This window comes from Natrinema gelatinilyticum, from assembly GCF_024266705.1.
In the GTDB taxonomy this organism is placed as follows: Archaea; Halobacteriota; Halobacteria; order Halobacteriales; family Natrialbaceae; genus Natrinema; species Natrinema gelatinilyticum.
Map to the genome: position 1 here is coordinate 910575 of NZ_CP100756.1, position 115343 is coordinate 1025917.

The following is a 115343-nucleotide window of genomic DNA, read 5'->3' on the forward strand; positions in this document are numbered from 1 at the left end:
CGACCCGGCGTTCCGGGTCTCTATCTGGACGATGTTTCGGGTGCCGGACACGGCGAGAGCGCCATTTTTGGCGACGAGTCGCGGTGCGACGCGAACGCCGTCGCGGGTCGCTTCGCCGATGAGCCTGATCGTACGGCCGTCCTCCGCGGCGAGCTCGAGCGCGCTGCCGGGGATGGTCTGGATGCCTTCGACCGTCGCGTCGTCGAGTTCGAAGCCGCCGTCGGCCAGCACGTTGGCCAGGATAACGAACTTCAGTGCGGCATCGGTGCCGTCGACGTCGAACGTCGGATCGGCCTCGGCGACGCCCAGGTCCTGTGCCTCCGCGAGGACGTGTTCGTAGTCGAGACCCTCGGCGGCCATTCGAGTGAGAATGAAGTTCGCGGTGCCGTTCAAGACTCCGCGAACTGCGGTGACCGCCTGTGGCGTACAGTCCTCGATCGTCGAGAGGACCGGGATCGCACCGCCGACGGTCGCCTCGAATCGGATCGAGCCGGCGCTTTCCGCCTCGAGCGCGCGGAGTTCCGCATATCGCTCGGCCACCGGGCCCTTGTTCGCGAGGACGACGTGACGGTCGGCCTCGAATGCGCGCCGAACGTGTGAAAAGCCGGGCTCGGCGTCGTCGAGCGTCGTCGGTGTCGCCTCGACGAGGACGTCGTATTCCGTTTCGAAGACGGCCTCGGGATCGCGGATACCGAGCGCTTCACCGCCGGCCTTGCGCTCGAGGACGTCCGCGACGGCGATGCCGTCGGCGTCGACGGCTGCGCTGGTCGAATCGGCGATAGCGACGACTTCGTGGCCGTACTCGCCCGCGAGGTCGGTGACCGAGCGGCCGACGTCACCGGCGCCGAGAATCGCGAGACGCATCAGGCCTCACCTCCCAACAACGGTTCGACGACGGTCAGATCCTTGTCCGTCCCGATCGAGCGGATGGCTGCGAGCGCTTCCGCGGACCGACCAGAGTCTATCGCGAGCCGAGCGCGGGCGCTCGCGACACCCGCTGTCCCGTCTGGTGCGGCCAGCGAAAGATCGAGAACGACGGCGTCGGCTTCCTCTTCGATCCGAGAGAGCGTATTCGAGAGGTCGGTCTCGACGAGGTGACCGACCAGCACGACGTTGACTTCCTCGCCGTAGTGTTCTTCGCCGGCCTGAATGACGTTGACACCGGCATCGCGCAGGGCCTGAACGATGCCGTCGAATCGGTCGGGGGGGCACTCGAGGTCGACCTCGACGGGAATGTGTCCGCGAGGCGTAATATTGCCACGTTCGTGGTGGATGCTTAGCAGATTGCCGCCGCTGTCAGCGATCGGTGCGAGCGCACGAAGCAATTCACCGGGCTCGTCGACGAGTTCGAGTCGGACGGTATAGGCGCGCACGCCGCCGTCGGTCTCGGCGTCGGGATCGTCCTCGTCGTCGGATGTAGATACGTCACCCATTGCCGACACCTCCTACCTGCGGGCATCTACTCGTCATGATGTACGATTCCGTAGTGGGCGCGTAAAAGGATATAGGACTTGCCAAAACGCGCCGCCCCTGTCAACGATGGGCACATGTCGCATCGTCGTCGTCGAGTCGTGGGCCCGTCGGCGCCTCACAGGTGATCCTTCCCCGGATTCGACGATCCCCAGTCGCCGCGGCCGCCTTCGGTACGGTCGACCCCCATGATCGACTCGGGTTGGTCCGGTCCGCCGAGACTGTCGCGCGCATCGGGCACTCGGACCGTGACCGTCTCGATTTCCGGCCAGGTGATGAGTTCGGCCTCGATGTTACCCGTCGTGACGTCGCTAACCGAACACCCCGCACACCCGCCGCCGAGTTCGATGACGACCTCCCCGGTCTCGGGATCGGCGGCTCGCACCGCGCTAGTTCCGCCGTGCATCTGAATGATCGGCATCTCGCGTGCCAACCACGCCTCGACGCGCTCCCGGAGGGACGGATCGTCGTCGGAATCAGTCATTGCCACCTGTAGGAACTCGAGCGGTGAATAACTTAGGTTGCGCGGCCCGAAACCGCCGAATTAATCCTGAACGTTCCCGCGGCATCTGCGAAGCCACCCCAGCGCGACTGCGCCGCTCGCGAGTCCCGCAACGCCGGTAAAGCCCGGAATGGAATCTCCTGACCCGTCGCTCCGTGTCGCGGTCTCGTTGTGCGCTCCCTCACCGGTTTCGTTCGTCCCGTTGGTGTCGCCCCGCCAGTCCTCGGGGTTCCGTAGCGACAGCGGATCGGCCTGCGTGCCGGCCTCTATCGGGAACGTATAGAGCGCACCCTCGAGCGACGTGTTGGGAATCGCCTCGGTGCTGGACGCGACGAAGGCCTCTCCGGAAGCGAGGACGCGAGCCGTCCAGAACGCCGTCCGTGCGGGATCACGCCACCAGGCGAGCCGTTCCGGATTCGCGGGATCGGACACGTCGTGGATCTTCACCCCGCCCCGGTACCACGTCGAATAGAGCCGCTCGCCGCGAAGTTCGAAGTTGTGCGACGTCGTCCACAGTCCGCCGCGATAGGATTCGTCGATCGTCCGCGGGGGGTCGATACGCCCTCGTTTGACGGGGTCTGTCGGGTCGGTCACGTCGTAGAGGTCGATCCCACCTGGTCGGGCAGGCGCGCTACCGCCGGTCGCCCAGGCCTCCCGACCGACCGCCATGAGGTCCCCGGTGTCGTCGACCGCGGCGTAATGATCGTTGCCCGGGAGCCCGTACACTGCCGTCCGCCAGTCGGCGATGGCTCGCTGCTCCTCGAGCGTGGTTTCGGCGACGTGAGTGACGTACGCGGGGTCGGTCGGGTCGGAGACGTCGACCAGATACGTGCCGGCGTTCCAGTGGGGAAGGTATGCCGTTTCATCACGAACGGAGACGTCGTGGAGGTAGCGCGCGAGCATGTCGATATCGCCCCAACCTGGCTCGCGCTCCAGGAGCGACCAGTAACCGAGTTGCGCGATTTCGTCGCCGCCAACGTCGAATATCACGAGCCGGTTTTCCTGTTGCGTATTCGCTACGACGTACAGCAACTCGCCCTCGAGAACGCAGTTGTGGATGTGATAGTCCGTCTCGAAGCCGGCAATCGAGACAGGATCGGCGGGATCGCTCACGTCGTACCGGCGAACGCCCGCGACGCCGAACCCCGGATTGGCGGGACCCGCGACGACCAGCCGATCGCCGTCGACGCTCACGTCGAGGATCTGGGTCAGCGGCGAGCCGCCGATCTCGACGTTGCGTTCCTCGGCGAGGAGCGTAGGCTCGGCGGGGTCGCTCACGTCGACGGTGACGAAGCCAGTCGTTGCGGCGACGTAGGCAGTCTCGCCGTGGTCGCCCGCGACTGCCTCCGCAGCGCCCGTGATCGGGAGGCTGCCCAGCGGTTCGTAGGTCCCCTGTCCGCTAGCGGCGGTGACCACTCGAGGTGCCGTCGACGAGATTGACAGCGGTGCGAGGCCGGCAGCGCCACTCGCTCGAAGGAACGCTCTCCGGTCCATGGTCACACCAGTGAGATGCAGATACATAGACGTGAGCCCTCGTGTCCGAGGCTGAGCGCACACCCGTCGCTGTGGGAACTACTCGAGGACGTCTATGGTGCTCGAGTCGACCAAGAAAATCGGCCTTGAGCACTGGGACGGCAGCATCGTCGAATCATCGATGGCAGAGACGGTATGTGAATCGGAGACGGCCGACGGGACCGGAAAGTGCCGGTAGTCAGTAGTTTAGCTTCGTAGTCGCCGTCGGTCGCCCGTTCCGTCGGTCATAGCACTCGCGAGCGCGCCTTCGACGACGACGTCGTCGCCGAGATCGGTGACGCGAATCTCGGGGACGTTGGTCATCACCATCTCCGCGACGCGCTCCTGAATCGGGTCGACGACGAGTTCCTCGTTGTGCAGTGCGACCGCGCCGCCGAAAGAGACGACGATCGGTGCGAACGCGTGGACCACGTTGGTGACGCCGATTGCGTTCCAGTGGGCGAGCTGTTCGATGACGTAGTCGGCCAGTTCGTCCTCGCCCGCGAAGTCGAAGACGTCTTTCGCCGTGAAGTCCGGCCCGTCGAGCGGGAGGTCCGTCGTGATTGTCGGATCGTCTTCGGCCAGCAATCTGGTGAAGTCGGGGATGGCGTTACCGGAACAGTAGGCCTCCCAGTGGCCGTCGTGGCCGCAGCCACAGGTCAATCTGCCGCACGGATCGACGACGTAGTGACCGACCTCGCCGGCATTGCCGTCCCAGCCGCCCATAATCTCCCCGTCGCAGCAGACGCCGGCTCCGATCCCGGAGGAGACGGTGATGTAAACCATGTCGTCAGGGTTGCTGGCGGCGTGAAACCGCTCCCCGATGACGCCCGCCGTCGTGTCGTTGTGAAGATGCACGTCGTCGCTGTCGATCAGCTTCGCGATCGGTCCCGTCAGTGGAATCCGGTCGATCGAATCGGGCAGGTTCGCGGGATCGATCACGGTTCCCTCCGCGAGGTCGAACGGGCCGATCGACCCGATTCCGGTGGCCGCGATCCGTTCGGGGCCGATTCCCGCTTGCCCGCACGCCTCGCGAAGCGTTCGGAGCACCCCTTCCGTTACGTCGATACCTGTCGGCCCGCGCGGCGTAGATCGGCGACTCGAGCCGATCGTCGTCCCATCGGGCTCGGCGACGATGGCCCGGACGTTGGTCGCGCCGAGGTCGACGCCCGCATAGTAGACCATGTTATCCTAGTGGACGAACGCCGCCGTACTTAACTACCCAGATTATACTCGACAACGAGTAGCGATTTCAATACGTTACGGACTCGGTCGGAATCGCGACGGTGAGCACAGACAGAATCGGCGGTGGCTTTCGTCGTCACTCCATGACGTCGAGATCGCGGAAGTATGTGACCGGACAGGGCGCCTGGAGGATGATCTCCTGAGAGACGGAGCCGAGGACGGCCTTTTCAGCTGGCGAGCGGCGACGGCCGCCGACGACCATTCGATCCGCGTCCACGTCGATCGCCATGTCGACGACCTCGGCACCGACTTCGCCGAGTGCACCTCTAATCTCGTACTCGACACCGGCCTCCTCGAACCGTTCGGCGAGTTCAGGGACTGGGGAGCGGCGAGCCGCGACCTCGTCCGGATCCACGTTCGCCGCACGCGCTGCGAATCCGAGATCGTCGTGGACGTCCTCGTATTCGTCTTCCGTGAATGCGTGACCGATCACGACGTTCGCGTCGAGGGGGTCCGCGATCTCGAGAACTGTCTCCGCGAGTTCCGGTGCGCGCACTGTGTCCATCGGCCCGACAGCGAGTAATACTGTGTCGATTGCCATACCGGCACAGTGGTCGGGCCACCCGCTTAAGGGTTCTCGTGAGTGCAGTATTCCCGAAACGATGTGCGTTCGCCACAGCGAAGCCGCGTCCGCACAGACTCGAGACCGGCGGCTGACCGCGAACCCACCCGGGTCCGAGGTCAGTCAGCGTGTTCGTCGCTCCGGACGAACGTGACCGGACAGGGTGCCGACAGCAGCACTTCCTGGGCCGTCGAGCCGAAAACGGCTTTCCCGGTCGGCGACCGACGCCGTCCGCCGACGATGACGCGATCGGCTCCGGTACTCGTTGCCAGATCGACGATCGACGAACCGTGGTCGCCGACCGCCCCACGGATCTCGTACTCGACGTCGTGTTGGACGAAGACGTCCCGTAGCTCATGGATCGTCGAGTGGCGCGCCGCGACGGCGTCGGGGTCGATTTCGCCGACAGTTCGGTCGAACTCGAGGCGATCGAGCACGGCGTTGTATTCGTCGCTGGTGAAGACGTGAGCGAGAACGACGGTCGCGTCGGCAGGTGTTGCTATCTCGAGGGCCGCTTCGGCCAGTTCGCCGCTTCGGTCTGCATCACTGGGTCCGACGGCGAGGAGTACGGTTTCTAACGTCATAGTACCAACTACTGACTCGGAATGATGTAAATCCCTGTTTTCGGAACAGTCAACAGTGTTTTAGTTCCAGATATTTTTTCCACACAGTCGACCAGAAGGGATGCATGGACAGACCAGATCTCTCCGATCGAACGGTACTCGTCACGGGCAGCGCGAGCGACATCGGTCGCGAACTGTTGCTGGCGACGGCCGACTGTGGCGCGCAGACGGCGGTTCACTACCGAACGAGCGCCGAGGCGGCTCGCGACGTCGCCGCGGCGGCGCTGAGGCGCGGGGCGGCCGAGACGATGACGGTACAGGGCGATGTAACCGATCCGGACGATGTCGACGAACTCTTCGCGGCCGTCGAATCCGAACTCGGATCGGTCGACGTGCTGGTGAACAACGTCGGCGACTTCGCGCCGTCGCACTGGTCGGATCTCGAGTTCGAGACCTGGAACCGGGTCATCGAGACCAACCTCAACGGAACGTACCTCTGTTCGAAGCGAGCGCTTCCCGGGATGCGAGAGGTTGGATACGGCCGAATCGTAAACGTCGGCTACGCCTCGAGCGAGAAGGGGCTCGTGAGTCCGAAGAACTTCCCCTACTTCGTCGCAAAGACCGGCGTGGTGATGTTTACCCGCATGCTCGCGGCGGATACGCAAGACGACGGGATAACCGTCAACGCCATCTCGCCATACGTCGTCGGAAACTCCGACGAGTTCCCCGCCGAACTGCCTCGCGGGCGGCCCGCGAGCTTCGATGATCTCGTTCAGCCGCTGTATTTCTTCCTCGATCCGGATACCGGGTACGTCAGTGGCGACAACATCGAAGTCGATGGCGGCTGGCTTCCCGAGCGGGTGTGAACCAACGGGGATAGCTGACCTGGACGGGGGATGATCGGGGAAAGTAACCCGGACAGGAGCCCTGACGACCGAGGGGGTCGCGCTGAACCACCTGATCGACCGCCGGTCTCGAAACGAGCGATTTGTCGGGCTTTACGACTGTCTGCGTACGGAAGCAGCAGCTCAAGATGGCGGTCTGGCGAACCCTCCTTCGACTCTCCGACGAACTTCACGACAGCAGCGGTGTGCAGGCTATCGATGCGACTGGATTTGATCGGCATTCGGCTAGCCGTCATCACGCGAGTCAGACAGACTGCACTTTTAGCTGAAAGAGAGGGCGCTAAGCCCCCGTCCTCAAGGAGCGAACGGCGTTAGCCGCGAGCGAGTAGGGTGGGGTAGTTCACATCAGTAAAGACGACAGCACTGGTGAAGTACCTCGGGGACAAGCCCCGAGGCTTCACCGTTTTGTCCATGCCGTCCAAAAACGAACGGATGGACGCAGGCGAATTTAATTCCCCTCGACCTTCCCGAACTAGGTCGGCTGGAATTCACACCCGAACGCCCGGTGCGTCCGTGAGGGTCGGCGGCTCCACCCTGCCCGACAACACCCGTCGCACCACGCCGAAGGCGCGGGTTTTGAGAGGTGTCGCATTTCCTCGCAACTGCGCGCAGTTGCTTCGGATTAAGGTCTTTAACCCACGTCGCAACTGTGTTCCTCAATACGGTGGAATGGGTCATATAGCTTACGCGATTCACCCTCGGGGTCAAGCCCCAAGGCACTCTGGCTGTATTACTGTAGACTGCGGAAACAATATCATATTGGATATTCATTGTTCGACGAGGCAACCACACGACACACAGGTTGGGCGGCAAGTATTCATACGAAACCTTGATCGGTTAGAGACAATCGCCGCCGACAGAGGGTACGGCTGGGACGGTCTCCGTGAATACTCCGAGAGGCTGACGTTCAGCCAGTAATTAAACATCGGGAGTTCTCCCCGCTGGATATGGCCCATAATGCTCGACAGGACGAAGATATATATCACCGTCGGTCAATTGTTGAGGCTGTGTTTTTGCGCTCAAGCAGCGGTATGGCGACACGCTCCGGGCACGGACGTGTTTGGACAGTTCCGTGAACCTGTCCTGAAAGTGGCTGTGAGAAATATCGAACTTGCTTCCTAACTTCGTTCAGTACAAAAGCTGAATTCAGCAGATCCAATCAGACTGCAATGACTACTCGTCTGAGGTACCACCGGCACAGTAACTCTACTGGGCGTCTCTCCTGATTTGGTGGTAATCAAGAATTTCAACAGCCCTATCGCGGTCTGATTCGTTAACTGGCGCTATTGGAAACCAGAATATTTAAGTAATAATATGAATATTTTGAATCTACGGTTTTCTCGCGTGAACGGTTACGCGAAGCGTGTTCGATAATGTTGCTTACACTTGAGTTACTACTGCAATTAGAGACTGGTGCACAGCTTCTGAAACAACTACAACTTCTGATTTCTTCCATGGGGCCAGCGCTACTTATGCCGATAATTATCTTTTCACTCGGCGTAGCTGTTCGATTACCGATACTTACATCGATACGATCTGCCCTCCTCGTCGGCGTTGCATTCGTCGGTATTTTTGCAGTCTTAGAGTTTGTATTAGGCCCGATTGGGGAAACCGTTCAAGCGCTTGCAGCGGTTTGGGAGCTGAACCTCATCGGGCTTGATATCGGATGGGCTCCGGTTGCAGGATTCACGTGGACAATGGGAGTGACTGTCTTTGTAATCCCGCTTGGGTTCGGAGTAAACCTTCTTTTGCTCGCATTCGGATGGACTCGTACCCTTGATGCTGATATCTGGAACTATTGGCAATGGGCCTTCAATGCAGCTGTTGTTTATTTGATTACTGGAAGCTGGGAACTGGGGCTTGCTGCTGCGATCATCACCGAGATAATCGTCTTGAGACTTGCTGATTGGACAGCTGAACTCTCTCAGGAGTATTTCGACATCCCGGGGGCGAGTCTTCCACACGCACAGAGCGTTCTTCAGGCACCATTTGCATTCGCCATAGACCGGTTCCTTCGGTCGCTTCCGATCATCGGCACACTGAACGCGAGTCCTGATGCTCTCGAACAACGTATCGGCACTCTCGGGAACCCGATTGTTTTGGGATTTCTCGTTGGACTGTTCATCGGCGTGCTTGCTCAACAGTCAGTGCTTGAAACGTTCCGAACAGCGATGTACGTCGCTGGACTGTTAGCGTTACTTCCCCGAATGGTTGAACTCCTCGTCGAGGGACTTGATCCGCTAGTTGAACAAGCATCCGCTCGTGTGAACGGAAGCGAGCGGTTCGGAGGAGAAGAGATTGTAATTGGTATTGATGCAGGAGCGATTGTATTCGCAGATACGACGGCTGTTATTGCTGGACTCCTGCTTATCCCGTACGCACTCGGGCTCGCGTTTATCCCCGGTGTTGTCGTCATGCCATTAGCGGATCTCGTCGCGCTACCACTGTTTTGCATGTGGGCCGCAGCAATTAGTCACGGGAACCTCGTTCGGACAGTTATCAGTGGTGGAATCATGACGACGATCGTCACTATTGCAAGCACACTCCTCGCGCCCTACATCACTGAAATGGGCCGGATAACCGGAGGACTTCAGTCCATTGATACGAACGGGTCTCAACTTGTCTCGGCACTGAGTGTGGGCGGAAACTGGTGGTCACTCGGCCTCTTTGCCCCGTTAGGGATTCTGGATGATGTTAGCGGAATGGTGGCTATTGGAGGGGTTATAGCCGCGTGCTTTGCGTACATCTGTTACCGGTTGACAAGAGAGATGCCAACCATGGTGGCTGCTAACGGCGATGGCAAGAAAGGAGAAGACTCCGAGCGTTCGACAGCGAACCAGCCAACGAAGACGTATGAATGACCTATCACACCGACATCAATAATGTTTATCTTGACATAGAAGCGGTATTCAGCCCCCGTGTGAATACCTGTGGAATTCACCCCGCCCATAGTCAATGTACTCAATTCTGAGTACCAATTTCTCTGCTAACGATCGCAGTTGCGAAATTCACGATTCAAATAAGCGGCTGACTCTTCGCGTCAGTAGGTGGAGAGACGGGCTTCTCTCCACATCTAAACGAGGCCGGAGCGAGAGATTCGCGACGCACTCGTACATTGCGGTGGGCTCCGAGCCCGGCTCTCGAGGGCGGAACCGTGACGACGGGCGACGACGTCGAACCGGTCTAACGCGGACGATTACGGAACGAGTCGAGAAATCTAACGCAGCGGCTTCGGAACGACATGACACTTCGGGACGTGAGTTCGCGTGCGAAACGGCACCGTCTCGAGCGGAACGCAAGCTACATTTTCGCGAGCGCAAAGGGTGAGACATGAACGAGCCGGGTATCCAGTCACTGATGGACCAGGCGACGCTGGATCGGCGGGTTCGTACCGGTGACGCGCCGGCGTGGGTCGGCGACCACTGGGAAACGTTTCGCGAGGGGTTGCTCGGGGAGCGAAACGGATCGCCGTTCCCCTGTTTCTTCGGCGTCGAATCGGTTCAACAGGGAGAACCGCTGTACACCGCAGTGCCCTCGATGAGCGACGCGGAGGCGTTGCTGACGTTGCGGGACCGAATTCTCGAGTACCTCGATAGCTATCGGGATCACTCGGATCGAGCGTCGCTCGTGACCTTCTTCGAACCGCCCGAGCGGCCGCTCTCGGAGGCGTCGTATCACGACGCGCTCTGGCACATCTTGCAGACGCTGCATCTCCACGATCCCGAGCCGTGGCCCGACGACATCCCTACCGATCCCGCCGATCCACACTGGGAGTTCTGTCTCGGCGGCGAGCCGATGTTTCCGACCTGTCGGGCACCGTTTTACGAGACGCGGAAGAGCCGGTACTGTCCCGTGGGACTCGAAATTACGTTCCAACCGCGCGCGCTGTTTAAAGATCTCGACGTGACGGCCGACGCGCCGGCCGGACAACGCGCCCGCGACGTTATCCAGGACCGCCTCGAGGAATACGACGGGGTCTGTCCGCACGCCGACCTCGGCGACTGGGGCGTCGAGGGCGACCGCGAGTGGCCCCAATACATGTTCTCGGCGGACGAATCGCAAGCACCGTCGACGTGTCCGATCACGATCACCCGGACGCATCCGAAACCTGCTGCGCGACTCCCATGACGCCCGCCGATCGTACTGTCGATGCGGGCGTCTCGAATCGCGCTCGACTCGAGGACGCCGTCCTCGTCCTGATCGACTTCCAGCAGGGGTTCGACGATCCCTCCTGGGGGGAGCGAAACAATCCCGATGCGGAAGCGAACGCGGCGCGACTGCTCGAGCACTGGCGTGAGCGGGACCGGCCCGTCGTCCACGTTCGACACGACTCGACGGAGCCCGACTCGTCGCTTCGGGGCGACGAACCTGGCTTCGCGTTTAAACCGGAGACGGCGCCCCTCGAGCACGAGCCGACCATGGAAAAGTCGGTCAACAGCGCGTTCATCGGAACAGATCTCGGGGAGTGGCTCCGTAAACGGGACCACGAAACGCTCGTTATCGCGGGACTCACGACCGATCACTGCGTTTCGACGAGCGCGCGAATGGCCGAAAATCTCGGCTTCGATCCCATCGTGGTCGGCGACGCGACCGCGACCTTCGAACGGACCTACGACGGCGAGACGTTCGACGCGACGACGGTCCACCGCACCGCCCTGGCCCACCTCGCTGGCGAGTTCGCGACGGTGGCGACGACGACCGACCTCCTCGAGGACAGGTCCTGAAACTGGACCTGCGCTGGTGGCAGATCTGACCGCCCTACGGTAAACGGGAGTCCGCGCCACAATTATAGGAATCCTCGTACTCGAATACTGGTATGCGAGTTGCAGTCGCCGGTACGTTTGGGCCGTTTCACGATGGACACCGGGCGCTGTTCGAACACGCGCTTCGATTCGGCGACGACGGCGTCGTCGTCGCGCTGACGAGCGACGAACTGGCGGTCGAGACGCGCCACGAGCCCCGTCCGATTCCCACCTTCGGGGAACGAACGCGATCCGTGGCCGATGCGATAGCCGAGATCGACGAGTGGGATCGAGAGATCGAAATCCGGCAACTCGAGACCGAACGCGGGATCGCGACCGACGATCCGTCGATCGATGCGCTCGTCGTCTCCCCCGAGACGGCCCCGGAACTCGAGAAGATCAACGACGAGCGGCGCGAGCGCGGGCTGGACCCGCTGTCCGGAATCGTCGCCCCGTACGTTCTCGACGACGACGGTGCGCGTATTTCCTCGACGCGAATTGTCAGGGGAGAAATCGACGAACACGGACGCGTTCTCGAGTAGGTCGCACCCGATCCTCGAGTCGCGCCCGTTCGGAACTGGCTGCGTGCGATCCGACAACACAATAGTAATAGACGGCGAGACAGTCAATATATTTGATGAACGGTGATCGACGGCCGCTGTTGTACGTGCTGCTCGGCAGTGCGCTGCTCGTGACGCTCGTGCTTCATCTCGTGTTCGTGCCGCGATATCTCCCCGGTGACGTGTTGTTGACCGTACTGACGCTCGGTGCCGGTTGGATAACGTACACGCTTGTGTTCTACGCACTCGGTCGGGCGGGAGCCGATCCCGAGCAGCAGGAGTTTCCTACGATGCGGTTCGCGGATATCGGTATCGCGCTCCTTCTCGTCTCGTTGTTGCTCATGTTGGCCTTCGACGCGTTCGGACTTCCCTTCGAGAGAATCGTCGGGATCTACTCCCTACCCGCGATCGGGATCTATGCGGGACTCGCGCTCCTCGGCTGGTCGATCGGCCGCCGGACCGAGGCGATCAACGAGATTGCCCGATAACGGGGGCGATTGACGCCGCAGCAGAACGACGATCGGAACCGTACAGGAGATCAACCCGCTGACACGAGGGTCACTCCGTCTGCGGTCCCGAGTTCGCGACGAAGACCGGTATATCGCCGAACCGAATGACGTGATCGGTGACGCTTCCCAGCGCCATCCGATGGACGCCGCTGCGACCGCGGGTTCCTATGACGATGAGATCGACACCGATATCCCGAGCGTACTCGAGGAGTTCGTTCTCCGGTGGTCCCTCAAGTACGACGCCGGTAACGTCGAGATCGGTGGCGTCGGCCAGGTCGACGATCGCGTCGACGTGTTCCCGGGCTCGAGTGCGCATCGCGTCTTCGGCGCTCGCGGCATCACCCGGGAGCCGGAGATCCCCCAGCGGGCCGGTATCGGCGACGCAGGCGACGTGAACCGCCGCATCGTGAACGGCCGCGAGCTCGAGACCGGTCTCGGCGGCAGCCTCGGCGTGATCGCTGCCGTCGGTCGGAATCAAGATCGTGTCGAACATCGTCCAGAACGTACGGCGAGACCCGTGAAATGACTGGCGAATGAACGAGTCGCCGCATCCCGGTCTCGGAGTATCGATCGACGCTCAGATGAACGCCAGCGGCACCATGACGAGGCTCCCAACGACGACGCCGGCCGCGAGTTCGGGCTTGCCGCCTCGGGGCAATTCCTTGCCGATATCGAGGGCTTCGGGGACGAACTCGGTGAGGACGAGAAAGATCATCGCGCCGGCAGCGAAGCCGAAGCCGTAGGGGAGAAATTCGCGCGCATACCGGACGAACCCAAACGCGAGGACGGCCCCGATCGGCTGGGGAAGACTCGAGAAGACGGCCCACCAGACCATCTTCCACTCGGAGACGCCCATCGATTTTAGCGGGATCGAGATCGCGGTCCCCTCGGGGATGTTGTGAATCGAGATCGCGATCGTCATAAAGACCGCCAGTAGTGGGACGGTAAAGCCGAGGAGCTCGGCTCCGCCTTCGAGCCCGAGATCGGCGAAGGAGACGCCAATAGCGACTCCTTCCGGGAAACTGTGAACGGTCAGGATGCCGAGAATGAGGATCAGTTTCTTGAAATCGGCTTCCTCGTACTCCCGCGGATCGATATCGGCGTCCATCAGGACGTCGTGAGCCACGACGACGAGCGCGACCCCGGCGGCGATGCCGATCGCAATCTCGAGGGGCGTTCCCTCGGCCAGCCCCTCCTCAACGAGACCAAAGGTCGACGCCGAAAGCATGATCCCTGACGCGAGTCCCCAGAGGACGACGTTCCGACGCGTGCTGATACCCTCGAAGAAGAAAAACGGTACTGCGCCGAGACCGGTCGCGAGGGCCGTGATAAGTCCCGCAATAAACACCAATGCGAGGTTCTCGAGGAGCGCCATCGACTGCCGTATCGGACTCGAGATATAAATCGACGGCGAAGGTGGTCCTTCGGACCGATTTTTCGCGATGGTACTCGTCGTACGGCGGGAACGGTTCTCGCAACGCGATCGAAATCGAAAGCCCCAGCGTCAGTTCGATCGACCGATACCATCAACAGCCATCCATCGGTTAGGTAGCATATGCCACTGTGGAGATCACACCGCACTCGCCATTATTTCATCCTCGTGGTCGTGACGACCGTCGGCGCGACGTTGCTGTACAATTACGGGATGGCAACGTGGGAGAACGACCCACAGCCGCTTTACCGGTCGCTCGGCATTGTCTTCCAGTCGTTCACGACGACCGGCTACGGCGAGGATGCGGGATGGGCGACGCCGCAGATGTACGTGCTGACGATCGGATTGCAACTCATGGGGATCGGTCTGATCCTCACCGCGGCGGACGTCTTCGCTGTTCCGTGGCTCCGGAGCACGCTGGCGATCACGCCTCCGACGGCGGCCACCGACCTCGAGGATCACGTCGTCATCTGCGAGTACACGCCCCGCGGTGAGGCGTTCATCGAGGAACTCGCGTCCCGCGGGCGGGAGTACGTCGTCGTCGAACCGGACGAGGAGACGGCGACCGCACTTCACGAGGCGGAATACAGAGTGATCCACGGCGATCCGGAGTCGACGGCGGTCCTCAAGAGCGCCGGGATCGGACGGGCAACGGCAGTCGTGGCCGATTCGGCCGATGATACGAACGCGAGCATCGTCCTCTCTGCCCGAGAGGCGAACCCCGACGTTCGGATCGTTACGCTGGTCGAGGACCAGCGCCTCGGTGAGTATCACCGAATCGCGGGCGCGGACGAGGTGCTGTCGCCGCGTCAGTTGCTCGGCGAGAGTCTCGCTCACCGCGTTCCGACGGCGGTGACTGCCGCGGTCGACGAGGGCGTCGAGATCGCCGACGACCTCGAACTGGTCGAGCTCTCGATCGCCGAGGGAAGCGACCTCGCCGGCCGTCTGGCCGGCGAGATCCGGATCCGGGAGAAGTACGGGGTAGACGGCATCGGCGCGTGGTTCGACGGGTCGTTCGAGAGTCCGATCCCACGAGACCGGGAAATCGACGTTGGGACGCGACTCCTCGTCGCGGGGGAACCGGAGCAGATCGATGCGTTACGTGCGGAGGCACTGTCGGCAGTCCACCCCTTCGCCGCCCAGCGCGTGGTGATCGCCGGGTACGGTGAGTCGGGCGCGGCGGCCGGCGACGCGCTCGCGACGACGAACTCCCGAGTGACCGTTCTCGACACAGTCGACAAAGACGGGGTCGACGTGGTCGGGGACGCTCGCGATCCGGCGGCGATCCGCGAAGCCGGGATCGACGATGCCTCCGCGGTGATCGTCACCCTCGACGACGACACGACGGCAATCTTCACGACGCTCGTCGTTCGGGACCTGAACCCGTCAGTCGACATCATCGTCCGCGCGAACGACGCCGAGAGCGACCAGAAACTCTACCGGGCGGGTGCGGACTACATCCAGTCGCTCGCGACGGTCAGCGGCCGGATGCTCGCCTCGACCGTCTTCGAAGACGCGGAGGTGCTGGCCGTCGACCGGCAGATCGACGTCGTGAAACTTCCCGTCGGTCGGCTCGCCGGGCGAACGGTCGTCGACGCGGATGTCCGCGCGAGGACGGGCTGTACGGTCCTCGCCGTCGCCAGAGCAGACGAGACGGTCACCGAATTCGATCCGGCGTCGTTCGTCCTCGAGGCGGACGACGAGGTCGTCCTCGTCGGCACCGACGAGAGCGTGCAATCGTTCGAGGCACAATTTCTGACGTGAGAAGCAGGGCTAGAGTGGCCGGCGCTCAATTCGCCGAGCGATCCGAGAACCTACGACAGCAGGCCGCCGAGATCGAGGCCGAACTGCTGTTTTGCGAACCTGGCGAGCAGGGGGCCATCCTCGAGGTCGAGCAACCGCGCGATAGCCAGTGGATTTCCGTTGTTCGCGTCGGCGAGCGTCTCGTCGCCGAGGCGATGCAGATCTCGCATGAGTTTATCATAGCGGTCGTTGGGGGCGAGATAGAGCAGTTGCGTCATCAGGAGTCGGGTCTTCGCGCTCGGCGCGACGTCGCGATGCCAGAGCGTCTCGTAGACCTCGAGGTTCTCTGCGGTCGGCTCGAGGTTCCCGTGTTTGAGACAACTATCGGCGGCGGCCGCGGCCACGCGACCGGACTGCATACACTTGTTGATGCCTTCACCCCAGAGCGGATCGACGGTCGGGACGGTGTCGCCGATGGCCATGAACCGGTCGGTGTGGAGTTTACCGGGCGCCTGAATGTGGGCCGACCCGCGGTGTTGTTTGCCCTCGATTCGCTCGGCGTCCCTGAACCGGGGGTCGGTCTCGAGCCAGTGGGTCAGATAATCGTCGATGCTGAAGTCGTCCCGGCCGTACTGGGCGTGGCTGTCGTTTTGAATGTAACAGAGGCCGACCTTGGCGGTGTCCTCGCCCGTGTGGAAGATCCAGGAGTAGCCCCCGGGCGCGATGTCGTGGTCCAGACGCAGCATCATCGCGTTGTGCAAATCCGCGAACCCCGGACGGTCGATGTCGATCCCTTCGAACTCGTACTCGATGCCGATCGCGTGGTTCTCGCGTTTGAGGTCGACCACGTCGAGTTTCTTCGCGAGGGGAGCGGCCGGTCCAGTCGCGTCGACGACTATGTCGCCGTAGACCTCCTCGTCGCCGTTGTAGGTGACGCCGACGATCTCGCCGTCGTCCATGATAGGGGCCGCGACGCGGGCGTCGAACCGATACTCTGCGCCGTCGTCGCGACCGTCTCTCACGAGATAACGCTTGAAGTCGGCGAACTCGAGCACCGCTCCGGGTTGCTCGCGAACGTAGTGTTCCATCGGCGACTCGAGGACGACGCTGTCGGTGTACTGCATCACGACGTCGTCGGGGATTCCGAAGGAGGCCATCATCGATGGGAACGTCCCGGCAGTTGACTTGTTACTCTGACGGGGGAACTCGTCCTCGGCCTCGGTCTCGAGGACGACGACGTCGTACCCTCTGGCAGCGAGATCGCGGGCACATTGCGCACCCGCGGGACCGGCACCGGCGATGACTACGTCGTAATAGTCGTTCATGTAACCGTGACTGTAGTGGATCGTAATTAGTCTGTCCTGTTCGATCGATCGTACGTGATCGAGACCCTTCAGTGTCTTTCCAGCGTGAACAAGCCCACGTTCCCACTGCGAGCAGTGGCCGCCGACGACTTGCCGTTGAACGTACTCGAACGGCACTACTGAAACCCTCACCACCTGACAAAACATGCCTGCTTGTATCAATCCACGTATACAAACGGGTTGTAACATTGGTGAAACACCTCGGCGTCAAGTGGTTCGAAAGGCCTTCGACCTTCCGTCACCACGAGAGAGGGAAGCTCTCTTGAACGACCCCGAAGCGTCCTGGTTCCACGACCCTGTTGGACGTCGTCTGATAGCCTGTCGAGGGTCCCTCGACAAACACACGTTGCAGATTCCGTGGGGAATCCACCGAGAGTGCAGTCTCCGCAGGTGTGCATTCGGAGTCTCCCAGTCATACCTGGTGGTCACGGCGGGGCGTCTGACGTCCGTGTTCGTGGACTCTCAGCCAGACGCGAGTGGTGCCATCACACCGCCTGTATGTGGTATGTCACGACGTACTTGGGCGTGTCACGGAGTATCGGCTTCATCCACGGGGTCAAACCCCGTGGCAGTCGCCGTAACCACCTGTAAATCTAACAAGAATTGCAAGACATCAACGGACACGACGGTCGAATCCACCGCTGCCAAACGGCCACTACCTCACGATCGTCACTGGGACGGACGCCTGCCGACCGACCCGCTCGGCCACGCTCCCTAACAACACTCTCGAAAATCCGGTTCGGCCGTGGCTCCCGACGACGATCAGGTCGACGTCGTTGTCCGCGGCGTAGGTGACGATTTCGTCTGCGGGCTGGCCGACGACCGTCTCCGTCTCGACCGAACAGTCGTGTTCTGCCGCGCGGTCCTCGGCGTCGGCGAGCAACTCCATCGCCTCGTTGCGCAGTCGCTCGAGTAGCGCATCCGCTCCGAGGTGTGCGACCTCACCGTAACTGCTGTTCGTCGGGTCGACGGCGTGAAGTACCGTTAATTCGTCGTCGGCGTGTTCCGTACACGCGAACTCGAGCGCCGCCCATCCCGGCTCCGAGTCCTCGAGGGCGACTAGCAGGTGCATACTGACCTATACAGCGACCATCTACTTGAGTGTCATCCTCTGTCACAGTCGATGGACGATCGAAACGGCGTGTCGAACGCGAAAATGCGGGGGATACTGACGAATGGCTGTCCAATCGATTCGAGCCGGTCGATTTCGACGCGGTCGAGGATGATAACTTCGAATGCGTCCCCGTCTCACTCGGAGTAGCCCTCCTGCAAGAAGGTGCCCTCCGTTTCGTACATCGAAACCAGTTCTTCGATGAGTTCCTCGTGTGATTGTCCTTCCTCGCAATAGGTGTCGAGTCGCTCCATCAAATCGTCGCTGATCTTGAGTGTGTATGTCATGATAGGTGGCGCGTCCGAGCGCGTCGTACCGTCAGTGCGGAGCGACAAATAGCCCCGGGCGCGTATGCAATCTCGACCAGCCAGTAGCCGCCGAGAGCGCCACGAGACCGATTTACTGGGCTCCATTCGAACCAGCACGGGACGGCCGTTGCCTTACCCAGACGGGTACCATAGCCGCCGATATGACTGCATCACTGACCGACGACGAGATCGGAAAGACGGTTGTCGACGTCGAAGGGAAGGAACTCGGCATCGTCGCCGACGTCGAGGACGGCAGAGCGTACGTCGATCCCAACCCGAGTCTGGCGGAACGGGCGCTCGCAGCCGTCGGGTGGGAGAATCGAGACGACGAGGACTACGTCGTCACCGAAGACATGCTCGAGCGAGTCGACAGCGAGGTCATCCTGCGTGGCGAACTGTGATGCGGAACCGACGGATCAGAACGCACCGGACGTCGGCTGCTCGGCCCGGGCCGAACCGAATGCCGCCCGGAGGTGGATGGACGGCTGCGTTTCCGGGTTCACGCACACTCGCTCGAACGACGGGGCTTACTCGGCGGACCGATCGTCGAACGTCTGTTTGCGCCAGGTCGTCCAGTCGTAGAGCCGCTCGAGTTCGCCACCTTGCTGGCGGATCGCGACAGCGGTATTGAAGAGAAACGCGGCGACCAGTGTCGTCCCGACGAGCCAGGTTGCGTCAGCGAGCGCGCCATAGCCGGTCAGATAGCTCGTCACGAGGTCGACGAAGACGACCGCGACGACACAGACGATCGCCGGCAACAGGTGACGAGTCAGCGCGGCGAACGTCGTCCCTTCGTGGACGCTGACGGCACGGATGCCGTAGAACACCGCCCAGGCGGACGTGACGATCCAGCCGACAGCGACGACCAATCGCGTGGACGAACTCTCGACGAGGAAGGTCCCCCACCAGGCGGCGACGAAGATAGCGATGACCACGTAGTCGACCCACGCGGGCACCAATTGGGACCGGTCGCCCGCCGCCGGCTGCTCGTGATACATCGCGCGGATCGCAAGCGCGACGAAGAGGATGAAAAAGAGCACCGCTCCGTCGACGAATCGAGTGATCCACTCGGGTTCGAACAATACCGAGGCGACCCCGGCGATGGCGTAGACGATCGCTGCACCAATTCCGATCACGAGATACCACAGTTCGGTGCCGGCCTCGACCGCGAGGATGTCTCGAACGTAGACGATCGCGTAGTAGAGAAGGATCACCGCGGCGATACCGATCGCGAGATACGCGAACAGCCGTCCGATCGCGACCGTCGTCGCCGGATCGCTCGCGTCGAACGCGATCGATGGGCTCGAGGGGAACATCACTGCGTCTAATTGGCCCCCGGACTGGCATAAGAATACACCCCGACTACTGGCGATCGGGAAGGGAAGGAACGTGTTGCGTCACCGAAAACGAGGTTGGAACTCGAGCAGACGGGTTCCGACCTATGGACGAAGTGAAAGCCGTCCGATCAGTGGAGGAGGGAATCGAAAAGGGGTCGATCGCAGGTCGGGGTCGTCGATGTCCGATCACGGTTCAGCGTCGAATACGTTCGGGTTGGGGTCGCCCTGGACGTCGATGACCCCGAGCGCTCCGCGGTGGACGACACGCGACAGCGCGTGGTCGACGATTTTGACCGGACCAGGCACCGGGAACGCCATCTCGCCGGCAGTGGTCGTCCCCGGTGCGACAGGCGTCGTTTCGACGTTGATTGCGGGGTCGGACAGCAGGTCGCCGTCGCGGTAGAGGTCGCTCCAGACGTTGCCGATCGGGTGGAGCGAACTCAACAGGTTCGGTCCGCCGTTGGCGAAGTAGACCCGCGCGGTCTCGCCCGTCTCAGCCTGCAGCGGCCCGGCGGCGTCTTCGGTGAAGCCGTAGGCCTGACCGTTGAAGACGACGTAGGTGGGGTCCTCGCGCATCATCGCCTCGAAGTCGAACTCGTGGTGGCCCTGCTCACCCACATCGCCGGTGGTGTAGATCTCGTGTTGACCGAGGTAGTACTCGGTGTCGACCGCGGGGAGGCCCTCTTCGGGTTCGACCAGGATCGAGCCGAACATCCCCGAACTGATGTGGTAGTCCATGCTCGGGACCGCACAGTGGTAGATGAACACGCCAGGGTACTCCGCGCGGAAGCTGATCTGCGTCGGATCGTCGTCCGGCGCGATCGTGGTCGCCTCCGCGCCGCCGCCGGGTCCGTAGACCGCGTGGAAGTCCATGTTGTGCATCGCCGCGTTCAGGTCTTCGGGGACGTCGAACGTGAGGTTGACCGTGTCGCCCTGGCGCACGCGGATCATCGGCCCCGGAACCGTGCCTTCGAAGGTCATGTAGTCGAATGTGACGCCGGGTTCGATTTCGGCGGTCAGCTTCTGGGTCCGAATCGTCACGTCGTGCGTGCGAGGGTTGGTCCAGTCGACCGGCGGCGGAATGTCTGTGGGATCACGCGCGATCTGGTCGACGTCGACCGCCTTCGCCGCCGAGAGCCCCTCCTCGTCCGCCGGCTGGTTGGTGTTCGTGCTGTTCCCCTCTGCATCGCTCCCGAGACAGCCGGCCACGGCGAGCGCGCCGGTCGCCCCGACCGCCTGCAGTACGTGTCGTCGGTTGAGTTGAGTAGCAGTCATCGTTCTTCTTCTCAACTATCGATTGGATGGACATACGTTCAGTAGTATCGACGATTCCCGAGCCATGGTAACTGAGTTGACCATTCCCGCCATATCGTGGGAGTTTATGTACGCGGTTTCGGAACGCGGCCACTACGATGCGGACGCGGCACTCGGTGGGCGAACACGTGGTGAGACGGAGAGGTTCGAGCCCAGCAGACGAACCGACGACCGGTAATCGCGTCTGTCCAGTACTGTGTCCATAAGAGCCTCCACGCGACTCGACCGGCAGACCGAACACGGAAGCGTGCGAACGACCGGGTAATGGAGCCACACGATCTCCGCGAGACGATGCCTGCTCTCGAGTCGAGCGTCTATTGCAACTGGGGTGCCGGCGGGCCGAGCCCGCACCGCGTCGTCGAAGCGGCCGAATCCGCGCTCGAGCATCATGAATACGTCGCACCTGCGGCGGAAGGGATGTATCCCGCGGCGGTCGACGCGTACGACGACGCGCGAGCGGCAGTCGCTGACCTGCTCAGGTGCACGCCGAGCGAGATTGCGCTCACACAGAGTACGACCGACGGGATCAACCGGGTCGCGGGCGCGTTCGATTGGGGCGAAGACGACGTCGTCGTCAGGACCGACCTCGAACACTCGGCGGGGGTCCTGCCGTGGCAGCGTCTCGAACGCGAAGCGGGGATCGACGTGCGTGTTCTCGAGACAGATGCGGGGCGACTCGCGCTCGACGACGTGAAAGCCGTCGCGGCGGAGGCGACGCTGATCTGCGTGAGTTCGTTGACATGGACGCACGGCACCCGATTGCCGATCAGTGAAATCGTCGACATCGCCCACGACGCGGACGCGCTGGTGCTGGTCGACGCCGTACAATCGCCCGGCCAGGTTCCGGTCGACGTCCACGAGTGGAGCGCTGACTTCGTCGTCGCGGCGGGCCACAAGTGGCTGCTTGGCCCGTTCGGCGCGGGCTTCCTCTTCGTCCGCGACGGGGTCGAGCGTGATCTCGTTCCCGCAGCGATCGGGTACCGGAGCGTCGCGGACGAGAATACCGGCGACTACCGCTACGCCGCCGGAGCACAGCGGTTCGAAATCGGAACGGCGAGCCCGGCACCGCATGCAGGACTTACGGAAGCCATCGGCGTGCTCGAGGACGTCGGAATCGACGCGATCCAGCAGCGAGTCGAAACCCTCACCGATCGGCTCAAAGACGGCCTGGCGGACGACCGACTGCTCAGTCCCCGATCGTACGAATCGGGACTGATAACGATCGACGTCGCCGAGCCCGAACGGGCCGTGGACAGACTCGCCGACCGTGGGATCGTCGTCAGATCCCTCCCGAAGCCAGACGCGATCCGCACATCGATTCACGCGTACAACACCAGGGAGGACGTAGACGCAGTGCTCGAGGCGCTGTGAATAGACCAGTACTCGAAGCACTCTGATGGAAGCCGGCCGAGAACGACGGAACGAGTCGACCGGAGTCAGTCGGCAGCCTGCTGTTTCTTCATCGCGGCCCGGACGTCGCCATACTGGTCGAACTGATCGGCACCGATGTAGTCGATGGAGTCCTGTAAATACTGGACGACCTGTTTGCCGATCTTGGGCTGATCGTAGCCCTCGAAGGGCTGGTCCTCGTAGAGCGGGCCGGAGAGCAGCCGGTTTTCGACGTACTCCTCGATGCGCGGTTCGTAGACGTCCGCGACGATGTCGGGTTCGGCTTCGGTCAGTTGCTGGAGGATCCAGCGGCCGTTCTCGATGTGACGCGTCTCGTCCTGGCGGACCCTCCCGATAGCCTCCTGGAACGACTCGAGGACGACATCCCGGCCCATCTGCTCGGCTTTCAGTTCGATCATCTGGTCGAAACTGAGGTAGCCACCCCGGGCGAGCTGGGCCTCGACGATGCCCATGTAATTCAGATACGCCTCGCCGAGCGCATAGACGAGTTCGGTTCGGTCGCCACTGTCGGTCGCGGCCATCAGGTCGTCCGCGGTGTCGTAGAGGTTGTCAGTGCTGTACCCTTGCTCTTGATACCCGCCCTCACGGTAAGGCGCGGTCTCCTGCGTGTCGAAGACTTCCTCGAAGTACCGACTGAAAAGGTCGGTGTGCTTGGCTTCCTCGTAGACCTGTTGTGCCAGGTACATCTCCTCTTGAACGGTGTCGAAGGGCATCTCCTCGTTCGGGAGGGCATCCAGCGCCATCATGTACGGTGCGAGCGTCCGCGTAACGTCCTCCTCGCCGTCGTAAAACCCCGAACACGTCGCGAGGAATCGGTGTTGCTCGTCGTCCGAGAACTGCTGCCAGTCGGCTCGGTCTCCCTCGAGGTCGTAATCGTCCGGGTCCCACGTCCCCTCTCGCTTCCCTTTCCGGTACAGTTCGTAGGACTTCTCGCGCTGGCTATATTGGATTGGCATGATTCAACATGACGTACCAGTCACAGATCAATATTCGGAATAGTACGGACTCTGATATACTCGAAACAGCGGCGACCTCTGACCGGAGAAGGAGTCTCGATCGGCAGATCGATCCGATCACTCGTCCTCGTCGGTTTGTGACATCACGGCTTCGACTACCGTCTGGCGCTCGTCGAAGTACGCCGGCGCGTCGGCATCGGCCTCGAACTCGACGACGCGGGTCAGCGCTTCGGCGCCGTCGTCCGCCGTGGACGGTAACTCTTCGGCGAGTTCGGTATAGCCGACAGCCAGGTCCTGAAAGGCTTTCATCCGGGCCTGTTTCGCCTCGACGAGGAGTTGCTTCTCTTCGAGTTCGCGTTGTCGCTCCTCGATCGCCGTGACGTCGGCCTCGCTCGTATCGGGTACGTCCGCGGTCGGCGGCGTTTCGGTCGCCGGCACCTCGTCCGGCAGCGCCTCGAGGCGCGATCGAATGTCGGCCATCTCTTGATCAATCTCGTCGAGGAGTTCGTCGGCTTCCTCGTTCATCGTCTCGACGGACCCGGACAGGAGCCCTGCCTGCGTTCGGCAGTATTCGACGAATTCGTCGACCGCGAGTTCGTCCGCGGCGTCGTCGCTCATATGATCCCCTTGGAGCTTCCTGCCGAAGTTACTTTGGGCACGCGTCGGTCGTGTGGCGACCGCCGAGTCGCCCCCGGTCCGTCTCGTCCCTGATTCGACGGGCAGATTGTCGGCCGAGCACAAGCGCTTTCGACGCACGGATAGAAACACCACGCGATGGACCGACGGGGTGCCGTCCGGCGCGTCGGCGCCGTGGTGCTCGCCGTGAACCTCGTGCTGGCCGCTGCGAAGGGCGCGGTGTGGTGGACGACCGGAAGCTACGCCGTCGGCTCGGAGGCGGTCAACAGCGCCGCTGACGCGCTGTACAGCGTCGTCGTTCTCGCCGGGCTCTACGTCACTACTCAGCCACCGGACTTCGGTCATCCGCACGGACACGAACGCATCGAGCCGTTCGTCTCGCTGTTCGTCGCTGTGGGGGTGTTCGGCGCAGGCGGTACGATCCTCTATCGCTCGGCCACGACGCTCGTAGCCGGCGACTACACCGTCGTCGTCGGTCCGTGGGCGGTCGGTGTGCTCGCCGCGAGCGCGGTGGTGAAGTACGGGCTCTACCGCTACTGTCTGCGGGTCGCCGACGAATACAATTCGCCTGCCACGACCGCGACGGCACTCGATAACCGAAACGACATCCTCACCGCGGCTGCGGCGCTATCGGGCGTGCTCGGCTCGACAGCGGGATATCCCCTTCTCGATCCGCTCGCGGGCTCCGTAGTCGCGGTGGGCATTCTCTACACGGGGTACGACATCGCGAGGGATAACGTCGGGTACCTCGTCGGTGCGGCGCCGCCGCCGGAACTCCGCGAGGAGATACTCCGGCGGACGTTCACCCATCCGCAGGTCCGCGGTGCCCACGACATTGTCGCCCATTACGTCGGCCCGGAGGTCGACGTCAGCCTTCACATCGAGGTCGAGGGCGACCTGACGCTCAGGGAGGCACACGACCTTGAGTCCGCGGTCGCAGCGACCATCCGTACCATCCCGGAAGTCGACGACGTGTTCGTCCACGTCGATCCGCAGGAAGTCGGCGAATCGGAAGACGGCGGACAGACGGAGTACCTCGATCGGGAGTGACACCAGCGTAGCGAATTTCCCGTTGGATGCGGGGTCGACGGACCTCCCCGTCACGGGATGGTCGAACGACGGGGAACCGAGGTCCCTCGGACGTATCGAGCGAGTATCTGGCCGAACGGACGACCAGTTTGGCCAGCGGTTGTTCGGAGTAGATCGTGATGCTCGTAGACGAGTGCTAGCATACCACCTGGCATTAGTCTTTCAGACTCGTTAAGTCGCTCGGGCTACTGATACAGATACAATGAATCTGGTACCGCATCGACGAACGAAAGAGTCCACAGTCGCGACCGAACGATGAGCAAGGACACAATCGAAGTGCGAGGTGCGGAAGAACACAACCTCAAGGATCTCGACGTTTCGATCCCCCGCGAAGCGTTCACCGTCGTCACCGGTCTCTCGGGATCGGGCAAGTCCTCGCTTGCGTTCGAGACGGTCTACGCAGAAGGGCAGCGCCGTTACATCGAGAGCCTCTCGGCGTACGCCCGGAACTTCCTGGGCCAGATGGACAAACCCCAGGTCGAGACCGTCGAGGGCCTCTCGCCGGCGATTTCGATCGACCAGAAAAACGCCGCGAACAACCCCCGTTCGACCGTCGGGACAGTCACGGAACTACACGACTACCTGCGATTGCTCTACGCCCGCGTCGGCACGCCTCACTGTCCCGAGTGCGGTCGTGAGGTCGGTGAGCAGTCGGCCCAGAACATGGTCGAGCGCATCCTCGAACTCCCCGACGGAACCAAGGCAAAACTCGCGGCCCCGGTGGTCCGCGACCAGAAGGGTGCGTTCGAGGACCTCTTCGAGGAACTCGTCTCGGAGGGGTACGCTCGCGTCGAGGTCGACGGCAAGGAACACGACCTCACCCTCGACGAACCGGACTTGGACGAGAACTTCGACCACACGGTCGACGTGATCGTCGACCGCGTGAAAGTCTCGGCTGAGGATAGACCGCGAATCATCGACAGCGTCGAAACGGCACTTGAGGAGGCCGACGGCGTGTTGAAGGTCATTCTTCCGGACGCCTCGGCGGACGTCGCCGCGGACCTCGGCGAGGAGGCCCGGCGGACGGGCGCACTCGGTGACGAAGCCGAAGACGACGACCGCTTCGTCGTCGAATTTTCGAAGGATCTGGCCTGTACTCACTGCGGGATCGACGTCCCAGAGATCGAGACCCGCTCCTTTTCCTTCAACTCGCCTCACGGCGCGTGTCCCGAGTGTGAAGGCCTGGGCGAGACCAAAGAGATCGACGAGAACCTCGTCCTGCAAGACGAGTCCAAGCCGCTCAAGCACGCCTTCGAGCCCTGGAGTTACAACCGGTCGTACTACAGGACTCGACTGGACGCAGTCGCGGAGCACTTCGGCATCTCGCTGTCGACGCCGTTCGAGGACCTCGATGCGGATGTCCAGCAGGCGTTCCTCTACGGGACGGACGGCCAGGTGCTGTTCGAGCGACACACCAAGAACGGCACTCGACGGAAGCGAAAGCGCTTCGAGGGAGTCGTTCCGAACCTCGAGCGACGGTACGTAGAGACCGACTCGGACTCGACACGGGACCACATCGAGGACTACATGTCGGTCACGGAGTGTCCAGCCTGCGACGGCACCCGCCTCAAGCCCGCGAGCCGTGCCGTGCTGGTCGACGAAACCGCGATCACGGAGATCAACGCGATGAGCATCGGGGACGCACTCGAGCACTTCGAGTCGCTCGAGGCGGACCTCACTGAGCGCGAGAAGGTGATCGCCGAGGAGATCCTGAAAGAGATCCGCGCCCGCCTCGGATTCATGTGCGAGGTCGGCCTCGAGTACCTCACGCTCGACCGCGAGGCCTCGACGCTCTCTGGCGGGGAGAGCCAGCGCATCCGGTTGGCCACGCAGATCGGCTCCGGCCTCGTCGGGGTGTTGTACGTCCTCGACGAGCCGTCGATCGGGCTCCACCAGCGGGACAACGACCGGTTGCTAGACACGCTCGAGGAGTTGCGCGATCTGGGCAACACGCTACTGGTCGTCGAACACGACGAGGAGACGATGCGCCGGGCGGACAACGTCATCGACATGGGGCCCGGCCCGAGCAAGCGCGGCGGCGAGGTCGTCGTCAACGGACCGGTCGAGGAGGTGAAAGCCGCCGAGGAATCGATAACGGGCGAGTACCTTTCCGGCCGCCGGCAGATCCCGGTCCCCGACGAACGACGGAAACCCGAGGGCGCGCTGACCATCCGTGGCGCGCGCCAGCACAATCTGAAGGATCTCGACGTCGACATCCCGATCGGCTGCTTTACCGCGATCACGGGCGTCTCCGGGTCCGGAAAGTCCACCCTCATACACGAAGTCCTCTACAAGGGGCTCGCCCGCCGGATGAACGACAACACGTCCGTCATTCCGGGCGACCACGACGCCCTCGGGGGACTCGATGCGATCGAGACGGTTCGGTTGATCGACCAGTCGCCGATTGGCCGCACGCCCCGGTCGAACCCGGCCACGTACACGAACGTCTTCGATTACATTCGCGAGCTGTTCGCGGAGACGAAACTCGCCAAACAGCGCGGCTACGAGAAGGGACGATTCTCGTTCAACGTCAAGGGCGGCCGCTGCGAGGAGTGCGGCGGACAGGGCACCGTCAAGATCGAGATGAACTTTCTCTCGGACGTGTACGTTCCCTGCGAAGAGTGCGACGGCGCACGCTACAACGACGCCACGCTCGACGTCACCTACAAGGGCAGGACCATCGCCGACATCCTCGAGATGTCGGTCGAGGAGGCCTACGACTTCTTCGAGTCCTCGAGCCAGATCCGACGCCGCCTCAAACTGCTCAAAGACGTCGGCCTCGATTACATGAAGCTCGGCCAGCCGTCCACCACGCTCTCCGGCGGGGAAGCCCAGCGCATCAAGCTGGCCGAGGAACTCGGCAAGAAGGACTCGGGTGAGACGCTCTACTTGCTCGACGAACCGACGACCGGCCTCCACTCGGCGGACGAGCGCAAGCTCATCGACGTCCTCCATCGACTGACCGACAACGGCAACACCGTCGCCGTCATCGAGCACGAACTCGACCTCGTGAAGAACGCCGACCACATCATCGATCTCGGCCCCGAGGGAGGCGAGAACGGCGGCGAAATCGTCGCCACCGGCACGCCGGAGGACGTCGCCCGTCTCGAGGGCTCCCACACCGGTCGGTACCTGCGCGATCTGCTCCCGAAGGTCGACCTCGAGGGGCCCCGTGGCGAGCGCGTCGAGCCCGTGTCGGCGCCGATGGACGACTGAGACGGCCCAGCAGGCCTGGTACGCTACATTTCTGCTGCATCATCAATCAATCGCTCCGCACGTCGAAGCAGGCGGACGCTAAGCCGCGCATCGACCTCGTCCATGGCTTCCAGTTTGTCTTTCGCCGTAGTGGGGTCGAGGTCGCCGCGTTCGACAGCGCGAATAAGAATCCCGAGGGGCCGGTGACGGAGATCGACAGAACCGTGCAGGTCTTTCGAAGGGGATATCGTCAGTAGCGACCACCGGGTTCTCGTGATAAGGATGTCTTCCCTACCGGCCGAGGATCACACTGCGAGTCTATCGGGCCGGCGATCCAGACGGCCCACGCGCCGAACGCGGTCCGAACGGGAACACAACCAAGGAGGGGCGTGAAGAACGAATACGCATGCCCGACGACCGGAACGCACCAGCGAAGCCGACTCCGATCGACGAGACTCCGACTGACTCGTTCGACCTCGAGCACCCCGAGCGAGTCGAGATTGGCGTCACTCGCGGCGAAACCGACCTCGAGATGGGGCCACCGCGGGACTACCCGGACAGGGCCGATATCTCGGTCCGACCGGAATCCGACCGGGACCATCGTGTGATCGTGACCATCGACGCGATGGCCGGCGACCACGGAACGGGCCACGCGGACGTCGCACTGACGCTGGCGGAGGCTCGTGCGTTGCGGGATCTACTCGATGACACGGTCCGCTGGATGGCCGAGGACGACGGCGAGCGAACCGCCGACCCTGATCGCGATTCCGACAGCGACCGCGGCGGGGACTAACTGAGGGCGACAAATCGCGACGATTCGACCGCTTCGTCGTCGAGGGCTCGAAAATCGGCGGCTGAATCGCGCCGCCTACTCGCTAGGACTCGGCGCCTGAACGCGCGAGAGGTACCCGGCCAGATCGGATGTCGTGACCATCCCGATGACGCCTTCCTCGTCGTCGACCACGGGAATGTGGTGGAAGTCGTGATCGACCATCGTGTCCGCTGCGTCTCGGATGCGATCCTGTGCCGTGGTCGTAACCACATCCGTACTCATGTACGTCGAAACCGGGGTCTGATCTTTCGGCTGTCGCTCGGAGACGATCCGAACGAAGTCCGTCGTCGTCAGTATCCCTTCGAGTCGGTTGTCGTCGTCGACGACGACGACCGAACCGATCCCGTTGTCGAGCATCACCTGGGCTGCCGTTTCGACGAGCGTGTCCGGCGTCACGGTGTGTACCGTCGTGGACATTACTCGGGCAACGAAAATATCCTCCATACGGAATCCTATTGGTTATACACTATAAGGGTTATTGGACCGACACTGTCAAAAGACGGCAGCGCACGCAGACGGACCGTTCGTATCGTGCCTACATTTAAATATCAACTCCGCAATATTCGGTGACGTATCAATCGATGGTATCATCGCCGCCCGCTCTCGAGGGAACGTGTGCGCTCTTTCCCGAACCAGCACAGAGTAGCGACGTGTTCGCGGCGATCGCAACGGAGTACGCCGACCTCGTCGACGAGTACGGGCCGCGGAACGTATTGGTCCTGAAACGACATCCGGCGGGCCTCGAGTCGATATCCGCGACGCTGGCCGATGCTGACCGCGAGCGGTCCGACGGCGTGGCGCGCTCGCCCCGCGTGGAGTCGCTGCCCGAACACGCCTCGAAGCTCATCGAGGAGTACGATCCGACGCTGTCCCGCCTCGAGTACGAAGAACGGATCGAACTCATTTCGCTCGTTATCGACGGCGCCAGCCGGACGGTCCCGGCGTACCTCCGACGCGCCGCCGGTCACGAGAGTTTCGCCCGCGACGTCGGGCAACTGTTGCTCGAGGCGACCCGCCAGCGAATCCGTCTCGACGACCTGAACGACCCGCACGACTGTCTGGCCTTCCTGTACGCGATGAACGACCGGTTCCACGCAGAAATCGAGGACCGCGGCTACGTCGAGCGGGCGGACGTGATCCCGCAGGCCGTCGAATTGCTCGAGGGGGACGCAGACGGGCTACGAAGCCGCAATACCGCCTCGTTCGACGCCATCCTCGCCGTCGAGTTCGAGGAGTACCGCGAACTCGACCGACGGTATCTCGCGGCGCTAACCGAGGACGCCGAACTCGTCTGTTTCGGCGAGCGCCACGCCAGCGTCGTGCGAACGCGAATCGAACCCGGCGGGGTCGCCGCGAGCGCAAGCGCAGCGGGCCTCGACGTCGAGGTGCGCGAGCCTGACGCGACCGACCGCAGGGACGACCCGCCGCACCGACCGATCACGGAGTTTCTCGCCACGGGTAGCCCACCGGGCTGGACGACGGACACCGAAGACGAGACCGAGTACCTGGCCGGGAACGCGAGGACCACCGATCCGATCGGACGGGCGAGACGCATCCACACCGGAACGGCCCGCGAACAGGTCCGTGCGGTCGCCACCGAAATCCAGTCGCTTCACGACCGCCGCGACTGGCCCTTCGACGAATTCGCCGTGGCGGTTCCGCGAATCGAACGGGTGCCAGAGACGAGACGACGGCTCCGGGAAACCGGCGTGCCGACCGCAACGATCGGCACCCCCTCGCTGGCGGAAGACCCGGCGGTGAACGAACTCTATGCGGTCGTCACGCTCCAGTGCGTACGCGAGCGCGATGACGACTGGAGCGCGCGGATCGATCCTGCAGACCCCGCGGGCAACGCGAGCGAACCGGTCGATCGGTCGATGGATCGCCTTCGAACTCGAGTCCCGTCATTCTCGTCGGACATGCTCGAGAATACTGACGGGGCGAGCGTCCGACGCTCGCTCGAGCGATGGATCCGCCGCACGGATCTGAAGGGGCGAATTGCCCGCGAGGAGGACTGGGTCGACGCTCGCGAACAGTACGAGGGCGTCCGGCGCGTACTGGAAATCGCAGCGTTCGTCGAGGAGACGGACCTCGTCGGTCCGGACTGGCAGGGATTACGCCGGATGCTCCGGCGGACCATCCAGTACGATGCGCCGTACGTCCACGCGGTGGAGACCCAGCCGCCGGTCGGTGGCGTCGCCGTCTGTGCCGTCGACGGTCTGAAGTACGACTCGCGGAAGGTGGTGTTCCTGCTCGATCTGATCGACGAGACCTATCCGGGTAAGCAGTTCCTCACGCAACTCTTTCCGACGGCGTGGCTCCGAGAGATGACGGCGTACCCCGCGGTCACCGACCCTGCCGTCGACGAGATCACCGAGACGTTCGAACCGATCGACGCGGCCGACGTCGGCGATCCGTTCGAGGCCTACCACGCCCAGCGGTCCCGCCGACGGCTCGCGCTCGGGTTTCGATCAGCCGAGCACGTCCTCTACTGTTGCTCGTACGAACGCAGTGCAGACGGTCTGCGCCGAACCTACGACCAGTCGCGCTACCTGAAACTGATCGAGTCGGTTCCCGAATTCGAACTCGAGGACGTCGACGCTCACGCGGACGCGGCGATTCACGGCGAGTCGAACGCGCTCGAGGCGCTGCTCGATCAGCCCCGCGGCGAACTCGAGCGGGTGCTTCGTGAGGCAAGCACCGGGGGAATGGCCGACCTCGGGGAAACGGAAGGACTGTTCGAGGAGATCGCGGTCGTCCTCGCGGACGACGACGTCGACGAGGAACTCGTCGAGGCGGTCCGCTCGCAGTTCGAGTTCGCAGCGGGCGAGGTGGTGCGCGATGACTGAGGCCGACTCGAGCGACGCGTCGCTCTCCGTCGGCGGGATCCGGACCGCTCTTCACTGCCCTCGACGGTACGAGTTCGCCCACGTCGACGGACTCGAGGGGAGCGACGACGAGGGGACGGTCGGAGAGCGCGTCGACCTGCTGCGAACTGCGATCTGTGATACGCTTCGAAGCGGCGAAACGGATTGCGATCGCCTCGAGTCCGTCGCCCACGATCGACTCTCGAGTCTCTGGTCGGATCACGACGAACGCTTCCACTCCGTCGCCCAGCGCCGTCACGAACGACGCGTCCTCGAGGCGACGATCGACGCCTACATCCACCACGTCGGGACCGACCACGCTGCGGGGATCGAGCGATTGAGCGCCGCGACACCCCGCGACGAACTGACGGGACCGGGGCTGGCACTCTCGAGTACGATCGACCTGACGGAAACGGGGGAAGCTGAGCGGACCGGAGAAACAGAAGCGAGGACGGTGACGATAGATGCGTCGGTCGACTACGTCACGAGCGACGGGGCATCGCTCGTCGGCGTCCGGTTCGTCCCCACGCTCGCGCCGCTGGGACAGCTCCGCTACCGGTCCGATTGGGAGGGTGACGTCGCTACCCGCTTTAGGGACCACTTTGGGGGCGAGACGGACGTTTTCGAACCGGACCCGGTGGGGGCGCTCTTCGAGACCGCCGTCGTCCTCGACGGGCTCCGCGACTTCCGCGACCGGCGTGGCCTCGCCGATTCCACCTGTCGATACGTTCAGATTCCGCTGGCCGACCGATCCACGCTATCGGTGAACTGGATCCAGAACACGGTCGAGACGAGCCTCGACGTCGTCGATCTGACCGACGTCTACGTCGACCACCACACCTTCGGCATGACTCACGACCATCGAAACGAAACCGTCGACGGTCGGCTCGCATCGCTCGCGGCCACCCTCGTCTCGGAGTCGTTCGATCCCGCCGAGCGGTGGGCGCAGATCGAAGCGAACGCCTGTCCGAACTGCGGCTACACCGTCTGCTGTCAGGAGTATCTCGCACGGGAGGTTCGCTTCGATGGCTGAGGACACCCGACCGGACCGTCCCACCGAGCCGGCATCCCCGTCCGACATCGAACCCAAGGGGAACCAGCAGGCGGTCATCGACAGCGCCGCAGCGTGTACCTCGGTCGACGCGGGTGCCGGAACGGGGAAGACGACGACGATGCTCGTTCGACTCGAGCGAGCGATCGACCAGGGCGAGGTCGAACCGGACGACGTTCTCGTGTTAACGTTCGCGAACGAGGCCGCCGCGAGCATTCGCACGGCGATCACCGAGCGGCTCAACCCCGACGACGCGGCGACGGTCGACGTCTTCACCTACCATTCGTTCTGTTACCGGCTCGTCCGTGAGTACGCGTACTATCTCGGATACTCGCCCGAATTCGACGTCGTCACCGAGCGAACCCGACAGCGGATCATCGGTCAGCTGCTCGCCGAAACCGACTACGAGTTCGCGGCCGCAGCGACCCGCAACAACGGGGCGCCGACCGACCTCACTGCGTCGGTCGACCGGTTCATTCAGGCGATGAGCCGGGAGAACATCACGCCCGACCACCTGCAGGACGGCCTCCCGCCAGTTCGAACGCTCGAGCTGTGCACCGAGTTCGTCCTGTGGCTCGAGCGAACCGCGGCGGAGGAACTGTCGTTCGACAACGAGGCGCTCCGATACTTCAATCGGGACGAACACCTGGACGGCGCCCGAGAGTCGCTGGTCGACTACGGCAAACTCATCTCGTACTGCCGGGAGAAAATCGCCGAGGCGCCGGCGGCCTTCCGCGACGACGAGGTGGTTCGCGACGTGGATCGCTACCTCAGAGCCCTCCAGCAGTGCGTCACGAATACAATCGAGGTGCTCACGCTCGAGGATCGGAGCACGAAGCACGTGCCGCGGGCGCTGTTCGGCAACGAAATCTGGGGACAGGCCACGAAACGAATCGAACAGACCCCGTTCGGCCGCCTGAGACAGTACGTCGAATTCCTCCGGTTGGCGCGTCACTACGCCGACGTCTACGCGGATTACCACGAGTACCTCGCGGCCGAGCGGACGATGGACTTCGACGAGTTGGTACGGACGGCAACCGAACTACTGACGGACGAATCGATCGCGGACGAAATTACGGGCCAGTGGACGCAGGTCTACTGCGACGAATTTCAAGATACCGACAGGACGCAGTTCGCATTGCTCACCGAACTCACCGACGGCCATGACCGACCGGATCTGCTCGCGATCGGCGACAAAGACCAGGCGATCTACGGCTGGCGCGGCACCGACCACGAGGGATTGGACCGACTGGCCGACGCCTACGACGACCACGAAGCGATCGAGCTCGAGCTCAACTTTCGTTCGAGACAGGAGATTCTCGATCTGACCAACGGCTGTGCGTACGGACCGCACGTTTCGAAGACGCTTCGCGAGGACGGGCGGACGCCCGGAACGTACGACGAAGACGAACCGCCGGACCGTGTGGTCAAAATCGAGAGCGACGGGATGACGCAGTCGACGGCTGAACAGGTCGCGACGATGGTCTCACGGCTGTTGAACGGCGCAGCCGAGAACGTCCCTCGGCGGTCGCTGAGCGATATCGCCGTCATCGTCCGAACCAACCGTCATGCACAGACGGTCGCGGACGAACTCCGGGAACGACAGATCCCCCACGAGATTTCCGGCTCGCCGCAGGGAGAGATTTCGCCGGGGATGCAGACGGTCCTCTCGTACCTCCGGGTGCTCGTTGATCCGGACGCGGATGCGCACCTCCGGCGCGTGCTCCTCTACCGATACCGGCTCACCGAAGGCGATCTGCGGACGCTTCACGTGCGGGACGGGTCGCTGTACGAGGCGGTGATGAACGCAGAGACGACGGGCGAAGCTACCGAGACGGGCGAACGGCCGGATCGACTCGAGCAGCCAGACCGAGTCGAACGGGCTCGAGACCACCTCACTGCGCTCGAGCGGTTCCGGGACGTGTACCCGCTTTCGGGATTCGTCCGCCGGTTCCGGGAACGCACTCGAATCGAGTGGTTCTGCTCGAGCGAAGAACGGGCCGAATTCGACCGCATCGAGCGATTCGTCGCGGCGTACGGCTCCGATGGCGTCGTCCAGTCGCTCTCGACGGAGTTCGTCGAGGCGCTCGCACAGACGCTCCGAAGCGGCGGAAGCGACCGAACCCGCGGGACCCGATCCACCGACAGCGTCGACGTTATGACGGTCCACCAGGCCAAGGGCCTCGAGTTCGACACCGTCCTCGTGCCATACCTCTCGGACGAGGAGTGGTGCGTCGACGGGGACTACGTCGAGCGAGCGCGGTACGGGCTATTGGCCGCGACGCTCGACGAGGACGTGACGTCACCCTTGCTCGCTGACCTGTCTACCGAGCGGGTCAGCGAGGAATGGCGCGTACTCCACGTCGCGCTCACGCGGGCCGAGAACCACCTGTTCATCTTCGGATCGAACTACGAGTACGACGGCGACGAAGACGAGCTCGCGGCGTCGACTGCCGAGGCGTGCCTGGCGGCCGACATTGAGTGGTCGGTCACCGGTCAGCGGATGGACCTCTGGTCGTCGCTGACCGAGAGCTTCGAACGGGTGCGAGAGACGTATCCCGAAACTGTCGTCGATCGCACGGACGAAATCACCGCCTCAGCGGGCGTTCGCCCGGGAACGATCACCTATTACGCAACCGACGGAGACCGGTCCGGCGAACCGCTCGAGACCCGCCACGCGATTGAAATCGTGCACCGATTGGGACGGCTGCTTCGCGACGGCACTCTGTTGGCGGTGGCCGACACGGCGAGCGACGCCGGCGGACAGTTGCGGAGCGACGAGGGCGACCCGCTCACGCCGGTTCCAGGCGGCCGCCAGCCGTCCGCACTGACGACCGACACCGTTCGGTTCCCGGTCGAGACGCTCGCGTCGGCGACCGACGTTCCGGTCGCGATGCGCCACAGCTACTCCGCGATCGACACCCACGAGACCTGTCCCCGGAAGCACTATCTCGATTACGTCGTCCGCGCGATCGACGATCCGCTCGAGACGACGGGAGGACGTGTCGAGACGACGGGTACGAACGGCAGGATACCCGTCTCGATGGACGAGGCGGCCTCGCGAATCGTCGGCACCGTCTTCCACGACGTCGCCGAGGAGGCGTTCCACCGAGGCGACGAGACTCGAGCCGCGTGGCGCGACGCAGCTATTCGACAGCTCACTGCGCGCGACCTGCTTGAGCACCGCGCGTCCGTTCTCGCGTGCGTCGACCGCTACTTCGATGCGACGGCACCCGCGTTCGACCGGCCGGTCGCCGACTGGGATCCTCTGGCGGCGGAATTGCCGTTCTCGCTCGAGGACGTGGCTGGCGTGACGGGAGCCGTCGTCGGATTCGTCGACACGGTTCGGCGACTCCCCAACGGCGGCCTCGCCGTGCTGGATTACAAGACCACCGCCGAACGAATCGCTCCCGACGACGCCGTCCAACTCGCGCTCTACCGTCGGGCCTGTGCCGATCGGTTCGACGAACCGATCGCAGCCGTCGGCTACGTCTACGTCGGCGACGTCGAAGGACCCGGCGTCGACCTCTTCGACGTCGACGAACTACCCTCGTGGGACGCCGTCCTCGAGACGCTCGAGGCAGTCGACGACCCCTCGTTTTCGGAGACGACGGCGGGTGATCACTGCCGATACTGTCAGCATCGATCGCTGGGGTGTGGACCGGCGGCAGACGAATCGGGCGTCGGTGACAGGTGACGAGAAATGGACGGCGGGCGATGGGCGAAAAATGGATGGAACCGTCATGTTGCGCGTGCCGGCAGCGAGTTATAACTCGCCCAGTACGGTTGTACCACGTATGGCACTGAGTGCTCGCAATCGACTTCAGGGAACTGTACAGTCGCTCGAGACGGACGGCATTATGGCCGACATCGAAATCGAGACGAACGGCGGACAGACCGTCACGGCGGTGATAACGAGTGATTCAGTGGACCGACTCGGAATCGACGAGGGCGACGAGGTCAACGCGGTAATCAAAGCGACCGAAGTGATGGTCGAAAACGCGGATTAAGCGGACCAGTCGAACCGCTCGGGGTCGCGCGTCGAAAGCGCCGTCCGGACCGCGGCGACGTTCTCGGGAACGTCGTGGACGCGGACGATGTCGGCACCACGGTCGGCCGCGAGCGCGGTGGCCGCGACGGTCGCCTCGAGTCGCTCGCCGTGATCCCGGCCGACCCGGGCGAACATGCTCTTGTGGGAGTGCCCGAACAGCACCGGGCACCCGAGCGCGTGAAACTCGTCGATTCGATCGAGCAGTTCGAAGCTTTCGGCCGAAGATTTGCCGAAACCGATGCCGGGATCGACGATGATACGCTCGCGGTCGAGGCCGGCCTTCTCGGCCAGCAACACCCGTTCGGAGAGGCGATCGATGACGTCCGCGACGACGTCGTCGTACTCGATATCGCGGTCGGGCACGACTGGCGCATCGATACTGTGCATCACGACCAGCCCCGCATCGTGCTCGGCGGCGACGAAGCGCATCTCGGGATCCTCGAGCCCGGAGACGTCGTTGATGATGTCGGCACCGGCCTCGAGCGCCGCGTCGGCGACGGCGGCCCGGCGGGTGTCGACCGAAATTTGCGTATCCAGGTCGGCGATGCGATCGACCACTGGGACGACGCGGTCCAGTTCCTCGTCGATCGGGACGGGGTCCGCCCCCGGCCGCGTCGACTCCCCGCCGACGTCGATCGCGTCGACGCCGGCTTCGGCCATCGACTCGGCGCGAGCCACAGCGTCCTCGACGGCGTCGTACCGACCGCCGTCGTGGAAGCTGTCGGGAGTGACGTTCAGAATGCCCATCACTGCCGTTCGGTCCGTCCAGGGAAAGACGGCCTCGCTCCCGTCGACTGGGCGGGACACGCCCGTCGAACGAGCCGGGGTCGCTCGTCGGGCGTCGGCGCCGTCACCGCCGTCGCCATCGACCGCGCCGGCATCCCGCTGGAGGATGTCGCGTAATTCCCGGGCGGTATCAGTCAGTCCATGGGGTCGAGTGCGAGCCTCGAGGCGCTCGACGAGGGCCTCGAACTGCGTGAGCGTTCCCATCAGGACGGCGTCGACGGTCTCGTCGTCCCGTTCGAGGCCGGAGAGGGCACACTCGCCGCCGAGTCGGAGCAGTTCCGCTTTCAGAACCTTCGCCTGCCGATCGCGGAGTGCCGTCCTGACGACTCGGTGGACGGCGTCCCCGTCCAGTCGCTCGATATCGCCTGCGGCGACGTTCGCATCCTCGAGCGCCTCCTGCGCGTCCGAGAGGTCGCGGACGCGCTTCGGAACGTCGGTTCGGGTCCATCGCGAGCGGGCCTCCGCGACCGCGAACAGGGAGCCAGTGACGAGGAGACAGTCGTCGCGGTCGGCTTCGTCGAGTGCGGTCGCGAGAGCGTCCTGAACCGCAGCCTCGACCCGAGCCGAACCGGCACCGGCGTCGTCGAACGCTGCTGCCAGGACGGCGGGATCTTCGGCGCGGTCGAGAGACGGTTCGGTTGTGACGACGGCATCCGGCGTCGGTAGTGCGTCGACCATCGCGCGGTGGTCCTTGTCGTGCATCGCACCGAAGACGATGTGGAGGCGGTCGTAGTCGTAGGTTTCGAGCGTTTCAGCGAGTCGCTCACAGGCGCCTGGATTGTGCGCACCGTCTAATACGACCAGCGGCTCCGTGTTCATCACCTCGAACCGGCCCGGCCAGTAGGCGCTTCGGAGTCCGCGCTCGAGGTGAGCGTCCGAGACGTCGCCGACCTGTGCTGCGATCGCGGCGGCGATTCCGGCGTTGACGGCCTGATGCTCGCCCAGCAGTGGAACCTGCGTCTCCACGTGCCAACCTTCAGCCTCGATCGAAACGGCGGCCTCGGTGTGGTTCGTCCGTCCACCGTAGGCGACGCGGACGTCTGGCCGAGACGGCGAACCCTCGGCGTCTCCACGCTCGCTCGCGTCTGCTGCGTCCGTCGCGGTCCCGACGGTCACCACCTCGCCGGCCACGTCGCGGATTGCCTCGAGCGGGGCGCCGGTGACACCGGTCACCAGCGGGACGTCGTCGGGGGAAACGTGAGCTTTGTCGCGGGCGATTTCGGCTTCCGTGTCGCCGAGAATGCCCGTGTGCTCGAGCGTCACGCTCGTCACCGCACTCGCGATCGGGTCGATGACGCTCGTGGCGTCGTATTTGCCGCCGATACCGACCTCGAGGACGGCGACGTCGACGTCTTCGCGACCGAACTGCCACAGGGCCATAGCAGTCATCGTTTCGAAGAACGTGGGGGACTCCCCGTCGGCCGCGCGGTCCGTGATGTATTCGCGGACAGATTCGACGAAGTCACAGACGGCCGCCCGCGGAATTTTCCGACCGTCGACGCGAATCCGCTCGCGAAGGTCCTCGAGGTGGGGCGACGTATAGAGGCCGACGGAATACCCGGCTTCCCGCAGCGTCCGCTCGAGCATTCGGGCCGTACTGCCTTTCCCGTTGGAACCGGCGATCTGGACGAAATCGACGTCGGCGTGTGGGTCCTCGAGGTGTGCCAATAGCCGGGCCGTCGACTCCGTGCCCGGCTTCGGGCGGAACCGCCGCAGATCGAAACAGAAGTCCGCCGCCTCGTGATACTCCATATCGAACCCAGCGGGCCCGATCGTTTTAGCGGTGGCGATCAGAGACCGCGTCTCTCCTCGCGGAGCGACCGACGGAAGCGAGTGTGCAACCGCAAGTCGATGGCGATCGGGGCCCGCAAACCGATCGGGACGACTGACTCGAAATACCGCTGGTGAGCGACGGCCGGTAACTCGAGGCCGTCACGGACGAGCGTTGCGTGGTATTACGTTCCTCGAAGCCCGGACGGCGGCCGGAAAAACAGTCCGTCGAACATGGCGAGCGCTGCGATGGCTACACCACCGAGCACGGCCGCCTCAAGCGGGAGTCCGAAAAGACGGCTGGCGAGGTATGCCACTGCGAAAGCGGCCGGAATCGAGCCGAGCAATATATCGTATCGATCGATCGTCGAGGGCCGCTCCGTGAGCCGAGAACCACTGTCGATACCGGTGATGTCTCTCCGTACCATCGTGTCTCACCTCCAGCATCTCAGTACGGCTGTATCGAACAAAAAGATGACGGTAAACGAGAGCCACAGAACGAACGTGAGGTGTTCTACACGTTTCTCGAGCGGCCTCAGTCGTTCTGGCTACTCGGGCCGAACGTTATTCGGCCGGCTGTTCTGGACGTTCCCGTTCGCCCGGTTCGCGGGTGATCTCGAGGAAGGCGTCCTCGAGGCTACGCGCGTCGCCTGTCTCGGCGCGAGTCTTGAGCGTCTCGGGGTCGCCCTCGGCGACGAGCCTCCCGTCGTGCAACACGCCAATCACGTCGGCCAGTTCGTCGACGACGGGGAGAATGTGTGTCGAGAGGAAGATCGTCATCTCCCGATCGGCGAGGTCTGCGATCGTGTCCCGCATGGTTCGGGCGGCGCGGGGATCGAGGCCGCTCGTGGGCTCGTCGAGGAAGGCGACGTCGGGTTCGTGCAACACTGCCTGGACGACGCCGACCTTCTGGCGCATCCCCTTTGAATAATCTTCGATGCGTTTGTTCGCGTCCGCCAGGAGGTCGAACCGCTCGAGCATCGACTCGATGCGTGCCGCCGCCTTCTCGTCCGGGATGTCTCGCAGTCCGGCCGCGTACTCGAGTTGTTCACGGCCGGTGAGTTCGTCGTAGACGGGCGGTTCTTCGGGAAGGTAGCCGATGTGCCGGGTGACGGATTCACGGTCCGTGATCGGGTGGCCAGCGACGCGAGCAGTCCCAGACGTCGGTTTCGTCAATGTCGTCAGTATCCGCATCGTGGTCGTCTTTCCCGCACCGTTTGGTCCGAGAAACCCGTAGACAGAGCCTCGCTCGACGTCCGTGGTCAGATCCGAGACGGCAATCGTCTCGCCATAACGCTTGGTCAATCCGTCGGTTTCGATGGCGAGGGTATCGACAGGGGCCATACGGGTCCCTTCGTTCGGGTGTAGTTAAAGATATGTCATATGGGGCGATGGCGGGAACACGTTCTGCCACGTCGCCTCGTACGATCAGCGGATCGCCCGATCGGATTCGTCGACCTGCGCCAGATACGCGGCGAATGCCCGATCCGATCGGTTTCAGGGCGGGGTCCTGCGTGTTCGATTATTTTTGTACGGGTCACCGGCGGGACCGAGACCGAATCGCGTTCCGAGAACGACTCCCGCCCACAAATAGCGTGACAGAAATCCAAACAATTTACTGGGCATACGACTCGAATGTACTGTACCTATGAGATCCACGGTTCCCCGCAATTTGCACTCGAAGCGAGGTGGACGGTGATGGTACACGCCACCGCCTCGATCACCAGAACGGAACTCCGACGCACGATTCGGGCAGTGGCCGGTAATCGGACGAAACTACTCCTGATGGTCGCGGTCGCCGTGTTCATGCTCGGGCCGGTCACGGCCATCGGACTACTCTTTCTCCCCCGATTGGGAGAGGCGGCAGCGAACGGGATCACGGCGGACACCGCTGGGACGGTGACCAATGTCGTCACTGGCGGCACAGCCGTCATCTGGCTCTTTCTGGTCATCATGACGGCCATGCGGACGGTCACGACGGTCGCCGACGTCGACGAGCCGGCGTTCCTTCTGCTGTCGACGACTGTCCGAAACGCCGTCGTCGGTGTCATCGCGACGGAACTGATGCTCTTTGCGATTTGGGTTCTTCCGGTGACGGTTCTCTTCGCGTCAGCGTTCGCGTACGGCGCGGGAACGGCGCTTCCGGTAATCGTCGCGACCGTCCTGATCGGTCTCGTTCTGGTTACGGCCGTCCCCGTCGGTTTCGTCGTCGGAATCTGGATCCGCCACCTCATCACCGTCTACGAACCAGTCGCCCGGTACCGCACCCTGCTGTTTGCCGTGTTCTGGCTCGTTTATTTCGGCGTAATCGCGACCGGCGGGTTCAATACCGTACTCCAGACGCTGTTTACCACGTTGCAATCGAGCCCGCTAGGCTGGCCCGGCCACGTGCTGTTGCTCGGTATCCCCGGCGTCGAGCCGTCGGCGATGGGACTCGGAGGTGCGACCGTCGGCACTGTGGTCGTCGTCGGACTCGCAGTCGCCGTCGCAGTCCCGTCTGCACGGATCCACTGGTTCTCCGATCCGGCACGAACTGAGGATGAGGAAGTCGAAGCGGAACCATCGTCCGACCGACTCGCCGGACTCCTTTCGGGTGCCGTCTCGAGCCCCGTCCGGACGGTCACGGTGACGGCGATACGCCGAACGAAACGAGCACCGATTCGACTGGCGTACGCCGCCTACCCGCTGTTCGGCGCCATCGGCTTCGCACAGCAAATCATCGAGAGCGGCACGATTCCCTCGTTCATGGCTGTCGCGTTCTGTCTGTACGTGATCTGGGCCGCCGGTGTCCTGTTCACGCTCAACCCGCTGGGCGACCTGGGACCCGCCCTCCCCGCCGTCGTAACCTCGACGCTCACCGGCCGACAGGCCATTCGCGGTCGCATGCTCGCCGGTTCGCTCGTCAGCGTCCCGCTCGCACTCGTCGTCTCGATCGCGTTCGGCGTCGTGAGTCCACTCTCGCTCGAGCAGACCGCAGCGCTCGTCGTCGGGACCACCGCTGGCGCGGTCGCAACGCCGGCGCTCGCATCGGGTATCGGCACCGCGTTCCCTCGCTTTGGCAGCGTCAAGGTCACCAACAACCGCGAAGCGGTAATGCCGAGCAAGACGGCATTCCTCGTATACACGCTCGGGATCTTACTCCCCGCAGTCGCAGGCCTGGTGCTCTACCTCGAAGCTCCCGAACTAATCGCCGGATTGCTCTCGTCGCTGTCGGCCCTGACACCGCTCTCCGAGGTCGTGGTTCCCGCCCGCGCGATCACGGTCGGCGCCTGGACCGTCCTGATTGGGGGACTGATCGCGCCGTTCGTCTCCTATCGGTACGCGATCGAACGATTCGACTGGTACGCACTCGAGTGACCCGCCGTTCGGCCCGGGCCGGTCGCAGCGAGCGTGCGATTCGGGCGCTCAGATCCACTCCCCGTCGACGTGGCGCTCGACCGACAGCGGTTCGTCGTCGGCGATCTGGATCGAGAGCATCGTGGTCGTGTTTTCCGTCGAATTTGTGCTGTTGCCGCCGGTGATGGTCGTGTTACCGTCATCGACGTCACTGTCAGTTTCGCCGACGGATCGCTCGAGGATCGTTCCGCCGTCGCCGACGGCGACGTCGTACGTCGACCCCTTCGCGACGCCGTCCAGTTTCGTTTCGACCGGGGTTTCGTACTGCTGCCACTGGCCCACCGACTGGCGCTTGTAGACTGCACCGCCGTCACCGGCCGCGAGGCCGTCGGTCTCGACACGGTCGACGGCCCGGATCGCCCGGCGCTTGTCGTCGACGACGTGAGGCGTCCAGCGAAAGCCATCGTAGCGGTAGATGATTCCGGCGCCGGCGGCAACGTTCACGTCCGTTTTGCCCCGACTCGCGAGGTCGTAGAACGCACCGCCTGCGAAGTCGATACCGATCTGCGACCACGTGCTTCCGCCGTCGAACGTCTCCGCGACCAACTGGCTCGTGCTGCAGACGTGACCTGCCTCTCGAGTGGTGAAGTCGACCGCCGGGATAGTCGACCCGCCGCCGGGTTTGATCACCGTCTCGTATTTCATCGCCCCACTGTCCTGTCGAACGCCGACTAGCAGTTCGCCGGAACCGTTGACGAAGTAGACCTGCTCGTTCTCGCCGGCGGTTCCCCGGACTGCGCAGTCCTCCCAGGTGCTCGTTTTTCCCTTCGGCGCGGAGTAGTTCGTCAGCGTCCGCGTTTCGACGTTGTACTCGCCGATGACGCCGCTTCCGCCGACGAACCAGACCGCTTTCCCGTCGTCGGTCGCGTCGATTCCGGTCAGGCGACGGCTTCGAGCCTGCGGACCGTAGGCGACGACTTTCTGCCAGCCGTTCTCCCGTCGAGCGAGGACGTTCCCGTCGGCACCGGCCGCGAACGGGCCCGTGGCGGCATCGACGGCATCGTTAAGTGCCTTTCCGGTCGGCGACTCGGCCCGTTGCCACTCGGAATCGGTCGATTGTGCGACCGCCGCGGCCGAACCGATCGTGAGAACACCGGCGGTCGTCGATGCTGTCGTGAGTCGAAGCACGTCACGTCTGGTCTGTTCGGACATTGATCGCGGCCCGGGGTAGCGCTCGAGCGTCTATAAAACTACAAGATATTGTAGATGGTTATACTCGGAGCAGTGGATGGTCTCAGATCGCCTCCGTACGAAGCGCGGCCGGTTTCTCCCGAGTTGGATAGTCCGAGAAAGGAGAACTCGTCAGCTGGCATCGTGCTATCACTCAAAGCCACGGACGCGTTCGCCGAGACGATACCGTCAACCCCGGCATTCCAGTGGAGTAGTAAGACGTCTGCTGCCACTGTAGCGGCAACGCAAACGACAGAAATAACAGTATGACAGTCATCGCAGACCGGAGCTGACAAATTCCGGTGAGAAACGTCAGGCAAAGACAACACCGTATAGCTCGTACAAATTATAGGCTAATGTAAGCAAAGTCGGTAAACTGACTGTCACTATCGCTTCCCTAATAGTCAAGCTTCTTGAATACTTGACCGCGAGCGTCCAAATTGCTGCTTGCCAAACGAGAAGTGGGATCCGAAGCACGGAACTAAACAGAATTGGTGTCCTAGATTCCAAACCTCGAATAAAGTTATCGAGTTGTGCAGGGTCCTGTGGAACGGTTATACCTTGCAGGGTATACTGGAGCATGAGGGCTGCAAAGAGGCCGTTCACAACCAAAGGGAAGAATCCCCATCCGGTAAGCAAAAACACCGTTCGAAAATCGCCCTCGCCATCAAAGTACACCGATATCGTATGGAAAGCCCCAGCATAGATGAACCAGAGTACAAAAATCCCGGCTGTTGATCCGATGACACCAAGCAGCGTGATCACCGTAGCAAACATCTGATTCTCTGATGGAAGTGTCTGCGTCAGCTTGGGAAGCAACAGAACTGTGGCCATGTTTAGCAGTATGCCAGTGAGAAGTACCGTTAGCACTGGTGGTAGCAATCTCGGGTCTCTCGACTCTTGATCGAAAAACCGCTGGGGATCAAAGATAAGATTCCTATTTATCTACGTAAAATAAATTATTAATATAATAGATATAAATAGATAACTAATGAATTTACACCAAGGTTTTATTATATAAAAGAGTTATATTTTTATTTGGAGTTATTGGAAAATGCACGTCTTCAATAACACATCCGCTGTCTCCGAGGATAGAACAGTTGCAGCGATGACGGCGATGGCAGTTATCGGCGTAGCTGTCAGCATGGCATTCGGAGGCGCTACTAGCGCTCTCTTAGAAGTAACGTACTATGCCACCAATAGCGGGGCAGCAGCAGGCGGCGCGTCTGCTGGTACGGGCGCAGTTGTCGGAGCAGGAATCGGTGCCTCGTCTCTAAGTGGTCTTGCACTCGCCGGAGCAGTCACCGGTGGTGCAGGGCTCGTAGTCGGCGCTGGTGTATAAGTACTCGAAGGAGAAATCACTGTATGAGTATAAACAGCGAAAACGTCGAACGCCACACTGCAAGCGTTGTCATATTGGCCGGGTCATTAGCGACAGCGGCAATCTATCTACTGTCTGACTACGTTACAATAGAGCAGACGGTACTCGTCGCTTCAACCCCAGTGATTGTGGCCGCGTTCGTTGCTGTGGCTTCGATACTGTATTGGCAGTCGGAGTAGCAGTGATACGGACAAGAAGACCCGATCCTCCGCTTACCGCATCGATTATCCTCTTTTTTGCCGGAGTGGCTGTAGGTCTCTTAATGCAGAGTCCGGTTATACCGGTCGATTCTCCCACAGGAGGCGAGCGTTCGATCTGGTTTTTCTTCTCGAGAAACGCTGTGGTAGCTACTCTTCTTTATTTCGGTACATTAATTTTTGGAATCATTACTTCGAGTACACTATTGTACAACGGTTTTGTCGTTGGATACGCACTTAGCGGGAGTGAGAACGTTCTGTATTCCATCGTTCTCATAGTACCACACGCTATCGTTGAATTGCCAGCGTTTTGGATTGCGGGCGCAGCAGGTCTACGCGTACCATTCGAAGTGAACTACCCTGCCCTACCGCGCTCGGGCTTACCCAGCCCTCGCTTGTTACGGACAGGGCTTCCTGCTTCGGTGTCGGAACGTGCAGGGAACGTCCCCACAGCGTCCACAAGACGCGGAGCGTCTCGTGCGGCCCGGCAGAACGCTGTTGGCGTTCTGCGGACGGTTCCAGACTCCACAGGCGGCTTCCCTTGACAGGTGGTTCCGAGTGTCCCACTCCTACCGGTTCGACACTCGGCCACAACCGACGATGCACGCTTGTTGTCGCGTGTGAACACCGCCGAAGGCGTGGTGAGTATCTTATTACCACCTTCAACCGAAGTATAATAAAAGTGCCGATTCACACGAAACCAAGACGTGCGGGCGTTGTATCCCCTCCCTGCTCGCTTCGCTCGCTGAGGATAGCGCGGGACCGTCGGTCCCGCTGACCATGCGAACGGCGTCACCGTGAGCAGAAGGGGGCTTAGCGCCCTCAATTACAGCTAATTCGGTACTTTTCAGGTCGTCAAGAGAGAGTAGTTAGGAAGTCTTCCGTGAAGCGGAGTGGCCGTCAGTTCGCATTCGCGATCGTGTTGCTCGGTGTTGCAGCGTGGATAGAAGCAGCAGTCACACCGATGGTCGCTACAGCGTTCTAGCGAGCTACAGTATACCCCATTCCGCTAGTCACCGCATATATCGGGCTCAAGCGGTCGAATTCCTCACTTTATCGCTCGCCATTACGAACGTGCGTAAATTTCCTGTGACGATGGGCAGCCGGACGATCGAACCGTGTTACAGATCAGTTGCGCTTCGCTCGAGTCAGCTTACTCCGACGTGCCCCACTCGGCCGCCCCCTTCGGGCGGTCGGTGACGGCGGCGACCTCGAGCGTCCCGTCGAAGCTGTCGAGCGCCTCGACGTAGGCCTCGGCGCTGGCTTCGGTCGACAGGTAGGGGATCTCTTCTTCGACCGCCATCTCGAGGGAGTCGCGGTCCCGGCTGACGACGAAGTCGATCTCGCCCTCGCGAATCGCCTGTGGCACGTCGTCGAAGTCGGTCACGTCGAAGTGGTTCTCGAAGCCGTCCACGTCGAGGTCGACGACCGCCGTCCCCTCGCTGACGGCATTTCCAGCGGCCTGCTGGGCCTTCCAGTAGGCGGTGCCGAACTCGCTTGCCGTTCCCATCACTTCGCCCGTCGACTTCATTTCCGGGCCAAGCCGCGGGTCCGACCCGGGCAAGCGGTCGAACGGGAGGACGACCTCTTTGATCGAGGTGTGGTCGGGGATCTGCTCTTCGGCCTCGAGGCTCGTGAGCGTCTCGCCAGCCATGACCTTGGCCGCAAGTTTAGCGATCGGGACGCCGGTCGCCTTCGAGACGAACGGGACGGTGCGCGAAGAGCGTGGGTTCGCTTCGAGAACGTAGACTTCGCCGTCACGGACCGCCAGCTGGACGTTCAACAGCCCCTTCGTTTTCAGCGCTTCCGCGATGTCCTCGGTGACTTCGCGGACGCGTTCGAGCGTGTCCGCATCGAGCGAGCGCGGCGGGATCATGCAGGCTGAGTCGCCGGAGTGGACGCCCGCGGTCTCGATGTGTTCCATGATGCCGCCGATCAACACGTTGCGGCCGTCGGCGACGGCGTCGACGTCGAGTTCGACCGCGTTCTCGAGGAAGTCGTCGACGAGAATCGGTTTCTCGGGACTGACGCGGACGGCCTCTTCGATGTAGGTCTCGAGTTCGTCGTCGTCGTAGACCACGTCCATCGCACGGCCGCCCAGAACGTAGGAGGGACGCACGAGGACCGGATACCCGATGTCGTGGGCGAGGTCGAGGGCCTCCTCCTTGGAGAAGGCCGTGCCGCCTTCGGGCTGGGCGATGCCGAGTTCGTCCATCAGCGCGTTGAAGCGGTCGCGGTCCTCCGCTAAGTCCATCGCTTCGACGCTCGTCCCCATGACCTCGCAGTCGAGGCCGCGACGCTCGAGTTCGTTCTCGAGCGGTTCACCGATGTTGACCGACGTTTGGCCGCCGAACTGGACCATCACGCCGTCCGCGCCGGTCGCTTCGGCGACGTCGGCGACCTCTTCGGCGGTAATCGGCTCGAAGAAGAGGCCGTCAGAGGTGTCATAGTCCGTGGAGACCGTTTCCGGGTTGTTGTTGACGACGTGCGCGTCGATTCCCAGTTCGCGCAGCGCGCGGACCGCGTGAACCGAACAGTAGTCGAACTCGACGCCCTGTCCGATGCGGATCGGGCCGCCGCCGACGACGATCACGCTCTCGAGATTCCGATCGACCTCGAGTTCGCCCGACGCGGCCTCACCCAGGAGCGGTCCCTTCTCGAACTCGTTCTTGCGCGAGGAGTAGTAGTATGGCGTTTCGGCCTTGAACTCGCCGGCGCAGGTGTCGACCTGTTTGTACGTGCGGCCGGGCACCTCCTGTTCGACCGTGCCGACGTCTGCACCGGCGGCCGAGGCGATCGTCGCGTTAGTGTGGCCGGTGATCGCGGCCTCGGTGAAGTCGCCCTCCTGGGCGGCGAGCGTCGAGTCGGCGATGTTCTTGTAGCGTTCGGTGTACCACTCGAAGATGCCCGTCAGCTCCTGGACCGCTTCGACGGTGTAGCCGCGGTCGAAGGCCTCGAACATCGCGTAGGGACGATCCGGGGACGGGCGCTCGAGATAACGCTCCTCGAGTTCGTCGTCCGAGACGTCGGCCCAATCGACGTCGGGGTCGTACTCGGAGGATCGAAGGGCCTTGAGCAGGGATTCCTCGAACGTTCGGCCGATGGCCATCGCCTCGCCGGTCGATTTCATCGCCGTCGTCAGTTCGAAGTCGACGTCGTCGAACTTGTCCTTGGGCCACCGGGGGACTTTGGTGACGACGTAGTCAATCGCAGGTTCGAACGCCGCCGTGGTCTCGCCCGTGATCTCGTTTTCGATTTCGTGGAGGCGTTTGCCGAGTGCGACCTTCGCGGTCACGCGAGCGATCGGGTAGCCGGTCGCCTTGGACGCGAGCGCGGAGGAGCGCGAGACGCGCGGGTTGACCTCGACGACGCGGTACTCGCCGCCCGGAGTACCGTCGTCGTGCCAGGCAAACTGGATGTTACAGCCGCCCTGAATGCCGAGTTCGCGGATGACATCGAGTGCGGCGGTGCGCATCTCTTGGTGGCCTTCGTCGGGGACGATCTGGGAGGGCGTGACGACGGTCGACTCGCCCGTGTGGATGCCCATCGGGTCGATGTTCTCCATGTTGCAGATGATGATACACGAGTCGTCGGCGTCGCGCATCACCTCGTACTCGTACTCGACCCAGCCGGCGATCGATTCGGTGATAAGGACCTCGCTGTTCCGGGAGAGACGCAGCCCTTTGCGAACGCGCTCGATGAGTTCGTCCATCTCAGAGACGACGCCAGAACCGGAGCCGCCGAGCGTGTACGTCGTCCGGGCGATTACCGGCAGGCCGCCGACCTCGTCGACGGCAGCCTGGACGCGCTCGACGAGGTCTTCTTCGGTCAGTTCGGAGACCGATTCGCCCTCGTCGAGCGCGATCGTGGTCGACTTCGGCACTGGCTGGCCGATCTTCTCCATGCGCTGGCGAAAGAGGTCGCGATCTTCCGTCGCATAGATCGTATCGAGCGGCGTTCCCATGATCTCGACGTCGTATTCGTCGAGGACGCCCTCTTCTGCGAGTTCCGCGGTGACGTTTAGTCCGGTCTGGCCACCGAGGCCGGCGATGACGCCGTCGGGATCTTCCTTTTTGATGATCTCGGCGATGGCGTCGGTCGTGATCGGCTCGATGTACACGCGATCGGCCATCTCCGGATCGGTCATGATCGTCGCCGGATTCGAGTTTACGAGGACGACTCGGGCACCCTCCTCCTGAAGCGCCCGACAGGCCTGTGCCCCCGAGTAGTCGAATTCGGCGGCCTGTCCGATCTGGATCGGACCGCTTCCGATCAACAGGATCGTGCGTTCGTCCCCCGTCTCGCTGTTTGCGGCGGTGTCCGTACTCATCTGTCTTGTCGAACTGGAGTTCGTACATCGTAATAAGCCCCACGATATAGTACGAATCTCGAAATGGCTTTTCGAAATTCGAACTCGATCGGTGAGCGGCTCACGGAACTGACGCCCGTTTTGAGCCAGTGTGACGAGCCTCTCTCGTCCGGGTGTGAGACACACCCGTTGGGGCGGTGATATCCATTTCCCGGGTTATAAACGGGTATAACCGCAATGTGTGTCCGTACCTCTTATGCCACCCGAATCAACTCCACGAGTCGACGAGATGGCTGCGTTCGGCACTACCGATTCCCACCACCCGGGACGGCCGCCGACGAGCCGGTGGACACGGGGACATGGGAAACTACACCGGCCGATCGTACTCGCTCTCGAAATCGCGCTGTCGCCGGTACTGGTCGACGAATTCTGAGACGTCGAATTCGAGCATTTGCGACTCGAACTCAGTGATCGCGGCGTCGTTCTCGGCGTGGCTGATCGCGTGTTCCATGAGTTCGACGACGAGTTCGACGACGATCTCGTGAAGCCGTCGGGAATCGAAGTCAGTGAGCCACAGCAAGGCGTAGCCTACGGCACCGTCGCCGCTCGCGTCGTAGACGGCGACCTGGTCGGGAAATTCCTCCATGACGACGCCGAGCAAGTGTGGCGTGCCGAACTCGTCGAAATCGTCGTCGGTATCGATGCTCTCCCGGAGGACGACCACGAGCGATTCAGGCAGAAACCGCGAAGGCGGGTGGGCATCAGTGACGACGGCGTGGGTGTCGTCGCAGGAACAGTCGTACTCGCGCATCCCCAGGTCGATCTCGTGGGGATCGACGGTCTCCCCGCAAGGGAGCTCGAGCTGGTCGCCGCCATCGGATCCGGGGACGCGGGGCGCTGCCATAACGTGTGCTTCGACCGGAGCCGGGATAAGAGCGACGACTCGACACCTCTGGTTCGGGTCGACTACCACGACGCGATCGGGTGAACGACGGTCAGAGGTCGGAACCGTCGAACCGATAGTAGCCGACGACGAGCGGGACGACGAGCCACAGGCCGAGTACGACGAGCCCAATTTTCGGGCTCGAGTAGAACGGTTCTGCAGCGTCGGCGGACACCTGAACGCCGGCGCCCGACTGAGCGGGATCGGCCCCGGCCGTCGCGGCGAGGTCGGGTAACAGCGCGACGACCGCCGAGAAGTACGCCGCAGAGGGCGAGACCTGCATCAGCGGGTACAGCCAGTCGGGCATCGTCGACGGGAGCGAAAATCCGCCGACGACGTACAGGATTCCCATCGGGACCGCGTCCCACAGCAGTTCGAAAACGACGAAGAAGGCGAGCGAAAGCGTCGTCGCCCGCGACGTCGACCCCGTCGTCGCGGAGATGCCGACGACGATCGTCGCGTAGACGGCTGTGAAGGCCAGCGTGACCAGGACGAACGTCAGGACTGCGAAAACGTCTATCTCGTCGAGCAGTGCGGCGCCGAACCCGAGACCGACGAAGAGCCCGACACCGAGTCCGAAGACGAGGACGGCGGCCCGGCCGACGACCTTCCCCGTGAAGACCCGCCCGCGCGTGGTCGGGAGGGAGAGCAACAGCTTGATGCTTCCGAGTTCGCGCTCACCGGCGAGAGACTTGTAGCAGACGACGATCGCCGAGAGCGGCACGAACAGCCCGACGAGCCCGATCGTGAAGAAGATCAGGCCGCCGAACGTCGCACCTGCGGGTGAGCCGAACATCTCGGGAACCTCGACGTAGGCGTACGTGGAGACGACCGAGAGGATCACGAAGACTGCCACGAGGGCCCACAGCGCCCGCGACTGGACGGCGTCTCGGAAATCCTTCTTCGCGACGGCGGCCCAGGTCATGCCTCGACCTCCTGGCCCTCGGTGGTGTAGCGGACGAAGAGATCCTCGAGCGAGGACTCGACGACCGAGAAGTCCTGCACGGAGGACACCCCGTCGATGGCGTCCAGGGCGGCGAACTTCGAGACGCCGTCGATGCTCACCCTGAGCCGGTCCGCCTCGATCGACGCGCTGCCGACGCCTTCGAGCCGCCGTACGCGCTCGAGCACGGCGGAGTCGAGTTCCGAGACGGAGACGTACAGGGTTTCGCCGGTCTCGCTCGAATTACGAAGTCCGTCGATCGTATCGACGGCGACGAGTCGACCGCTGTCGATGATCGCAACGCGGTCACAGACCGCCTCGACCTGCTCCATGATGTGGCTCGAAAAGAAGACCGTCGTCCCGCGCTCGTTCTCTTCGTGAATGATCTCGCGCATCTCGCGGGCACCGTTCGGGTCCAACCCCGTCGAGGGTTCATCGAGGACGAGCAGATCTGGATCACCGACCAGCGCCATCGCCAGCACGAGGCGCTGTCGCATTCCCTTCGAGTAGCCGCCCGCTTTCCGATCGGCAGCGTCAGCGATCCGTACCCGCTCGAGCAGCGCGGTCGGATCGTCCGCGGCGTCTTTCATCTCGACGGCGAACTCGACGTGCTGACGGCCAGTGAGCCGGTCGTAGACGTGATAGGCGTCCGGAAGAACGCCGATTCGGTTCCGGACGGTCAGCCCGTCCGATTGGGCGTCGTGTCCCAGAACGGTCGCGGTCCCACCGGTCGGCCGAATGAAATCCAGGAGGATGTCGATCGTCGTCGACTTCCCCGCGCCGTTCGGGCCGAGGAAGCCGAAGATCTCGCCTTCCTCGACGGTCAGATCCAACCCGTCGACGGCGACGACGTCGCCGAAGCGCTTCGTCAACCCCTCGAGTTCAATCGCCGCCATACTCGAACCCCCTGTACGCCGTCAGATCGCTCGATATCGATGAGACAGACATAGGGGTCCTAACTCGGGAGCAGACATAAATATTATCATCATTTCTACATATTGACAACGGGGCTACTCAAATATGTTTGAGATGGAGGGGAGGAACCCGAGATGGGCCGTCACCTGTCTGACGGGACCCGCGGTATCATGAGCGACTCGCCCATCGCGAGTCAAAGCGTTTCGTCCCCGGCAGTCGTTTCGCGGTTCGAACGATCGCGTCGCCACCGTCGGTCAGCGCTACTCGTCTGGAATCTTCACGACGAACGGTCCGACGAGCCACTCGAAAGGGAACGGAAACCGGGACACGCTATCGACGTCGACGGCGTCAGACAGCGCCGCAAACGGCCTCGTCAACCACTGTCTGCCGCGCCACTGCGTGTCGTGATCTCGGTGCGTATCGGCGAGCGCCCGTACAATCTCGGAACTCGAGCCGGTACCAAAGAGGCGAAAAAATACGCCGTTTCGCGTTCGCCGACCATCGCTGCTCCTTCTCCCTTCGGCGCCGACTCGGTCGCACGCGTTTCCCCAAGCGGTCTCAGGGCCAGTCGTCGCGCACCGGTTCTTCGTCCTCGTCCTCGTCGTCGGCGTGCGTCGCCAGAATCCAGTCGGCAGCCTCCGCCGCGTCCTCGACGGCGAGATACTCCCAGCCAACCGCATCGGCCAGTTGTTCGTCCTCGTCGCTCGCACCGATGTAGACGTAGCGCTCGGTGTCGAACTGATCTTTGACGCCCTCGAGACTCTCTTCTTTGCCGCGGGGACCGGAGAAGAAGTCCTGGCGGATGCGGTTCTTCCGCGTGAAGTTCGTCACCACGTAGGTCGGCTTCTCGGAAACGACGCCGATGTACTCGGTCCAGCCCCTGGCGTCCTCGAAGACGCGCTCGGGCGAGGCAAGTTCCTTCAGCGCCTCGAGTTCGAATGCCAGGGTCATGTCGCTTTCGCCGTTCATGCGTCACCGAAGGCACGCACTTGGGAAAACGACTTCGATACGGGCATTCGACTGGCCGGCGCGGTCGAGACAGCGGCGGCGACTGGCTCAGGCGCGTTCGACGCGGTAGTAGTCGGTAAAGACGATTATCTCACCCTCCTCGAGGGACGTCTCCGCTGGCGAAACGGGTCGGTCGTCGGTGACAGCCTCATAGAACGCTGCTAGGGTCTCCGAATCGAGCTGGTCGACGTGGCGGACGGTCGCGGTCGCCGCGACGGACTCTACGCGCTCTACGGTCACCGATCGCTGACGAAGTCCGCTCGCGGTCATGTCCATCGATACCAAATGACATAGTTCGACTTAACGGTTCTGTCACGGACGCCGAACGATTCAATAAAAAGCCCCGCTCGACGGTCGACAGAGCTTGCCAGCGTCCTCGACTCGACGGGTGGCCCGGACGCTCATAAGACGCTTACGACGGTCGGCTCGAGGGGAAAAGGAACGCGTCGAGCGGGCGGCTGGGACGGTTACTGCTCCTGTCGGGGTGCCAGGTCGTCGAGGTCGACGGACTGCTCCATGAGAACTTCGGCCTGGTCGGCGACGACGCGCTGGTCGCGCATGAGCTGTTTGAACTTGCTCTGTGGCGAGAGGTCGCCGATGAGGACGCCGCCGACTATCTTGCCGTCTTTGAATGCGACGCGGCGCCACTCGGTGTCGCTGTAACGGCGTTCGGCGTATTCGTCGCCCAGTGTCGGGTGGCCAAAGGAGAGAAACGGGAAGTCGAAGTGCGTAATCGAGTACGAGGAGACCCACTGAAATTCCTCGGCTTCGTCGTCCGCAGCCATGTTGATCGCGGCGATCCGGCCCTGTTCCTTGGCCGAGCCCCAGGAACCGTTCTGGGCGTGCTCGCCGAGCAGAACATCGTAGAAGCGCGTAATGTCACCTGCGGCGTAGACGTCCTCGACGTTTGTCTGCATGTACTCGTCGACGACGATCCCGTTTTCTTCCTCGAGACCGGCGCCCCGGAGATACTCCGTGTTGAACGACAGGCCGATTGCGACGCCGGCGAAGTCACACTCGTATCGGTCGCCGTTCGGGTCGACCGCGGCAGTGACGTGACCGTCGTCGTCGGTTTCGAAGTGATCGACGCCGCTGTCGAAGACGGGTTCGACGCCGACGTCACGCATTCCCTCGTGCATGATCTCCGCGCCGTCGGCCGAGAGCGCGTAGCGCCACCAGCGGTCGCCGCGCATCAGATACTCGGCCTCGATGCCCTGTGCGCCACAGACCGCGGCGAAGTCGATACCGAGCAGACCGGCGCCGACGATGACGCCTTTGGCGGCGCGTTCAGCGTGTTCGCGGATTCCGCGAGCGTCCTGAAACGTCCAGAAATGGTGGATTCCGTCAGCATCGCTGTTTTCGACGGGGAGTTGTGTCGGCGTTCCACCGGTCGCGACGAGCAATTTGTCGTACGGGATGTCACCGCTATCGTGTGTGTGGACTGTCTTTTCGGCGGTATCGACGCTCGTCACGTGCGTGTTCAACAGAAGGTCGACATCGCGTTCTTCGTACCACTCTTCGTCGTGAATCGAGATGGGGGCTTCGGGAAGTTTTCCTTTCGCGTGCTCCTTGATGAGAATCCGATTATACAGTGGCTCCCCCTCATCGGTGATGACGGTAATCTTCGCGTCCGGGTCTTCCTCCCGGAGGGTCTCGGCGGCTGAACTACCCGAGATCCCGTCACCGATGATGACGTACTGAGTCATATCCGAACGTTCGTAATGCGGGTTAAAGTGGGTTGCTATCTCGTCTATTTTGCCAGACGAGGTGTTACACCCCAACGATCGTGCATTGAACGGCGAATCTGTTCACTATCGTGTATTCAAACGTATCCGACAGATTGTACGTCTCGAACGGGCAACAGGTGCCGCCATCTCTGACGGGTCGTCGCATCGTCACGGCGACCGATCACATCGAACGCATTCGACGATCGATTCGGCGACCGCACTACCATCGTCCGAACCGTTCTTTAGTGACTGCTCCCAAGACAGGTCTATGAAACTGCGCCAGAACGCGAAACACTTCGCCTATCGGAAGGCCCTCGAAACACCGGGGATTCGATCTGTCGCCAACTCCGGACTCGTCACGCTCCACACGAAAATCTTCGCCGGGAAGGCCGATCCCGGCCGCGCCGACGACCGGAGAGCCCACCTCGACGGGCTCTTCGACGCGACGATGGACAGCTACCTGCGGGCGCTTCAGGAGGGCTACTCCGAGGCCGAAGCCCGCGAGATCACCCACATCCAGGCCAACTTCGACTTCTACAACCACGGCTGGACCGAGATGATGGAATTCCCGGAAGACGAACTCGAAGCCCACTACGACCGCTATCGGGCGTTCTTCGAGCGCTGGGACGTGACGATTGACGAACCGCTCGGCCAGTTCGCACCGCCCGAGGGCGTTCCCGAGGCACCGTCGACGCCGGAAAAACTCGAGAATCCCGAACATCCGCACGCGGAGGGCGGCTTCGCCGACGACGTCTACGTCGAAACCGGTGACGGCGAGATCGTCGTCGGCGGTCGAGACGAGCCCGACGAGGTCGACGTCTCACAGGCTGTCGGATCCCGCGACGAAGACTGATTGCATCCGTTCCATCGGCGCGTTCGGCCAACACGAATTCGACCATGGCGTCGTCCCGGATCGTGTTCCGATATAGGAACCGATTACTGCCACGAGCGACGCGAGAGTCCCAGGAGGATGTGACAGTAATGCGATCGTAACAATAGGGCCTGTTGACGTGTTTCGTCGGTGATGCAGCGACGAACGTATCTCGCCATCGCAGCAACGCTGCCGCTTGCGGGCTGTACCGAAATGCAGACGAGTTCGAAAACCCAGAAAGACGGTCCACCGAGCGACGAACCGGCGACGGACGACGTGGCCGACAGTCCGAAGGACGACCCCGGAATGGTCGGAACCGTCGACGATTTCGAAGAGCTAGCTGCCTGGGATGCGGTGGCAGGGACGCTCTCGCCGGCCCCCGACCGATCCGTCCTCGGCACACAGAGCGCTCGTCTCGAGATTCCGGGAGAAGAGCCGAATACCAGGCTTACACGGCGGCTTTCGACGCCGCTCGATTGCTCGGCCGTCGCGCCCGGGCTCGCCGTTGCGTCCGACAATCTCGTGGTCCCCTGGTTGCGGCTGGTCGACGTCGACGGGAACAGCGCCGATTTTCGCAGAGGAATCAAGGGCGGTCTGCCACTCGTGCGGTACAATTTCGGCGTCAAAGAGATCGCAGACGGGTTCGACCCGAGCGCCATCGAGACGATCCACCTGCTCGTCTGGACGGGCGAAGGAGCGACTGAGACGGTCTGGTTCGACGACCTCCACTTCGTTCCCCGACCGGAACGGGGAAAAGTGATGATTCAGTTCGACGACGCGCACGTCACGGACTATACCGAGGCGCTGCCGATACTCGAGGAGTACGGGTACCCCGCGGTCTCGTTCGTTCCGACCGACTACGTCGACCACGGCGAGGTTGCGGGCGATCCCAAGTTGACGACCGATCAGGTCCGCGAGCTCCACGACGCTGGCTGGTGTATCGCCAATCACACCATCAGTCACGAGGACCTTCCCACCCTCAGTGCAGACGAGCAGGCTGCGGAGATACGCGGGGGACAGCGGTGGCTGCGCGAGCGCGGCTTCGACACCGGCGCAGATTATTTCGCCTACCCGTTCGGCGCATACGACGGGACGACGCTCGAGATCGTCGCGGAAACTCACGACCTCGCGTTCGGCGGCGGGCCACCGGCTCAGGGGTACGTGACGAACACGACGCTCGCGCCGCGGATCGGTGAACCTACGGCCGAGCAATCGCGAACGGCGATCGAATACACGGCGTCGATGCGGGGGATCACCTCGCTCTTCTTCCACCGACTCGAGGGCGAACAATTGGCCAACTTCGAGGCGACGGTCGAACTGATCAACGAGTACGAGTCAACCGGCGAAATCGACGTGATCCTGCCGAAAGACCTCGAGCGGTCGTTCGTCTCGTCGGCGCAGACGCGTGGGGCCGAGAGGGACGGGTGAACTATTCCGCCCTACCGCGCTCGGGCCTCCCCGGCCCTCGCTTGGTGCGGACGGAGCGTCCTGTTTCTGTGTCGGAACGTGCAGGAACAGATCCCACAGCGTCCACAAGACGCGGAGCGTCTCGTGCGGCCCGGCAGAACGCTGTTGGCGTTCTGCGGACGGTTCCAGACTCCACAGGCGGCTTCCCTTGACAGGTGGTTCGGAGTGTCCCACTCCTACCGGTTGGACACTCGGCCACAACCGACGATGCACGCTTGTTGTCGCGTGTGAACACCGCCGAAGGCGTGGTGAGTATCTTATTACCATCTTCAACCGAAGTATAATAAAAGTGCCGATTCACACGAAAACAAGACGTGCGGGCGCTGTATCCCCTCCCTGCTCGCTTCGCTCGCTGCGGATAGCGCGGGACCGTCGGTCCCGCTGACCATGCGAACGGCGTCGCCGTGAGCAGAAGGGGGCTTAGCGCCCTCAATTACAGCTAAGTTTCGCTTCGGGCGTCGCAGATCGAACCCCGAGCGGATCGACTGGTACCGAAACGATCGGCCTTCTCATACGGACTACTGTACGTCATTGCCGGTGCAACCGCGACCGCCCTGCGGGTGCACCGGTACATCGGTACAGCAGACCGTATCAGAGCCAGGGCGGTGTGACGTACTCGGTCGTCGCGTGCTTTTCGGGCCAGACGATCTCCTGGACCCCCTCGCCGTCGTCGTTTTCCTGCCACTGGAAGTAGACGTTGTCTTCCACGTTGTACGAGAGATCGTGGGGGTATTCGTGATCCTGCCCGTAGAATGCGATCGTCCCGGCGCTTCCCTTAAACGAGACGTCCTCGAGAAAAGCGACCAGTTCGTCCGCATCGAGCGTCCCGGTCTCTTCGATGGCGTGGGCGAATAGATCGACCGCGTCGTACGCATGGTAGCCCGTGTAGACCGGGTTAGACCCCTGAAATTGGCCTTGGTAGTCCTGGACGAACGGCCGCGTTTTCGGCGTGATTTCGCTGGTCGGCGTCGCACTGGTCTGGGTGACGGCAAATTGACACGCACCGTTGACCAGGCGGTAGTACGCCGGCAGTTGCATCGGCACGTGGATGCCGGCGAGGGCGAACGGCTGTGGCTGGGGCGGTCGTTCGGGACGATTCGGATACGACCAGTCCAGCAGCGCGGCGGTCCCGGTGTGGGCCGTGGATATGAACGCGAGATCCGCACCCGCCTCCTGCACGTCGTTGTACAGAGACGAGAAGTCGTCGGTCGCCGGCGGATAGCGTCGCTCCAGTGCGACGTCGAGGCTCGTGTCGGGGAGTCGGTCCTGGTACACCTCCCACGGTTTTTTCGTCCACTCGTAATCCTCGGCGATGACGGCGATGGATTCCCAACCGGCTCTGGGAGCCATCGCCTCGACGAAGTCGATTTGATTCCGACCGAGGTCGTAGTCGTTGTTCGGCCCGACCCGGAAGTGGTACTTGTACTTATCGTACTCCTCACTGACCAACTGACTGACCTTCGTCGTCGCTGCACCGGACGTGAGGTGAACCGTCTCCTGCTCGGCGATGTCGTCGATGATGTTCACGAGTACTTCGCTGGTGAAGACGCCGACCGTAACGTCTGCGCCTTCCTCGAGGACGAGTCGCTGGTACTGGCGGCGTCCCTCGAGCGGGCTCGAGTTCGTGTCGCCGACGACCAGTTCGACGTCTTTGCCGGCGATCCCGCCGTTCTCGTTGGCGTGTTTGACACCAATCTGAGCGCCACGTACTATCGATCGCCCGATGAAATCGCTTTCCGGGTTGGGTGCTAAGACCCCGATCGTGACCGAGTCATCGCTGCCGCTCCCGCCGGAGATGGAACCGACGGTCTCCAAGCAGCCTGCAACAGACAGACTCGCCGCCCCGGCGGTAGCCGTGAGATAGTGACGTCGTTTGAGACCGTTCCCGCGAGCCTTTCGCTCGGGTACGCCCCTCCCATTATCCGTCCCATTACGTCCAATCATTCTGGCAATTCATTCTAACGTAACCAGCTTAACCTTTGGGGCGAGTTAACAAGACCAACTAAAACCGGAGAGAAGAGCGTCGCGGTCCCTAAAAAGCGGATCGGTCGACGGGAAAAGTGTTTCAAATTGATGTGTTGAAATTCATATTTTAAATCAAACTAGAAAAGTAATAAGATGTTGAATCGGAACGAGGACGGGGGTGGGTCTATCCGCCGGCGGAGTCAGTCGAAGTCGACGTCCTCCGGGCCAGTCGGTTTTAGCTGAAAGAGAGGGTACTAAGCCCCCGTCCTCAAGGAGCGACCGACGGGAGCGAGGAGGGCGGGGATACAGCACCCCTACGATCGTCACACACCTCTACTCACAAATACTTAATAAACTACACTCCATAGACGAAAACAAGTCGCGTGAAGTACAGTCCACGATACTGGCTCTTTCCCACGACCACCCAACGGGAGAGTTTGGACTGGACTCGTGACACCGTGCGACAACTCTACAACCACGCCCTCCACGAATTCACCAAGATACCAGAAGACGAGGGGACGCTTCGACAGCGTGTCTGGCACGTCCGCGACGAACTGCCACAACTCAAACAACAGTGGACTGACCTCAAACAGGTCTACTCCACCGTCTTGCAGAAAGCTGTCGAGCGCATCCGAACCAACATCACCAACCTCGGCACACTCAAAGCCAAGGGCTACGACGTTGGCTCGTTGAACTGGAAGTCACCGCGTGAGTATCGGAGTTTCACGTACCGGCAATCGGGCTTCGAACTCGACACGAAGAGTGGCCCGAGAGACCGAGCGATACTCCGACTCACAAAAGTACGCGGTGAAACCCTTGAAATCCCACTCCGCCTTCACCGTGACCTTCCCGACCACGATGCTATCAAGGAAGTCACGGTGAAGAAAGAACCCACAGGAGCGTGGTACGCCTCGTTCTGCATCAGCATCGACACGCCAGAGAAACCAGACCCAGCGGACATTGTGCCGGAAGACACAGTTGGGATCGACCTCGGCGTTCTCACCTTCGTCCACGATTCGGACGGACGCTCCGTCGGACGTCTTGACTTCTCCGACGAGCGAAAACGCCTCGAACGTGAACAGCGTTCGCTTTCTCGCAAGCAATACGAGTCGAACAACTGGGAGACGCAACGGCGGCGAGTCGCGACGGTCCATGCTCGCATGTCGAACAAGAAGCGAGACTATAAACACAAACTCGCGCACTATTACACGACCGAGCACGATACCGTGTTCGTCGAAGACCTGAACGTGACGTCACTGCTTGAAGGCAGTGGCAACGCGCGGAACAAGGCCGAGGTCGGCTGGCGTGACTTCATTTCGATTCTGAAACATCACGGTCGGAAGAACGGGTGTCACGTTATCGAAGTCGAACCGAGTGGCACGACGAAAGAGTGTGCATCGTGTGGCGTGGAGACGGCGAAACCGGTGTGGGTTCGGGAACATTCCTGCCCGTCGTGTGGGTTCGAATTGGACAGGGATTGGAACGCGGCGTTGAATATCCAGTCGCGTGGTCTGGAGAACCTAGGAGTGGTCCACTCCGAAACAACGCCTGTGGAGACCGCGACCGCTGTGGATACCGTTCCCGTATCTGCACGTCGCGTCGTCGAAGCAGGAAGCCCTGCCCTCAAGGAGTCGCCGAAGGCGACGAGTAGGGCGGGGTAGTTCACAGCCAGGCGGGATCGACGTAGTCGGTCGTCTCGTAGATGTCGGGCCAGATCGTCTTCTGGACTCCGGTTCCGTCGTCGGCTTCACGCCACTGGTAGTACAGCGGGTGAATGTTTTCTTTCCCGTAGATGACGTCGTGGGCGTGTTCGTGATCGGGGTCGTGGAACTCGATCGTTCCGGTCGTCCCGGTAGCGGAGATTCCCTCGAGCTCGTTCACGAGTTCGTCGGAGTCGAGCGTCCCGGCCGCTTCGACCGCCTTCGCGAACAGTTTCACTGCGTCGAACGAAATGTAGCCGGTGTAGACGGGTGCGGTCCCGTCGTTCCTGCGCTGGTACGTCTCGAGGAACGGTTGCGTCTTGTCGGTGATTTTGCTTTCCGGTGTCGCGAACGCGACTCCGATCGCGTAGCGGCACGCACCGTTGACCATCCCGTAGTACGACGATAGCTGCATTGGCACGTGGATCCCACCGAAGGCGAATTTCCGCCCGGCTGGGCCCCAGTCCAACACGGCGTCGGTCCCGGTGTGGGCAGCCGAAATGATCGCGGCGTCGGCCCCCGACCGTTCGACCTCGTCGTAGATTGTGGAGAAACTATCGGTCGCAGGCGGGTACCGCTGCGACATCGCGACGTCGACGGCCGCGCCACCCAGTTGGTTCTGGTAGATGTCCCACAGGTTCTTCGTCCACTCGTAGTCTTCGACGAGAATGGCGACCGATTCCCAGCCGATCTGGCTACCCATGTCGGCCAAAAAGTCGACCTGAGTCTCGCCGAGGTTCACATCGTTGATCGGGCCGACGCGAAAATGATACTTGTACTTCTCGTACTGCTCGTTCACCAGACGGCTCGCCGCCGTCGTCGCAGCCCCCGCCGTCAGGTGGGGGACTTGCTGTTCGGCGATGTCGTCCATCAGCGCGATGAGAGCCTCGCTCGTAGCGACACCGATCGTGACGTCTGCGCCGTCCTCGAGGACGAGTCGCTGGTACTGCCGGCGCGCCTCGAGCGGGCTCGAGTTCGTGTCGCCGACGACCAGTTCGACGTCCTTGCCGTCGATACCCCCGTTGTCCTCGAGTTGGTTGCGGGCGATCCTTGCGCCCTCGACGATCGACCGTCCGGTAGCATTGCTATCCGGATTCGGTGCGAGTACTCCGACAGTGACCGGGTCTGCCTCGGCGCCCGTGACGATAGAACCGGCCGTTTCGAGACAGCCGGCAAACGAGAGGCTGACTGTTCCACCAGCCGTCGTTTTCAGCATCCGACGGCGGTCGAGACCGCGTCGGTGATCTGACTGCACGGGATTCCCTGCATTCCCACTTTCGGAGTCAATGTCCTCCATCTCGAGCGGTCGTTTCAGCCTCTGTTTCTTAATCATTGCGAATACGATACTAGAAAATTACGAACGAAAGTACCGGAGTACATAGATGTAACATAACAATCATGTAGCCAGTGATCCCAGTTGGGATTGTAAATTGTTCCCCGGCCAACGGTGGTCATTAGAAACGATCAACGGAAGCCGAGATTAATATAAGGAAGCTGGCCCATCCCCGATTATCAGCTTCGATAACTGTGGCTGACAATTTATGTAGTGACGAAAATACGCGTGACATATCCATGGATTTCGTTCGACAATTGGTGCCGACAGCTATCCGACGCAGGTACGCGGTCAAGTTCGGGATAGCGTTAGTGATTCTCGGGATCTCTGTCGGCCTGATTGGATACGCTGCGACTGCAGCGGTCACGAACCAGGTCGAGGATCGGGTCGAGAGTGACCACTCATCTTCAGTTAGTCAGGAGGCGCAAAGTCTGCAGATGTGGAACGAGCAGAACGAGCATACGATCGGAATGATCGTCAGGTCCGACGTCGTCGCCAGCGACGATTCGGCGGCGATCCAACGACGATTCCTCGACTGGCAGGAACACCTCGATACAGATACGTTCGATATTTCTTATGTTAATCTGGACAGCGGGACGGTAACTGCCAGCACGAACGAGGCCTACCGTGGCGCCTCGAGCAACGAACTCGAGAACGTCCCCGGCAACGCGTACTCACAGGCATCGCAGACTGTGCCCTGGGTCTCGAACGCGTCCACCGCACAGGGTGAGTTCGGCCAGAATACCACCGTCATCACGTACGTCCAGATCTCGGCCGAGAACGAAAACCGTGCAGTCGTCTACACCGCCAATCTCGAGGCGTACTCGAATCAGCTTCAGGACGAAACGGGTGTCACGACGATGGTCGTCGATAGCGGCAACGAGATCATGCTGGATAATCGCGACTCAGATAATAGCACCCAGACGCTCGGGGTTTCTTACGGCGGCGACGAAAGCATTCTGAACGCTGCCCGAACGAAAGGTGCCACCACCCAACAGGTTCCCGGATCGGCGCTGTCTTTCGGGACCGACTCCTATAATTTCGACAACGACGAGTACGTCACGAGTGCCGCACGCGTCTTCGGAACCGACTGGGTCGTCGTGAGCCACGAGCCGTCCAGCCAGGCGCTCGGATACGTCAGCAACATCAGAGAATGGGGGATCGTCGCGACGATCCTTGGAGTGTTCATGATCGGCACGGTCGGTGTCATCCTCGGTCGAAACACGACCACCTCGATCGACCGCCTCACTGACAAGGCCAGCGAGATGGAAAACGGGAACCTCAGCGTCGACCTCGAGACCGAGCGAATCGACAACATCGGTCGGCTCTACAACGGATTCGATTCGATGCGCGATGCACTCCGTAAACAGATCGAAGAAGCCGAAGCCGCACGTAAGGAAGCCGAACACGAGCGCAAGCGCGTCCAGGAACTCAACGACCACCTGGAAGACAAAGCTGCCGAGTACGGTGCGGTCATGGGTCGCGCCGCCGACGGCGACCTCACCGCCCGCGCGACGGTCGACAACCAGAACGAGGTGATGCAACAGATCGGGGAGGACTTCAACGAGATGCTCGACGAGATCGAACAGACCATCGCCGAGCTCAACCGATTCGCGACCGACGTCGCGACCGCCTCCGAACAGGTGACCGCCTCGAGCGAGGAAGTCAGATCCGCCTCGCAGCAGGTCACGGGATCGGTCCAGGAGATTTCCGACGGCGCAGACCGACAGAACGACTCGCTGCAGTCGGTCAATCAGGAGATGAGCGGTCTCTCGACCACGACTGAGGAGATCGCCTCCTCCTCGAACGAGGTCGCCAACATCGCCGAACGGACCGTCGACACCGGGCGAGATGGGCAAGAAGCCGCCCAGGCCGCTATCGCAGCTATGGACGGGATCGAGACCGAAGCCGGCAACACCGTCGCCGAGATGCGTCGGCTCGAAAGGGAGGTTCAACAGATCGACGAGCTGATCAACAGGATTTCGGAGATCGCGCGCCAGACCAACATGCTGGCACTCAACGCCAACATCGAGGCCTCCCGTTCCCAGGGAGGGGGCAGCGACGACGAGGGATTCTCCGTCGTGGCCAAAGAGGTCAAGGCCCTCTCCGAAGACGTCGCCGATGCGGCCGACGAGGCCGAAGACCGGCTCGAGGCGATCCGTGACCGGACCGAAGAGTCCGCCGCCGAAGTCGAGGGGACGAGTTCCGATATCGAAGACGCGAGCGATCAGGTTCAGGCGGCGGTCGGGGCACTCAAGGAAATCACCGAACTCGCCCAGGAAACCAACGTGGGCGTCCAGGAGATATCCGCGGCGACGGAAGAACAAGCGGCAACGACCCAGGAAGTCGTCTCGATGGTCGACAGTGCGGCGACGATTTCGGAGGAGACGACCGCCGAAGCCGAAAACGTCGCTGCAGCGGCAGAAGAGCAGACGACCGCACTGACCGAAGTGACGAAGTCCGCGTCGAATCTGTCCCAGCAGGCAGCACAGCTGTCTGAAGCGCTCGATCGGTTCGACACCGATGTCAACCGCGCGGACGTGAACCTCGGGTCGTCGTTCGACGGCGACGAGGAACTGGCAGCGGGCAGATCGAAATTCGACGTCGACAGACCCGACGATCAGGGCCAGGGTATCACGTTCGGGACGGACGTCGACGACGGTTGGGGCGATACGAAAGACACCCGAGACCTGGACGACGACAGTGAACCGTCCGATGCGTTCGAACTCAGTTCGAGCAAGGAAATCGACGATGCCGACAACGGGAGCCGATCGACGAACGACGCGTTCACTGACAAATCGAGGACCGGATCGTTCGGATCCGAGACGCCCGCGAGTGATGAGTCGTCGTACGAAGCCGTGGAGACGCCGTCGACCGACGGACGGGACGACCGTCCCGAAACGTCGACGGAGTCTACGGATACCGACGCCGGCGCCGATCCGACCCGCGAATTCGACCAGGTACCCGAGCAGACGACGGACAACGACGACACGGCAGCCCTCCCGTTTGATCCGGTCGACGACGGAGAGGGCACCACCGGGTCGTCGGAACCCGGCGAGAAGGAAGAGTCGGCCGCGTTCGGCGACGATGGCGATGGACGTAACGCCTCGACGGGCGACGACGCCGATGCGGAGGACGCCCTCGGTCGTGATGACGTCGCAGACGACGGCGACGATAGCGACGACGGCGACGCAAGCTGGACCGCAAACGAAGACGTGTTCACGTTCGGAACGACCACCGATGACGAGTAACTTCGCTCGCGATTCAGGCTGCCCGAACCGACGACAGCGTCCGAGTTAACTGTCCCCGGCCGACATCGGCCGGGAAGCGACGATGCGTTCTCGCATCGCCGGGCCGTCGGCTTCGTTCGCTACCTTTTTGACCGCAGTCTTGGAAGGAAACGGCATGTTCACCGTGCGGGCACCCGCGACGAGTGCGAACCTCGGGAGTGGCTTCGACGTCTTCGGCGTCGCTCTCGGAACGCCCGCCGACGTCGTCCGCGTTGATCGCGCCTCGGAAACGACGATTACGGTGACCGGTAGGGGCAGCAAATACATTCCCGAAGATCCCGCGAAGAACACCGTCGGTGCGGTTGCAGAGGCACTCGATGCTCCGGCCCACATTCGGATCGACAAGGGCGTTCGTCCCTCTTCGGGACTCGGGTCGTCGGCCGCGAGCGCGGCCGCGGCAGCCGTCGCGCTGAACGCGCTGTACGACCGCGGCCGCACACGAGAAGAACTCGTCCCGGTCGCAGCCGAGGGCGAGGCGCTCGTCTCCGGAGAAGCCCACGCAGATAACGTCGCTCCCTCGCTGCTAGGGGGGTTTACCATCGTCACCGACGACGGCGTCACGCAGGTCGACGCCGCAGTCCCCGTCGTCGCCTGCCTCCCCGAAATGTCCGTGTCGACCCGCGATGCCCGCGGCGTGGTACCCCGGTCGGCCCCGCTCGAGGAGGTCGTCGACACGGTCGGCAACGCTGCCACGCTGACGGTCGGCATGACCCGGAACGATCCCGAACTCGTCGGAAAAGGCATGTGCGACGACATCGTCACGCCAGAGCGCACCGCCCTGATCGACGGCTACGAGCAGGTTCGCGAAGCCGCACTCAAGGCGGGTGCGACCGGCGTAACCGTAAGCGGTGCCGGACCGGGCATCCTGGCGGTCTGTCACCGCCGAAATCGGCGAGCGATCGCCTCAGCGATGGTGGACGCATTCGACGCGGCTGGCGTCGAGAGCCGGGCCTACCAGACCGTCATCGGAGAAGGCGCGAGACTGTACCGCTGAGGCGATGGGCGAGATGACTGACGGCATCCTCGCGATGATCGCACTCGCGGCGTTCATCGGCGGTCTCCTCACGGCGAGTGCGCCGCTGTCGATCCCATTCGTCGCGATCGGTGGACTCGGAACGCTCGTTTTCGAAGCCGTTGCGTCCAGTCACAGCGAAACCGTCCGCCACTACTGGGACCGACCGGTCGTACAGGCGGGAACGCTCGCGGGCGCGTTCGGGATTGTCGGCGTCGGAATCGTCGTCGCCCCTTCGAGTAGTCTCTCCGCGGGGATCGGTTCGCTGACGACCTACCTGTTGTTCCTGTCGTTCGTTCTGGCCACGCGGTCGTAACGGTCGGGGCACGATCACACGACGACTCGATCGCTTCCGCCGACTTAGCTTCCGAACCCGCACTGCCGCTATTCCGACGTAGCTGGCCCCAAACTACCGCTGGAGGTGAAGGGGCGAGTCCCCGTCGACACCGGCTCGATTTCTCGACGCACGCGTCCCGTCGGCGTTACTGGTTCGGTCGGGTGGTCCGCCAGCGTCGACCGTAGATTCGACGGAGGGCGTCGACTTTCGCTTGTCGGACGTTCGTCGGGACGGTCGAGACTCTCGTAGAGACGCCGGCCGGAAGCGGGCCTGCGGGCACCGTCGTGACCGCTGTCGGATTGTTCGAGACTGGTTGCCGACCGTGACCGCGTCGCGTCGACTCGTACAGATCGTCAAACTCCGAATGGGCTTCGAGGAGACCGTTTCGCGCCACCTTCGCACTTTTTTTCGCCTCCTGTTGAAACACCGCGTTCGTCGCATCCGGCTTGATTGCCTCGATGTAGTTTTTGACATCGCTGACGGCCTCCGAGTCGTCCGGCGATTCGAACGCGTTGGGGCCGACGATGTCCTCGAGTTCACGCTTCAACTGGCGCAACTCGCGCTGGAAATCGACGACATCGATGGTGTTCCACAGTTCTCGAAGGGTGATCACGTCCTCGAGCCGACCGAGGTCCAGTGCCGGATCCGGATTCCGCTCACGGATCGCGTCTGGAAACGCGTCGAATTCGACGAGGGCGGGCAGCGCCGACATCTCGACGGTGTCGGGCAGCGTCTCGAAATCGATCGTCTCGAGGAGGTCGTCGACCGCCAAGACGACGTCCAGGAGTTCTGCCACCGTCGCCGCCAGCGTCTCGTCCGATGCGCTGGTTTCGAGTTCCCGGAGCAATCGCTCGATTCCCGTGAGTAACCCGTCGGCGAGTTGCTCGACGCTGGTCAGGGACTGTGTCTGATCCATAGGGTCGAGACGCTTCGCGCGGAGAAAACGGACGTGCTTGCCGACCGGTCGCTCGTCCCCGGTATCGAAGCCGAGAAGACGTCCCACCGCCGGTCCTCAGACGCCACGACCCTGCAGCTTCTCCTCTTCGGGGAGATCAACGTTCGCGTCGCCTTTCATCCCCTTGCCGAGGTTCTTCGAAATTTCGGCGAGCGCCTCGGGGTCGTCCCAGTTATTCGTCGCCTCGACGATAGCCTCGCCCATCGCGGGCGGGTTCTCCGCCCCGAAGATACCGCTGCCGACGAAGATGCCGTCGCACTCGTGGTGCATCATGAGCGCGGCGTCGGCGGGCGTCGCGATGCCGCCCGCCGCGAAGTTGACCACCGGCAGCCGCCCCATCTCGGCGGTCTCGTGGACCAGTTCCGCGGGCGCTTCGATATCACGCGCGTATGCTTCCCGTTCCTCGTGGCTCATGCCCTCGAGTTTCCGGATGGCGCCCTTGATAGTGCGCTGGTGGTGGACGGCCTGGTTGACGTCCCCTGTCCCCGCTTCACCCTTGGTGCGGATCATCGCCGCGCCCTCGTCGATCCGGCGCAGGGCCTCGCCGAGATTGCGCGCCCCACAGACGAACGGCGCAGTAAACTCGCGCTTGTCGATGTGGTACGCGTCGTCAGCGGGCGTGAGCACCTCGCTCTCGTCGATCATGTCGACTCCGACGGCCTCGAGGATCTGCGCCTCCTTCGTGTGGCCGATGCGGGCTTTGCCCATGACGGGGATCGACACCGATTCGACGATCTCTTCGACGTCGGCGGGGTCGGCCATCCGGGCGACGCCGCCACGCTTGCGGATGTCCGCCGGAACCGCTTCCAGGGCCATGACGGCGACCGCACCGGCGTCTTCGGCGATGCGTGCCTGCTCCGGGTCGACGACGTCCATGATGACGCCGCCTTTCTGCATCTGCGCAAAACCGCGCTTGACGAGCTCTGTCCCGCGTCGCAATTCCTCGAGATCGGTGTTCTCGGCCATACTGCGCAGTTAGGAGCCGCAGCACTTACACGTGTTCTTTGGTATCTCTCCTGCCGCAGTTGTGGAAAACGGCCGAGAACGCCTCGTACGAACCGGTCGGAGCGCTCCCGACCGCACGGTAGCCCGTCAGGTATCAGATCGTCTCCGCGAGTCGTCGATTCACCCCCGCCGATGTGCGATCCGCTCGCCCTCGAGGAGGCGCGCCCGAACGCGCGAACCGTACACCCGACCGAGCGGCCGCTGCCAGAGTCCAAGTTCCCGTCGAACGCTCGAGGCGACCTCGACTCGGGTGCCGACAGACGGGCCGGGTCCGATCGCCACGTCGCCACGGACGTGGACCGGCGTCCGCAGGAGGACATCATCTTTCACCGTGTAGCTATGCATCGTCCACTCACGCGCTCGAGCGTCGGTTCGGGGTCGAGCGACCTCGAGTCGAACAGCCTCGTCACCGCGGTACCGCCCACCATCGACGACGGCACGGATACCGGTCGGCCCGTCGGTTACCGTGACGTCGGCCCGTTCTTTCGGGTAGCCCCAGAGTTCGCGACCGAGCGCGACCGAGTCCTCGGTCGTAACGGGGAGCCAGTGAACGTATCCGCCGACCGCACCGTCTGCGAGCTGCGCCAGCGGGAGGGATGTTCGACTCTCGTGGACTGCGGGGACGATGACCGCGACCTCATCGTACGGTTCGAACTGCGACGATTCCGTCTCCCCGCCGCCGACCCGGTGGTACTGGATCCCGACGAGGGCGACGCAGCCCACGCCGGGTGCGATTGCGAGCGAGGACAGTCCGTCCGGCAGCGCTGCCTCGAGTTTGGCGCGGCGCGCCGGGACGGCCACGCCGCCCATCGCGAACGAGAGTTCGAGTGGCAGTTCGACGATGTGGCCGGTCGAGAGTTGGGTTCGCGTCCGTTCGTCGACTGGGGTCGTGGTCGAAGCGCCGATCGTCATAGCCGGGGCTACGACGGGCGTGGTCGTAGTGGTACGGGTCGGCGGACGGACGGAGGAGCAACCGCTACTGTTTTGCGGGTCCCGTCCGTCGCGCCGGACGATGACCGCGTCGACTCGGATGGCGGATCGCAAAGGTGGCGATCGCGAATCGCTACCGGCGTATCTCGCGCCCGTACCGCAAACGGTAGAGGACCTCGGGTTGCGATTTGCCTGGCTCGTCGTGGCGATCAACCTCGCCGGAACGGCGTTCGGGTTCTGGTACTACGGCCCGCAGTTAGCCCGAACGGCCGTCGTGATGTGGCCCTGGGTTCCGGATAGTCCGCTCGCTACGCTGTTCGTCGCGCTGGCAATCGCCTGCTGGAAAGTAGGGCGAGAACAGCCCTGGTTAACGGCGCTGGCCTTTTTCGGTAACATCGTGCTCGGATTGTGGACGCCCTACACGTTGCTCGTGTTCGCAGATTCCTACACATACCTCCCCACGTTGATGTACCACTTTCTGTTCTGGAGTCACCTCGCGATGGTCGTCCAGGCCATGGTCCTCTATCGGATCAGCGACTTCCCGATCTGGGCCGTCGCCGTGGCTTCGCTCTGGTATTGGAGCAACCTGATCGTGGATTACTTCGTCCCCGTCGTCGGCAACCCACATCACACGATAATCCCCGTTTCGCGGGACGCATCGCTATTCCTCGGGGCCGACGCGCTGGGCGCGATCGCCGCCGGCGAAGTGACGTTCGTCCTTCTGGCGCTCTTTCTCTCGCTCTCGATTCGGGTCAAAAAGTGCGAAGCGGTTCGAGGCCGGCGATAGCCGTCGACTCGAGCGGACTCGATCTCTCTTACGGATCGTTGACGAACACGAGTTCGAGATAGGGATCGAGTGCGCGGGCCGCGGCCTGGCGTTCGACCGTGCCCGCGTCCGCATCGTATCGGAGCACTTCCGATTCGACGAGCTTTCGAAGGTGGTTGTGGTGGAACTCGACTACGATTTGCTCGGCGCGTTCGGGGGTCGGCTGTCCTTCTCGATCGGCGATCCGATCGGCGAGTTCCTCGATGCTCACGGCGTCGACTCTCCGTGACAGATAATATAACGCGTACCGGCGCTGTTCGTCGAGTAAAAGCTCGAATACCGTGTTCGAGGGAAGAGCGGCATCAGTTCCTGATGTATCGACGTCTGAGATGTCTGTCTTCATGAGTGCTCTGTACTCGGCTTGCGCGACGACAGGCAACGAAACGGCTCGATCCGACTTCAGCAGAGCACACCTCCTGATTAGAACATACAGTCATAACTTTTCCGTCACTTGTAATATATTCATCATATTCCTGGTTTCGGCGTTGAGAGTTATAGAAAGGGAGAATTACTCGACGGCGTGACAACCCATCGGTAGCGGGAACCCGCTACGCGTTGGATAGTAGGTGAACTACCCTGCCCTACCGCGCTCGGGCTTACCCAGCCCTCGCTTGTTACGGACAGGGCTTCCTGCTTCGGTGTCGGAACGTGCAGGGAACGTCCCCACAGCGTCCACAAGACGCGGAGCGTCTCGTGCGGCCCGGCAGAACGCTGTTGGCGTTCTGCGGACGGTTCCAGACTCCACAGGCGGCTTCCCTTGACAGGTGGTTCGGAGTGTCCCACTCCTACCGGTTCGACACTCGGCCACAACCGACGATGCACGCTTGTTGTCGCGTTTGAACACCGCCGGAAGCGTGGTGAGCATCTTATTACCACCTTCAACCGAAGGGATAATAAGGGTGCCGATTCACACGAAACCAAGACGTGCGGGCGTTGTATCCCCTCCCTGCTCGCTTCGCTCGCTGAGGATAGCGCGGGACCGTCGGTCCCGCTGACCATGCGAACGGCGTCGCCGTGAGCAGAAGGGGGCTTAGCGCCCTCAATTACAGCTAAATTCGGCATCGCGAGACGAAGACGTTCGGGATTCGAGACGGGGAATCGATCTCGGCTCAGAACCTCCCCGAGGTAGGACGGAAAATCGAACGGTACTATTCGAAGCGCGACGGGACGACTACTCGAGGATGACGACCGTCGACTCGGTCTCGATCATCTCGCCCTCGCCCGAGTAGGTCCGCTCGAGTTCGACCTCGAATAGATCGTCCTCGAGTTCTTCGCCGGCGACGCGAAGGAGACCCTCGGCGTCGTCGATTTCGTACTCTCCGGTCTCGATTCCGGCGTCGATTTCGCCGACTTTCGAGCCGAACCTCGGTCCGAGCGTTGCGTAATCGAGGTCGATCGACGCGACGTCGGTCGTGATTTCCGGGGGCTCCGCGAGCACGGTGAGATCCCGGACGTGCATCACGTTCTGAATCGCGTCTTCGAAGCCCTCGATCGGCCCGAAAATCGACACCGCCTCGAGGTCGGCGTTCAACGGGAGCTGGTTCTCGCTTTTGTACCGACGCAACGCCGAGATGACCTCCATCGCGGTCTCGCCGGCCTCGAGATCGGCCTCGTAACCCTGCGGAGCGGGCCAATCGCGAGTGTGGATACTGTCGAACGTCCCGTCACCAGTCCCGTAGACCGATTGCCAGATCTCCTCGGTCACGTGTGGCAAGAACGGCGCCCACAGCTCGAGAAACGTTCGATGCGCCGTTCTGAGGGCGTACTGGGGCGAGGGGGTCTCCTCCCGGGTCTTCGCGATTTCGAGGTAGTCGTCACAGAAGGTGTTCCAGAAGAACGTTCGCAGGCGGTCGCGGGCCTTCGCGAATTCGTAGGCCTCGAGGTGGTCGGTCAGGTCGGCGACGGTGGCGTCGAGTTCCGCGAGCAGCCAGCGGTCAATCGCCTCGAGTTTGCCGGGTTCCTCGGGGTCGGCGGGCGCGAGCGTGTCGACCAGCTTCGAGGCGTTCCAGAGTTTTCGAAGGAGCTTCTCGCCCGCCGTCAGGTCCTTCTCTTGGTACGGGAAGTCGTCGCCGACGGCGGCGCTTGCCGCCCAGAACCGGACGGCATCGACCGGATACTCCGCGAGCACCTCGTCGGGTTCGACCACGTTGCCCCGCGATTTGGACATCTTCTCGCGGTTCTCGTCTAAGACGTGGCCGTTTATCATCGTGGCGTCGAAGGGCACCTCGCCGGTGTGCTCGTAGCACTTGACGATGGTGTGGAACAGCCAGAACGAGATGATGTCGTGGCCCTGTGGGCGCAGGTCGAACGGATACAGTTCGGGGCTGTCCATCGTGAACGCCTCGGTCTCTTCGTCCCAGTCCCAGCCGGCGTTGATGAGGGGGGTCAACGAGGACGTCGCCCACGTGTCGAAGACGTCCTCCTCGGCTTCGAACTCCTCGTGGCCGCATTCGGGACAGCCGTCCACGGGCGGATCGTCGCTCAGGGGATCGACCGGAAGATCCTCCCGGTCGGCCATGATCGGATGGTCGCAGCCCTCGCAGTACCAGACCGGGAACGGAATGCCGGAATCGCGCTGACGGGAAATCAGCCAGTCCCACTCGAGTCCCTCGATCCAGTGGCGGTACCGGGTGAACATCTTCTCGGGGTACCAGTCCATCTCCCGGCCGGCCTCGAGGTACTCCTCCTTGTGGTCGAGAATCTCGACGTACCACTGCTTGGAGACGCGGAACTCGACGGGAGTGTCACACCGTTCGTGGACCTGGACTGTGTGGGAAATATCCCAGCGATCGCGGAGGTAGCCAGCGTCGTCTAAGTCGTCGACGATGGCCTCGCGGGCCTCCTCCGTGGACAGGCCCTCGTAGTCGCCGGCAAGGTCGGTCATCGTCGCGGATTCGTCGATGGCCACGCGAAGCGGCAGGTCGTAGGCCTGGTACCACTCGATGTCCTTCTGGTCGCCGAAGGTACAGCACATGACGATCCCGCTGCCTTTCTCCATGTCGACGCGCTCGTCCTCGATGATCGGCACCTCGTGGCCGAAGAGCGGAATTCGGGCGGTTTCGCCGACGAGATCGCGATTTTCCTCGTCGTCAGGGTGGACGAAGACGGAGACGCACGCCGGGATGAGTTCCGGGCGCGTCGTGGAGATGACGAACTCCTCGCGGGGTGGGTCTTCACCCGCGAGTTCGAACGCGATGTCGTTGAAATGCGAGCCGCGTTCGTCGTCTTCCATCTCGACTTGCGAGATCGCCGTCTCGCACTCGGGACACCAGATCGCGGGGGCCTTCTTGCGGTACTCTCGGCCCTTCTCGTAGAGGTCGAGGAAGGACAGTTGTGAGATTCGCTGGACGCGCGGTTCGATCGTTTTGTAGGTGTTGTTCCAGTCGATCGAACACCCGAGGCCTTGCATTTTCTCCGTGAACTCTGCCTCGTACTCCGCACAGACATCCCGGCAAAGCTCCTGGAACTCGCGGCGTTCGTAGTCCTGATGTCGGATGTCCAGTTCCTTCTCGGTCAGACGCTCGCTCGCGATCCCGTTGTCGTCGTAGCCGAACGGAAAGAGCACGTCGCCGTCGTACATGCGCTGGAACCGGGCGGCGAAGTCCTGTAGCGTGTGCCCGTAGAGGTGGCCCATGTGCAGGCTTCCCGAGACCGTCGGCGGCGGCGTGTCGATCGCGTAGACCGTGTTCGGATCCTGTCGTTCGTCTCCCTCGTAGGCGTACACCTCCTCGTCGATCCAGCGCCGTTGCCAGCGGGATTCGACTGTATCGGGGTCGTATCCGCCCTCGAGGCCCGGTTCGCCCCGGTCGCCGTCGTCATCCCGTTCGGGCGTGTCCATGCTCATGCTCTCACCGCCCGTCGCGGGCGTCGTCGGTGCGTCGTCAGGCTGTGGGGTTGGCTATCGTCCATAGAGCGGTCGTTGCTCGGTGAATGCTGGTCGGCGACAATACATCCGTCGAAACGGGGTGGGAAATCAGGGGCTACGGAGCCCCGATCTGGGCGGACGTAAGTCATCGGAAGGGGTCGACCGAATCGGTGGCCGAACTCCCGTGAATCGTTACGTCCGCCCGGATACGGAAACGGTGCCACGGGGGCCGTCGTGGCGAACGGACGCGGCCGCGACGGGATCCGACATACCCGGCAATTCGGCCGGCAAGCGTGATAGCCTTTTCGTCGATCACTGGCGATCACTGCTTCCGTTCTCGAGACCCTCGGCCGTCGCTTTCCATCCGAACCCGAGCCGTTCCGTCCGCGAGACGAAAGCAACATCGCGACTGACGGGCTCTGAGAAACGGCCACCGATGGCGCGGTCGTCGTCGATTCATGCGGTCTGCTGTAACGATGTACCGGTGCACCCACAGGACTGTCGCGGCTGCTCCAGAACTGACGTTCAGCAGTCCGTATCAGTCGGGAGCAGCGATCGGCCACTCGAGTGAGCAGTCCGGATCGATGCGGGCGCTCACGGGGTTCGATGCCGCCGACCGCGAAAAAACGAACGTAGTTCGCAGTACACCTTAGCAACCGGTTTCCGCACAGGACATCGTTAGTGGTCCCTCCTCGCCGAGTGCCAGTGTCGTGAGCATCGGGGAGGCGTTCGCACGTTCTTCGAGGTCTTCGACGAAATGCACATCATCCGTGTTGTCTACGGACATACAGGATGGCGGACAACGGCCACAAATATTAAGCTTTCTACACGTTAATATATGTCCGCCCGTATCAGCACCCCAATACCAGCGGTCACTATTGTATTCCCCACGAAAATTCATCGGCTGTCACCCTCGTGAATGGCTCTAATCGGGACAACGCAGGCACATCGGAATGATGCCCGACGCTTCACGGGCCGTATTTCCAGTGAGATATACCTATACAATTCGTCTCTGGAATTATATAGTTGATCGAGAGAATAATGTCGTAATGGATGTCCTGGTAATCGGCCCGAACGCGGACCCGCAACCCGCAGGTCGACGTTGTGACGCGGGAGCTCGCGTCATGTGGTGTCGAAACGGTCCTGTGGGACTCGTCGTCCTGGCCCGGAGCGACGCCAGCGACGGTCAGGCAGATGGCAGACGAAACGCGGATTTCCATCGACGATACCGGTGCGCTTCTCGGCGAGTGCCACACGATTTACTTGCGACGGCTCGGCCTCGATCCCCGCCATCCGGAGTTCGAGACTGACTTCGAGGAGCGACCGCTGTCGGTGATCAACCAGTTACGCGAGTATCGCGGTCTCCTCCTCTCGGCCATCAGGCACCTCCAGGACAACGGTGTACGGGTAATCAACCCACCCGACGTTCTCGGCATTCACAGCCTCAAACCCTGGCAACTCTCGAGGCTCGCGGCGGCCGGGGTTCCGGTACCGGAGACCTGCTCGACCAACGATCCGGCCGAAGTGCGGGCCTTTGCGGACCGCGTCGAGAACGTTATCTACAAGCCGATCGGTGGTGGCGGCCACGCACATCACCTCGAGAGCGTCGATCTCGACGACGACCGACTCTCGCGGCTCGCGAACTCTCCGGTTCAGTTTCAAGAGCGCATCGACGGGAACGACGTTCGCGTGTTCGTCGTCGACGGGGAGGTCGTCGCCGCGGCTCGCATCGTCTCGGACGCACTCGATTACCGAAGCGAACGACACGACGTCGAACGAATCGGACTGGAATCGCTCGATCCCGAGATCGAACGGGCGGCATGCCGTGCGGCCGACCAGCTCGGCCTGCCGTTTACCGGCGTCGACGTGGTCAATGCGGCCGACCGCTTCGTCGTCCTCGAAGCGAACCCGTCACCGATGTTCGCCACGTTCGACGAACTCGCCGGGACGAACGTTGCGGGCGAACTCGCGGGGTTCCTCGCCGACCCATGACGACGAGCAGCGATGGCGAATCCGATGCCGATCGAGCGCACGATGGGGGACACATCCGCCACCACTTCGGATACACCTGGGGCGAGACTGACGGGATGGTCTGGCTCTGGAACGACGGCGGTAACTACAAGCGCATCGATCCCGCATTCCGGGAGCCTCTCCGCGCCCTCGCCCGCGGTGAGCGAGACCCCTCGGCAGCCGATCCCGCCGTTCTCGAGGCGATCATTGTGCTGGCTGCGGACGGGTATCTCGAGCCCGGCGGCGAGATACGGCGACTCGAGACGCCCGCGGACATTCAGCTGTGGCCGCGACTCGTCGCGACCGGAGTGGTGACGTTCCTTCTCTGTGCGCTGCTCGGTGCCCAGTGGGAGACGATCTGGAGCTCGCCCAACTCGACCGGGAAGACGGTCGTCCTCGTGCCGTTTTTCGTCGGCGCGACGCTCCTGCACGAATTGGGCCACGTAGTTGCCAGTCGTTCCTATTTCGAGCCGTCGATCTCGATCGGGCGACTGAACGGGGTCATTCCGGCGGTGATCACGCAGACCAGAGACGCCTGGCAGTGTCCGCGCAACGTCCGAATCTGGATTAGCCTCGCCGGACCGGTCGTCGATATCGTCGTGACGCTGGGGCTGGCGATCGCATTACTGCTGTTTCCCGGCTACAGCGTCCTCAGTTCGTGTATTCTCGTCCAGCTGTTCCGACTCCTGTTCGTCCTCAATCCGCTCATCGACGGCGACGGCTACTGGCTGTTCGTCGACGTGTTCGGGACCCACAATCTTCGAAACCACGCGTTCAGGGATTTGAAACGCGGGCGTCCGACCCCGAAGGCGGCGTTCGCGCTCACGATCGTCGTCTTCACCGGCTGGTTCGTCGCCGCGAGCGGGTACTTCCTCGGCCACACACTGGGTATACTCTAACCTCCGTTCCGTATCCACCGCCACTCGGTTGCGATCGAGTTGCCGTGAGAGGGCGGTTGGCCGTTCCGCCATCTGGGTCGCTATCACGAACCGTTATCGGAGTGGGCACGGACCCACAGTTCGCCGATGCGGGAGAGTCGCGTCCGGTAGGATTTGCCGTGTTCTTCGCGCTCGATGTAGCCTTTCCCGCCGGGACCCAGGCGATCGACGTTGTAGATGACCTTCGAGCGGAAACTGTCGGTGTACTCCTCGTTGAGTTCGCGAGCCAGCGACTCCGCGAGTTCCGAGACCGAATCGAATTCGCCGTCCTCGCCGAGTTTGTAGAGAATGAGTTCCTCGAACGGTTTGACGTTCGAGAAGGATGCAACCGGCAACTCGACGATGTGCTTCCCGGCAATCTCCTTCGCGCCGATCGTCGTCCCGCGTTCGTCGAACTCGTCTAACAGATCACGGGCGCTCTCGAGACGGTTTGCGAGTCGCGCGTCCTCGATTTCATCGTCGTCAGCTGCCGCCACCTCGCGGAGATCCTCGAGCAGCGCGATCTGTTTACGCAGTTCCTCGGCGAGTTCGGTCTCCAGGTACTTCTCAGGGGCGGTGTAGTAGGTGTGGATCCCCTCCCGATCCTCCTGGCGCTCGACCATCAGCGAGTGGGCGGCGTTCGCGAACGCGAAGCTCACGGTCCTGGGCATCGCGGCGACGTTGACCCAGACTTCGTTCCCGCGGTCAAGTTCCGCCGTAATCAGTTCGTAGGCTTGCTCGAAGGCCTCGTCGTAGTCGTAGACGTCCTCCAGTACGAAGCGGTTCGTTTGCGCACCCAGCAGGTTCTTGAAATCCGTTTCGAGCTTCTTCGAGAGGTGGCGGGAGTACTCGACGTTGGCCTCGCTGCCGACGGCCCCCTCGAGGAGAATAACGCTGTCGACGTCGATCTGATCGCGGACGAGCGGCGCAATCAGCCGGTCGTAGTCGAAGCCGACCGGAACGATGTGCGTTTGCATGGTCGATAGTTAGGCGGAGCCGTTACAAAGCCACCGAGTCGAGGCACGGCTCATTCCACGAGCGGTATGATAACGCCGAAAACGAACGGGGAGAAAAAGCCGACGAGGAAGCCCACGGCTATTAGCGACACGAATAACGTATTTTCCCACTGCGGAAGCGATCCGAACAGCGCGTGTCCGACCAGTTCGCTGGCGCTTCCGACGACGAACAGGACCAGACCGAAGAGGAAGCCGGTCTTCGCAAGCTTCGGGTAGTCGTACCCGCTGTACCGAGCCATATCGGGATGTATACGCCACGTCGGGTATCTATTTCGATACGTCGCAGACGTGTATCTAAAATGTGAAGACAACCACACTCGAGGTCTACAGACTCAACAGCGGCGGCTCCGAGGTCGAGCCTCCGGAACAGATCGACGATTGCCTCGCGGTCGCGGGCCGGATCGACGTCGAGCGCAGCGGCGAGGAGGTCCGCTCCGTCGGGTCCTTCGAGCGGAAGGAGGCCGCCGGATAGCACGTAGGCGTCGGCGGCCGGCCAGACGGCAAGGTGGGCTTCGGCGGCGATGCTTGCGGTCGCGGCCGCAGTGTCGTCGCTCTCGGAAGCGGTGGTCGAATCGATCGGATACGCGACCCCGAAGACGGTGAGATGCCCCACGACGCCGTCGGGTCGGTCGATATACTCGCTTGCGCGTTCGCCGCAGACAGTGATGTCGTCGCGCTCGATGGTATCGACGAACTGGTCGTGAGCAGTGGGGACGGCGACCTCAAGCGCGTCGGCGGCCGAGAGACCGATCGTCTCGAGAGAAGGGGTCACGCGGACGTCGACGGTGAACAGCGACCGTGCCGGGACGTCATAGTCGGCGCAGAGTCGATCGAGAGCGTCGGCGGTCGGCCGATGTTCGAAGACCGTCGTCTCGGTGGTGATCGTTGCCAGAGAGAGGGTCCGATCGTCGATTCGACGGCCGACGTGGTGCCAGTCGTCGGCGACGGCGGGTGGCAGGTCGATAGCCATCGGCGCGTCGTAATGATCAAGATAACTTTTGCAAATATGGACTGAGGAATTGATCGATCCAGGACTTGGCAAATCCGAGTCGATCGGTAAGGGTGTCGAAGAGACGGCGAGCGAGAGTTCGGAACGCGCTCTCGCTCGCCACCACGATTGGCGAGGCAGTGCGTTTGAGTACTTTCCAGACCTGTTCAATCGGGTTGAGATGCGGTGAGCCGACCGGAAGAAAGATGAGATCAATACCGAGTTGATGTGCGCGCTTGCGCGTGTGTTCACAGATGTGAGACGAGAAGTTATCCAAAACGAGCAGAATCCGTGTTCCCGGATTCTGCTCGCGGACTTGCTCCAATAGCGCACAGATGTTCTCTTTCGATTGATCTTCAGGGAACGTCAGGACACTTTCGCCGGTGAGCGTATAGCATCCGACCGCTGGTTCGTCAAGCTTCACCAGCGGTCGTTCCAGTGTCGGATCATCAACGTACCACAGTCGATGCGAATTGTCATATGGTTGTGGATGCGAAGCATCACAAAAACCGACGACAGTTCCCCCATCCGTGCAAATATCGTCGTCGAGGACCCATCCTTCGTCCTCATCATCAGGACGCTTGTTATGTGCCGTCTCTGTCTCCTCGTCGAACGCGTCTGCGACGCGTTCTTCGAGGATTTCATCTGCGTTTTCTGGCCGAGAGGGGCGCTTTGGACGTGGTTTAGCGTAGGACAGTCCGAGATTCCGGAGGAATCGACCGAGATAATCCGGATGGTACTCTACACCGAACTCTTCGTCCAAGAGCTGATGAACTTCCTGTGCTTTCCAGGGTTGCCCCTCCCGGAGAAGTTCTAAAAGACGCTCTTGTTCCTCGTCACCGAGCTTCGGGGGCCTTCCGCCCCCGAAGTTCGGTGTCAACTGACCAAGTCCGCCATCGTTCCATCGACGCGCCCAGCGACTTCCAGTCGACGCAGATTTGCCAACGTCGTCGGCTGCTTCCTCGTACGTTGCTCCCTTGTAGAGACGTTTGACAAAGGTGAGTCGCTTGATGATCTTTGGATCGTCTGCTTCGTCCAGCAGCCGATCCAACTCCTGCTCACTTAGATGACGAACAAGATCGCCTCGCCGGTCTCCTCCCATCACTCGCCCGTCTCAGTCTATGCCCATAACTTCCGTTACTCATTATGACGCGCCGAGCCATTTATTGTGCTGGTTCGGACCCGGGTCAATCTGCACCAAGCTTATCAAAGTAGATTGCCCGGCGCTCGGCGGTGGCCGGGGACGTGACCAGAGAGATGGCGACAGTGACGATCAGTCCGAGAGCCATTCCGACGAGGCCGGCCGACCAACCCGCATAGGAGTCGGGAACGGTGCCGAGGAAGAGACTCGCCATGTAGAACACTTGACTCGAGAGGACGCCGGCGGTGATGCCGGCGCGCGTCGTCCGCCGCCAGTAGAGCGCGAGCAGGACGGGCAGCGCGAGCTGTGCGAAGCCGCCGAAGGCCGCGTCGCCGATCTCGAACAGCGTTGCGGGCTGGAACAGGCTTGCGATGAAGGCAGCTGTCGCGAAGATCACAACCCCGCCGCGGGCGATCAGGTCCTCGCGTCGATCTGAGATGGTTCGATCGATGAACGGGCGGTAGAGGTCCCGCGTGATGTACGAAGAGCCGGAGAGCAACATCGAGTCCGACGAGGACATCATCGCCGCCATCGCGCCGGCGATGACGACCGCGGCGAACCAGATGGGCGTGTACTCTGCGAGGACCGCTGGAAGTATGTTTCCGCTAGCGGGCATTTCGACGCCGAGGCCGGCAGCCCACGCGCCGAGCATGAACGAGGGGACGAACAGCAAGACACAGAGGATCGGCCAGAGGGCCAGGGACCGCTTGATCACGGTCTGCGAGCCAGCGGCGAAAAAGCGCTGGTTGACCTGGGGGAACATCGCGACGCCGAACCCGATCGTGATTGCCGTCGAGAGCATCCACTGAATCGTGTAGACACCGCCCCCGAGCGAGAGGAAGCTGGCGGTTTCGGGGTTCGATGCGAGTGCTTCGGTCGCGGCACCCGGGCCGCCGACGGCCGCGAGGACCCACAATAGCGCGACCCAGGTCGTGACCAGCATGAACGCCCCCTGCAGCGTGTCGGTCCAGGCGACCCCTCGCATCCCGGCGGCGACGACGTAGAGGATCATGAACACGGTTATTAGCCCGGCACCGGTGGCGTACGAGACCGTTCCTTCTGTGAGTGCCTCGAGCGCGGTACCCGCACCCACCTGTTGAAGCATAACGTACGGAAAGAGCCATACGAGGCTAACGCCCGCGATGATCCCGCGGAGCCACCGCGAACCGAAGCGGTCGCCGAGCATCTCGCCCAGCGTGACGTAGCCGTACTGCTGGCCGAGCAACCACTGCTTGTAGCCGATCACGTACCAGAGGACGGCGAAGATGATACCGTCCATCAGCCCCATAACCAGGATCCACTCGGGTCCGTTTGCGTACGCAATGTTCGGCCCCGCGAAGAACGTGAACGCGGAGAGCAGCGTCGCGAAGGTCGTAAACAGCAGGACGACGGTCCCGAACGTTCGGCTCGCGAGGTAGAAATCCTCCGCGGTCCGCGTGGTCAGCCGATAGGCGACCAGACCGACCGCGAGCGCGATCAGGAGGTAGCCGACGATAATAGTGAGCTGCATCGAAACCGGGTTCACGGCGACTCACCCCCCGATTTCGTCCTTCGAGTGCCGTCTGCCGTCCCACCGGGCGCCGCGCTCGAGTCCGGTCCAGTTCGATCGATACCGATTCCCCACGCACGCCTCGTGAATACCCAGAAGACGATCGACGCGAGTCCCATCCAGCCGACGTGCCACCAGAGCCACACCGGCAGACTGGCGACGACGCTCCCGGATCCCCACAGGAACCACGGGATAGCGAGCCCGGCGAGGGCGACGGCCACCGCGATCCAGAGCCCCAGTTTGATTCGGCGCATGCATGTGAGTTCGTCCCGTCGTTGGTAATTCTTGCTATTCGAATGCCGACATCGAAGAGAATTGTTCATCGATCCGACCCGGCGGTCACGACAGGCGGATTTCCGTAACTGAAATTGCTCTTTCAGCGAGGAGAAAGAGTATAGGTGTTTGATTGCAAATGCGAAACGAACTGATATGGCCCGTCTATTTCCCTTTCGCTCGGAGACGGCCGTCGAAGAGGGCCAGCCCCGTATCGTCGATCTTGAAGGCGAGGATGCCGACGCGGTATTCGCAGCTCTCTCGTCGACGACGGCCCGGCAGATCTACGCGCGCCTCGACGACGAACCTGGAACGCCAAGCGACATCGCCGACGCGATCGATTCCTCGATCCAGAACGTTCGCTACCACCTGGAGAACTTAGAGGACGCTGGTCTCGTCGACGTAATAGACACGTGGTACTCCTCGCGCGGGAACGAGATGAGCGTCTACGCGACGACGGATGGGCCGTTGATCGTGACGAGCGACGAATCGCGAGCGACACAGTTGAAGGAGGCGCTCTCGCGATTTATCGGTGGCGTCGGCGCGCTGGCTGGCGCGAGTCTCCTGATTCAGTACGGCCTCGCGTGGTGGTTCACACGGACTGAGACACGGTCGACTACGTACGGGACGCAACCGGCGGAATCGGACGGGACGAGCACCGGTGGATCGGAGAACGAGTCACAGCTATCGGGGCGGGACAGTACGGACGCCAATTCGGGCGGAAGTTCGTCCGCCGGAGACGACGGGTTCAGCATCGATAGCGTCGACGAGACGAACAACACGGGAACGGAAACCGGGGATGGGAGCGACGGCGCGTCCGATCCAGCACTCGACGCCGGAAACGAAGGCGGTCAAAACGTGAGCAACGGCACGACCGATCCGGCACTCGACGCCGGAAACGAAGGCGGTCAAAACGTGAGCAACGGCACGACCGATCCGGCACTCGACGCCGGAAACGAAGGCGGTCAAACCGTGAGTAACGGCGGCGTCGAGGCGGCAGAGGCGGTGTTCGGAACCGTACCGCCTGGCCTCCTCTTCTTCCTCGGTGGACTGATCGTTCTACTCGCGGTGACGGTCTACTGGTACTGGTATCGACCTGCGTATTGAACGGAAACGGATACAACACTGGATCGGTCGGGCCGTTACATCGGTTACCCGTCGTCCGAATCTTACGATGGATGCGACCGACACCCGATCGCACTGGGAAACGAGTTGCGGCGGTCAACAGCTATTTGCCCCCCACGAACGAAATCTTATATAAACCGGTCTCTGCACGCGACTCCCGCGTCACCGCGCCCCTCGCGGGGACTGATCTCCAATGGAAGACACTTCGAAATACCTCATTCACGCGAACGTGACGGCTGACGGGGTCGTCGAACGTAGCGACGTCGTCGGGGCGATCTTCGGCCAGACCGAAGGGCTACTCGGCGACGACCTCGATCTTCGCGACCTCCGACAGTCGGGAAAGGTCGGCCGTATCGACGTCGAAATCGCAAGCACACAGGGCCAATCCAACGGTCAGGTAACGATCGCGAGCAGCCTCGACAAGGTCGAAACCGCCACCCTCGCCGCTGCCCTCGAGACGATTACTCGAGTCGGACCCTGCCGGGCCGACCTCGAGGTGAAAGAAATCGAGGACGTCCGAGCGGCGAAACGAAAAGAAGTCGTCGACCGTGCGAAGGAACTGCTCAGGACCGGGTTCGACGACTCGATCATGTCATCAGACGAGATTTTAGCTGAGGTGCGCCAACACGTCCGCGTCGAGGATATCACCGAGTACGAGGGGTTGCCCGCCGGTCCGCGCGTCACCGACAGTGACGCGATCATCGTCGTCGAAGGGCGAGCGGACGTCCTCACGCTGCTCAAGTACGGCATCAAAAACGCAATCGCGGTCGAGGGGACGAGCGTTCCCGACTCGGTCGCCGAATTAACCCGCCACCGGACGGTCACGGCCTTCCTCGACGGTGACCGCGGCGGGGACCTCATCCTCGAGGAACTCTCGCAGGTCGGCGACATCGATTACGTCGCCTTCGCTCCGTCCGACAACTCTGTCGAGGAACTCGACCACCACGAACTGTTCGCCGCCCTCCGGAACAAGGTCCCCTACGAGACCGTCTCGGAACTGAACGAACCCCGAGAGGCGGTCGCCGCGACCGACGGCAGTACCACGCCGGCCCCCCTGCCGTCCGACCCCGGCACCGCCTCGCCGACGTCCCTCGAGGAGGAACCGCCCCCGTCGAATCAACACGATCGCAAATCGACCGCCCGGGCGGAATCGGTATTCGACTCGGCCGACGACGCCGAGGCACCGGCGAAAGCCAAAACCGACCGGACGACCGCGAACCGGGAGCAACCCGGCTCTGCATCCCTCGAGTCTGGACCGGCCGAAGCGACGGTCGCCGAAGGAGACGACGAAGCGACCTCGCCCGAATCGGATCGCGAGCGCGAACCCGAGACGGTCTACGGTCACGCGACGGCGGTCATCCGAGCGGACACCGATCGCGTTCGCTTCCTCGATGCGGACGGTGGCACGGTAGCCGAAACCGACGCGAGCGAGGCCTATGGCGCTCTCGAGTCGGCCGAAACGGTGCCGACGACGGTCGTACTCGACGACATCCTCGGCCAACGGCTGCTCGATCTGGCGGCCGACCGCGGCGTCGATCGGATCGTCGCACGCTCGCTCGGACAGTTTACCAAGCGCCCGACCGACGTTCGGATCCATCCGGTCGACGAGATTGCCGAACGGTCCCCGGACACCGAGTAGCGGGTTGTGGACGGAGTGAGTGACGGCGAAAACGGTGGCTGGACGTGAGCTACCTGAGAAGTGCGGGTCTCCGCAGCCCGAACGAGCCCGCAGACCAGACGTCTCCTGCGAGGAACGCCACACAACAGACGAGCACGGCGATGTTTTTCCAGTCCGGCCCGGCGTAGAAAATTGCAACGAGCATCACTAGTATCAGTGACAGGACTGCGAACCATGTGCGGATTCCGACGAGCAACAGGACGACGGCCACAGCTTCGATGTATTCCGCGAAGATGACGATCAGCTTGGGAGCGGGCATTCCGATCGCATCGAAGACGGAAACCAAACGTCGGTAGGTGACGAACTTGCTCAGCGTCGGTTTCGCATTCAGGAAGACGTGACCACTCGATGGGGGTCGACCGATCCGGCGTTCGAATTCCCTCGCTGACTTCGGTCCAGCAAATGGTTCAACCGAGAATCGAAACGTAAACCACCAGAACGGCACTGATGAGCGCACCGGACAACGTCGCCAGGAAGTTCACGCCCTGGTTACCCAGGAACGTTCCTTCGAGTGTCGCCCCCAGCAGGCTGTCGACGGTCATGCCCACGATACCGGCAGCGACGATGATCGCCGCACCGACGACCCCGACTTCCGGAAAGAGCGCATAGGCGATGGCAGCGACGATCGTCGCGCCGGCGATGCCGGCGAGTTCCCCTTGCCAGGTGACGCCACCGTCAGTGCCGGGATCAACCGGCTCCAGGGTCGTGATCAGACGCGGTGTCTCGAAGACGCTGCCGATTTCGCTCGAGAGGGTGTCACTCATCGCGGTCGCGATGGAGCCGGTAAACGTAAAGAGAAACAGGGAGGGATCAGGGGGGAGAAAACCGGCGTCACTGGCCGCATAGCCCAGTACGGCGACGAGTGCGATGGCAGCGTTTCCGAGGACGTTGCCGCTGCCGCGTGCGCCGTTGTTGTCCTCTGCGACGCCAAGCGTTTCTTTTCGGTCGTAGCGGAACTTCGTCGAGATACCGCCGATTGCAAAGAACGAGATGAGGACAGCGAACCAGCCGTAGCCGCCCAGAACGATCGTCAACAGCCCGAGTAGGATCCCGGTAAGCATTCCCGCGATTGAGGCCGTTTCGAGGGCGTACGACGCGTACCCGAGCGCGGCGGTGACGACGAGCGCGACGACGATTTCCCAGGCACCAATCGACGGCTCGAGTTCGGCGAGCAACCAGAGGAGGAGCCCGACCGAGAGGACGACGATCGGGTCGTCGGAGCGCAACAGCACGTCCCGGAGAAGCGCCGCGAGAAACGCGCCGCTCGCAGCGAGAAAGACGATACTCGGCAGCGAAGATGCGACGGCGCTGCCGGTAAGCGACTGCGTAATGGCCTGGCCGGCGATAGCGGCACCCGTCGCGGCGAGACAGAACCCGACGACCCGTACGACGGACGTTTCGATCCGCAGTCTGACGAGTTGCTCGCCGAGATTTCCGTAGCCGACGAGTAGTAACGTTGCGACGAAGACGGAGACGGGCAGCGACGCTTTCGTCGCCATGAGACCGAGCGCAACGCCCGAAAGGACGAACGTGATGAGGCCGTATAGCCGCGAATCTTCGTAATCGCCCGGATAGGCGAGCAGTTCGAAGAGTGGGCCATCGGTGATGACGTAGGCGGCCAACAAGACGATGCCGGCGAGCGCGGCCCCCACCCGAGGGCCGGAGAGCGGGACGGCGAGCGAGAGCGTACAGATGACCGCAAACACGCCGGCTCGCCGAACGGGTGCTGTCACGATATCGGTTCCTTTCTGTGGCGATTACTTCAAGGTTCGTGAACCCGGCTCGAGTCGGTTTTCACGGCGGTCAACGGCCGATTGGGTCCAGTTCCCCGCGCCCGGCCCGGACGGGCCCAACCCGTAACCCGTATCACAACGGCCGAAAAAGTCACTCTCGTGGGAGTATACGAACGGTATCTCGCCCTCAGGATCCGCCGCCACCGGGCCGATCCGCCAGATCACGTCGCGCTCGTGATCACCGAACGCGACCTCCTCGAACGGGGGGCCTACGAAACGCTCACCGATTTCTTCGGGTGGGCCGTCGAGTACGCCTCACAGATCACCGTCTACGTCAGCGTTCTCGATACGGCTGCCGTGCCGGCGCTGCGTCGGGAACTCGAGACGATCGACGCGCCTCTCGAGGTGGCCGTTCGCGGACCGGAAGACAAGACGCGTGCCGACGCGCCGATCAGGATTGGGATCGGCCTCGGCGGGAAGCACGAATTCACCAGCGCGGTCCGGACGCTCGCAGAACACGTCGAGACGGGGGAGCTGGCGCCCGACGAAATCGACGACGAACACGTCGAGGACCACCTCGTGTTCCCATCGGAACCGGATCTGGTGATCAAGACCGGCGCGGAACGGCTCTCGGATTTCATGATCTGGCAATCGGTCTACTCCGAGCTGTATTTCACGGACGTCAACTGGCGGGACTTCCGCAAGCGGGACTTCCTGCGCGCGGTCCGAGAGTACTGTAATCGATCGCGGCGATTCGGCCAGTAGTCGATCGGCTCACGTCGGCGGACTGGTAGTGCGTAGTATCCCAGGGACGTCCGTAAGCCGAACGAACCGCTCGACGTCGACCACAGGAGCACTCTCGAGTGGTGGGATCGCGGTCACTATTGCTAAAATGACTGATGAATAGTGTGGTATGTGTGGATAGACCGTGGTCGGGGTGCCGAGGGACGCTCAGTCGGCGATCTGTCCGCTCGAGTCGTTCGCCTCGAGGTCGCCGGTGTCGGGCCGCTCGGCCGACGGAAGGGAGTCGCGGAACCGTTCGACAATCGAGTGGGCCTCCACGAGTTCGGGTTCGCTGATGGCGCCGAGCAGCGCCAACGCACGGCGAGCGCGGGTCCGGCGCCAGGATTCTTCGCGGTGTTCGTACGTGCGAATTCCTCGCAGGAAGTCCGCTTTCGAAAACTCCGGCCAGTAGGGCGTACAGAAGAAAACGGCCGCCTCGTTACCGTTAGCGTGCCAGGGGAGGAAATTTGACGTGCGCTCGTCACCGCCCGTTCGGATGATCAGATCGACGTCGCGGACCGGCTGATCGTACAGCCTGTCTTCGATGTCCTCGACGTCGATTTTGCTGGGCTCTAGCTCGCCCGCGTCGACGCTGTCGGCGACGCCGCGGACGGCTTCGAGCAACTGTGCGCGGCCCCCGTACGCCAGCGCGATGTTGAGGACGAACTGATCGTACCCACGGGTTTCCTCCTCGGCGTATGCGACGGCATCACGGACCTGCTCCGGAAGCCGTTCGACGTCGCCGATGGCCCGAATGCGAACCTCGTTCTCGTGGACGCGTTTGGCCTGTGCGAACTTCCGCAGTTTCTCACAGAGCAGATCGAACAGCGCCTCGTTCTCTTCGTCGGGACGCTCGAAATTCTCCGTCGAGAACGTATACAACGTCAGTTCCTCGACGCCGATGTCGTGGCACCACTCGAGGATATGTTCGGTCGTTTCGGCGCCGGCACGGTGGCCGTCGTGGGCATTTCCGCCCCGCTTGCGGGAGTACCGCCGGTTACCGTCCTGAATCACTGCGACGTGGGTCGGCGCGCCGGATATCTCTCGCGAGAGCAGCCGTTCGTAGGCCGCATCGACGCGTTGACGGAGCCACCGCTTCATTGGCGGGGGAAAGGTAACCGAGGACTATGTGTCTTGTGTCTTGTGTGTTGCAGTGCGGCAGTGCATTGGGACGACGGCTCGCCGGTCGGGGCCGCCGGGACGATGGAATCGTGACGGCTATCTGTCCAGCCGCGCAACGTCCGAGCGATGGCAGACGTGATCGACGAGGACCTCTATCAGCGAACCAGGGCGCTGCTCGAGCCCGGAGATATCGACCTGAACGGAGCGATCGTCCACACTGACTACGACGGCAGCGAGGACGTCCAGATGATGCAGGCGACAATCGACGTCGGCGACGTCATCGCCGAACATTCGGGACACGACCCGAACGATTGCTACGTCTACTCGGGCAACGACGATACCGACTTTTCGTCGAACCAGCATCAGGGCCTGACACTCGAGGGCGAGGAATTCGTCTGGGAGTGCCAGCAGCTACTGCGACAGGGGAGTTTCGACATCGTCATTTATTACGAGGCGAGCGCGGACCACGAGGCGATCCTGGAAGACGTTCGAGATCTCGGTTTCGAGGTAACGGGCGTCGAAGGCTGATACGGTCTGCTGTACCGATGTACCGGTGCAACCGCGACCGTCCTGCGGGTGCACCGGCAATGACGTACAGTAGTCCGTATGAGTGGTCCGCCGTGCGGGGCGAACCGTCCCGGTTCGCTTATACGAGCGTAGTTCCGACGATCACCTATGTCCATGGACGTCGACCTCACCGAACGGGAACGGGCGGTCGTCAACGCATTTCAGGGCGGCTTCCCCGTCGTGGAGCGTCCCTTCGAGCCCGCCGCAGAGGCGATGTGCGACCGCGGGGTCGACATCGACCCAGCGGAGTTGCGAGAGACCATTCAACTCCTCGATGAGCGAGGTGTCCTCTCTCGATTTGGACCGCTCGTAAATGCGCAGGAAATCGGCGGCGCAGCGACGCTGGTCGCGATGCACGCTCCCGAGGACCGATTCGACGAAATTATCGAACAGGTTAACAGTCACCGCGAGGTAGCGCACAACTACGAGCGCGAGCATCCGTATCTGAACGTCTGGTTCGTCGTGAGCGTCGCCGACGAGGACCGAGTCGGGGACGTCCTGGCCGAAATCGAAGCCGAGACCGGACAGGAGACCTACAACCTCCCGAAACGACGGGAGTTCCGCGTCGAGGCCAAATTCTACGTCGACGGGCCGCTCGACGGCGAAGGCGACGAAGCCGCGGGGATCGATCTCGCCGATCTGGGCCCCGACGTCTCGCCGAGCGCCGAACCCACGCTCTCGCCGGCCGAACGCGACCTCGTCCTCGAGATTCAGGACGGGGTTCCCCTCACCGAAACGCCGTATACAGACGTCGCTAGTGCGATCGGAGCGGAGACCGAGTGGGTACTCGAGACGATCAAACGGTTCGAGCGCGAGGGCAAGATCCGGCGAATCGGCGTCGTCCCGAATCACTACGCGCTCGGCTACACGGAAAACGGAATGACAGTCTGGAACGTCCCGGACGAGCTGGTCGCCGATGTCGGCCCCCAAGTCGCCTCGCTGCCATTCGTGACGCACTGCTACCGGCGCCCGCGCCACGAGGGTGTCTGGCCGTACAATTTTTTCGCGATGACCCACGGCCGGAGCGAGGCGGAGAGCCAGCAGCGTATCGAGCAGGTTCGCGAGACCATGGCCGACTACTGGGAGGTAGCCGAGGACGATTGGGACTCCCTGTTTTCGACGCAAATATTGAAAAAGACCGGCATTCGTCTGGCAGAACGTGCTGATTCGAACACGAGAGAGCAGTAACGCCGAACGTCTAGAGACCAGGTGCCACAATGATTCCACTCGTGCACGATTTCACGGAGGAAACGGTGCTCGTCTTCGGCGGCGGACCCGTCGGTGCCCGAAAGGCCCGTCGGTTCGCCCGGGAAGCGCGAGTCCTCGTCATCAGCCCCGCGTTCGCTGACCGTGAATTCGGCCCGGCTGAACTAATCCGCGCTGCGCCGGCTCCCGCGGGCGTCGCCCCGTGGCTCGAGCGAGTCGAACCTGCCCTCGCCGTCGCGGCGACCGACGACGAGGCAATCAACGAGGCGGTCGCCGACGCGAGCCGCGAGCGGGGAATCCTCGTCAACCGTGCCGACCGATCGGGCGAGCGCGACGCCGGTAGCGTCGTCGTTCCCGCGACCGTGTCTGAAGACCCCGTCGTCGTCTCGATCACGACCGGTGGCACGGCACCCGCCCTGAGTAAGCACCTCCGACAGGAACTCGAGGAGACGCTGGAAGGGGCCGGCGAGATGGCGCGCGTCTGTGCAGGGCTACGCGAGGAACTCAAATCTCGAGACGTGCCGGCCGACCGCCGCCGAGAGATCGTCACCGATGTCGCCAATTCTCCGGACCTTTGGACAGCTTTACGTACGGGTACTTCCAACTGTCCCCAAGTGATCGAGGACGTGCTCGGCGACGAACTGTCTACCGGGGGTGAACGACCATGATTTCGACCGGGGTCGTCACCGCGGCGCGAGTCACCCACGAAAGCGGCAGCGTCGATCAACTCGCCGCCGCAAGCCCCGCGAGCCAGCACGCCGCCGTTTCAGAGTTGTTGACCGTTCTAGGTATCGAAGAGGCGTACGTCCTCTCGACGTGTAACCGGGTCGAAGCGTACGTCGTCGGCCCGGATCACGCCATCGGTCGGGCCGCGCTAGAGGAATTTTTTGCCGGGGCGGACGACGATGTGATCGTCACGACGCACCACGACGAGAGTCTCCGACACCTGCTTCGAACAGCAGCCGGCCTCGAGTCGGTGATTCTCGGCGAGGACCAGATTATCGGTCAGGTCCGAACCGCCTACGAGGACGCCCGTGACGCCGACGGCATCGGCTCGATGCTCGAGGCTGCCGTCACGAAGGCGATCCACGTCGGCGAACGCGCCCGTACCGAAACAGCGATCAACGAAGGCGTCGTCTCGCTTGGATCGGCCGCGACGCAACGGGCCGCGGCGGAACTCGACCTCGAGGGGGCGAGCGCGCTGGTCGTCGGGGCCGGCGAAATGGGGCGACTCGCGGCTCGCAGTCTCGTGGCCGCCGGTGTCGATGAACTCGTCGTCGTCAACCGGACCGTCGCCCACGCCGAGCACATCGTCGACGAAGTCTGCGAGGAGACCGACGCAGGCGCCGCGCCGCTCGAGGATCTCGATTCCGTCGCGGGCCGTGCAGACATCGTCGTCGCCGCTACCGGCAGCGAGAAACCGATACTCGAACCGCACCATTTCGACGACGCACGCGCTGGTGCAACTGAGACCGAGCAGGTGATCGTCGATCTCGGCCAGCCTCGCGACGTCGCTCCGAGTACCGGTTCGATACCCGCCGTGACGGTCTTCGATCTGGACGACCTCGAGTCGATAACTGCAGAGACACGCGAACAGCGGGCCGACGCAGCCCACGAGGTCGAGGAGATGATCGACCACGAGTTTCGGTTACTGACGGAACAGTACAAGCGAGCGCGCGCGGACGAAGCGATCGCCGCGATGTACGAATCCGCCGAACGAATCAAAGAGCAAGAGGTGGAGACGGCACTCTCACGTCTCGGCAGGCAAGGCGTCTCCGACGCACAGCGAGAGATCGTCGAGGCGATGGCCGACTCGCTCGTCAATCAGTTGCTCGCTCCGCCGACCAAGAGTCTGCGCGAAGCGGCAGCGGAAGACGACTGGAGCACCATCCATACTGCGCTCCAGTTGTTCGATCCCGAGTTCGGTGCGAACGACGGGCCGATCGCGTCGACAGTGTTCGCTGCCGCGGCGAACAGCGATTCAGGGATCGGTGCCACAGACAACGATTGATCGCGGTCCCCATCGCTTCCGCTGGCCGACCGATTCTCGACGACAGTACCCAGTACAGATTACCGTGAAGCGGACGGTTCGGGCGGACGCCTTCCCGGCCGCTCGGGGTCGTCAGTGGCCTGAAAACCCCGTACCAGTTCCCGGCACCGGTGTCCGTCTCGGCTCGGGAACAGCGTTACCGATCCGCAGCGCCGTACTCGACGTGGACCGTCGGAACGCTCGCGGAATCGGGCGCTTCGTTGCCGTTCCAATCGACGAGTCGGACGTTCGCCATCTGCCCTGAAAACCGGAAGCGCCTGACGCCGACGTCGATCGCTCCCTCGGCAACGCCACAGGAGACCACCGTTCCCTCGGCCATGGGATCGTCCGCGAGCATCTCGAGATCACCGTCGACGGTGATTTCGAAGTTCGATGGAACGCCTCGCCCAACGATGGTTACCAGGTTCGGAAGTGCGCTGTCGGTTGCGGCTGCATCAGTTCGATTTCGTACCGGCGTATCGCGTGCCATGCTACGATAAGCCGAGCATCCCAGCATAAGCTTTCCTGTCGAGATAATGGTAAGAGTTCGTGAATATGAGCGCGTTTCGCGGACGACTACGCGGCGGCTGACCCGTGAGACACCGACCGATAGACAGAGAGAAACCGTACCCAGCGGACGCGTGAGCGCAGTTTTCGACGGCCGCGTGAGACGAAGCCCGCGACCGAGCGCGTCGATGAACTATCGGTTGATCGAGGTTTGGTAGCCGAATCGCCGTGAGCGCGGTCCGGTGCAGCCGTCAGCGTCGACTCAACTCGGATCACGGTAGCGTCTGCACAGCCCGAAGTGAACTACCCCGCCCTACTCGCTCCCTTCGGTCGTTCGTTGAGGACGGGGGCTTAGCACCCTCTCTTTCAGCTAAACGTCAGGTGTCGTCGGACAGACGGTCGAATCGCTCGAGTCGATGGTGTGTCCCGTCGCGACGTAATGTTCGATTGCGGCACGAGAGCACGCTCGTTGCGAGGGCTCGTCGGTCCACACGGTGCTCCAATCGCAGTCGAGGCAGTACTTCATCGTGGGTCCATCTCCGACCGAATCCCTGAGTCCCTTTTGGTCTCGATTCGGACGCGATCGATCGTGACTCGAGTATAGCTTCGACACGTCTCTGACTCGCCTCGTGCGCTCGGTCACGTTCGCTCGACGAGCGCGAAACTCCGTTCAGTAGAGTTCATCGAACGACTGGACGCGATAGTCCCCGAGAACGCACTGCCCGCGGCGCTCGTGGCCGACTCGTTCGACGTGGATCGCATCGAGCCCGGCGTTCCACGCCGCGCCGATGTCGTTGGCACCGTCGCCGGCGAGAACGCCCTGGTGGCCGTTGTGTCCGACGCCGAGGTCCGACATGACTCGCTCGACGGGATCTGGGTTGGGTTTCCAGCCCGTTTCCTCGGTACAGCAGAGCTGGGCGTCGAACCAGTCGCGAATACCGACGTGATCCAGCACCGGCTCACAGAGGAACTCCTGACAGTGGGTAACGAGTCCGACCGGTTCCTCGAGGTCGGCAACGAACGCGGCGTCCTCGTGGAGGTAGGTCTGTTCGGCCCGCACCAGCGGATCTTCCTCGTCGTGGAACGCAGTCCAGAATTCATCGGGGACGACGCCCCAGTCTTCAAGCTGGCGGTCCCGAGAGCCGGTCAGGCCGTTCCAGAGGATGTCCGCCTCTCGGTCGGTGAACTCGCGACCGAGCCGGTCGCCGACCTGATCGAACACCTCCCTCGTATAGGACCACTCGACGTCGACTATGGTCCCGTCGAGGTCGAGCAGCCAGAAGTCGTAGTCGGGTTCCGAGGCCATCTGGAGACACAAATAGGGAGGCCTCGAGTAAATGGTTATCGACTGTTCGGTTTTCGGGATCGATCGTTCGTCGCCGCTTGGCCGCTCACCGTTCGCCGGCCGCTCGAGCATCCGTCATCGCCCGTTCGAACACCGGACGCTACTCACTCGACTGGCGGTCGAACCCGATCGGCGTACTCGGAGACGATCGGCTCGTCGACGGGGCGGAATTCTCCGGTCCAGACCGCGTCCGGATCGATCGGTCCCTCGAGCAGTGCGGTCTCGGAGAGCGTCTCGCCGAGGCGTCGCCACCTGGCTGGATCCTGTGCGCCCCAGCCGTGATCCCGCACGTACGGCGTGAACTGAAGACGGTTCGCAGCGGTTTCGAACTTCAGGCGCTCGATCCCTCGATTGCGCTCGAGCGTCGCGTTTCGGCCGACGAGGACATCGATCGCACGCTCCGGATCGCGGGTCGCGACGGCCCACCCGCGCGTGCTGGCCCGAATGAACGACCGGATCGACTCCGGCCGTTCGCGGGCGAATTCGGGGCCGGTGACGAGCGTCATGCCGTAGATGTCCAGATAGTCACCGATCGGAAGCTCGTCGGGAGTTCGGTCGTGCTCGCGGCCGATCTCGATCCCGTTGGTGACCACGCCGACCGCGGCGTCGACCGTGCCGTCGACTACCTTGTGCTGGACGCGGTGGTGGGTGTGCGGATCCACGTCCAGTAGTTCGACTTCGTCCCGGATGCCGGCATTCTCGAGCAATTGCGCGGTGAGGATCCGCGTCTTCGTCGCGGAGGGCGCGACGGTCCGACCCGCGAGCTGTGCGGGTTCGGTGAGCGGGTCACCGAAGACGTCTCGCAGGGTGTAGACGGCCGCTGGCGTCTTCTGAGTCACCGCGGCGACCGCGAGCGGCTCGAACCCCTTACTCTGGGTCGTCAACACGGCGCTGGCACCCGCGAGCGCGACGTCCGCACGTCCGCGTGCAGCGCGTTCGGCCGCGTACGGCGAACCGTGGCCCTCGACGAACTCGATCTCGAGGCCGGCCTCTCGATAGAACCCCTCCTCGCGGGCGAGGAAGTACGGCGACTGGAACCCGTTCGGCTCCCAGTTGAGCTGGAACGAGAGCGTCTCGGTCATGGCCGGCCCTCCATTTCGACGTCCGGCCGGAACACCCCGTCCGGTAGCTCGTCGACGCCGACGGCGTCCGCGCCCACGACCTCTTTCAGCCGGTCGAACAGTCGTTCCATCCCCTCGACGGTGGACTCGTCCCAGTCGACGACGACCATCTCGCGCCATCGATCTCGCACGGCGCGGATGACCGCGGGGTCGTCTTCGTACATGAGCTGTGCGCCGAGTTCCGTCCAGAGGCTGTCGTCCCGTTGGAGACGCTCGACGGCATCTCGGAAGGCTCCTTCGAAGCCCCGGACCGTGTCGGGATGGTCGGCCAGATACGGTTCACTCGTCAGGAACGTCGAGATCGGAACCGGGCGCTCGCCGTCGGTGTCTGCGAGGCGGTCGACTAGCCGCGACATCGACAGTACCTCCCGATAGGGGCCGGATTCGACAATCTCCGGGATGATCTGCCAGAACTGAAGAATGCCGTCGACCTCGCCGTTTCGGAGTTGCCTGGTGAGTTCGACCTTCGATCCGGCCTCGAGGGGCGTCGCCGTCTCGTCCGGATCGAAGCCGTGGAACTCCCTGCACGCTGCCCTGACGAGAATCCAGTTCTTGTCGTGTCGCCTGACGACGCCGATCCGGTGACCGGCGAGATCCTCGAGTCCGTCGATCGGCGAATCGATCGGCGTAACGAGACCGCCGACCGTCTGTCCGTACGGGTGAAACGCGACGATCGGAGCGCCGTCGGCCCGCTCGCGCGCCGTCGAGAAGTAGTCGATGTCGATCAAGTCGGCGTCGCCGTCCTGAAGTTTCGCCTCCACGGTCTCTAAGCCCTCGTCGAGTTCGTCGGAGACGAGTTGCAAGTCGAGGTGAAAGCCGCGGTCGTGATCGTAAGCGAAGCGCTTGATCGTGTACAACATGTACCGCGGACTTCCGTTATGTTCGAATCGGGCCCGCATCACCGGCCGATCGCCGGGGTCACCCTGAAATTCGTCGATCGCGGCCTGTTGTGAGTCGATGTCGGTCATGGTGAGGTGGCTCGGGTATTGCTGACTCTCTGTGACGGTTACAACGGCGCGACGATGGCGTTGACCGTCGCGTCCTCGTCGATCAATCCCCGGGCTTGCATCCAGGCGAGGTGGTCGTCGAGTTCCTCGCGATCGACTGGTTCGGGTACCTCGTACCGCGGGACCGTGATCGCCTCGCAGACTGCGTCGACGTCGACGTCGTCGAACACGTCGGGAGCCACCGCTTTCTCGGCCTCGAGCATTTCCAGATACGTAGCGCGGAATGCGTCCGGATCGGCGTTGATATCCGCGACTGCGCGTTCATAGGCGCGCAGGAAGGCCTCGAGCAAGTCGCGATCGACGTCGTCGCTTCCGACGATTCCCATGTGGTTGTCGTACTCGAGGAGCCGCTGAAAACCGAGGTGGTCGGCCAGCGTGCTGTGGGGATCGATGAGTGTGACGGCGTCGACGCGCCCCTCGTGAAGGGCGCGCAGCCGGTCGGTCGGCATCCCGCAGCCGACGAGATCGATTTCGTCGGAGGCGACGTGTTCCTCGAGTGCCTTCTGCGCCGTATACTCCTGGCCGGTTCGCAGATTGACGCCGACCGGGACGTTCCTGAGATCCGATGGCGACTCGACGGACGAGTCGGGCCGGGTGAACACCGTATACGGGAGAGTAGCGAACGTTCCGTTCGCGACGATTCGTCCGTCACCCATGTCCCACGTTCGGCGGATGCTCTCCCACTTGCAGATGGGGTAGAGATCCACGTCGTAGTCGTCAGTCAGCGTCTCCTCGGCCGGGATGTATTTGACCTCGACGTCGCGGCGATCGCGCTCGACTAGGTCGACTGCGATCCCCTCCTCGCGGAAGTACCCCCGTTCGACTGCCACCTTCTGTGGCAGCATAAACGAAAACGGGAGGTGGAACAACCGAACCGATTGGCGTGCTAACATGGAACTCCCGACACTCCTGAGATGCTTAAAACGTTTTCACAATACGTTTATCAGTGGTGCCGTGGGGAGTGATGGGTGTTCCCATGGAACACCTATCCACGACCCGGGCGGAATCCGACGAGGTCGCCGACGGCGTGTACCTCGCGGACCTTCCGACGGGGGACCGAGCGGGGATGATGTACTGGCGCATCGAACCGGGGGCGACGTTGCCAGTCCATACGCACATGAACGAACAGATCGGTTACGTCCTCAAGGGCGAACTCACGGCGGTCGTCGAGGGGGAAGAGCACGCGCTCTCGGCCGGCGATGCGTACCTGTTCCGGAGTAACGAGCGCCACGGCGCAGAGAACCGAAGTAGCGATGTTGCGGTCGGCCTCGGCGTCCTCGCGCCGCCGCGCGAAGAGCCGGAGTGGAAACGACCACCGTCGGGGACCGAACACCCCTGACCGGCCATCGGCACCGTCGTTTCGGCCGCACAGTGTTCGGATTCGAGTTCGGGATGGCGTTTCGCTCGGACGGACTGTGCGTTCGTCTCTCGACGGGGCCGCGCACGACGGCGCCCAAGTGCAAGCGAGCGTGTTCGGCGCCATATGACAACTACTCGATCAGACAATATCTTGGCCCCCTCCGTCGTAGCAGCGGGCATGGACGCCGTCGATCACGTCAACGTCGACGTCGATGCGCTCGAGCCGAGTTACGAGTTCTACCGCGAAACCCTCGACCTCGAACTGGTCAGGCCCCCAGAAGCGTTCCAGGGCGACCACGCGATGTTTCGAGCCGGCGAAACGATCGTCACGCTGGCCGAAACAGGTCGGGCCGAGAACTGGGACGACCGCGGACTTGACCACCCGCTCGACAAGGCCCACCTCGCGTTCTCGACCGACCGCGAGACGTACGACTCGCTGCGAGACGTCCTCGACGGACAGTTCCCGAATCAGGGGCCGTACGACTGGGGCGAGTTTGAGGGGTTCTACTTCCTCGATCCCGACGGCAACCTTCTCGAGGTCGTGACCTACGACCCGCCGAACGGCGAGCGGACGCGACCATTGCTGACACACGATGATGTCGTGTGAAACGGGCCTCGAGAACCGACCGACGCACCAACTGACCGACGGTCACGGGGAGCGCGGATCGACGTCCGGGAGCCGACGGCAAATCGACGTCCCGTCGTGGCGAACGAATTCCGGGTGACCGTCACCGGCACATCGTCGGAAAGCTATCGGACGCGTCCAGCAATACGTCAGTTCCGAGGACGCGTGTGTCGTCCCGTCCCCGCTCGCGAGCGGTGCCGTACCCGATGTGCTTCGAAGGACCGTCACCGTACGCGTTCGGGCCGCGATCCGGCGCGGGTCGGCGGTTCCGGGGTGCTCGTGTGCCGGGTCTTCGCTGCGCTCATCACTGCCTGTCTACAAGCGGCAGTTGATCTATCTGGGATGCGGACGCGGAATCGTCGAGCACCCGCGTCTCGACCGTGGTAAGCCATCCGTCGACGGTATACGTCCGATCGTCGTCCGATACGGATCGATCCGTACACGGGACGACTCCACGGAGAACCTCAGTTTCGGCGTCGTCCTCGTAGAGCGCCAGGGCCACTATCGGCACCCGTACCCGCTCGCGCGAGTCGGAAGCGAGGCCGAGCGGTGACGGCGGAATTTCTCGTCGACGGAACCCCGGCTCGAGTGAATAGCCGTTTCGTTCGGCCCACTGTTCGAACTCTGCGACGAGATCGTTGCAGGTCGACCCCGTTTCCTCTGTCATCGATTGCTGCGGCGGCCATCGGGTAACTCGAACCTCGTCGACGAACCCGTGCTCGCGGAGGGACCGAACCCGATCGACGAGTGCTCGGATCTGTTCGGAAACGGATGGAGGGACGTTCGACCGGACGTAGCAGTCCACCCGGATGCTCCCCTGCTGAGCCGGGTCGACGACGGGGTGAACCGCAGGTTTACGTGCAGACATATCCACCCTCCGTACGCTCGACGAGATCCTTCGTTGTGAGCGATTCGAGAACCGCAAATAACGTGAGTTTGGACAGTCCGAGCGTCCGGTGCAGATCGGAAGCCTTCGGCTCGTCGCTGATGCGGAGGGTGAGATAGACGAGTTTTGCCTGTGGTGATGCGATTTCGTCCGGAACCGCTGGCCGTAGTTCACTCGTGGACATCATCGAAGACAGCCACAAGCGAATACATAAGAGTGGAGAGATGTATGCTACCACATCACATCAATTTTTCCGGTACGGCAGGTATATTTTAGCGACGGCGAATGTAGAGTGATATGATGGACGGTTGGTGACTCACAGAAGCCACGCTGGTGATGGAGACGGGTGACGAGGGCACACAGCCGTCCGCACCGAACAGGGGGCACCGGTTCGCTGGAGGGACGGTGGCTCGCGGAGATGGCCTATACGAGTACTCGTCTAGGTGATTCGACGACCACTGACGTGGAGCGGGCCCGAAGCGGTTCCGTCTGGGTCGACCGCAGTACGTCGACCCGAAGAGACGAGCACCCTTGTGAAGCCAACGCGTTTTGGATGCGAGCCGACCGAACGTGACGAACGACGGAAATTTGACTAACGTTCACGATAGTTCCCGATAGTTTTAGATAGCGGTCTGTGATACCGTGGCGTAGGGCACGGATGGGGGGTGGCCGGCGGCTCTCGCGTCCCCACCTATGATTCGAGAACCACACTGGACGTCCGCACTTCGACCGATTCCCGGCATCGATCCATCACTATCCGCAGACACACTACGGTTCACCGATCCGCAGCGATTCACTGCTACATCGATACCCGCTGATACACCGCCCGTCAACCGCAGAAATCGCCTCGATTGCGGCGAGAGAACCGGCGGTCGATCTCGCCCGAGTGAACACGTCACGCCCGTTTTCGGCGTCGTGAGGCCACACCGTGCGTGGTACCGCTGTCGATCCAATCGCTATCGCTCTCAGTCCGACACGACGGACCGGCCGGGTGAGTTACCGTGAGCGACGACGATATCATCTACGTTGCCGCCGGCTGCGACCGGTACCATGAATCCAGGGAATGCCAGGGATTGTCCCACGCTCGAGCGATAGAGAAACGGGCGCTGTCGAGTCTGTCCGACGAGTTTACGCTTTGCGAACTGTGTTCGGGAGCGTATCAGGCTGGTCTATCCGACGGCGCATTCGTGACCGCTCACCTGCTCGAGGATCTCGATCCGGACGACATCGGGTGACGTCGTCGACAGGACGAAGCGGGCGAACGGCGCCCGGACACGAGCTGAAACGGGCCACGGGCCGAAAATGGGCCGTGGCCGAGTACGGTAGTCGAGACGACAGCGGAACGCGACGACGGAAACGAGGTGACGGCGACGAGAGGCATGCTTACAGCTTTCGGCCACAGGACAGCGTATATTCGGTTCTAGGCGCCTTCCGTGTCGGTCACACGAATACTCGAGCCGAGATACTTCGTGAGGACGTCCGAGACGGAATCTGCATTGAACGGTTCGAGATCGGCCGCAATTTCGGCTTTCAGTGCATCGAGGTATTCCTCGTCGGTCTGGAGCTCCCGAAAGTCGACGGCGTCGATCGATCGTTCCGGGACGCCGAGCCAGTCGGCGGCGAGCTGGCGGCCATATTCCTGATCGGAGACGTCGCCGCGCCACAACGTATTCCGGAAGAAAAGCTAGCCCTCGGTTCCAGGCTCCGGTGCATCACGAAAGAGCGTGACCGTCGTCTCGGCACTGTTCGGCTCGAGGGAGACGGACTCGCGAGCGGGTTGGAGGCGGACGCGAACGCGGAAGGTGTAGTGGGCGTCCATCGGAGACGGACTCGAGATCGGTTTTAGGCGTTTCGTTCGGACTCGATCAGCTCTGCCATTTCGATATCGTCGCTGGTGATGCCGCCTGCCTCGTGGGAGGTCAGTCGGACTTCAACCTCCGAGTATCGGATGACGATTTCGGGATGGTGGAACTGCGCTTCGGCGATTTCGCCGACCATCTGGGCGAAGTTGACGCCCCGGAGGTAGTCGTCGAACTCGTATACGCGGACGATTTCGTCGTCATCGCGGTTCCAGTTGCTGTGGAGTTGGTTTTCGATCTCCGCATCGGTGAGCAGGTCAGCCATGTGGTGCCGAACGCAATCCACCCAAATAATGATTGTGCCACAATGATTGGTCCGCATTTCCACCCTGTCGCGGCCGGTCGCCGGTCGGCCGTTACTCGAGCCTGGATTTCTTCCCCGCGGGCTGCAGTTCGGCGTCGACCAGCGTCTCGTAGGCTCGACGGAAGCGCTCGGAGAGCGCCTGGTGGGAAATGCCAAGTTCCTCGGCCAGGTCCTCCATCGAAATGCCGCGAGGGATTTCGAAGTAGCCGTACTCGAGTGCGGCCTCGAGTGCTTCCTGCTGTTCGGGCGTCAATCTCGTCTGGTGGTCGCTCGTGTCGGTTACGTCGGTCACGCGCCGGAGATCGGCGTTGATACCGCGTTCGATCAGGTGGTCGTAGGCGTCACAGAGCGTATCGCGGTCACGGTAGCGAACCGTCACCTGCCACCAGCCGTCGGCCGCCCGCGCCTCGAGCAGCGACCCGCCGTCTGCGAGCAAGTCGTCCCAGAGACGGTTCGTCCCTGCACCGTCGGCGAAGGTCACGTCGTACAACAATCGCGAGTCCGTCTCGACGAGGAGTTCTGCGACTTCGACGGACGGATCGGCCGCGAAGGCCGCGCCGGCAGTCTCGCGGTCGACGCCGGCCACCCACAGCGATGGCAGGGTCTTCGACACCGAGGACTCGAGTTCGAACGTGGCCCCTGGTGCGCGCTCGAAGGCAGTCGCCAGCGCCGTGTCCGCCGCCGGAAGCCGGAGGTCGGCTATCGTCGACATCAATCCTGGTACACCGGCGCGGCGTAAAAACCGCTGTTACCCCGAAACGGACTGTCACGACCGCTGATATCGGTCGAGGGCGCACCTCGAATCGGCGGTCGTGTCGACCACGGAGATGAGGTCCTCGAACGGTGTGGACCGACAGTTCGTGCCGGGTGAGCAGACTAGCCCGACGGACCGGCCGTTCTCACAACCGACTCGCTCCACCGCCAACGACGCCGGGATCAGCTAGTCCCCGGAGGTCGGGCGGCACCACCGACTCGCCGTTTTCCACCGTTCGGATCGGAACGATAAGTCGTTGAGACCGCCCGGAACCACGGTCTCGAGCACGAGGGTCAGAGGACCTCCGACGTCGAGGTAGGTACCCAGTCGCCGCGGAGCGGGTATCCGAATCGACGTGACGTGTCGAGGCCCGAACTGGACGGTCACCCGCGGAGTCGGGAGAGCACCGCTTTGAGGTGTGTCGGTGAAACGAGCGACGTCGGCCGATCCATGTGGACGCCTATCTCGCCCGACAATGCACCCAGGCCGATCCGCTGGACGGGTTCCGGGAGCGAGTATGCTCGCCGAAGCCAGTGGCCCAGTTCCACCTCGCGCTTCAGATCCTGTCGCCAGGCGTACTCGTAGGCCGCGAGCGTGGATGGCCGGTCGGGATCGATCTCGCAGGCGGCGTGGTCGGCACTCGTCATACCGTAGAGGATGCCACCGCCGGTGAAGGGCTTGGTCTGGGCGGCCGCATCGCCGATGAGAAACGCCCGACGCGTAGTTATCCGACCGGGTGGTCCAATCGGGATTGCACCCGAACAGCGGTGTGAGACGTCCACCTCGTAGCCGTCGATCAGGTCCTGGAAGTGTTTGTTCACGTGAACCCCCGGGGGCGCCGCGAGGCCATACTCGACACCTGCCTCGCCGCGCGGGATCCGCCACGCGAAAAACGTCGGCGGTGTGAGATGGACGTCGACGAAGTCCTGGGAATCTGCTTCGGAAGAAAACGCGAGGACGCCGTGGAGGAGTTCGCCGGGTTGGGGTAACCCGAGTTGGTTGCGGACCCGCGAGCGCGGGCCATCACAGCCGGCGACCATCTTCGCCTCGTACTCCTCGGCTCCGTCGGGGCCGTTGGCGACGACCGAGACGCGGTCGCGATGTTCGGTGACCTCGGTGACCGTCCGTCGTTCACGGACGTCCGCCCCTGCGTCGCGGGCCAGGTCGGCGAGGTGGCAGTCCAGCCCAACCCGGTCGATGACGTTCGAGGCCACCTCACGTTTGTAGAAGGGATACGCATCGCTGTGCGGGCCGCCGACGTGGAACCGCGCCCCGTAGACCGCGTTCTGGAACAGTTGCTCGCGAGCGCCCTCACCTGTGAACGCCCAGATATCCGTACTGACGTGGCCCGAACAGGCCAGCGGCTCGCCGATCGCGCCCTTGTCGAGGGCGAGCACATCGTATCCCGCCTCGGCAGTCCGTCGCGCGAAGCGCGCACCCGGCGGCCCGACACCGACCACGACGAAATCGTACATGTCGGTCACGTTTTCGGCGAAGAGTAAATAACTTCTCGAGATGCCGCTGGCTTAAACTATCGGCGGCGGCGGACGAGCAGTGGCACCTACTCGAGAGCATAACGATGAACGCCTCCCGACAAACGGCGACGAACCTCCGGACGCAGTCGGCGACCGGTGACGGGACTACGATCAAGAACGACCTGATTCCGATCAAATCGGAATACATCGACGGAATCGAATTGTGCTTCGACAGGCTATCGACGGCGAACGAAACGATGCAGATACAGCTCCACGACGTTCAGTTCGTGAATACGTCCATGCACGGCCCACGGACCGATATCGAGTTCAGGACCGGCGACGCAGACGCGATGACGGTCATACCGGAACGTTCCTCGGGATGCTGGGCGGGTCACTCTGTATCGCGTGGGTTCCCGCCGACGCAGTGTCAGAACGTCCGTCGACGGACTCCGACTCAGTTCTGACCAGAATCCGATCGTGGTGTCGAAACGTCGTCACCACTCTATCGTAACAACGACAAAAAGATGGTCGATTCCGCCTTTCGAAGGTGTTCATCGACGGTGCTGGTCGCACACCCGAGTTCGTCCGCGATATCTCGATGAGTTGCCCGTTTTGGAACGTCGTAGTAACCGACTTCGACGGCAGTACGAAGGACCTCCTTTTGTCGCGCCGTCAAGTCGAAGATGGACCATTTGCACCGTGGGTCGTACTCGCCGGTCTTGATGATTTCGCAGTCGAACTGGTCAGGTATCGTCCGATATGCGTGCTGGATCATCTCCTCTTTTCCCGCGACGGTCAGTCGAAGCGAATCGAGCCCAGTGTACTCGATGGGCGTCTCAACGATCAACCCGTCCTGACCGACGAGCGAGATGAGCGTCGCGGCCGGTTCACCGGAGTCGACCAACAGGTAACAGTAAACGGCAGCGTTCGTTCCCTCGAAGCGGTCCCAATCGAGAACCAGCGGGTGATCGTCGACCAGCGACCCGACGTTCTCGGTGTCCCCACAAATTCGATACAGGAGGATACCAGTGCCGTCCGGGAACGAATCGACGTAGACGAGTTCGGCCCGTTCGAGGTGGGATTCGGTCGCCAGCCGCCGACCGACGGGATGGATGGCACCGGCCGGCGGCGTGAGTTCGAGGCGAACGTATCTCATCGGTCACACCAGAGGCAGACCTGGTTTTCCGACGACGCGTTTCGATACAGTGCCGTCGTTCGTTCCGGAATCAACGTCGCACTGTCTGTACCGTCCCGACCTCGTTTTGCGGTTCGTTGCTGACTGGTATCAGCCGGTGTCGTTTCGTCTCTCATGTATTGCTGCTGTCCCGCCCGCAAATGGGACTTCGAAATCAGCCCCGTTGCCGACCGCTGGGACGAACCAGTCCCCAGTTGTCCCTCGATAGTTCGCACCGACTGTACCAGCACACCGTCGTTCGTGCCGGCGTTTGGTTCACAGCTACTATCTCTTCAACGCTCTATAAAAACATTATTCCGACCATTCAATGTCGTTTAAATAATAAAATGGCGTATCGTGTCATCGAGTTGAACACTACACCCGTGTATGACGGTTCGACGACGTGACACCAGTCGTCGGTCTGGTGTCCGTAATCGAGGCGCGTTCATCGCCTGGGTACCAACTCGCCTCCGAACTGATGCCTGGACAGGGAGGTCGAAACAGGATTTCAGTCGCGGGTGCCCGACGCATCGGTATCGGCCGCCTCGAGCAGCGTCCAGAATCGGTCCGTATCACCCGCGAAGCGATCGAGCAATGCTCGAACCGACGCCCGGTGGTCGTCGGTAATTTTCACGTGGACCATCCCCTCGTCGGGTTGGCCGTAGACGACGCTTGCGCCCTCGGGTGCGGCGACGATTGCCGGGAGCGCTAGCAGGTCCTCTTCGCCCTCGACGTGGATCGTCGTTGGTTCAGTGCGGGCCAGTCCAGAGAGCAGCGCCTCGACGGCGTCTTCCGAGATTTCTGCCGGCGGGTTGGTGGCCTCGATGGCCGTCTTCTCGGTTACGATTCGGCGGACTTCCGCATCGACCGGCTCGCGTTTGGTTCGCTCGTCGACGAACGCGACGTCCGGGGGTCGGCCCGCCTGCAGGAAGTGGTAGGTGACGACATCGCCGACGGCGATCAGTGGCCCGTCGACGGTCGCGAGGAGCCGGTCTGCGTCGGTCTCGATCGAACCCAGCGGCTCTTTGAGTTCGTGGCGGAGTTCGTCGGGTAAGACCAGCAGCTGGTCGTCGCTGTCGGCGGACTCCGAAGGGGTATCCTCGTCGTAAGTCACGTGAGTTAGCGGACCTTCAGGGCGTATGCGCCGGGTTCTGTTATCTGCATCTCCGCTGCGATTTCGCTTTCCTCCGGGTGGGAGATGATGACGTAGCCCGCCCAATCTTCGGTGAGCGAGGAGGAGTTGCAGGCCTCACAGGTCTCGGCGTCGGCGTCGTTGACCCGGTGACACTCGCGACAGACGAGACGATCGGATGCCATGGTTATTCACCTGCGGTTGCTTCGCGTTTTTCGCGTTCTTCCTCGAGCCAGCCGTGCTTGCCAAGGCCGGGTTGTTTCGCGGTGAGCCCGATCTTCGAGTCGCGGGGGTTTCGTTCGTCGATGCTCTTGGTGACGATTCTGGCCCGGACGGCGTCGTCGACGCCAAGTGAGCGAGCCGATTCGTTCGAGGCGAGGCGCTGATTCTCACCGTCGAAGGCGAGGTACTCGTCACTGATCTGCGAGACGTGCAGCAGTCCGTCGACGGGACCGATTCCGACGAAGGCGCCGAATTCGACGACTTCGACGACAGTTCCGTCCACGACCTCCTGCATCTGCGGATCGAACGTCACTGCGTCGAATTCGGCCTCATAGTAGACCCCCGGCCGGTTCGGCAGCACTGTCCCTTCGCCGATATCGTGAACCTCGGTGACGGAGACGACGCTCCCGACTTCCTCGTCCATACGGCCCTCGAGTTTATCCTGGAGCAGTCGCTTGACCAGGTTCGGCGAGACGTCGCCGAGTTCTTCCGGCGGTACTTCTACCGTGTCCTTCAGTCTAACCCGTTTGTACATCTATGGTTGAGTGATTGCTAACTTGTTTCTCCCGCGTAATGCAATTACCGGTATATTCGCCTCGAGTATCCGGTCGCGCAGCGGGCGGTCGTTCGTGACGACGTAATCGACTGTGCCTTCGCGTGCGAGTTCGACGAGCGCGTCGTCGGCGTACGATGCCTCCGTGTCGACGACGAGACAGCGTTCGGTTGCCAGGTCGTGGCCAACGTTCGCCGCCGTTCCCTCCTGGCCCCCTTTCTCGGACAGGCGGCGCAATTCCTCGAGGACCGCCTGCGGAATCGTCGGCTCGAAGGTGTCGAGCAGTCGCTCGAGTTCGTCGAACAGACGAACGTCGAGTTCGACCGGCATCATGAGCGCGCTCGTATCGAGTGCAACCCGCGTCCCCATCCCCATTCCTTACTCCGTGAGCGTTCCCAGTCCGATCAGCCGCCAGCGGGCTCCGATTCGGCGGTTAATCGCGATTTTGGTTCCGGGCTCAGCGGCGACGGGGCGTTTGAGTCGGACCTCACACTCGCCGCTTCGAGCGCTGGTGACGGAGCCGACGGTCGTCGCCGTGCCCACGGTCATCATCAATGGCTCGCCGGTGCTGATCTCGTCGACCGTCTCGCCGGTTTCGGCGCCGACGACCCGCTCGAGCAGGTCGACCTCCATGGTGAACTCGTTCCACGTCGGTGGGAGCGTGCCCGGTGGACCGGCCATCCGTCCCGCCAGCGCGTCGCCCTTCGTCAGCGAGGGGTCGAGCCCGGTGCCGACGCCGAGCAGGCCGCCCGGCGTGACGGTGTCGACCGTTTCGCCGCCAGCCTGCAGCGATCGGATGGACGTCTCGATCGGGACGTACTCGGTCCGGCCGCCCTCCTCGACTTCGCGGCCCGGCCGGATCTCTATTTCGTCGCCGACCTCGAGTTCGCCCTGTACCAGGCTGCCCCCGAGGACGCCGCCGACGAGGTCCTCGGCTGTCGTCCCAGGTTTGTTGATGTCGAAGCTGCGAGCAACGTGCATGCGGGCTTTCTCGTCTGGGTCCCGGTCGGGTGTGGGGATCACCTCTTCGACCGCCTGGATGAGCAGATCGAGGTTGACCTCTTGACCGGCCGAGATGGGGACGATGGGGGCGTCTTCGGCGACCGTACCCGAAACGAACTCTTTGATCTGGTCGTAGTTGTTTCGGGCGGTGTCGGAATCGACGAGGTCGATCTTATTCTGGGCGATGACGATGTTGTCGATCCCAATGATGTCGAGCGCCATCAGGTGTTCCTCGGTCTGGGGCTGGGGAACGGGTTCGTTTGCGCTGACCACCAGGACGGCGCCGTCCATCAATGACGCGCCAGAGAGCATCGTCGCCATCAGGGTTTCGTGACCTGGGGCGTCGACGAACGAGACGGTCCGCAGTAGCTCACTCTCAGAGCCGTCCGGACACTCCTCCTCGACGGTGTAACATTCGGGTTCCTCCGCGCTCTCGCAGTACCGGAACGTCGCGTCCGCATAGCCGAGCCTGATGGAGATACCGCGTTTCATCTCCTCCGAGTGTTGATCCGTCCACGAGCCGCTGAGAGCCTGCACCAGCGTCGTCTTGCCGTGGTCGACGTGGCCGACGAGCCCAATGTTCACCTCCGGTTGTCGATTTCCTACCATAAGACGATGAGTAATCTTAGGTAGTGGTTCCGCTGTGCGCTTGATAAAGGTTGCGAGCTATCTCCGCATGCCACATCGCGACACGATACACGATGGGGCCGCCCACCGACTCGGGGAGTCCGACGACTTATTTCGCTGCCGTCCCTCGTCGATACCGTGCCGGAATTCGCCTTTGAACTCGAGTTGTGCGCCCACCTCGAGTCGCGCGGAACTGATATTGTGGCGCGCCAGCTCGGCGCGAGCGTCGCCGACCCGGGCAGTCGGATTCTCGACGTCGTCTGCGTCGAACCGGGCTCGCAGTTCGACGAGCGCGTCGCGATCACGAGCGAGGAAATTCCCGATCCTGCCATCGCGTCGGCGGTCGGCACCGGGCAGTCGCGATACTGGAAAGACGCCTTCGACTGTCATCCCGGCCGCGCCCGGGAGGCCGTCGAACGGGCGCTCGAGATCGGCTTCTTCGAACGCGACCACGGGGCGAGTGCGGAGGCGGGCCGCGATTACGTCAGGCAAGTCGCCCGCTATCCGAATTGGTACGACCGACTCGTCGGCATCGAGAACAAACCCGATCTCGGCCGACCGGGCGACCTCTCGTCCCAGCTTCGAACGGATGCGAGCCTCGCACTGGTCGACGAAGCGATACTCGCGACCGAGAGCTACGTGACGCGCGCACACTTAAACCGGATCCCCCAGGAGGTCGGCGTCTGGCGGATTCACCGGGACGAGCGCGACGCAGACGCCGAACTCGAGATCGAAGTGATCCGCGAACCGGCGTCCCTCCCCGTCGACGAGCCCGGAATCGAGCCGCTCGAAGATCATCCCGGCCGAACCGAAATCGCCGTCGTCGACGCCGCCGAGAAAGCGCGCGCTCGGCGGCGGATCGCCGAACGAGCCTACGGCAAAGGCTGGCGAACCTTCGAGTTCCCTCGCTGTGACGCCTGTCTCGCGGACGGCTCGAGCGGCGCGACGCTTCCCCGCTGCGGCTGGAAGGGACGGGTCGTCGATGCCGCAGTGGAGTGTGACCCAACGTGTCCGGGGTACGAGCCGGCCGTGAGAGCCGTCGACGAGGTCGATCTCGAGACGGAACGCGATCGACGAACGCCGTGGCGCGCGAACCCGGACGGAAAACGCCGTCGACAGTCGGGACTGGACCAGTTCGGCTGACCAGTGGAGAACGCGTCCCCGTTTCAGACCGGGGTCGAAATCGGCTTCGTACCGGCCAACTCCCGCTACGCATCTTCCGTACCGCTCGCGTCTGCGAGCGGGAGCGCGACCGTGAACGTCGATCCCTCGTCGGGTTCGGAGTCGACCCAGATGCGACCGTCGTGGCGCTTGACGATCCGCTTGCAAAGCGCCAGTCCGATCCCTGTACCGGAACGTTCCTCGCGACTGTGGAGCCGCTGAAACACGTCGAAGATCCGGTCTTGATCCTCGGGATCGATTCCGACGCCGTCGTCATCGACCGACACGAGCCAACTCGTGCCGTCTCGTTCGGCGGAGACGTGGACCCGTGGCCGATCGTCACCGCTGTACTTGATCGCGTTGGCCAGCAAATTCTGAAAGAGTTGACGTAACTGATCCGCGTCGCCCTCTACCCGCGGAAGCTCGTCGACGCTGATCCGAGCGTCCTGTTCGTCGACCCGCACCTGCAAATCCGCGAGCACGTCCTCGAGTACTGCGTTCAGGTCGGTCGGTTCCAGCGGATCGCCCGCCGTGTCGACGCGCGAGTACTCGAGAAGACCGTCGATCATGTCTCGCATCCTGTCCGCCCCGTCGACGGCGTACGCGAGAAATTCCTCACCGTCGTCGTCGAGTTCCTCCTCGTAGCGTTGCTCGATGAGTTGCAGGTAACTCGAGACCATTCGCAGCGGTTCCTGGAGGTCGTGAGACGCGGCGTACGCGAACTGCTCGAGCGAGCGGTTCGATTCCTCGAGTTGCGAAACGTAGCGGCGGAGATCCTTCGACTGGCTCCGCCGAACGAGTAACGTGTTCAGTCGCCGGAAGAGGAGGGCTCGTTCGATCGGCGCCTCCACGATGTCGTCTACGAGCATGGGGGTGTCGTGATCGTCGGGGTCCGGAAGCGAAATGTGGGGGCGGTGATCGCTACGACGGATGAGGACGACGGGACAAAAGACCGGATCGTCCGCCTCGACGCGGTCGCGAAGGGCCTCGTAATAGTCGGGGAAGGTGTAGTCGTCGACGATGTAGAGGTCCGCTTCGCTGACCGACTGCTCGGTGACGACGTCGTACCGGTCCTCGAGCAGTTCTCCGAGCGCGGCTCGATTCCCGTCTTCACCGATCAGCAGTTGGAGAGTGTTTCGGTGAGAGTCCAAGTCCATGTGATCGCGTTAGTTCCGTATCTCCTCTACTGGTATTATTCCTGTCGAGCAATACGCCGGTGACGGTATCATTCCTGAGGTGAATCCGGAGGCCAACCTGCACGTGGCGTCCCCTGCAAGATGCCGTAGAGCCCGCTCAACGACTCACCGACGCGAATGCCGTCCGACGTAATTTCGAACTCCCGGATGTTGTGCTCGTACCTGCTCGAGCGTTTCTTCAGCATTCCGACGACCTTCCTGAGACTGCCGTCCATCTCGACGTAACTCAGAAACATGATGTTGTCGGCGATGTAGCTGAGATTGCCGTCAGTGGCCGACGTGATGCCGGTAATCTCCGGTATCTCGTTGGTGATCACGACCGTGACGCCGCGATTTTTCAGATACCGCGTGAGTGCGTGGAGTTCGCGCGACAACACCTCTTCGTCACCCTGAATCGACATCGTGTATCCGTTGATCCCGTCGATCATCACGATATCTGCCTCCTGTCGGTCCACTTGCCGCTTGACCATGTGGGCGAATTCTTCGCTGGAAAGCGTGCGCGGTTCGACTTCGGTTATCGAGAGCGTTCCCTCCTCACGCATCTCCGCGACTGGAATGCCGATCGACTCGGACCGGTGATCGTACGTCTCGACGTTCTCTTCGAAGAGATAGACCGCCGATCGCAGGCCAATATCGGCACCAGAAGCGAGCAGTTGCGTCCCGGTCGAGGTTTTTCCGACACCCGTCGGACCGGTGATGAACGTCACGGTCTCCTGATCGAAGCCGCCCCCCGACAGGTCGTCTAGTTCGTCGATACCGAAGCGAACGGAGTCCCGTTCGAACGGCCGCGACTGGCGGTCGGGGAGAAGCTGGGGATACACCTCGAGTCCGTTGTCGCGGATTTCCATCCCGTGGCTGCCTCCTCGCTGGCCGAGCGCACGGTGTTTCGCTACCTCGATTCGGCGTCCGCTCTCGCCGCGCTCGAGTTCGATGATCCCGTCGCTCAGCGACCGTATCTCCGTATTGTACACTCGGTCGGCCGACGGCGTCGCGGTCGTGAGAACGGTTAGCTTCCGCTCCTTCAGAAAGCGCATAAACGAGAGAATACGCTTGCGGAACTGGTACTCGTTCGCCTCGACGTACCGAAGCTGCGTGATCGGATCGACGACGATGCGATCCGGGTCGATCTCCCGAATTGCTTCGTGGATGTCCTGTGTGTATCGCTCCTGCTCGATTTCGCTCGGCTCCACCAGATCGTACGAATAGTCCTCGGTGAAAAAGTCCGAATCCGGACCCAGGTCGAGAAACTCCGCGTCGGTTATCTCGACGTTGACTGCCGCCCCATTCGTGAGGATTTCCGTCTGCGATTCCTCGCCGTGGATGAACAGGACTGTCTCGTCCCGTTCGAGTCCCTCCTCGAGAAAGTGCATCCCGAGGAGCGTTTTCCCGGTTCCCGGCCGGCCGTGGACGAGATACATCCGGCCGGAGACGAGTCCACCGTTCAAGATTTCGTCCAGCCCAGCTACCCCGCTGCTGATCGGGGCAATGCTGCCTTGCATATTCAACCAGAACGGATCTCGTCGTGATGAATGGCTCGCTTGCAAACGTGAACGAGCGACGAACAGGGCATTCGACTCCTGGGTCAGTCGAAAACACAGGGCGGTCGTCACCTAGAGAACGTACTCCTCTCCATCGACGGCCAGCGGCTCCGCGAACGCCTCGTCCGCCGGGTAGTAGTGAGCGACGTGGACGAGGCGCGTCCGGGCGGCGTTCAGTTCGTCGGCTAGCGCGAGCGCGCCCTCTCGAGTCATATGTTTCGTCCCGAACGTCCGGGGGACACCGTCAGCGTCCTCGTGGCGACCGCCGAGCGGGTGATACTGACAGAGATTCGCGGGGACGATTCCGTCGGCCAGCAACAGGTCGGCATCGGCGAGGACGTTCCGAGAGGCGTCGGGCACGTCGTAGCTCGTATCACCCGACAACGAGAGCCTCGCACCTGTCTCGGGATCCTCGATCGCGAGGCCGTAACAGACCAGCGGCGGGTGATCGACCGGAACCAACGTCACGTCGAACCCGCAAATTCGGACCGGGTCGAGCGGCGTCGTCGGCCTGACGGTGACGGAATCGAGGTAGTGGTAGTCGTCTCGAACCGTCTCGGCCACGCTCTCGCCGGTTTCGGGGTCGGTCTCGTCGGCGGCGTACACCTCGAGATTGTCGAAGACGCGAAAGACGTTGCCGAGGCCGTCGAGGTGATCGAAGTGGATGTGCGTGACGACGGCGGCATCGGGCAGCGACACGTCGTCGCGGAGGAACTGATACCGGAAATCGGGGCTGAAGTCGACCAGAATCGATTCGTCGGTGCGTTCGTTCTCGATGTGAACCGAAAATCGCGTGCGCTCTATGCCGCGCTCGCGAGCGGCGATACAGGTATCACAATCGCAGCCGACGGTCGGCGTACCGGTCGTGTCGCCGGTCCCGAGCAGGGTGACACGCATCGTCACGTCGTCCCTCCCACTTTCGCACTGGATCGAAGAACCGGCAGTTCGAGGCCGCGTTCATTACACATACGCTCGCCCTTCCTCGAACGCCGTTCGGATGAACGGATGCTCCTCGCTCGCTTCGAAACGACCGGCCGGCAACACGTGGACCGAGAAGACGACGCCGTGTTCGAGCCCGACGGTTTCGGCGAGTCGCTCGAGTTCGGATTCGGCCATCTCGTCGTCGTCCTCGAGGACCAGCAGCACTTCGACGTCTGTGTGGACGCCGCGGTCATCACCCCGGACGGCGTCACCGAAGACGACGAGGTGACGGATCGACTCGCCGTGGGTTTCCTGTGCCCGGGTGGCGAACGCATCAGCGGCGTCGCCCTGTCTCTCGTCATCGCTCATAGGTGTGTGATTAGAAGGCATCGCATAAAGGGTGTTCCCCCGGAGTCCGATCCCGCCCGACGGCGCGTTGCTCCCGGTGTTCGGTCACGAAACCGAAAAGAGAGTTCACGTTCCGCGAATTCGGAGTATTGACCGATCTCTACACGGCCCTTCTTTTCGCACTCGTCTGGACCGATCGTATCGGCGCTGATCGTCCATTCGAGGACGAGCTCACGTTCGCGTCTGGATTCTCGGATACCCATCTCTCGAGCCGAAAACCACCGGGCGAACCGTTCGACAACTCGAAGTAACAGTGGGAGTGACACAGAGTCGTCTAGCCGGTCAACCAACTCGTCTCTCACCAGAATGCGGTATTCCCGTCCGAAAGCAAAGTAGTTCGATCCTCAGTGATCGTGGTCGTGGTCGTGCGAGTGACCACCACTCGGCTCGCCGCCGTCACTGGCGGTGTCGCCGATGTCTCCGCCGGCAACGAGCGCGTCGTGATTGCCGCCCATCATGTCCATGTTCTTCAAGGTGTCGCGCTCTTCGAATTCCTCGACCGCGTTGAGCAGGTCGTCCTGGGTCAGTTCCGTCCGGTCTTCGGTCAGGGCCTCGAGGACGGCCTCGCGCAGGACCATCCGGAGGTCGCTGCCGGTCAGTCCCTCGGTGACTTCGGCGATGAGGTGGGGATCGAACTCGTCGATGTCCATCTGCTGGGTGATG

Annotated in this window: 107 protein-coding genes and 3 pseudogenes (2 of these 110 cut by a window edge); 42 read left to right on the forward strand and 68 right to left on the reverse strand. The window is 62.5% G+C overall.

All coding sequences use genetic code 11. The annotated features are described in order from the left end of the window. From NJU76_RS04460 to NJU76_RS04475, 4 genes are all read right to left on the reverse strand, one after another. Positions 1–864, reverse strand: the 5' portion of a protein-coding gene (locus NJU76_RS04460) for a homoserine dehydrogenase (RefSeq protein ID WP_254531577.1). 84 nt of this gene lie to the left of the window's left edge; only the first 864 of its 948 coding nucleotides appear in the window; it begins with the start codon at positions 862–864; its stop codon lies off the left edge, out of view. Next, positions 864–1433 carry an amino acid-binding protein gene (locus tag NJU76_RS04465; protein ID WP_254531578.1) on the reverse strand — a complete coding sequence of 190 codons (570 nt, stop codon included), beginning with the start codon at positions 1431–1433 and terminating at the stop codon, positions 864–866. Before NJU76_RS04465 ends, NJU76_RS04460 begins: the two co-directional genes overlap by 1 nt. A gap of 155 nt (positions 1434–1588) precedes the next feature. Then, positions 1589–1954: a NifU family protein gene (locus NJU76_RS04470; protein WP_254531579.1), complete on the reverse strand. Its 366-nt coding sequence runs from the start codon at positions 1952–1954 to the stop codon at positions 1589–1591. A 60-nt stretch (positions 1955–2014) separates the two neighbouring features. Beyond that, on the reverse strand, positions 2015–3466 hold the full coding sequence (locus NJU76_RS04475) for an LVIVD repeat-containing protein (RefSeq protein ID WP_254531580.1): 1452 nt from the start codon (positions 3464–3466) through the stop codon (positions 2015–2017). A 94-nt stretch (positions 3467–3560) separates the two neighbouring features. Here NJU76_RS04475 and NJU76_RS26510 point away from each other — a divergent pair, with 94 nt between their 5' ends. Further along, on the forward strand, positions 3561–3683 hold the full coding sequence (locus NJU76_RS26510; RefSeq protein ID WP_256566180.1) for a hypothetical protein: 123 nt from the start codon (positions 3561–3563) through the stop codon (positions 3681–3683). Between the two features lie 8 nt (positions 3684–3691). On the opposite strand, the gene NJU76_RS04480 is transcribed toward NJU76_RS26510, so the two are convergent. From NJU76_RS04480 to NJU76_RS04490, 3 genes are all read right to left on the reverse strand, one after another. Beyond that, the gene (locus NJU76_RS04480) at positions 3692–4669 is read right to left on the reverse strand and encodes an ROK family protein (RefSeq protein WP_254531581.1); all 978 of its coding nucleotides are present in this window, start codon (positions 4667–4669) and stop codon (positions 3692–3694) included. A 136-nt stretch (positions 4670–4805) separates the two neighbouring features. Further along, positions 4806–5270, reverse strand: a complete 465-nt coding sequence (locus tag NJU76_RS04485) for a universal stress protein (protein ID WP_254531582.1) — start codon at positions 5268–5270, stop codon at positions 4806–4808. Positions 5271–5410: 140 nt separating this feature from the next. Continuing rightward, positions 5411–5875, reverse strand: a complete 465-nt coding sequence (locus NJU76_RS04490; protein ID WP_254531583.1) for a universal stress protein — start codon at positions 5873–5875, stop codon at positions 5411–5413. Between the two features lie 104 nt (positions 5876–5979). Here NJU76_RS04490 and NJU76_RS04495 point away from each other — a divergent pair, with 104 nt between their 5' ends. The 7 genes and pseudogenes from NJU76_RS04495 to NJU76_RS04530 all read left to right on the forward strand — a co-directional run bounded on the left by NJU76_RS04495 (position 5980) and on the right by NJU76_RS04530 (position 12549). After that, positions 5980–6720 carry an SDR family NAD(P)-dependent oxidoreductase gene (locus tag NJU76_RS04495; RefSeq protein ID WP_254531584.1) on the forward strand — a complete coding sequence of 247 codons (741 nt, stop codon included), beginning with the start codon at positions 5980–5982 and terminating at the stop codon, positions 6718–6720. Between the two features lie 774 nt (positions 6721–7494). Then, a pseudogene (locus NJU76_RS04505) lies at positions 7495–7881 on the forward strand (transposase); the annotation flags it as partial. 332 nt (positions 7882–8213) lie between these two features. After that, a complete protein-coding gene (locus tag NJU76_RS04510; protein WP_256566674.1) occupies positions 8214–9620 on the forward strand; it encodes a PTS transporter subunit IIC in 1407 nt (468 codons plus the stop codon). A 469-nt stretch (positions 9621–10089) separates the two neighbouring features. Continuing rightward, positions 10090–10887: a YqcI/YcgG family protein gene (locus NJU76_RS04515; protein WP_254531586.1), complete on the forward strand. Its 798-nt coding sequence runs from the start codon at positions 10090–10092 to the stop codon at positions 10885–10887. Then, positions 10884–11483: a cysteine hydrolase family protein gene (locus NJU76_RS04520; protein ID WP_254531588.1), complete on the forward strand. Its 600-nt coding sequence runs from the start codon at positions 10884–10886 to the stop codon at positions 11481–11483. The genes NJU76_RS04515 and NJU76_RS04520 overlap by 4 nt, the downstream gene beginning before the upstream one ends. Positions 11484–11575: 92 nt before the next feature. Beyond that, positions 11576–12043 carry a phosphopantetheine adenylyltransferase gene (locus NJU76_RS04525; RefSeq protein WP_254531589.1) on the forward strand — a complete coding sequence of 156 codons (468 nt, stop codon included), beginning with the start codon at positions 11576–11578 and terminating at the stop codon, positions 12041–12043. A gap of 95 nt (positions 12044–12138) precedes the next feature. Continuing rightward, on the forward strand, positions 12139–12549 hold the full coding sequence (locus tag NJU76_RS04530; RefSeq protein WP_254531590.1) for a hypothetical protein: 411 nt from the start codon (positions 12139–12141) through the stop codon (positions 12547–12549). A gap of 70 nt (positions 12550–12619) precedes the next feature. Here the strand turns inward: NJU76_RS04530 and NJU76_RS04535 are convergent, their stop codons facing one another. Next, a complete protein-coding gene (locus NJU76_RS04535) occupies positions 12620–13063 on the reverse strand; it encodes a universal stress protein (RefSeq protein ID WP_254531591.1) in 444 nt (147 codons plus the stop codon). Positions 13064–13147: 84 nt separating this feature from the next. Continuing rightward, the gene (locus NJU76_RS04540) at positions 13148–13945 is read right to left on the reverse strand and encodes a ZIP family metal transporter (protein ID WP_254531592.1); all 798 of its coding nucleotides are present in this window, start codon (positions 13943–13945) and stop codon (positions 13148–13150) included. 180 nt (positions 13946–14125) lie between these two features. Between NJU76_RS04540 and NJU76_RS04545 the strand changes: the two genes are divergently transcribed. Continuing rightward, positions 14126–15766, forward strand: a complete 1641-nt coding sequence (locus tag NJU76_RS04545) for a potassium channel family protein (protein ID WP_254531593.1) — start codon at positions 14126–14128, stop codon at positions 15764–15766. A gap of 50 nt (positions 15767–15816) precedes the next feature. Here NJU76_RS04545 and NJU76_RS04550 read toward each other — a convergent pair whose 3' ends face one another. From NJU76_RS04550 to NJU76_RS04560, 3 genes are all read right to left on the reverse strand, one after another. Beyond that, entirely contained in the window at positions 15817–17070 is a 1254-nt protein-coding gene (locus NJU76_RS04550) for a digeranylgeranylglycerophospholipid reductase (protein ID WP_254531594.1), read from the reverse strand. 694 nt (positions 17071–17764) lie between these two features. Next, the gene (locus NJU76_RS04555) at positions 17765–18181 is read right to left on the reverse strand and encodes a universal stress protein (protein ID WP_254531595.1); all 417 of its coding nucleotides are present in this window, start codon (positions 18179–18181) and stop codon (positions 17765–17767) included. Between the two features lie 176 nt (positions 18182–18357). Then, positions 18358–18507, reverse strand: coding sequence for a DUF7557 family protein (locus NJU76_RS04560; RefSeq protein WP_254531596.1), 150 nt, complete (start codon positions 18505–18507; stop codon positions 18358–18360). A gap of 182 nt (positions 18508–18689) precedes the next feature. Between NJU76_RS04560 and NJU76_RS04565 the strand changes: the two genes are divergently transcribed. Then, the gene (locus NJU76_RS04565) at positions 18690–18929 is read left to right on the forward strand and encodes a hypothetical protein (RefSeq protein WP_254531597.1); all 240 of its coding nucleotides are present in this window, start codon (positions 18690–18692) and stop codon (positions 18927–18929) included. A 126-nt stretch (positions 18930–19055) separates the two neighbouring features. Here the strand turns inward: NJU76_RS04565 and NJU76_RS04570 are convergent, their stop codons facing one another. Both NJU76_RS04570 and nirK read right to left on the reverse strand, forming a co-directional pair. Beyond that, entirely contained in the window at positions 19056–19844 is a 789-nt protein-coding gene (locus tag NJU76_RS04570; RefSeq protein WP_425604291.1) for a hypothetical protein, read from the reverse strand. Between the two features lie 207 nt (positions 19845–20051). Continuing rightward, positions 20052–21140: a copper-containing nitrite reductase gene (gene nirK / locus NJU76_RS04575; protein ID WP_254531600.1), complete on the reverse strand. Its 1089-nt coding sequence runs from the start codon at positions 21138–21140 to the stop codon at positions 20052–20054. Positions 21141–21443: 303 nt separating this feature from the next. Here nirK and NJU76_RS04580 point away from each other — a divergent pair, with 303 nt between their 5' ends. Further along, positions 21444–22550, forward strand: coding sequence for an aminotransferase class V-fold PLP-dependent enzyme (locus tag NJU76_RS04580; protein ID WP_254531601.1), 1107 nt, complete (start codon positions 21444–21446; stop codon positions 22548–22550). Positions 22551–22615: 65 nt separating this feature from the next. Here NJU76_RS04580 and NJU76_RS04585 read toward each other — a convergent pair whose 3' ends face one another. Both NJU76_RS04585 and NJU76_RS04590 read right to left on the reverse strand, forming a co-directional pair. Next, on the reverse strand, positions 22616–23545 hold the full coding sequence (locus tag NJU76_RS04585) for a ribonucleotide-diphosphate reductase subunit beta (protein ID WP_254531602.1): 930 nt from the start codon (positions 23543–23545) through the stop codon (positions 22616–22618). A gap of 117 nt (positions 23546–23662) precedes the next feature. Next, positions 23663–24163 carry a hypothetical protein gene (locus NJU76_RS04590; RefSeq protein WP_254531603.1) on the reverse strand — a complete coding sequence of 167 codons (501 nt, stop codon included), beginning with the start codon at positions 24161–24163 and terminating at the stop codon, positions 23663–23665. A 156-nt stretch (positions 24164–24319) separates the two neighbouring features. Here NJU76_RS04590 and NJU76_RS04595 point away from each other — a divergent pair, with 156 nt between their 5' ends. From NJU76_RS04595 to NJU76_RS04605, 3 genes are all read left to right on the forward strand, one after another. Next, positions 24320–25231 carry a cation diffusion facilitator family transporter gene (locus NJU76_RS04595; RefSeq protein WP_254531604.1) on the forward strand — a complete coding sequence of 304 codons (912 nt, stop codon included), beginning with the start codon at positions 24320–24322 and terminating at the stop codon, positions 25229–25231. A gap of 294 nt (positions 25232–25525) precedes the next feature. Then, the gene (gene uvrA, locus NJU76_RS04600) at positions 25526–28486 is read left to right on the forward strand and encodes an excinuclease ABC subunit UvrA (RefSeq protein WP_254531605.1); all 2961 of its coding nucleotides are present in this window, start codon (positions 25526–25528) and stop codon (positions 28484–28486) included. Between the two features lie 385 nt (positions 28487–28871). Continuing rightward, entirely contained in the window at positions 28872–29258 is a 387-nt protein-coding gene (locus tag NJU76_RS04605) for a hypothetical protein (protein ID WP_254531607.1), read from the forward strand. Positions 29259–29333: 75 nt separating this feature from the next. On the opposite strand, the gene NJU76_RS04610 is transcribed toward NJU76_RS04605, so the two are convergent. After that, positions 29334–29741, reverse strand: a complete 408-nt coding sequence (locus tag NJU76_RS04610; RefSeq protein ID WP_254531609.1) for a CBS domain-containing protein — start codon at positions 29739–29741, stop codon at positions 29334–29336. A 137-nt stretch (positions 29742–29878) separates the two neighbouring features. Between NJU76_RS04610 and NJU76_RS04615 the strand changes: the two genes are divergently transcribed. The 4 genes from NJU76_RS04615 to NJU76_RS04630 all read left to right on the forward strand — a co-directional run bounded on the left by NJU76_RS04615 (position 29879) and on the right by NJU76_RS04630 (position 37225). Beyond that, a complete protein-coding gene (locus NJU76_RS04615) occupies positions 29879–32146 on the forward strand; it encodes a hypothetical protein (RefSeq protein ID WP_254531610.1) in 2268 nt (755 codons plus the stop codon). After that, positions 32139–33197 (forward strand): PD-(D/E)XK nuclease family protein, encoded by a 1059-nt coding sequence (locus tag NJU76_RS04620; protein WP_254531611.1) that lies wholly within the window; start codon positions 32139–32141, stop codon positions 33195–33197. The genes NJU76_RS04615 and NJU76_RS04620 overlap by 8 nt, the downstream gene beginning before the upstream one ends. After that, on the forward strand, positions 33190–36912 hold the full coding sequence (locus NJU76_RS04625) for a UvrD-helicase domain-containing protein (RefSeq protein WP_254531612.1): 3723 nt from the start codon (positions 33190–33192) through the stop codon (positions 36910–36912). The genes NJU76_RS04620 and NJU76_RS04625 overlap by 8 nt, the downstream gene beginning before the upstream one ends. A gap of 100 nt (positions 36913–37012) precedes the next feature. Then, a complete protein-coding gene (locus NJU76_RS04630) occupies positions 37013–37225 on the forward strand; it encodes a TOBE domain-containing protein (RefSeq protein WP_254531614.1) in 213 nt (70 codons plus the stop codon). On the opposite strand, the gene folP is transcribed toward NJU76_RS04630, so the two are convergent. The 3 genes from folP to NJU76_RS04645 all read right to left on the reverse strand — a co-directional run bounded on the left by folP (position 37222) and on the right by NJU76_RS04645 (position 41166). Beyond that, positions 37222–39804 (reverse strand): dihydropteroate synthase, encoded by a 2583-nt coding sequence (gene folP, locus NJU76_RS04635; RefSeq protein WP_254531615.1) that lies wholly within the window; start codon positions 39802–39804, stop codon positions 37222–37224. The genes NJU76_RS04630 and folP overlap by 4 nt on opposite strands. 203 nt (positions 39805–40007) lie before the next feature. Beyond that, complete coding sequence (locus NJU76_RS04640; protein WP_254531616.1) at positions 40008–40250, reverse strand: DUF8015 family protein; 243 nt, start codon at positions 40248–40250, stop codon at positions 40008–40010. Between the two features lie 136 nt (positions 40251–40386). Then, positions 40387–41166 (reverse strand): ABC transporter ATP-binding protein, encoded by a 780-nt coding sequence (locus NJU76_RS04645; RefSeq protein WP_254531617.1) that lies wholly within the window; start codon positions 41164–41166, stop codon positions 40387–40389. A gap of 354 nt (positions 41167–41520) precedes the next feature. Between NJU76_RS04645 and NJU76_RS04650 the strand changes: the two genes are divergently transcribed. Further along, a complete protein-coding gene (locus tag NJU76_RS04650) occupies positions 41521–43179 on the forward strand; it encodes a hypothetical protein (protein ID WP_254531618.1) in 1659 nt (552 codons plus the stop codon). Positions 43180–43227: 48 nt separating this feature from the next. Here NJU76_RS04650 and NJU76_RS04655 read toward each other — a convergent pair whose 3' ends face one another. Together NJU76_RS04655 and NJU76_RS04660 are read right to left on the reverse strand one after the other, a co-directional pair. Next, positions 43228–44370, reverse strand: a complete 1143-nt coding sequence (locus NJU76_RS04655; protein ID WP_254531619.1) for a beta propeller repeat protein — start codon at positions 44368–44370, stop codon at positions 43228–43230. Positions 44371–44700: 330 nt separating this feature from the next. Next, positions 44701–45333, reverse strand: a complete 633-nt coding sequence (locus NJU76_RS04660) for a Yip1 family protein (protein ID WP_340681239.1) — start codon at positions 45331–45333, stop codon at positions 44701–44703. Positions 45334–45950: 617 nt separating this feature from the next. On the opposite strand from NJU76_RS04660, the gene NJU76_RS26965 reads away from it, so the two are divergent. After that, the gene (locus tag NJU76_RS26965; protein ID WP_425604292.1) at positions 45951–46511 is read left to right on the forward strand and encodes a stage II sporulation protein M; all 561 of its coding nucleotides are present in this window, start codon (positions 45951–45953) and stop codon (positions 46509–46511) included. Between the two features lie 608 nt (positions 46512–47119). Here NJU76_RS26965 and carB read toward each other — a convergent pair. From carB to NJU76_RS04695, 7 genes are all read right to left on the reverse strand, one after another. After that, entirely contained in the window at positions 47120–50296 is a 3177-nt protein-coding gene (gene carB, locus NJU76_RS04665; RefSeq protein ID WP_254531621.1) for a carbamoyl-phosphate synthase large subunit, read from the reverse strand. A gap of 346 nt (positions 50297–50642) precedes the next feature. Beyond that, positions 50643–51179 carry a DUF5815 family protein gene (locus NJU76_RS04670; protein ID WP_254531622.1) on the reverse strand — a complete coding sequence of 179 codons (537 nt, stop codon included), beginning with the start codon at positions 51177–51179 and terminating at the stop codon, positions 50643–50645. Positions 51180–51270: 91 nt separating this feature from the next. Next, complete coding sequence (locus tag NJU76_RS04675) at positions 51271–52143, reverse strand: ABC transporter permease (RefSeq protein WP_254531623.1); 873 nt, start codon at positions 52141–52143, stop codon at positions 51271–51273. After that, on the reverse strand, positions 52140–53057 hold the full coding sequence (locus tag NJU76_RS04680; RefSeq protein ID WP_254531624.1) for an ABC transporter ATP-binding protein: 918 nt from the start codon (positions 53055–53057) through the stop codon (positions 52140–52142). The genes NJU76_RS04675 and NJU76_RS04680 overlap by 4 nt, the downstream gene beginning before the upstream one ends. Positions 53058–53634: 577 nt before the next feature. Continuing rightward, positions 53635–54045, reverse strand: a complete 411-nt coding sequence (locus NJU76_RS04685) for a DUF7124 domain-containing protein (protein ID WP_254531625.1) — start codon at positions 54043–54045, stop codon at positions 53635–53637. An 87-nt stretch (positions 54046–54132) separates the two neighbouring features. Then, the gene (locus tag NJU76_RS04690) at positions 54133–54360 is read right to left on the reverse strand and encodes a DUF7979 domain-containing protein (RefSeq protein WP_254531626.1); all 228 of its coding nucleotides are present in this window, start codon (positions 54358–54360) and stop codon (positions 54133–54135) included. A gap of 191 nt (positions 54361–54551) precedes the next feature. Continuing rightward, positions 54552–55790, reverse strand: a complete 1239-nt coding sequence (locus tag NJU76_RS04695; protein ID WP_254531627.1) for an NAD(P)/FAD-dependent oxidoreductase — start codon at positions 55788–55790, stop codon at positions 54552–54554. 289 nt (positions 55791–56079) lie between these two features. Between NJU76_RS04695 and NJU76_RS04700 the strand changes: the two genes are divergently transcribed. Both NJU76_RS04700 and NJU76_RS04705 read left to right on the forward strand, forming a co-directional pair. Continuing rightward, positions 56080–56664 (forward strand): DUF6149 family protein, encoded by a 585-nt coding sequence (locus NJU76_RS04700; RefSeq protein ID WP_254531628.1) that lies wholly within the window; start codon positions 56080–56082, stop codon positions 56662–56664. A gap of 171 nt (positions 56665–56835) precedes the next feature. After that, on the forward strand, positions 56836–58110 hold the full coding sequence (locus NJU76_RS04705) for a polysaccharide deacetylase family protein (RefSeq protein ID WP_254531630.1): 1275 nt from the start codon (positions 56836–56838) through the stop codon (positions 58108–58110). Between the two features lie 630 nt (positions 58111–58740). Here the strand turns inward: NJU76_RS04705 and NJU76_RS04710 are convergent. Beyond that, positions 58741–60093 carry an ABC transporter substrate-binding protein gene (locus NJU76_RS04710; RefSeq protein ID WP_254531632.1) on the reverse strand — a complete coding sequence of 451 codons (1353 nt, stop codon included), beginning with the start codon at positions 60091–60093 and terminating at the stop codon, positions 58741–58743. A gap of 404 nt (positions 60094–60497) precedes the next feature. On the opposite strand from NJU76_RS04710, the gene NJU76_RS04715 reads away from it, so the two are divergent. Then, positions 60498–61775: an RNA-guided endonuclease InsQ/TnpB family protein gene (locus NJU76_RS04715; protein WP_254531633.1), complete on the forward strand. Its 1278-nt coding sequence runs from the start codon at positions 60498–60500 to the stop codon at positions 61773–61775. 1 nt (position 61776) lies between these two features. Here the strand turns inward: NJU76_RS04715 and NJU76_RS04720 are convergent, their stop codons facing one another. Then, the gene (locus NJU76_RS04720; protein ID WP_254531634.1) at positions 61777–63111 is read right to left on the reverse strand and encodes an ABC transporter substrate-binding protein; all 1335 of its coding nucleotides are present in this window, start codon (positions 63109–63111) and stop codon (positions 61777–61779) included. Between the two features lie 275 nt (positions 63112–63386). Here NJU76_RS04720 and NJU76_RS04725 point away from each other — a divergent pair, with 275 nt between their 5' ends. From NJU76_RS04725 to NJU76_RS04735, 3 genes are all read left to right on the forward strand, one after another. Then, positions 63387–66398 carry a methyl-accepting chemotaxis protein gene (locus NJU76_RS04725; protein WP_254531636.1) on the forward strand — a complete coding sequence of 1004 codons (3012 nt, stop codon included), beginning with the start codon at positions 63387–63389 and terminating at the stop codon, positions 66396–66398. Between the two features lie 154 nt (positions 66399–66552). Next, complete coding sequence (locus NJU76_RS04730) at positions 66553–67431, forward strand: homoserine kinase (RefSeq protein ID WP_254531637.1); 879 nt, start codon at positions 66553–66555, stop codon at positions 67429–67431. Between the two features lie 4 nt (positions 67432–67435). Further along, on the forward strand, positions 67436–67765 hold the full coding sequence (locus NJU76_RS04735) for a hypothetical protein (RefSeq protein WP_254531638.1): 330 nt from the start codon (positions 67436–67438) through the stop codon (positions 67763–67765). A 166-nt stretch (positions 67766–67931) separates the two neighbouring features. Here the strand turns inward: NJU76_RS04735 and NJU76_RS04740 are convergent, their stop codons facing one another. The 3 genes from NJU76_RS04740 to NJU76_RS04750 all read right to left on the reverse strand — a co-directional run bounded on the left by NJU76_RS04740 (position 67932) and on the right by NJU76_RS04750 (position 70658). Further along, positions 67932–68702, reverse strand: coding sequence for a hypothetical protein (locus tag NJU76_RS04740; protein ID WP_254531639.1), 771 nt, complete (start codon positions 68700–68702; stop codon positions 67932–67934). A 96-nt stretch (positions 68703–68798) separates the two neighbouring features. Further along, positions 68799–69707, reverse strand: coding sequence for a pyridoxal 5'-phosphate synthase lyase subunit PdxS (gene pdxS, locus NJU76_RS04745; RefSeq protein WP_254531640.1), 909 nt, complete (start codon positions 69705–69707; stop codon positions 68799–68801). A 159-nt stretch (positions 69708–69866) separates the two neighbouring features. Then, positions 69867–70658 (reverse strand): acetoacetate decarboxylase family protein, encoded by a 792-nt coding sequence (locus NJU76_RS04750; RefSeq protein WP_254531642.1) that lies wholly within the window; start codon positions 70656–70658, stop codon positions 69867–69869. Between the two features lie 100 nt (positions 70659–70758). On the opposite strand from NJU76_RS04750, the gene NJU76_RS04755 reads away from it, so the two are divergent. After that, entirely contained in the window at positions 70759–71463 is a 705-nt protein-coding gene (locus NJU76_RS04755; protein WP_254531643.1) for a DUF1405 domain-containing protein, read from the forward strand. A 28-nt stretch (positions 71464–71491) separates the two neighbouring features. On the opposite strand, the gene NJU76_RS26970 is transcribed toward NJU76_RS04755, so the two are convergent. The 3 genes from NJU76_RS26970 to NJU76_RS04770 all read right to left on the reverse strand — a co-directional run bounded on the left by NJU76_RS26970 (position 71492) and on the right by NJU76_RS04770 (position 76154). Further along, positions 71492–71845, reverse strand: a complete 354-nt coding sequence (locus tag NJU76_RS26970) for a DUF7344 domain-containing protein (protein ID WP_425604293.1) — start codon at positions 71843–71845, stop codon at positions 71492–71494. Between the two features lie 828 nt (positions 71846–72673). Beyond that, entirely contained in the window at positions 72674–75346 is a 2673-nt protein-coding gene (locus tag NJU76_RS04765; protein WP_254531645.1) for a valine--tRNA ligase, read from the reverse strand. Positions 75347–76016: 670 nt separating this feature from the next. Next, complete coding sequence (locus NJU76_RS04770) at positions 76017–76154, reverse strand: hypothetical protein (RefSeq protein WP_254531647.1); 138 nt, start codon at positions 76152–76154, stop codon at positions 76017–76019. A gap of 407 nt (positions 76155–76561) precedes the next feature. Here NJU76_RS04770 and NJU76_RS04775 point away from each other — a divergent pair, with 407 nt between their 5' ends. Beyond that, the gene (locus NJU76_RS04775) at positions 76562–77359 is read left to right on the forward strand and encodes an ATP-grasp domain-containing protein (RefSeq protein WP_254531648.1); all 798 of its coding nucleotides are present in this window, start codon (positions 76562–76564) and stop codon (positions 77357–77359) included. Further along, positions 77356–78276, forward strand: a complete 921-nt coding sequence (locus NJU76_RS04780) for a zinc metalloprotease (protein WP_254531649.1) — start codon at positions 77356–77358, stop codon at positions 78274–78276. Before NJU76_RS04775 ends, NJU76_RS04780 begins: the two co-directional genes overlap by 4 nt. An 83-nt stretch (positions 78277–78359) precedes the next feature. Here NJU76_RS04780 and NJU76_RS04785 read toward each other — a convergent pair whose 3' ends face one another. Both NJU76_RS04785 and NJU76_RS04790 read right to left on the reverse strand, forming a co-directional pair. Continuing rightward, positions 78360–79271, reverse strand: a complete 912-nt coding sequence (locus NJU76_RS04785; protein ID WP_254531651.1) for an HFX_2341 family transcriptional regulator — start codon at positions 79269–79271, stop codon at positions 78360–78362. Between the two features lie 50 nt (positions 79272–79321). Further along, on the reverse strand, positions 79322–79549 hold the full coding sequence (locus tag NJU76_RS04790) for a DUF7860 family protein (protein WP_254531653.1): 228 nt from the start codon (positions 79547–79549) through the stop codon (positions 79322–79324). Positions 79550–79611: 62 nt separating this feature from the next. Between NJU76_RS04790 and NJU76_RS04795 the strand changes: the two genes are divergently transcribed. Further along, the gene (locus tag NJU76_RS04795; RefSeq protein WP_254531655.1) at positions 79612–79782 is read left to right on the forward strand and encodes a hypothetical protein; all 171 of its coding nucleotides are present in this window, start codon (positions 79612–79614) and stop codon (positions 79780–79782) included. Here NJU76_RS04795 and NJU76_RS27325 read toward each other — a convergent pair. The 4 genes and pseudogenes from NJU76_RS27325 to NJU76_RS04815 form a co-directional block, all read right to left on the reverse strand. After that, a pseudogene (locus NJU76_RS27325) lies at positions 79729–80280 on the reverse strand (hypothetical protein); the annotation flags it as partial. The gene NJU76_RS04795 and the pseudogene NJU76_RS27325 overlap by 54 nt on opposite strands. A 16-nt stretch (positions 80281–80296) precedes the next feature. After that, positions 80297–81400 (reverse strand): IS630 family transposase, encoded by a 1104-nt coding sequence (locus NJU76_RS04805; RefSeq protein WP_254531659.1) that lies wholly within the window; start codon positions 81398–81400, stop codon positions 80297–80299. A gap of 85 nt (positions 81401–81485) precedes the next feature. Beyond that, a complete protein-coding gene (locus NJU76_RS04810) occupies positions 81486–82949 on the reverse strand; it encodes a sodium:solute symporter family protein (protein ID WP_425604294.1) in 1464 nt (487 codons plus the stop codon). Positions 82950–82960: 11 nt separating this feature from the next. Further along, on the reverse strand, positions 82961–83242 hold the full coding sequence (locus NJU76_RS04815; RefSeq protein ID WP_254531662.1) for a DUF3311 domain-containing protein: 282 nt from the start codon (positions 83240–83242) through the stop codon (positions 82961–82963). 175 nt (positions 83243–83417) lie between these two features. Between NJU76_RS04815 and NJU76_RS04820 the strand changes: the two genes are divergently transcribed. Next, entirely contained in the window at positions 83418–84368 is a 951-nt protein-coding gene (locus NJU76_RS04820) for an ArsR/SmtB family transcription factor (RefSeq protein WP_254531664.1), read from the forward strand. A 211-nt stretch (positions 84369–84579) separates the two neighbouring features. Continuing rightward, complete coding sequence (dnaG, locus tag NJU76_RS04825; protein WP_254531666.1) at positions 84580–86025, forward strand: DNA primase DnaG; 1446 nt, start codon at positions 84580–84582, stop codon at positions 86023–86025. A gap of 49 nt (positions 86026–86074) precedes the next feature. Here the strand turns inward: dnaG and NJU76_RS26515 are convergent, their stop codons facing one another. Together NJU76_RS26515 and NJU76_RS04835 are read right to left on the reverse strand one after the other, a co-directional pair. Continuing rightward, a complete protein-coding gene (locus NJU76_RS26515; protein ID WP_340681226.1) occupies positions 86075–86521 on the reverse strand; it encodes a DoxX family protein in 447 nt (148 codons plus the stop codon). Next, complete coding sequence (locus NJU76_RS04835; RefSeq protein ID WP_254531669.1) at positions 86472–87797, reverse strand: DUF92 domain-containing protein; 1326 nt, start codon at positions 87795–87797, stop codon at positions 86472–86474. The genes NJU76_RS26515 and NJU76_RS04835 overlap by 50 nt, the downstream gene beginning before the upstream one ends. A gap of 159 nt (positions 87798–87956) precedes the next feature. Here NJU76_RS04835 and NJU76_RS04840 point away from each other — a divergent pair, with 159 nt between their 5' ends. Further along, a complete protein-coding gene (locus NJU76_RS04840; RefSeq protein ID WP_254531670.1) occupies positions 87957–88562 on the forward strand; it encodes an undecaprenyl diphosphate synthase family protein in 606 nt (201 codons plus the stop codon). A 186-nt stretch (positions 88563–88748) separates the two neighbouring features. Here NJU76_RS04840 and uppS read toward each other — a convergent pair whose 3' ends face one another. Beyond that, positions 88749–89681, reverse strand: a complete 933-nt coding sequence (gene uppS, locus NJU76_RS04845; protein WP_254531671.1) for a polyprenyl diphosphate synthase — start codon at positions 89679–89681, stop codon at positions 88749–88751. A 147-nt stretch (positions 89682–89828) separates the two neighbouring features. On the opposite strand from uppS, the gene NJU76_RS04850 reads away from it, so the two are divergent. From NJU76_RS04850 to hemA, 4 genes are all read left to right on the forward strand, one after another. Beyond that, entirely contained in the window at positions 89829–90230 is a 402-nt protein-coding gene (locus NJU76_RS04850) for a DUF5778 family protein (protein ID WP_254531672.1), read from the forward strand. 147 nt (positions 90231–90377) lie between these two features. Next, positions 90378–91457, forward strand: a complete 1080-nt coding sequence (gene ahbB, locus NJU76_RS04855) for a siroheme decarboxylase subunit beta (protein ID WP_254531673.1) — start codon at positions 90378–90380, stop codon at positions 91455–91457. A gap of 29 nt (positions 91458–91486) precedes the next feature. Next, positions 91487–92143, forward strand: coding sequence for a precorrin-2 dehydrogenase/sirohydrochlorin ferrochelatase family protein (locus tag NJU76_RS04860; RefSeq protein WP_254531674.1), 657 nt, complete (start codon positions 91487–91489; stop codon positions 92141–92143). Further along, a complete protein-coding gene (gene hemA, locus NJU76_RS04865; protein WP_254531675.1) occupies positions 92140–93486 on the forward strand; it encodes a glutamyl-tRNA reductase in 1347 nt (448 codons plus the stop codon). The genes NJU76_RS04860 and hemA overlap by 4 nt, the downstream gene beginning before the upstream one ends. A gap of 175 nt (positions 93487–93661) precedes the next feature. On the opposite strand, the gene NJU76_RS04870 is transcribed toward hemA, so the two are convergent. The 5 genes from NJU76_RS04870 to NJU76_RS04890 all read right to left on the reverse strand — a co-directional run bounded on the left by NJU76_RS04870 (position 93662) and on the right by NJU76_RS04890 (position 98377). Beyond that, positions 93662–93994, reverse strand: coding sequence for a hypothetical protein (locus NJU76_RS04870; protein WP_254531676.1), 333 nt, complete (start codon positions 93992–93994; stop codon positions 93662–93664). Between the two features lie 687 nt (positions 93995–94681). Continuing rightward, the gene (locus tag NJU76_RS04875) at positions 94682–95317 is read right to left on the reverse strand and encodes an HAD family hydrolase (protein ID WP_254531677.1); all 636 of its coding nucleotides are present in this window, start codon (positions 95315–95317) and stop codon (positions 94682–94684) included. 143 nt (positions 95318–95460) lie between these two features. Further along, positions 95461–96438: an ABC transporter substrate-binding protein gene (locus tag NJU76_RS04880; RefSeq protein WP_254531678.1), complete on the reverse strand. Its 978-nt coding sequence runs from the start codon at positions 96436–96438 to the stop codon at positions 95461–95463. Next, positions 96435–97445, reverse strand: coding sequence for an ABC transporter substrate-binding protein (locus tag NJU76_RS04885; RefSeq protein WP_254531679.1), 1011 nt, complete (start codon positions 97443–97445; stop codon positions 96435–96437). Before NJU76_RS04885 ends, NJU76_RS04880 begins: the two co-directional genes overlap by 4 nt. A 38-nt stretch (positions 97446–97483) precedes the next feature. Continuing rightward, on the reverse strand, positions 97484–98377 hold the full coding sequence (locus NJU76_RS04890) for an ABC transporter substrate-binding protein (RefSeq protein WP_254531680.1): 894 nt from the start codon (positions 98375–98377) through the stop codon (positions 97484–97486). 83 nt (positions 98378–98460) lie between these two features. Between NJU76_RS04890 and NJU76_RS04895 the strand changes: the two genes are divergently transcribed. Then, positions 98461–98823 carry a cupin domain-containing protein gene (locus NJU76_RS04895; RefSeq protein ID WP_254531681.1) on the forward strand — a complete coding sequence of 121 codons (363 nt, stop codon included), beginning with the start codon at positions 98461–98463 and terminating at the stop codon, positions 98821–98823. A 198-nt stretch (positions 98824–99021) separates the two neighbouring features. Next, a complete protein-coding gene (locus tag NJU76_RS04900) occupies positions 99022–99450 on the forward strand; it encodes a VOC family protein (RefSeq protein ID WP_254532574.1) in 429 nt (142 codons plus the stop codon). Positions 99451–99772: 322 nt separating this feature from the next. Here NJU76_RS04900 and NJU76_RS04905 read toward each other — a convergent pair whose 3' ends face one another. Together NJU76_RS04905 and NJU76_RS04910 are read right to left on the reverse strand one after the other, a co-directional pair. Further along, on the reverse strand, positions 99773–100336 hold the full coding sequence (locus NJU76_RS04905) for an HTH domain-containing protein (RefSeq protein WP_254531682.1): 564 nt from the start codon (positions 100334–100336) through the stop codon (positions 99773–99775). Then, a complete protein-coding gene (locus tag NJU76_RS04910; protein ID WP_254531683.1) occupies positions 100323–100538 on the reverse strand; it encodes a helix-turn-helix domain-containing protein in 216 nt (71 codons plus the stop codon). Before NJU76_RS04910 ends, NJU76_RS04905 begins: the two co-directional genes overlap by 14 nt. 817 nt (positions 100539–101355) lie before the next feature. On the opposite strand from NJU76_RS04910, the gene NJU76_RS04915 reads away from it, so the two are divergent. After that, a complete protein-coding gene (locus NJU76_RS04915) occupies positions 101356–101589 on the forward strand; it encodes a hypothetical protein (protein ID WP_254531684.1) in 234 nt (77 codons plus the stop codon). Positions 101590–101774: 185 nt separating this feature from the next. Here the strand turns inward: NJU76_RS04915 and lwrS are convergent. The 4 genes and pseudogenes from lwrS to NJU76_RS04935 form a co-directional block, all read right to left on the reverse strand. Then, positions 101775–102173, reverse strand: a pseudogene (gene lwrS / locus NJU76_RS04920) (LWR-salt protein). A gap of 23 nt (positions 102174–102196) precedes the next feature. Next, a complete protein-coding gene (locus tag NJU76_RS04925) occupies positions 102197–102478 on the reverse strand; it encodes a 4a-hydroxytetrahydrobiopterin dehydratase (protein ID WP_254531685.1) in 282 nt (93 codons plus the stop codon). Positions 102479–102569: 91 nt separating this feature from the next. Next, entirely contained in the window at positions 102570–103229 is a 660-nt protein-coding gene (locus NJU76_RS04930; RefSeq protein ID WP_254531686.1) for a helix-turn-helix domain-containing protein, read from the reverse strand. A gap of 425 nt (positions 103230–103654) precedes the next feature. After that, the gene (locus tag NJU76_RS04935) at positions 103655–104746 is read right to left on the reverse strand and encodes a geranylgeranyl reductase family protein (RefSeq protein ID WP_254531687.1); all 1092 of its coding nucleotides are present in this window, start codon (positions 104744–104746) and stop codon (positions 103655–103657) included. A 104-nt stretch (positions 104747–104850) separates the two neighbouring features. Here NJU76_RS04935 and NJU76_RS04940 point away from each other — a divergent pair, with 104 nt between their 5' ends. Beyond that, positions 104851–105210: a hypothetical protein gene (locus NJU76_RS04940; RefSeq protein WP_254531688.1), complete on the forward strand. Its 360-nt coding sequence runs from the start codon at positions 104851–104853 to the stop codon at positions 105208–105210. A gap of 38 nt (positions 105211–105248) precedes the next feature. Here NJU76_RS04940 and NJU76_RS04945 read toward each other — a convergent pair whose 3' ends face one another. The 6 genes from NJU76_RS04945 to NJU76_RS04970 all read right to left on the reverse strand — a co-directional run bounded on the left by NJU76_RS04945 (position 105249) and on the right by NJU76_RS04970 (position 109438). Continuing rightward, entirely contained in the window at positions 105249–105902 is a 654-nt protein-coding gene (locus NJU76_RS04945; RefSeq protein WP_254531689.1) for a helix-turn-helix domain-containing protein, read from the reverse strand. Between the two features lie 526 nt (positions 105903–106428). Beyond that, positions 106429–107034, reverse strand: coding sequence for a GTP-dependent dephospho-CoA kinase family protein (locus NJU76_RS04950; protein WP_254531690.1), 606 nt, complete (start codon positions 107032–107034; stop codon positions 106429–106431). Between the two features lie 5 nt (positions 107035–107039). Then, the gene (gene spt4 / locus NJU76_RS04955) at positions 107040–107237 is read right to left on the reverse strand and encodes a transcription elongation factor subunit Spt4 (protein WP_254531691.1); all 198 of its coding nucleotides are present in this window, start codon (positions 107235–107237) and stop codon (positions 107040–107042) included. A 2-nt stretch (positions 107238–107239) separates the two neighbouring features. After that, complete coding sequence (locus NJU76_RS04960; protein ID WP_254525195.1) at positions 107240–107809, reverse strand: DNA-directed RNA polymerase; 570 nt, start codon at positions 107807–107809, stop codon at positions 107240–107242. Further along, positions 107810–108202, reverse strand: coding sequence for a type II toxin-antitoxin system VapC family toxin (locus tag NJU76_RS04965; protein ID WP_254531692.1), 393 nt, complete (start codon positions 108200–108202; stop codon positions 107810–107812). Positions 108203–108205: 3 nt separating this feature from the next. Then, positions 108206–109438 carry a translation initiation factor IF-2 subunit gamma gene (locus tag NJU76_RS04970; RefSeq protein WP_254531693.1) on the reverse strand — a complete coding sequence of 411 codons (1233 nt, stop codon included), beginning with the start codon at positions 109436–109438 and terminating at the stop codon, positions 108206–108208. 156 nt (positions 109439–109594) lie between these two features. On the opposite strand from NJU76_RS04970, the gene NJU76_RS04975 reads away from it, so the two are divergent. Then, the gene (locus tag NJU76_RS04975) at positions 109595–110599 is read left to right on the forward strand and encodes a DUF5787 family protein (protein ID WP_254531694.1); all 1005 of its coding nucleotides are present in this window, start codon (positions 109595–109597) and stop codon (positions 110597–110599) included. 65 nt (positions 110600–110664) lie between these two features. Here the strand turns inward: NJU76_RS04975 and NJU76_RS04980 are convergent, their stop codons facing one another. From NJU76_RS04980 to NJU76_RS05000, 5 genes are all read right to left on the reverse strand, one after another. Then, positions 110665–111774 carry a sensor histidine kinase gene (locus NJU76_RS04980; RefSeq protein ID WP_254531695.1) on the reverse strand — a complete coding sequence of 370 codons (1110 nt, stop codon included), beginning with the start codon at positions 111772–111774 and terminating at the stop codon, positions 110665–110667. Positions 111775–111842: 68 nt separating this feature from the next. Further along, the gene (locus tag NJU76_RS04985; protein WP_254531696.1) at positions 111843–113312 is read right to left on the reverse strand and encodes an ATPase domain-containing protein; all 1470 of its coding nucleotides are present in this window, start codon (positions 113310–113312) and stop codon (positions 111843–111845) included. 111 nt (positions 113313–113423) lie between these two features. After that, a complete protein-coding gene (locus NJU76_RS04990) occupies positions 113424–114248 on the reverse strand; it encodes an MBL fold metallo-hydrolase (RefSeq protein ID WP_254532576.1) in 825 nt (274 codons plus the stop codon). 63 nt (positions 114249–114311) lie between these two features. Then, the gene (locus tag NJU76_RS04995) at positions 114312–114641 is read right to left on the reverse strand and encodes a hypothetical protein (protein WP_254531697.1); all 330 of its coding nucleotides are present in this window, start codon (positions 114639–114641) and stop codon (positions 114312–114314) included. Positions 114642–115024: 383 nt separating this feature from the next. Beyond that, positions 115025–115343, reverse strand: partial view of an ATP-binding protein gene (locus NJU76_RS05000; RefSeq protein WP_254531698.1) — the 3' end only. Its footprint extends 1115 nt past the window's final position; 319 of the gene's 1434 nt are visible here — the last part of the coding sequence; its start codon lies off the right edge, out of view; it ends in the stop codon at positions 115025–115027.

Bases quoted from the DNA above. Each gene is read 5' to 3' on its own strand.
- NJU76_RS04680 (WP_254531624.1), bottom strand. From the start codon at position 53,057: ATGGCGGCGATTGAACTCGAGGGGTTGACGAAGCGCTTCGGCGACGTC.
- NJU76_RS04870 (WP_254531676.1), bottom strand. From the start codon at position 93,994: ATGGCACGCGATACGCCGGTACGAAATCGAACTGATGCAGCCGCAACC.
- NJU76_RS04675 (WP_254531623.1), bottom strand. From the start codon at position 52,143: ATGACCTGGGCCGCCGTCGCGAAGAAGGATTTCCGAGACGCCGTCCAG.
- NJU76_RS04910 (WP_254531683.1), bottom strand. From the start codon at position 100,538: ATGTCCACGAGTGAACTACGGCCAGCGGTTCCGGACGAAATCGCATCA.
- NJU76_RS04860 (WP_254531674.1), top strand. From the start codon at position 91,487: ATGATTCCACTCGTGCACGATTTCACGGAGGAAACGGTGCTCGTCTTC.
- NJU76_RS04750 (WP_254531642.1), bottom strand. From the start codon at position 70,658: ATGACGATCGGCGCTTCGACCACGACCCCAGTCGACGAACGGACGCGA.
- NJU76_RS04805 (WP_254531659.1), bottom strand. From the start codon at position 81,400: ATGGGAGGAGACCGGCGAGGCGATCTTGTTCGTCATCTAAGTGAGCAG.
- NJU76_RS04625 (WP_254531612.1), top strand. From the start codon at position 33,190: ATGGCTGAGGACACCCGACCGGACCGTCCCACCGAGCCGGCATCCCCG.
- NJU76_RS04770 (WP_254531647.1), bottom strand. From the start codon at position 76,154: ATGTCCGTAGACAACACGGATGATGTGCATTTCGTCGAAGACCTCGAA.
- NJU76_RS04640 (WP_254531616.1), bottom strand. From the start codon at position 40,250: ATGGTACGGAGAGACATCACCGGTATCGACAGTGGTTCTCGGCTCACG.
- NJU76_RS04990 (WP_254532576.1), bottom strand. From the start codon at position 114,248: ATGCGTGTCACCCTGCTCGGGACCGGCGACACGACCGGTACGCCGACC.
- NJU76_RS04995 (WP_254531697.1), bottom strand. From the start codon at position 114,641: ATGAGCGATGACGAGAGACAGGGCGACGCCGCTGATGCGTTCGCCACC.
- dnaG (WP_254531666.1), top strand. From the start codon at position 84,580: ATGGAAGACACTTCGAAATACCTCATTCACGCGAACGTGACGGCTGAC.
- NJU76_RS04495 (WP_254531584.1), top strand. From the start codon at position 5,980: ATGGACAGACCAGATCTCTCCGATCGAACGGTACTCGTCACGGGCAGC.
- NJU76_RS04985 (WP_254531696.1), bottom strand. From the start codon at position 113,312: ATGCAAGGCAGCATTGCCCCGATCAGCAGCGGGGTAGCTGGGCTGGAC.
- NJU76_RS04905 (WP_254531682.1), bottom strand. From the start codon at position 100,336: ATGTCTGCACGTAAACCTGCGGTTCACCCCGTCGTCGACCCGGCTCAG.
- NJU76_RS04775 (WP_254531648.1), top strand. From the start codon at position 76,562: ATGGCAGACGAAACGCGGATTTCCATCGACGATACCGGTGCGCTTCTC.
- NJU76_RS04620 (WP_254531611.1), top strand. From the start codon at position 32,139: ATGACTGAGGCCGACTCGAGCGACGCGTCGCTCTCCGTCGGCGGGATC.
- NJU76_RS04695 (WP_254531627.1), bottom strand. From the start codon at position 55,790: ATGACTCAGTACGTCATCATCGGTGACGGGATCTCGGGTAGTTCAGCC.
- NJU76_RS04550 (WP_254531594.1), bottom strand. From the start codon at position 17,070: ATGAACGACTATTACGACGTAGTCATCGCCGGTGCCGGTCCCGCGGGT.
- NJU76_RS04610 (WP_254531609.1), bottom strand. From the start codon at position 29,741: ATGGAGGATATTTTCGTTGCCCGAGTAATGTCCACGACGGTACACACC.
- NJU76_RS04875 (WP_254531677.1), bottom strand. From the start codon at position 95,317: ATGGCCTCGGAACCCGACTACGACTTCTGGCTGCTCGACCTCGACGGG.
- NJU76_RS04605 (WP_254531607.1), top strand. From the start codon at position 28,872: ATGCCCGACGACCGGAACGCACCAGCGAAGCCGACTCCGATCGACGAG.
- NJU76_RS04670 (WP_254531622.1), bottom strand. From the start codon at position 51,179: ATGGCAGCGCCCCGCGTCCCCGGATCCGATGGCGGCGACCAGCTCGAG.
- NJU76_RS04980 (WP_254531695.1), bottom strand. From the start codon at position 111,774: ATGGACTTGGACTCTCACCGAAACACTCTCCAACTGCTGATCGGTGAA.
- nirK (WP_254531600.1), bottom strand. From the start codon at position 21,140: ATGACTGCTACTCAACTCAACCGACGACACGTACTGCAGGCGGTCGGG.
- NJU76_RS04565 (WP_254531597.1), top strand. From the start codon at position 18,690: ATGACTGCATCACTGACCGACGACGAGATCGGAAAGACGGTTGTCGAC.
- NJU76_RS04530 (WP_254531590.1), top strand. From the start codon at position 12,139: ATGAACGGTGATCGACGGCCGCTGTTGTACGTGCTGCTCGGCAGTGCG.
- uvrA (WP_254531605.1), top strand. From the start codon at position 25,526: ATGAGCAAGGACACAATCGAAGTGCGAGGTGCGGAAGAACACAACCTC.
- NJU76_RS04650 (WP_254531618.1), top strand. From the start codon at position 41,521: ATGGTACACGCCACCGCCTCGATCACCAGAACGGAACTCCGACGCACG.
- NJU76_RS04755 (WP_254531643.1), top strand. From the start codon at position 70,759: ATGACCGCGTCGACTCGGATGGCGGATCGCAAAGGTGGCGATCGCGAA.
- NJU76_RS04935 (WP_254531687.1), bottom strand. From the start codon at position 104,746: ATGTACGATTTCGTCGTGGTCGGTGTCGGGCCGCCGGGTGCGCGCTTC.
- NJU76_RS04490 (WP_254531583.1), bottom strand. From the start codon at position 5,875: ATGACGTTAGAAACCGTACTCCTCGCCGTCGGACCCAGTGATGCAGAC.
- NJU76_RS04780 (WP_254531649.1), top strand. From the start codon at position 77,356: ATGACGACGAGCAGCGATGGCGAATCCGATGCCGATCGAGCGCACGAT.
- NJU76_RS04520 (WP_254531588.1), top strand. From the start codon at position 10,884: ATGACGCCCGCCGATCGTACTGTCGATGCGGGCGTCTCGAATCGCGCT.
- NJU76_RS04850 (WP_254531672.1), top strand. From the start codon at position 89,829: ATGGCAGACGTGATCGACGAGGACCTCTATCAGCGAACCAGGGCGCTG.
- NJU76_RS04705 (WP_254531630.1), top strand. From the start codon at position 56,836: ATGCAGCGACGAACGTATCTCGCCATCGCAGCAACGCTGCCGCTTGCG.
- NJU76_RS04880 (WP_254531678.1), bottom strand. From the start codon at position 96,438: ATGACCGAGACGCTCTCGTTCCAGCTCAACTGGGAGCCGAACGGGTTC.
- NJU76_RS04970 (WP_254531693.1), bottom strand. From the start codon at position 109,438: ATGGTAGGAAATCGACAACCGGAGGTGAACATTGGGCTCGTCGGCCAC.
- spt4 (WP_254531691.1), bottom strand. From the start codon at position 107,237: ATGGCATCCGATCGTCTCGTCTGTCGCGAGTGTCACCGGGTCAACGAC.
- NJU76_RS04820 (WP_254531664.1), top strand. From the start codon at position 83,418: ATGGCCCGTCTATTTCCCTTTCGCTCGGAGACGGCCGTCGAAGAGGGC.
- NJU76_RS04690 (WP_254531626.1), bottom strand. From the start codon at position 54,360: ATGGACATGACCGCGAGCGGACTTCGTCAGCGATCGGTGACCGTAGAG.
- NJU76_RS04560 (WP_254531596.1), bottom strand. From the start codon at position 18,507: ATGACATACACACTCAAGATCAGCGACGATTTGATGGAGCGACTCGAC.
- NJU76_RS04945 (WP_254531689.1), bottom strand. From the start codon at position 105,902: ATGAGATACGTTCGCCTCGAACTCACGCCGCCGGCCGGTGCCATCCAT.
- NJU76_RS04655 (WP_254531619.1), bottom strand. From the start codon at position 44,370: ATGTCCGAACAGACCAGACGTGACGTGCTTCGACTCACGACAGCATCG.
- NJU76_RS04615 (WP_254531610.1), top strand. From the start codon at position 29,879: ATGGTATCATCGCCGCCCGCTCTCGAGGGAACGTGTGCGCTCTTTCCC.
- NJU76_RS04815 (WP_254531662.1), bottom strand. From the start codon at position 83,242: ATGCGCCGAATCAAACTGGGGCTCTGGATCGCGGTGGCCGTCGCCCTC.
- NJU76_RS04475 (WP_254531580.1), bottom strand. From the start codon at position 3,466: ATGGACCGGAGAGCGTTCCTTCGAGCGAGTGGCGCTGCCGGCCTCGCA.
- NJU76_RS04465 (WP_254531578.1), bottom strand. From the start codon at position 1,433: ATGGGTGACGTATCTACATCCGACGACGAGGACGATCCCGACGCCGAG.
- NJU76_RS04965 (WP_254531692.1), bottom strand. From the start codon at position 108,202: ATGGGGATGGGGACGCGGGTTGCACTCGATACGAGCGCGCTCATGATG.
- NJU76_RS04890 (WP_254531680.1), bottom strand. From the start codon at position 98,377: ATGTTAGCACGCCAATCGGTTCGGTTGTTCCACCTCCCGTTTTCGTTT.
- NJU76_RS04510 (WP_256566674.1), top strand. From the start codon at position 8,214: ATGGGGCCAGCGCTACTTATGCCGATAATTATCTTTTCACTCGGCGTA.
- NJU76_RS04595 (WP_254531604.1), top strand. From the start codon at position 24,320: ATGGACCGACGGGGTGCCGTCCGGCGCGTCGGCGCCGTGGTGCTCGCC.
- NJU76_RS04525 (WP_254531589.1), top strand. From the start codon at position 11,576: ATGCGAGTTGCAGTCGCCGGTACGTTTGGGCCGTTTCACGATGGACAC.
- NJU76_RS04700 (WP_254531628.1), top strand. From the start codon at position 56,080: ATGAAACTGCGCCAGAACGCGAAACACTTCGCCTATCGGAAGGCCCTC.
- NJU76_RS04630 (WP_254531614.1), top strand. From the start codon at position 37,013: ATGGCACTGAGTGCTCGCAATCGACTTCAGGGAACTGTACAGTCGCTC.
- NJU76_RS04720 (WP_254531634.1), bottom strand. From the start codon at position 63,111: ATGGAGGACATTGACTCCGAAAGTGGGAATGCAGGGAATCCCGTGCAG.
- NJU76_RS04480 (WP_254531581.1), bottom strand. From the start codon at position 4,669: ATGGTCTACTATGCGGGCGTCGACCTCGGCGCGACCAACGTCCGGGCC.
- NJU76_RS04545 (WP_254531593.1), top strand. From the start codon at position 14,126: ATGCCACTGTGGAGATCACACCGCACTCGCCATTATTTCATCCTCGTG.
- NJU76_RS04685 (WP_254531625.1), bottom strand. From the start codon at position 54,045: ATGAACGGCGAAAGCGACATGACCCTGGCATTCGAACTCGAGGCGCTG.
- NJU76_RS04580 (WP_254531601.1), top strand. From the start codon at position 21,444: ATGGAGCCACACGATCTCCGCGAGACGATGCCTGCTCTCGAGTCGAGC.
- NJU76_RS04515 (WP_254531586.1), top strand. From the start codon at position 10,090: ATGAACGAGCCGGGTATCCAGTCACTGATGGACCAGGCGACGCTGGAT.
- NJU76_RS04585 (WP_254531602.1), bottom strand. From the start codon at position 23,545: ATGCCAATCCAATATAGCCAGCGCGAGAAGTCCTACGAACTGTACCGG.
- NJU76_RS04535 (WP_254531591.1), bottom strand. From the start codon at position 13,063: ATGTTCGACACGATCTTGATTCCGACCGACGGCAGCGATCACGCCGAG.
- NJU76_RS04900 (WP_254532574.1), top strand. From the start codon at position 99,022: ATGGACGCCGTCGATCACGTCAACGTCGACGTCGATGCGCTCGAGCCG.
- NJU76_RS04590 (WP_254531603.1), bottom strand. From the start codon at position 24,163: ATGAGCGACGACGCCGCGGACGAACTCGCGGTCGACGAATTCGTCGAA.
- NJU76_RS04735 (WP_254531638.1), top strand. From the start codon at position 67,436: ATGGGCGAGATGACTGACGGCATCCTCGCGATGATCGCACTCGCGGCG.
- NJU76_RS04555 (WP_254531595.1), bottom strand. From the start codon at position 18,181: ATGCACCTGCTAGTCGCCCTCGAGGACTCGGAGCCGGGATGGGCGGCG.
- pdxS (WP_254531640.1), bottom strand. From the start codon at position 69,707: ATGGCCGAGAACACCGATCTCGAGGAATTGCGACGCGGGACAGAGCTC.
- hemA (WP_254531675.1), top strand. From the start codon at position 92,140: ATGATTTCGACCGGGGTCGTCACCGCGGCGCGAGTCACCCACGAAAGC.
- NJU76_RS04710 (WP_254531632.1), bottom strand. From the start codon at position 60,093: ATGATTGGACGTAATGGGACGGATAATGGGAGGGGCGTACCCGAGCGA.
- NJU76_RS04940 (WP_254531688.1), top strand. From the start codon at position 104,851: ATGAACGCCTCCCGACAAACGGCGACGAACCTCCGGACGCAGTCGGCG.
- NJU76_RS04485 (WP_254531582.1), bottom strand. From the start codon at position 5,270: ATGGCAATCGACACAGTATTACTCGCTGTCGGGCCGATGGACACAGTG.
- NJU76_RS04540 (WP_254531592.1), bottom strand. From the start codon at position 13,945: ATGGCGCTCCTCGAGAACCTCGCATTGGTGTTTATTGCGGGACTTATC.
- NJU76_RS04960 (WP_254525195.1), bottom strand. From the start codon at position 107,809: ATGTACAAACGGGTTAGACTGAAGGACACGGTAGAAGTACCGCCGGAA.
- ahbB (WP_254531673.1), top strand. From the start codon at position 90,378: ATGTCCATGGACGTCGACCTCACCGAACGGGAACGGGCGGTCGTCAAC.
- NJU76_RS04765 (WP_254531645.1), bottom strand. From the start codon at position 75,346: ATGAGCATGGACACGCCCGAACGGGATGACGACGGCGACCGGGGCGAA.
- NJU76_RS04570 (WP_425604291.1), bottom strand. From the start codon at position 19,844: ATGTTCCCCTCGAGCCCATCGATCGCGTTCGACGCGAGCGATCCGGCG.
- NJU76_RS26510 (WP_256566180.1), top strand. From the start codon at position 3,561: ATGGTGCTCGAGTCGACCAAGAAAATCGGCCTTGAGCACTGGGACGGC.
- carB (WP_254531621.1), bottom strand. From the start codon at position 50,296: ATGAGTACGGACACCGCCGCAAACAGCGAGACGGGGGACGAACGCACG.
- uppS (WP_254531671.1), bottom strand. From the start codon at position 89,681: ATGAAGCGGTGGCTCCGTCAACGCGTCGATGCGGCCTACGAACGGCTG.
- NJU76_RS04925 (WP_254531685.1), bottom strand. From the start codon at position 102,478: ATGGCTGACCTGCTCACCGATGCGGAGATCGAAAACCAACTCCACAGC.
- NJU76_RS04785 (WP_254531651.1), bottom strand. From the start codon at position 79,271: ATGCAAACGCACATCGTTCCGGTCGGCTTCGACTACGACCGGCTGATT.
- NJU76_RS04895 (WP_254531681.1), top strand. From the start codon at position 98,461: ATGGAACACCTATCCACGACCCGGGCGGAATCCGACGAGGTCGCCGAC.
- NJU76_RS04810 (WP_425604294.1), bottom strand. From the start codon at position 82,949: ATGCAGCTCACTATTATCGTCGGCTACCTCCTGATCGCGCTCGCGGTC.
- NJU76_RS04930 (WP_254531686.1), bottom strand. From the start codon at position 103,229: ATGTCGACGATAGCCGACCTCCGGCTTCCGGCGGCGGACACGGCGCTG.
- NJU76_RS04470 (WP_254531579.1), bottom strand. From the start codon at position 1,954: ATGACTGATTCCGACGACGATCCGTCCCTCCGGGAGCGCGTCGAGGCG.
- NJU76_RS04730 (WP_254531637.1), top strand. From the start codon at position 66,553: ATGTTCACCGTGCGGGCACCCGCGACGAGTGCGAACCTCGGGAGTGGC.
- NJU76_RS04725 (WP_254531636.1), top strand. From the start codon at position 63,387: ATGGATTTCGTTCGACAATTGGTGCCGACAGCTATCCGACGCAGGTAC.
- NJU76_RS04740 (WP_254531639.1), bottom strand. From the start codon at position 68,702: ATGGATCAGACACAGTCCCTGACCAGCGTCGAGCAACTCGCCGACGGG.
- NJU76_RS04645 (WP_254531617.1), bottom strand. From the start codon at position 41,166: ATGGCCCCTGTCGATACCCTCGCCATCGAAACCGACGGATTGACCAAG.
- folP (WP_254531615.1), bottom strand. From the start codon at position 39,804: ATGGAGTATCACGAGGCGGCGGACTTCTGTTTCGATCTGCGGCGGTTC.
- NJU76_RS04885 (WP_254531679.1), bottom strand. From the start codon at position 97,445: ATGACCGACATCGACTCACAACAGGCCGCGATCGACGAATTTCAGGGT.
- NJU76_RS26970 (WP_425604293.1), bottom strand. From the start codon at position 71,845: ATGAAGACAGACATCTCAGACGTCGATACATCAGGAACTGATGCCGCT.
- NJU76_RS04790 (WP_254531653.1), bottom strand. From the start codon at position 79,549: ATGGCTCGGTACAGCGGGTACGACTACCCGAAGCTTGCGAAGACCGGC.